Genomic DNA, 109,306 nt, shown 5'->3' with positions numbered 1-109,306 from the left:
CGTCATCGCCACCGTCCGCGAAACCTCGCCGGAACTCGAGTCGCTCGGCGCCGAGGTCCGAACGCTCGACATGGCCGATGCCGCCGCGGTCAGCGCGGTCCGGGCCGGACGCCCCATCGACTTGCTGATCGCCAACGCCGGGACCTATGGCCCGCGCGACGCCAGCGACGGACAAGCAGCGGGCGAGTGGCTGGACACCTTCGCCGTCAACACCATCGCGCCCTATCTCCTCGCCCAGGCACTGCTGCCCGAAGTCAGGGCAGCGAGCGGCAAGCTGATCGTAATCAGCACCCGGATGGGCTCGCTCGCCGACAACAGCTCGGGCGGCTTCCTCGCCTACCGCTCGAGCAAGACGGCGCTGAACATGGCCTGGCAAACGCTGGCGCTGGCCAATCCCGACCTCGTCTGCGTCCCGCTGCACCCCGGCTGGGTCCAGACCCGGATGGGTGGGGAGAGCGCCCCGGTCGTGCCGAAGCAGAGCATCGCCGCCATGCGCCGGGTGATCGACGGACTGACGCTGGAGGACTCGGGCAAGTTCTTCGATTTCGAGGGCAAAGCCGTTCCCTGGTGAGCGCAACTCTTGCCATTCGCCCCCTCCCCGGCTAGGGGGCGCGCTTTCCAGATCGTTGGAAAAACCACCGGGCCGGCCAGTGAGGGCTGCCGTGTCAGGTGAGAAACGTCGCCCGTCCGCGGGCTACACAGGAGACGAAAATGCCCAAGCTCAAGACCAAGAGCGGCGTGAAGAAGCGCTTCAAGCTCACCGCTACCGGCAAGATCAAGCACGGAGTCGCTGGCAAGCGCCACCGCCTGATCAGCCACAATGCCAAGTACATCCGCCAGAACCGTGGCACCGAAGTCCTCGCCGTCGCCGATACGGCGCGCGTGAAGCTTTGGGCCCCCTACGGTCTCAACTAAGGAGTATTTGAGCAATGGCACGCGTCAAAAGGGGTGTAACCACCCGCGCCAAGCACAAGCGCATCCTTGAGCAGGCGAAGGGCTATTATGGCCGTCGCAAGAACACCATCCGCATTGCGCGTCAGGCGGTCGAAAAGGCCGGCCAGTACGCCTATCGCGACCGCAAGGTGAAGAAGCGGAGCTTCCGGGCCCTGTGGATCCAGCGCATCAACGCTGCGGTCCGTGCCGAGAACCTGACCTACGGTCAGTTCATGCACGCGCTGAAGCTCACCGGCATCGACCTCGACCGCAAGGTCCTGGCCGACATGGCCATGCACGAAGGCGCCGCGTTCAGCGCGCTGATCGCGCAGGCCAAGAAGGCGCTTCCGAACGACGGCGATCGCTCGGTTCAGGCCGAAGCCGCCTAAGCTACTCGATTCGGTGACGAGACAGGGGCGCTCCGGGCAACCGGGGCGCCCTTTTCTTTTGGGTCAGGGCGCGACCGGGTCCCGTTCGAGCGCGGCGCGATCCCATTGAGCGAGGTCGGCGGCGGCAGCGTAGGTCTCCTGCAGGAACGTGAGCAGGGTGCCCGCCGGATCGGCCTGTGAACGAACCTCTCCGTACGGCAGCACGAACTCGCCAAGTGCCTCGTCGAAGCGCCCTCGGCTGACGGCCGCCGCTGAGAAGCCATCGGGCGAGGGATAGGCGTAACTGTAGAAGATCGGGGCCGCCCCAAACGCGCCGCCGGGCCAGAAGCCGGCGCTCGACACTTCGTGGCTGTAGGCCTCGCGCGTGATCCGGTCGGGCAGCCCGGGTACTCCGCCAGGATGGTCGGGTGCCCGCCGACCTGAAAATCTGGTCACCGCAAGGTCGAAGCTCCCCCACCAGAAATGCACCGGGCTGACCTTGCCTGAGAAGCCCGCGCGGAACGTCTCGAATACCGGTACGACGACTCGCAGCACCTCGCGCAAGCGCACCGCGCTCTCCTCGCGATAGTCGCTCAGGCGGTCGTCCTCGGCAAACGGCACCGCGTCGGGCAATTCGTTAGGGCGTCCGTGGAAGTCGCTCGGCAGTCCGTTGCGGTCGAGCATGGCGATAAGGTCGGCGTGAAGCCTGGCGATACTCGGCTGCGCCAGCGGCACGCTGTCGCTGCGGCCATCGCTGACGAGCAAGTGGATGCGGTGATCGCACAGGTCGAGCGAGAGCGAGAAGCGCCCTCCTTCCGCCGCGATGGGAAGCGACGCCAGCCCGTTCGCCGACGGCTGCAGCGCGACGTGCCAGCCGTGATTGACCCAGTCGGCATGCCGCACCCTGAGCTTGCCGAGCATCTGGCTGGCCAGATGCAGCACGCGCCACGTCCCCGAATCGCGGGCGGTATCGAGTTCAGGCCACTCCATCGCGCTCCTTCACCCTGGCACGATAAGCGTGCAGCAGGGGCTCGGTATAGCCATTAGGCTGCTCAAGGCCTTCGAACACCAGCGCTCGGGCGGCCTGGAAGGCGAGGCTCGCCTCCGGGTCGGGCGCCATCGGCCGGTACAAAGGATCGCCGTCGTTCTGCGCGTCCACCTTGGCCGCCATCCGCCGTAGCGAGGCGTCTACCTGATCCGCCGTGCAGACGCCGTGGAGAAGCCAGTTCGCCAGATGCTGCGAGCTGATCCGCAGCGTCGCGCGGTCCTCCATCAGCCCGACGTCGTGGATATCAGGGACCTTGGAGCAGCCCACCCCCTGGTCGATCCACCGCACGACATAGCCGAGAATCCCCTGGCAGTTATTGTCCAGTTCCTGCGCGATCTCCTCTTCCGACCAGTTGGTTCCGGGCGCGAGCGGGATGGTGAGCAGGTCACCGAGCGGCGGCGGCGCGGCGTGCGACAACTCCTCCTGCCGCTCGAACACATCGACCTGGTGATAGTGCATGGCGTGCAACGTGGCGGCCGTCGGGCTCGGCACCCAGGCGGTGTTCGCGCCGGACTGCGGATGGCCGATCTTCTGCTCGATCATGTCGGCCATCCGGTCGGGCGCGGCCCACATTCCCTTGCCGATCTGGGCCCTGCCGCTGAACCCGCAGGCCAGGCCGATCGCCACGTTGCGCGCCTCATAGGCCCTGATCCACGCGCTTTCCTTCATCGCCGCCTTGCGAACCATCGGCCCGGCCAGCATCGACGTATGCAATTCGTCGCCGGTGCGGTCGAGGAAGCCGGTATTGATGAAGAAGATGCGGTCGCGGACCGCGTGGATGGTCGCGGCGAGGTTGGCGCTCGTGCGGCGCTCCTCGTCCATCACGCCGACCTTGATGGTATTGCGCTCCAGCCCGAGCAGGTCCTCGACGGCATCGAAGAGGTCGTTGGTGAAGCCCGCCTCCTCCGGGCCGTGCATCTTGGGTTTGACGATATAGATCGACCCCGCGCGGCTGTTGCGGTGGCGGCCGAGGCCGCGCAGGTCGTAGAGCGCGATCAGGCCGGTGACGATGGCATCGAGGATACCCTCCGGCGCCTCGCCGCCGTCCGCGAGCCGCACTGACGGGTTGGTCATCAGGTGCCCGACGTTACGGACCAGCAGCAGGCTGCGGCCCGGAAGCGTCACGTCGCCGACCGGCCGATCGGGATTGAGGGACCGCTCGAGCGTGCGCCCCGCCTTGTCGAAACTGGCGGCAAGGTCACCGCGCATCAGCCCGAGCCAGTTGCGGTAGGCAGCGACCTTGTCAGTGGCGTCCACCGCCGCGACGCTGTCCTCGAGGTCGCAAATGGTGCTGAGGGCGCTCTCCAGCACGATGTCGGCGATGTGAAGCGGATCGTCGCGGCCGATGGGGTGGGAGGGATCGATCAACACCTCGATGTGAAGGCCATGATGCATGAACAACACCGAAGTGTCGGATCGCGCGGCCACCGCCGCGTGATCGCCCCCGCCGATCGCCTCTTCCCAGCCCGGGATCGCGCCGTCCAGGAAGCGCCGCGCAGTTGCGACGACCGCGGCCCCGCGCGCCGTGTCATATGCCCCGCCCGGCGGTGTGCTCCCCATCGCGTCGGTCCCGTACAAGGCGTCGTACAGACTCCCCCAGCGCGCATTGGCGGCATTGAGGAGGAAGCGCGCGTTGAGGATCGGCACCACCAGCTGGGGTCCGGCCATGGTCGCGATCTCGGGATCGAGGCCGCGGGTGCCAACAGTGAACGGCGCGGGTTCGTCGACCAGATAGCCGATCTCGCGCAGGAAGTGTTCGTAGGCGGCGCGGTCGTGCGGCTTTCCGCGCTGCTTGCGGTGCCAGTCGTCGATCGCCGCCTGCAGTGCGTCGCGCTTCGCCAGTAAGGCAGCATTGCGTGGAGCGAATTCGGCGAAGATGCCGTCCACCCCCTGCCAGAACGTCCCCGCGTCAATCCCGAGGTCCGGAAGCACCTCCTCATCAACGAAGCGGGCGAGGACGGGGTCGACGGCGATGCCGGTTGCAGCGGCGGGCGCATTCATGGACGCAAGACTTCCTTCTCGAGGCAGGAACGGCGGCCCGGGAGTAACCCGGACCGCCGCGCTGGGGAACCGTGAGGTCAGCCGCTCAAGCGGCGAACTGGTTCATCGTATTGTTGGCGCCGCCTGCCTTGAGGGCGGCTTCCCCGGCGAAATATTCCTTGTGGTCGTCGCCGATGTCGGAGCCCGACATGTTCTGGTGCTTCACGCAGGCGATGCCCTGGCGGATCTCCTCGCGCTGCACGTTCTTGACGTAGCCGAGCATGCCGGCGTCACCGAAATATTCGCGGGCCAGATTATCGGTCGACAGCGCCGCCGTGTGATAGGTCGGAAGCGTGATCAGGTGATGGAAGATCCCTGCCCGCGCCGCCGCATCGCGCTGGAAGGTCCGGATCCGCTCGTCGGCTTCCTGGCCCAGCTCGCTCCCGTCATAGTCCGCACTCATCAGTTTCGCGCGGTCGTAAGCGGACACGTCGCGGCCGTCCCTCGCCCAGGCGTCGTACACCTGCTGGCGGAAATTCAGCGTCCAGTTGAACGACGGGGAGTTGTTGTAGGCGAGCTTGGCATTCGGAACGACCTCGCGGATGCGATCGACCATCCCGGCGATCTGCTCGATGTGCGGCTTCTCGGTCTCGATCCAGATCAGGTCCGCGCCATTCTGCAGCGAGGTGATGCAGTCGAGCACGCAGCGCTCCTCGCCGGTCCCGGCGCGGAACTGGAACAAGCCCGATGCCAGCCGCTTGGGCCGCATCAGCTTGCCGTTGCGGTTGATCAGCACGTCGCCGTTCAGCTGCGTGGTGTCCTCGATCTCTTCGCAATCGAGGAAGGCATTATACTGGTCGCCGATGTCGCCGGGCTGTTGGCTGACCGCAAATTGCTTGGTCAGGCCGGCGCCGAGGGAGTCGGTGCGGGCGACGATGATCCCGTTGTCGACCCCAAGCTCGAGGAAGGCGTAACGAACCGCCCGCAGCTTGGCGATGAAGTCCTCGTGCGGAACGGTGACCTTGCCGTCCTGGTGGCCGCACTGCTTCTCGTCCGAAACCTGGTTCTCGATCTGGATCGCGCAGGCGCCGGCCTCGATCATCTTCTTGGCGAGGAGATAGGTCGCCTCGGCATTGCCGAAGCCGGCGTCGATGTCGGCGACGATCGGGACCACATGGGTTTCGTGGCTGTCGATGGCGTTGAGCAGGCGCTGCTCGTCGACCTCGTTGCCCGCCGCACGCGCCTTGTCGAGGTCGCGGAACAGCCCGCTCAACTCGCGCGCATCGGCCTGGCGAAGGAAGGTGTAAATCTCCTCGATCAGCGCAGGCACCGAGGTCTTCTCGTGCATCGACTGGTCGGGCAGCGGCCCGAACTGCGAGCGCAGCGCGGCGATCATCCAGCCCGAGAGATAAAGGTAACGGCCCTTGGTCGTTCCGAAGTGCTTCTTTACCGCGATCATCTTCTGCTGCGCGATGAAGCCGTGCCAGCAGCCCAGTGACTGGGTGTAGGCGGCCGGGTCGGCATCGTAAGCGGCCATGTCGCGGCGCATGATGCCGGCGGTGTAGCGGGCGATGTCCAACCCGCACTGGAATCGGTTCTGCAGCCGCATGCGGGCAACCGCTTCGGCATCGATACCCTTCCACGGGTTGCCATTGCCCCCGATCAGGTGGGCGGCCGTGGTGATCTCAGTCTGATACGACAAGTATTTTCCCCTCGGTGATGGCCCCGCCCTCCACTGCGGGACCATTTGTCAAAGATTGTCAGGCGCGGCCGAGGCTCGGCTCGATGGCGATGGTGTAACGCTCGGTCGCCGCGCACTTGTCGCGGAAGGTCAGGCGCTGCCATTCCATGCGGGCCTTCAACTCGTCGCCGAACGGACCGCTCATCCGCTCAGTGCCGGGCTCGATCTCACGGAAGGCGCAATCGCGATATTCGCCGCCGATGACCCAGTATCGCTGACCCATGTTGGCCTCCTTGTTGCATGTCTCGAACACAGGAAAACACCGCAGCGCGCATTCGGCAGCGCCGATAAAGGCACATCTGTCATGTCATGACTTGTAGGTTTGTCACTTTCTTGACAGAGTACAGACATGGCGAAGAAGCTTTTCCTTGGCGCGAGACTCAAGCGCCTGCGCCGCGACCGCGGCCTGCAGCAAACCGCCATGGCTGGCCTACTCGGCATTTCTCCCAGTTATCTCAATCATCTGGAGCGCAACCAGCGCCCGGTCACGGCGTCGATCCTGCTTCGCCTCGCCGAAGGCTTCGAGGTCGATATCCGCAGTTTCGCAAGCGAGGGCGGAGAGCAGGGATCGGCCGAACAATTGGCCGAAGTGTTCGCCGATCCGATGTTCTCCGACCTCCAGATCGGCCGCCAGGAGATCGTCGAACTCAGCGACAACAGCCCCGGCATCGCGGAAGGCGTGAGTCGCCTGTACACGGCGCTGCGCGAACGGCGGCTCGGCCCGGCCACGATCGGGTCGGAAGGGGACGAGCGCGCCCTGTTCACGCCGGAAACCTGGGTCCGCGACTTCATCCAGTCCCGCTCCAACCACTTCCCTGAGCTCGAGGAAGGCGCCGAGACGCTGGGCGGTGCGCTGGGTGACCCGCTGTCGGTCGCCGAGCCGCTGCGGCGCCGCCTCAAGGAAGCCTATGGAGTGTCCGTCACGGTGGTCGGCCCCGAGGAATTGCAGGGCGCCAGCCAGGTTTACGATCCCGAACGCCGCCTGCTGATGCTGTCCTCGCTGCTGCGGCCCGAGAACAAGACGTTCGGCATCGCCTACCAGCTTTCGCTGCTGGAGTTTCACCCGATCATCGCCCGGCTGCTGGAAGTCGCCCGTCCGCCGGACGCGGGCACCCGCCACCTGCTGCACATGAGCTTCGCCAATTATGCGGCGGGCGCGATCATGATGCCCTACGGCACCTTCCTGGCTGCGGCCGAGCGCTACAATTATTCGATCGACCGCCTGACCGCCGAGTTCGGCGCCAACGTCGAGCAGGTGTCGCACCGGTTCACCACGCTCGGCCGCCCGGGTGCGCGCGGCATTCCCTTCTTCATGCTGCGGATCGATCCCGCGGGGAACGTGTCCAAGCGCTATGCCGGCGAACGCTTCCCCTTTTCGCGCTTCGGCGGGACCTGCCCGCGCTGGAACCTGCACGTCGCGTTCCAATCCGCCGGTCAGGCAGTGACCCAGTTGATCGAGACCCCGGACGGCCACCGCTATTTCACCGTAGCCCGGACCATCGAACGACCGATCCGCAGCGCGCTGTCGGGCGGCCTCCTCGCGATCGGCCTCGGCTGCAGCATCGAGCATGCCCACAAGCTGCATTGCGCCGAGGGAATCGACCTCGACCGCGCGCCGGTGACGCCGGTCGGCCCGGCCTGCTCGATCTGCCCGCGCCTCGACTGCGCGTTCCGGGCCACCCCGCCGGCTGGAGCGCAGCTTGCGGTGCACGAGAATCGCAAGACGATCTCGCCCTATCCCTTCGTTGCCTGACCTTTGCACCGAGGGCGGCAGCCGCTAAACGCCTCCGCCATGTCCGAACTCGCCACCACCTTGCAGCGCATCGCTGCCGCCTCCGACCTTGCTTCCCTCGACGCGGAGCGGGTGTCGGCGCTGGGCAAGAACGGCTGGGTCACGGCCCTCCTCAAGACGCTGGGCAAGATGAGCCCGGAGGAGCGACAGACGCAGGGACCGGCGATCCAGGGCCAGCGCGCGGACGTGGCCGCCGCCATCGACGCGCGCAAGGCGGCGCTAGAAACGGCCGAACTGGATCGCAAGCTGGCGACCGAGCGGCTCGACCTCTCGCTGCCCGCCGCCGAGCAGCCGCAGGGCAGCGTCCACCCGGTCAGCCAGGTGATGGACGAATTGGCCGAGATTTTCGCCGACTTCGGCTTCGCGGTCGCCGAAGGACCCGAGATCGAAAGCGACTGGTATAATTTCACCGCGCTCAACATGCCCGAGACCCACCCGGCGCGGGCCATGCACGACACCTTCTATGTCGAGCCGCGCGAGGGCGTCGAAGGCACCTTTGTCCTTCGCACCCACACCTCGCCGGTGCAGATCCGCGCGATGCAGAAGCACGGCGCGCCGCTGCGGGTGATCGCGCCGGGCCGGGTCTATCGCTCTGACAGCGACGCCACCCACACTCCGATGTTCCACCAAGTCGAAGGCCTGGTGATCGACCGCAACATCACGATGGGCCATCTCAAGTGGACGCTCGAGACCTTTCTCAAGGCGTTCTTCGAGCGTGACGACATCGCGATCCGCCTGCGTCCATCCTATTTCCCCTTCACCGAGCCATCGGCAGAGGTCGATGTCGGTTGGTCGATGGAAAACGGTCGCCGCGTGGTCGGCGGATCTGAAGGCTGGATGGAGGTGCTGGGCAGCGGCATGGTCCACCCGCGCGTCATCGCCGCCGCCGGGCTCGACCCCGATGAATGGCAGGGCTTCGCGTTCGGCACCGGCATCGACCGGCTGGCGATGCTCAAATATGGCATGAACGACCTCCGCCAATTCTTCGACGGCGACCTGCGCTGGCTCAAGCATTACGGCTTCAGCGCGCTCGCCGTGCCCACCCTGAGCGCGGGAGTGGGCGCATGAAGTTCACCCTCTCCTGGCTCCGCGATCACCTCGACACCACCGCCTCGGTGGCCGAGATCGCCGACAAGCTGACCGCGCTCGGCCTCGAGGTCGAAGGGATCGACAACCCGGCCGAGAAACTCGCTCCCTTCGTGGTGGCGGAGGTGCTCTCCGCCGAGCGGCACCCGCAGGCCGACAAGTTGCAGGTGCTGCAGGTCGATGCCGGCAATGGTCCGATGCAGGTGGTCTGCGGCGCCCCCAACGCCCGCGCCGGCATGAAGGGCGTGTTCGGGCCGCCCGGCGCCTATGTTCCCGGAAGCGACTTCACGCTCAAGGTTGCCGCGATCCGGGGAGTCGAGAGCAATGGCATGATGTGCTCGGAGCGTGAGCTGGAGCTCGGCACCGGGCATGACGGCATCATCGAGCTGCCGGGCGACGCCCCGGTCGGGCAGAGCTATGCGGCCTATGCCGGGCTCGAGGATCCGGTGTTCGACATCGCCGTCACCCCCAACCGCCCCGACTGCTTCGGCGTACGCGGGATCGCCCGCGACCTCGCCGCAGTGGGCCTCGGCACCCTGCGCGAACGCCCCGTCCGTCCGCTGGCGGAGGACGGCGCCAATCCGGTGTCGATCACCATCGAGGAAGGCAGCGGCTGCGAGGCCTTTTCCGCGCGCATGATCCGCGGCGTGAAGAACGGCCCTTCGCCCGACTGGCTGCAAGCCCGGCTCCGTGCAGTCGGGCTGCGTCCGATCTCGGCGCTGGTGGATGTCACCAACTTCTTCTCGATCGACCAGGCCCGCCCACTGCACGTCTATGACGCAGCGCTGCTCAACGGCGGCATCCACGTCCGCCGCGGCAAGGGCGAGCGCTTCGATGCGCTGAACGATAAGGCTTACGAGGCGGCGCCCGACGATTGCGTCATCGCCGACGACAAGGGCGTGCTCGGACTGGGCGGCGTGGTTGGCGGCGTCTCGACCGGCGTCACCGAAGGCACCACCGACGTCCTCCTCGAATGCGCCTGGTTCGACCCGGTCGCCATCGCCCGCACCGGCCAGCGCCAGCAGGTCCACACCGACGCCCGCGCCCGCTTCGAGCGCGGGGTCGATCCACTGACGCTCGAGCAGATGACCGACGCCGCAGCGGCGATGATCGTCGAGCTGTGCGGTGGCACGCCCACAGGACGCAGCATGGCGACAACCGCCCGCTGGAGCGACGTGACCGCCCTGCGCGCCATTGCCCTGCGGCCTGAACGGGTCGAAAGTCTTGCCGGGCTCAGCCTGCCGACCGACGAGCAGAACCGCATCCTTTCCGCGCTCGGCTTCGGTCACGGCGCGAATGGCTGGACCGTCCCCGGCTGGCGCCCCGACATCGACGGCGAGGCCGACCTCGTCGAGGAAGTCGCCCGCGTCGCCGGGCTCGACCGCATTCCCTCCACCCCGCTCCCGCGCGATGCCGGCGTCGCAAAGGCGGTGGCCCTGCCCTCCCAGCGGCTCGAACGCCGGGTCCGCCGCGCCGCCGCCGCGCGCGGCTTCAACGAAGCGATCACCTGGAGCTTCATCGCGCAGGCCGACGCCGACCTGCTGGGCGGCGCGGCGCATGTCCTCGCCAATCCGATCAGCGAGGAGATGAAGGTCATGCGAACCTCGCTGCTTCCCGGACTCGCCCGGGCCGCCGCGCGCAACCTGTCCCGCGGCGCGACCAGCGTCCGCCTGTTCGAACTCGGCCGCCGCTACCTCGCCGAGGCCGAGCGCCCGACGCTCTCGCTGCTGATGGCCGGGGAAGCCGATCCGCGCTCATGGCAGGCGGGCAAGGCGCGCGCGTTCGACGCTTATGACGTCAAGGCGGCAGTCATGGCCTTGCTTGGCGAGGCTGGCGCACCGGTCGCCAACCTGCAGCTGGCGCAAGGCGCCGGCGACGCTTTCCATCCCGGCCGCTCGGCAACGCTCCGGCTCGGCAAGGCCGAACTCGCCCGCTTCGGCGAGCTGCACCCGGCGCTGGCCAGGGCGCTCGACCTGCCCGCCGGAACCCAGGCCGCCGACCTTTATCTCGACGCGCTTCCGGCGGCCCGCGACAAGGGTCGTGCGCGGCCCGCCTTCACTCCTCCCGCGCTGCAGCCTGTTACCCGCGACTTCGCCTTTGTCGTGCCCGACAGCCTTGCCGCCGGCGACCTCGTCCGCGCCATCCGCGGTGCCGACAAGGCGCTGATCACCGAGGTGCGCGTGTTCGACCGCTACCAGCCGGCCGATGGCGACCTCAGCCTCGCGGTGGAGGTCGCGCTTCAGCCTACCGACAAGACGCTGACCGAAGCCGATCTCGCGGCGCTGTCGGACAAGGTTGTCGCAAGCGCCGCCAAGCTTGGCGCGACGCTCAGGACCTAGGCTTCGAGCGCGTTGATCGCGCGGTGCACGCGTCGCTCGATTTCGTCGCGCTTGAGGCCGGCGGGGATGGTCTCGCCGATCTTGAGCCGGATCACCCCGGGATATTTGACCAGTCCCTTGGGCCAGATCTTGCCGCCGTCATGCGCCACCGGCACCACCGGCAGGCCGAGCGCGCGGTAGAGGCCGGCAAAGCCCGGCCGCAGTGGGGGCGTTTCGCCAACCGGCACCCGCGTGCCTTCGGGAAAGATCACGACCGGACGTCCCTCGGCGATGGCCTGCTTGCCCCGCTGCATCATCTCCCGCAGCGCGCTGGCCCCCGCCTCGCGGTTGACCCCGATGACCCCGAAACTCTTCATCGTCGGCCCAAGCAGCGGCAGGTCGACATATTCCTGCTTCATCACCACGACCGGCGTCTTGACCAGCAACAACGTCTCGACCGTTTCGACCATCGCCTGGTGCTTGAATGCGACCAGCACGGGGCCGTCGGGAATCTCACCTTCCATTTCGAACCGGATGCCGAGCAGGTGCGTCACCAGCTGATGGTGGAAGCTCGCCCAGGCGTGGATGACGCGCCGGACCGGGCCGCTTCCGAAGCGCGCCGCGATCAGGGTCGCGATGCAGTACAGGACCGTTCCGGGATAGAAGACCAGGAAATAAAGGATCGAACGCAACGCGGCCATCAGCTTCTTGCCTACATGTCGAGCCACAGCGCGGCGCGCCGCAGCAGATATTTGTTATATTCGAGGAACAGCAGCCACAGGCTCGGCCGGGTCTGCACCGCATCCTCGATGATGGTCGTCTCTGGCAGGTCCTGCCGGAATTCATAGGCCGCGCGGCGCATGTGCCAGTCGCTGGTCACCAGTCGCACGCTGCTATAGCCGCGCCGGACGATCCACCGCCGCGCTTCCTCGGCATTGCTGCGGGTGTCCACCGCTTCCGAACCGAGGTCGACGCAGCAGCGCAAGGTGCCGAGCGTATCGGGGCCCAGTCGCCGCGCCAGGTCGGCCCGGGTGACACTGGGGTCGGCACCGGACACCAGCATGCGCTTCGCTTCCCCGCGCTTAAGCACGGCCATGCCCCGCTCCAGCCGGCCGGAACCGCCGGTCAGCACCACCACCGCCTCGGTGCGCTCGGCGCCGGCGGGCTTGGCCAGGGACACGCCGAACAAGGCGAAGCCAAGCGCGTAGAGGAGTCCCAGCAAGGCCATCAAACGAATGGTCATATGACGTTCGCCAATGCCTGCCGGAGGGCGCGCCTGGCAACCAGGGTCGCAAGGCCCGCTTGCACCAGCGGCAACAGGGCCAGCAGGGCAAGTCCGCTTGCGGCGAGGGCCGGACCTCCCGCCCAGCCGCCAAGCAGTCCCCGTGCCGGGATCAGCGCCGCGACCAGCACGATCACGGCGGCAAGCGCTCCGGCACCGCTTCCGGCGAGGACGTCGAGCGCGATCCGGCGCTGGACCAGCGACAGCAACTGGCCGTCGGTCGCGCCGATCCCGTGCAACACGTCGAGCGTGGCGCGATTGGCATCGAGGGTCGCCCGCGCCGCCAGCGTCACCGCGCCGGCCAGCGCGGCGGCCAGCACGACCAGCAGCCCTGCGACCAGCACGGCAAGGCCGCGCAGGGTCGTCAGAAGCGGCGCAAGCTCGGCCGAATAAGGCGTCAGGCGCGCGGCGGGCACCTGGCGGGCAAGATCCTGGGCGAGCATTTGCCCGTCGCCGGCCGCGGACAGGCTGACTTCGGCGATCACCGGCATCGGCAGGTCGAGCTGGTCCGCCGCCGGGCCCAGCCAGGCACCGAGCGTGCGGCGCAGTTCGGCCTCGGGCACGCGCGCGATCCGCTCCACTGCGGGCGAGGCGCTCAGCAGCGCTTCGGCCCGCGCCGCATCGGCGGGCGTTCCGGTTACCTGCAGCGACCAGCGCCCTGCCGCCGAGCTCGACAGGTCCGACACCGCGCCGAGTACGGCAAGCCCGGCAATTCCGACGACCAGGCTGACAAAGGTCATCAGGCCGACGATCCACGGCGCCGCGCGGCGTTTCTGCTCGGGCAGGAGGCGCCGCATTGAAGCGGGCGGGAACAGCGCGCCCTTCATGCCGGGGCCCCGTCGGGCTGGCGGCTCGGCGGGTGACGCAGTTCGCCGGTCGGATCAGACAGCCGCCCATCCTCGAGCCGCATCATCCTCGCACCCTTGACCGCGCCGATCAGCGACAGGTCGTGGGTTGCGACCACTACAGTGGTGCCAAGCCGGTTGAGCGCTTCGAACAGGTGGATCAGGCGATCGGCCATCGCCGCGTCGACGTTGCCGGTCGGCTCGTCGGCGACCAGCAATTCGGGCCGAGCGATCACCGCCCGGGCGATGGCGACGCGTTGCTGTTCCCCGCCCGACAGGGTCGGCGGCTTGGCGCTGGCGCGGTCGGCAAGCCCGACCCAGGCCAGCATCTCGCGCACCGGACCTTCGATCTCGCGGTCGTCATGGCCGGCGATGCGCAGCGGCAGCGCGACATTATCGAAGGCGGACAGGTGACGCACCAGCCGGAAGTCCTGGAACACCACCCCGATCCGCCGCCGGAATGCCGGAAGGGATTCGCGCGGCGCCTCGCCGACGTCTTCGCCGAACAGCCTTAGCCGTCCCCGCGTCGGCCGCTGGGCGAGATACAGGAGCTTGAGCAGGGACGTCTTGCCCGCGCCCGATGCCCCGGTGAGGAAGTAGAATCCCCCCGGCGCAAGGCGCAGGTCCAGTCCGGCCAGCACCTCCGCGCCGGTCCCGTACCGCAAGCCCACTCCGTCGAACTCGACCAGCGCGGCCAGGATCGCCCCCTCTTTCTTCTGTCGCCCTTTGCCGCGTCTAGCTTGCCAATGGATTCACGAAAAGGTTACGCAACGTTTCTGTATCCGGTTGAAAGAGAAAGCGCCCAATCCATGATCCTGACCTGCCCATCGTGCGGGACGCGCTACGTGGTGAAGGACGGTGCGATCCCGCCCGCCGGCCGCACCGTGCGCTGCGCCCAGTGCAAGCATAGTTGGCACCAGGAGCCCGAGGCCTCCGAGGAGACGAGCGAGCCCGTTCAGCACGCCGCCGATGAGGGTATCGCGCACGACGCTCGGGATCATGCCGTTGGCGACCAGGGCGGCGACGCGGTCGCGGCCGGGGTTGGTGACCACGCCACTTCGGACGAGGCCTATGCCCAGCCCGCGGAGGAAGCGCCCCCCGCAGCCGCGCCGATCGCCACTGCGGACATACTGGCCGAGCAGGAAACCGCCGCCAGCATGCCGGAAGAAGCAGCGGTCGCGCCCGATCCCTATCCCGAGGCCGCGGTTCCGGTCGACGATGGCCCGGCTCCGGAGCCGCAATTCGAGCCTGAACCCGCCGTGGAGGCGCCGCGCGCCTCGCATCCCCTGCGCGCGGCCCGGATGGAAACCGAGGATCTCTACAGCCCGTTCGCGGCTCAGGACGAGGATGAGGACGAACCGCGTCGCCGCTGGCCGCTACTGGTCGGCGCTCTGCTGCTGCTGGTCGCCCTCGTCGCCGCCGGCGTCTATTTCTGGGCCCCGGCGGAGCTCAAGGGCCGGCTTGGCATCGCCCAGGGGGATGCCTCGACGCGGCTGACGGTCCAGGTCCAGCAGCATGGCCGGACCCAGCTTGCAAGCGGCAATCAGCTGTTCGAGGTCAGCGGGATCGTCCGTAACGAGACCGACGAAACCTTGCCGGTACCGCCGCTCAACGCGCAGCTCCGCAGTCTCGAGCAGAATGTCGTCTATCGCTGGACCATCCCGATCTCGCCGCCGCAACTGGCGCCGGGGGCAACCGCCAGCTTCAACAGCGCCAACCTCGACGTGCCGTCGGCCGCGGCGTGCCTGGAGGTATTCTTCGGACAGCAGCGGAGCGTCCCGCGCTGCCGCGACGAGCAAACCGTAGGCGCCTAAGCTACTCGAATTGCAGCAAGGTTTGTGTCTGCCCGGCCTCGTCGCGGCGGACCGTCCGCTGATGCGGCGTGTCGCTTCGCCCGTTGCGCACTTCGGCGGCCTGGATGATCTGCACGAACACCTGCGCCTGCGCGCGCACCTGCACCGGTGGAGCCGCCGCGGAGGGCGTCTGGACGGTTGCCGCAAGGGCGGCCAGCAGGGGGGAGGCCAGCATGAGCATCGACGCTAGGACTCGCGCCCGAAAAGGTAAACGACCTGTTTACCTCTGCTCCACAATGGAACGGTTCAGCGCTGTTGCGCTGCGCAAAGGGCGCTGCTAGAGGCACGCGCCTTGCCACCGGCGCTCTCGTCCGAGCAGTGCCGACAAACATGCGGTCGTGGCGGAATTGGTAGACGCGCAGCGTTGAGGTCGCTGTGGCCGAAAGGCCGTGGAAGTTCGAGTCTTCTCGACCGCACCACCCCCTCCCTGGCCGGGAGGGGGAACCTCCCCAAACTCCGGTCCGGATCCTATCGCGAAGCAAGAAAGTCGCCTGAGACGACTTCTTGGTTAACGGCCGCCAGTCGAGGCGCGGCCTTGACGATGATCGGGCCGAGCCTGGTGACCGCCTGCTCTGGCTGAAGCTCGACCATGGCGCGGAGTGACGCCGACAGGGCCTGCGCCGCCGAACGGCTGGGTTCGGTCAGGCGCAGGGCGTAGCGGCCCGGCGGCACCCGTTCGAACAGGAAAAACCCGTCGTAATCGCTGCGCGCCTGGGCAACGACCTTGCCGCTCGCATCGACCAGCTCGATATCGAGTCCCTCGAACGCGCTTCCGCCGTCTTTCAGCAAGCTGCCTTCGATCGCACCGCCACCGGCCAGCGGGATCATCAGTTCGGCCGATACCCCGGGGCGCGGAACGATGATCTGGCCGGCGATGGTCGGCACCAAATTGGGATCGCTGAGCGAGCTGGCATCGACCCCGATCGCGACCGGACGATAATTGTCGAGGCCGGCGACCGTTGCCCAGCCATCCCTGCCGCTCGGACGGTCGGCGGGCCGGCTTCCGGCGGTCAGGATCGCTCCCTGCTCCAGCGCTTCGCCCTTGTCCCGCAGGCCATTGCCATTGTCGTCACGGAACAGTTGCGCGCGGACGCTGCCGGTCGCGGCGAGCGATTGGCGGCTGGCGCGCCAACCCGAACTACCGCGGTCGAGCGAGAAGCTGAGATTGAGGCCCGCCGCGACCGACCCGTCGGTTGCCGCTTCAACCGTGCCGGCAACCGCGAAGGCATCGAAACGGCGAACATGCGTCATCCGCCCGCGCAGCCTGCGGTCGAGCCCTTCATAAGCGATGGCCCCTTCCCAGTCGGCCGTCCCGCTGCCGCGCCAATAGCCCGATAGCTCGACCCGCCGCAGCCTGGTCGACGGCGCGATTTCCATCTCGGTCGTTCCGCGCAAGCGGACGGGTCCGATCCGGCCACTGCCGATCAGCCCCGCTTCGACCTGTTGGCGCCCCGGCAAGCCGCCAGGCGGACGCTCGCTGCGCCAGCGAACGAGGGTGGCGAGGTTGAAGCGGCTGAGCATCACGCTGGTCCGCGCATTGGCCTCGATCGTCCGTCCGCCATCCTTGCGCCCGGCAACGCGGACGTCGCCGTGAAGCGGAAGCACGAAGTCGCCGCCCAGCTTGAGCGGCGCATCGATACTGAAGCGATGCTCGCTGGTCGCGGACAGTCCTTGCGGACGAGCGGCGAAGTCGCGGCTCCAGAAACTGCTCCAGGCGAGATTGGTGGCGCCGATCTTGGCCAAGGCCTGGCCGCGCAGCGCCAGGCCGCCAGCACTGTCACGCGCCGCGCCGAATTCGGTCACCGCCGGCCCGATCGACCGCCGCACCGTGCCCTCGACATAAGTGACGCGCTTGTCGTCGATGCTCAACGTCTGGACCAGCGCCGCCACGGAGGTGCGCCGGTCCAGCCCGTGCTCGATGCTTGCGCCGCCGCGCCATCCGGCCTCGCGACTGGGGGGTGCGCCGCCGCGATGAAGTTCGACCAGGTCGCGACCGGGATCGACGATCCCTGCCCAATAATGGGTCTCGCCCGGCGGCACCGCGCTCTGGCCGACGGTCAGGCTTTCGGCCCGCCGCTTGACCTGGCCCTGCGGACCGTAGGTGACGATCTCGAAATAATTGTCGCCGAAGCCGAGGGCGACGTCGTCGAAGCGATAGCGGCCGTTGGGATCCGCCCCGGCAAAGGCGACCAGTTCACCGTTGCGATAGAGTTCGGCATCCCAGCCGGGCGGAAGCTCGCCGCTGAACTGGGTGCGGTCGAAGGCGACCGACTGGAACAGCGGCCGGTTGGTGACCATCGCACCGCGCCCGGTGGCGGTGCCGCCTGCGACCGGGCTGCCGATGCCCTCGACATCGCCCACTGCGGCATGGGTGGCCTTGAGCGGCCCGAGCAATCCTCCGTCGGGGTCGGAGCGGTAGGCGCGGAACCGCAAGCCGGTCGGCAGTCCGCGTTTGTTGGTCGATACCCGCGCGTCATAGCTCATCTGCAGCGCCTCGCCGGCGGCGAGAATGCTTGCACGGTGGTCGATCTTTGCACCGCTGCCGGCGGAATAGGTGACGCCGGCGTCCATCATGACGTCGACGCTGGGCGTCCGCCACATGCGGTAGGGAAGGGTGACGCGCGGCAGGGCGGACATCGGCAGGCTTGCTCTGGTTAGCCGCGCCGCCCGCTCCCGCCGCTCGGCGGCAAGCTCGACCGGCAACTTCTCCTCGCTGTTGAGCAGCAAGAGCGCGGCGTCGGTGCGCGCCTGGACCGCGAGGCCGAGCCAGCGCGAAAGAGTGGCGGTCTCGACGCACCAGCCGTCCGGCGCATCGCGGATCGCGGTCGGGGCGATCGCCTCGTTGCCGCTCGTGCCGAACGCGACCTTGCCGGCCTTGCGGTCGATCAGCAGGCGGTTGGCCTCCTTGAAGGCCCAGCCGTCGGCACGCCGCGCGGCGAGGTCGATCTTGATCGGAAGGTCGAGCGCGGTGACGAGATCGCCGAGAATGACGCAGGTGCCCTCTGGCACCGGATAGGCCCGCACTCCATCGCCGAGCAGGCGCTGTCGGATCTGGAGGTCGAGCAGATACTGGCTGTCCGGGTCAGCGCTCCACGCCGGACCGGACGGCGGTGCCGACGCGGGCGCGGCGAAGCCGAGGCCCGCCGCCGCAAGCAGCGTCAAAGGCAGCCGGAGCCAGCCCTTAAGCATGATCTGCGCCTCGGCCCCCGCCCGCCCGGTTTAGCGCAGGATCGCGCTCGTTTCGGCGAGCGTGGTCGACACGCCATCGACGGTCTCGAGATATTGCACCGTGACCGGGCCACTCGCCTGCGCAAGCAATTCCTCGCTGATCGGGACGGTGACCGTGCGGCGGTCGATCTCGGTGTAGACGGCAACGCCGCGCTGGACGGCGAGCGGCTCCTTGAGCCCGGCCTTGAGTACCCGCACCTCGCCGAAGGTCGAGCGGGAGCCCGCGCGGGTCAGCTCCATCGCTACCGCTGGGCGGCCTTCCAGCACCACCTTGCCGACGTTGGCGATCCCCGCCTTGGCCGAAAGATTGCCGAGCCGCACGATGACCGGAATGGTGACGCCGTAGACCGGGGTCAGCGCAAAGCCGATGCCCTTGAAGTCGGCCGGGGTCTGCACCGGCGGCTGGGCCGCCGGGACGGCCCGGAACAGGAGGTGGACGCGATATTCGCCATCGGCGAGGCCGGCCGGCGCGCGGGCGGCGATCCGGATGGTCTGCGGCTGGCGCGGCGGCAGGACGACGCGGCGCGGGGCATAGACGATCATGTCGCGGGCGGTCGCTTCGCGGGCATCGGGCGTCGAAACCTCTTCGAACGAACCGTCGCTTCGCATCCGCTTCAGCTCGACGCTGATGCGATAGGTGGCGGTCTCGTCACCGATGTTGTTGAGAATGATCTCGGTGCCGCGACCGTTGTTGAGGATGATCCGGGTCGGCGCCACCAGCAGGTCGCCGACGCCAGCATTCGCCGGGGGCGCCAGGGCGACCAGCGGCGCAAGCAGGGCGGCACGAAGGGCGAAACGGGCGGTAATGGACATGGCGTGCGACGGGCTCCCCCATGGCGGCACGATTTGCCACCATATCGGAGCGTTCTCGCAGCCAATGGTTGATGAAGCGCTAACCATGCCGCGGTGAACGGCCCGGGCTGGCATGCAGAAAGGGCGGCTCCTTGCGGAACCGCCCCCTCTGATCACCAATCCGGATGGATCGGCTGCTTATTGATAGGCGACCTGGATATCGATCTGGCCCGAATAGACCCCGTCGACGCTGCTGCTGTTGATGACGACCGAGCCACCGACGTTGAAGTCGTTGCCCGGGCTGCCCGAATTGCCGAGCGTCAGCGACGCCGGGAAGCTCGGGGTGAAGGCCAGCGTGCCACCGTTCGAGCCGGTCAGCGGGAAGCTGGCGGCGGCCGAGGAGATGGTCACGACCTGTCCCTGCGTGCCGGTGATGCGATAGCCGGCCGAGACCGGCGTACCGGCGCAGGTCAGGCCACCGCCCGGCGCGCCGCAGCCGACCACGCCGGCACCGCTGATGCTGACGGTCTGGTCGCCGCTGATCGTGCCCATGACGATGGTGCCGAAGTTGAGATCGCGCAGGGCGGTCAGCGTCAGCGGCTTGATCAGGCGGGCGCCGGCAAGGGCGCGCGGGCTGGCCGAGGTCGCGTTCTGGGCAGCGGCCGGGCTTGCGGCGGCAACAGCGGCCAGCGCGGCCGCAACAAGGATCGTCTTCTTCATGATATTATCTGTCCCCACATCAGGCGCGCCGAGCCAGAAGCCCAAGCAACGCGGTAAGCCGGCTATTAACCCTCATGTCTTTCGGCTTCGCTGGCGAGGATGGTTAACAGGCCGTTGGGGATTGCTGGCGATCGGACCATCCTGTGGTGAACTTTCCCAACTTGGCAGGGCGGACCGTTGCGCCCGGCATTGCTGCTTCGGCCCAAGCTGTTGAAAAGGGCTGGAAAGAACAAACTGGCACGGCTCCTGCATTACCCTTGGCATGGACCGGCACGACGCCGGACCAGCCAAAAACAGGAGCCAGATGACATGACTACCGCCCTCAACTTCCGCCAGCTCGCCGTTTCGCTTTCGGGCGCTTTCGTCGCTGCCATGCTGTTCGTCAGCGCCGCCGTCGGCCCGCTTCCGATCGCCTGAACCGCAACCCCACTCTTTCAAGGACCACCAAGATGAATCGCCGCTTTGTTCTTAACCACACCGACGCGAAACTGATGGGCGTTGGCGCCGGGCTTGCCGACATGACCGGCACCGACCCGCTGGTGATCAGGCTGGCCATCATTCTCGCGGTGCTCGTCACCGGCCCGGTCGCAGCAGTGCTCTATGTCGCCGCAGGTGTCCTCGCGCCGCAGGGCTGAGCCGATCGGTCACGCGGGCCGATCTGCAGCGGCCCGCCCGTTCTCAATCGAACAGGCTGGATACGCTCGATTCGTCGGCGATCCGGCGTACCGCCTCGGCCAGTAGCGGCGCGATCGTCAGCCGCCGGATCTTAGTCCCGGGGAGGTCGGTTTCACCGGAATAGATGCTGTCGGTGACCACCAGCTCGGTCAGCTCGCTCGCCGCGACCCGCGCCGCGGCACCGCCCGACAGCACGCCATGAGTGACATAAGCGACCACGCCGCGCGCGCCCTGCGCCTTGAGCGCGGCAGCGGCGTTGCACAGGGTGCCGGCCGAATCGACGATATCGTCGATCAGGATACAGAAGCGCCCCTCGACATCGCCGATGATGTTCATCACCTCCGATTCGCCGGCCTTTTCGCGCCGCTTGTCGACGATCGCCAGCGGCGCATTTTCGAGCCGCTTGGCCAGGCTGCGCGCGCGCACCACGCCGCCGACGTCCGGCGAGACGACGGTGATCGGCTGGTCGCCGAAGCGGGCCTGGATGTCCGCGCTCACTACCGGGGCGCCGAACAGATTGTCGGTCGGAATGTCGAAGAAACCCTGGATCTGCCCGGCGTGAAGGTCGACCGACAGCACCCGGTTGGCACCGGCGGTGGTGATCAGATTCGCCACCAGCTTGGCCGAGATCGGGGTGCGGGGCCCGGGCTTCCGGTCCTGCCGGGCATAGCCGAAGTAGGGCATGACGGCGGTGATCCGCTTGGCCGACGCGCGGCGCAGCGCGTCGATGCAGATCAGCAATTCCATCAGATTGTCGTTGGCGGGATAGCTGGTCGACTGGATCAGGAAGACGTCCTCGCCGCGGACATTTTCGTGGATCTCGACGAAGATCTCCTCGTCGGCGAAGCGGCGGACGCTTGCCTTGGTCAGCGGAATCTCGAGATAGTCGCTGATCGCGCGTGCAAGCGGCGCGTTGGAATTGCCGGCCAGCAGTTTCATAATGCTCCCCTTGTCGCCAGCGTCCCCTAGCCACCTCGGGCGTTGGACGAAAGCCCGCGTGATCGCCTAGGACCATTGAATGACCGACCGCCTGACGATTGCGCTCGCCCAGATGAACCAGAAAGTCGGCGACCTGGCCGCCAATGCCGAGGCGATCCTGGCGATGCGCCGCCAGGCCGTCGGAGCCGACCTGCTGCTGGTTCCCGAACTGCAACTGGTCGGCTATCCGCCCGAAGACCTGGTGCTGAAACCGGCCTTCCTGCGGGAAACCGAGGCCGCCACCGCAGCCCTGGTGGCCGCCACAGAGGAACCCGGCCCGGCAGTCGCGTTCGGCTCGATCGTGCTGCGCGAGGGCAAGGCTTATAATGCGCTGATCCTCGCTGACGAAGGCCGCGAATTGTTCGTGACCCTCAAGCGCGAGCTGCCCAACTACGGCACCTTCGACGAAAAGCGCGTGTTCGCCGCCGGCCCGCTACCCGAGCCCTTCACCTTCAAGGGTGTCAGCATCGGCTTCCCGATCTGCGAGGATTTGTGGCTGGAGGACGTGCCGCGGCATCTGGCAGAGCGCGGCGCGGAAATCCTGCTCAGCCCCAACGGCAGTCCTTACGAGATCGACAAGGACGACCTTCGCCAGCGGCTGTTCAGCGGTCGCTCGCGGGCGGTCGGCTTGCCGCTGGTCTACCTCAACCGGGTCGGCGGGCAGGACGAGCTCGCGTTCGACGGCAGCTCGATGGTGTTCAACGCCGATGGCGAGCGGATCATCCAGATGCGCGACTGGGAAGAGCAATTGCTGTTCACCCAGTGGCACAAGGGCGAGGATGACCGCTGGACCTGCGCTACCCGCGATCTCCACGCGCTGTCGCCCTACCCCGAGGATGTCTATCTCGCGATGGTGGTCGCCCTGCGCGACTACGTCACTCGCAACGGCTTCCCGGGCGTGCTGCTCGGCCTGTCGGGCGGGATCGATTCGGCTCTCTCGGCGGCGGTCGCGGTGGATGCCCTCGGTGCCGACAAGGTGTGGGCGGTGATGATGCCCTCCGCCTTCACCAGCCAGCACAGCCTAGACGACGCGGAAGGCTGCGCGCGGCTGCTCGGAATCCGGCATGACGTCATACCGATCGCGGCGGCGGTCGACGCCCTCGACACCATGCTCGGCAGTTCCTTCGAGGGCCGGCCGCGCGACCTGGCGGAGGAGAATATCCAGGCCCGCCTCCGGATGGTCACTCTGATGGCGCTCAGCAACAAGTTCGGCCCGATGCTTCTGACCACCGGCAACAAGAGCGAGATGAGCGTCGGCTACGCCACCCTCTACGGGGACATGGCGGGCGGTTATTCGGTGCTGAAGGACGCCTACAAGACCACCGTCTTCAAGCTTTCGCGGTGGCGCAACGAAGGGCGGCCCGAAGGCCTGCTCGGCCCCGCCGGACCGGTGATGCCGGAGCGGGTCATCACCAAGCCGCCCTCGGCCGAGCTGCGCCATGACCAGAAGGACGAGGACAGCCTGCCGCCTTATGAAAAGCTCGATCCCATCCTCCACGGGCTGATCGATCGCGAGCTCAGCGTCCACGAGGTCGCGTCGGAAACCGGCAGCGAGGTCGCGCTGGTCGCAAGTCTGGAAACGATGGTTCTGCGCGCCGAATACAAGCGCCGGCAGGCCCCGCCCGGGGTCAAGCTGGGCGGCCGCAACTTCGGCCGCGACCGCCGCTATCCGATCACCAATGCGTTCCGGACCGGCGATTGAGATGGTTCGGCCGCAACTAGCCTTGGCCGCCCGAGGGCGATAGGCGCACGGCCATGACCGTCGTTACCCGCTTTGCCCCCTCGCCGACCGGCCGCCTGCATGTCGGCAACATCCGCACGGCGCTGCACAACTTCCTGTTCGCCAGGCGGCATGGCGGACGGTTCCTGCTGCGGGTCGACGACACCGACCGCGAGCGCTCGACGGCAGAGGCCGAGCAGGCGATCCATGCCGATCTCGCCTGGCTCGGGCTGCACCCGCACGACATGGTCCGCCAGTCCGATCGCTTCGCCCTCTATGAGCGGCAGTTCGAGCAATTGCGCGCAGCGGGCCGCATCTATGCTTGCTACGAGACTCCGGAGGAGCTCGACCTTCGCCGCAAGATCCTGCTCGGGCGTGGCCTGCCGCCGATCTACGAGCGGCCCGAGGGCGAGAATACGCCGGTCGAGGGCCGTGCACCGCACTGGCGCTTCCGCCTCGACCATGAGCAGCCGATCGGGTGGGACGATTTGGTCCGCGGCGAACAGAAGTTCGACCCGCACCTGCTGTCGGACCCCGTCATCCGCCGCGCCGATGGCAGCTGGCTGTATCTGCTGCCAAGCGTAATCGACGACATCGACCTTGGCATCACCCACATCGTTCGGGGCGAGGACCACGTGTCCAACAGCGCGGTCCAATTGCAGATGTTCGCTGCGCTCGGCGCCGAGCCGCCGCGGCTTGCTCACGAAGCCTTGCTGGTGGCTGCTGAGGGCAAGCTGTCGAAGCGCCTCGGTGCGGTCGGTGTCGGCGAGATGCAGGAGCGCGGGCTGGAGCCGATGGCCTTGCTGAGCCTGCTCGCGAGGCTCGGCACCAGCCAGCCGGTCGAGGCGGTTGCCGACCTCGAGCCACTGGCGGCGAGCTTCGACTTCGCGCACTTCGGGCGTGCCCCAGCGCATTTCGATATGGGTGAGGTCGAGCAGCTGAATGCCCGGCTGCTGCACGCCATGCCGTTCGCCGCGGTGGCCGAACGCGTGCCGGCGTGGGTGGACGAGGGCAGCTGGAGCGTCCTTCGGACCGCGCTCGACCACGTCACCGAAATCGATGCCTGGCAGGAAGTCGTGCAAGGCGACCTTGCGGCCCCCGACCTCCCAGCCGAGGATCGCGCCTTCCTCGCGGAGGCCGCCGCTTTGGCCGCCGCGGTCGATTGGTCGGCCGATCCCTGGCACGCCCTCACCGACCAGCTGAAGGCTGACACCGGCCGCAAGGGCAAGGCGCTGTTCAAGCCGCTGCGGCTGGCACTGACGGGCCGGGAAAGCGGACCCGAGATGGCGCCCCTGCTACGGCTGATCGGGCGCAAGCGCAGCCTCGCGCGGCTGGAAGCCGGCGCCAGGACCTGACCGCCATTTCGTGTGTCCGGCCGGCGCTGACCAGAGCGCTTGCACCTTAAATGTAATGATGTAACATCCTCTACATCGACTCGCGATGAAGAGGAGGTTGCCATGCTTGCCTATGCCGCCAACCAGAGGAGCCGGCGCCGGCTCAGTCCTCCCACCCTGGTGATGATCGTCGCCGGACATGCGATCGCGATCGGATTGCTGATTACCGCCAAGATGCACGTCGATGGCTTGGCGCCACCGGGCCGGACCGAGATTTATAACGTCCCGCTGCCGCCGCCCCCGCCGCAGCCGGTGCCCGAAGCCAAGCCGCAGGTGCAGCGTGACACGGTGCTCCCGCCGCCGCCCGACAGCCAGATCGACCGCATCCCGCCCGTGATCCAGTCCCCGCAACCCGCCGACAGCTTCGACCTGGGGCCAAGCATCAACAGCCAGGTGCCCGACATCGGACCGGCGCTCGAAGCCACGCTGCCGCCACCCCTTCCGCCGCAGCCGCAGCCGGCGATCGTCCGGGTCGGCCCGCGCGCGGCGACTCCGGCAGACCTGCTTCGGCCGCCTTACCCCGAATCGATGCGGCGGACCGAGGCCGAGGCGGTGCTTCGACTGCGCCTGTCGATCGATGCCCGCGGGCGGGTGACCGCGGTCGAACCACTCGCCGCCGCCGATCCCGCTTTCCTCGCTGCGGCCCGCAACCATCTCGTCCGTTACTGGCGCTACCGGCCAGCCACCGAGGACGGCCGCGCGGTGGCTTCGGTACTGACCATCACGCTGCGGTTCGAGCTGGAGGAATGACGATGCGGACCGCTCTCGCACCGGTGAGAGCGGTCCAATTGCCGCGCGGCACCTGACCCCCTACATCCCCGCCATGGGCTTTTTTCCTCCGATGCACAGTCCCAGGACGGCGTTGCGCGACCTTCGGGCCGTGTTCCGCCGGCGCGGCCGCGAGCAAACCATCGCCGCCGGACTCAGCATCCTCTTCACGGTGGTCATCATCGTGGTCTTCTTCCTCGACGCCAAGGTGAACACCGCCCCGCCGGTGACCGTCATCTACCCGGAAAGCTGGTCGGCCAATCGCACCGATGCCGAGATCAAGGCCGACCAGGTCAAGGACCAGAAGGCGCGCGAGGAGCGGGCCGCGGTCCGGCAGGAGCAGTTCAAGGAGATCGCCAATAGCTTCGGCATCGAGGAGTGACGCCGAGTGGATGGCGGAGGCGGCCCGGCTGGGTGCCGCCGCGCGTGGAACGACGGCTCCCAACCCCAACGTCGGTTGCCTGATCGTCGGCGCCGATGGCGACATTGTCGGCCAGGGCGCGACGGCCCCCGGCGGACGGCCCCATGCCGAATCCATCGCCCTCGCCCTTGCCGGCGAGCGCGCGTCCGGCGCGACGCTCTACACAACGCTAGAACCGTGCAATCACCGCAGCCCGCGGGGGCCGACGTGCACCGACCTGATCCTCGCCAGCGGCGTCGCCGCAGTGGTCGCGGCGATCGAGGATCCTGATCCGCGCACCGCGGGCGAGGGGCTGCAGCGTCTTCGCGGCGCCGGGATCGACGTCCGCCTTGGCCCGGGCGCCGACCTGGCCCGCGACGGCATGGCCGGCTGGCTCACGCGGCAGGCGCTCGGGCGCCCCCGCATCACCCTCAAGCTCGCGCTGTCGATCGACGGCAAGATCGCGCTTCCCTCGGGCGAATCAAAGTGGATCACCGGCGAGGACGCGCGCGCCCATGTTCACCTCGAACGCGCCCATTGCGACATGATCCTGGTCGGGCGCGGCACGCTGGCGGCCGATCGGCCCAAGCTCGACGTGCGACTTCCCGGGCTCGAGGAACGCTCCCCGCGCCGCGCCTTGCTCAGCCGCGGCGAGCCCGTCGAGGGGTGGGAGATGTTGCGCTCACCGGCCGACGTCTTCCGGCTTCATGACGTCAACGACCTGCTGGTCGAAGGCGGTTCGTCCACCGCCACTGCCTTCCTCGCCGAGGACCTGGTCGACCGCATTCTCCTCTACCGCGCGCCCATCATCATCGGCGAGGGGCGGCAGAGCGTCGGCTATATCGGGCTCGACGCGATCGGCGATGCGCATGGCCGGTGGGAGCCGCGCGACGGGCGCCAGCTTGGCATCGACCGGCTCGAAGTCTACGAGCGCGTCCGCTCCGAGGAAAACTGAACCATGTTCACCGGCATCATCACCGACGTGGGAACCGTCCGCACCGCCCAGCAGCGGGGCGACCTCCGACTGGTGATCGAGTGCGGCTACGACATGGGCGGGGTCGACCTCGGCGCGTCCATCGCCTGCTCTGGCGCCTGCCTGACCGTGGTGGACAAGGGTGAGGGCTGGTTTGCCGTCGATCTGAGCGCCGAAACCGTGTCCAGAACCGCACCGGGCCTGTGGCAGGAAGGGGCGCGCCTCAACCTCGAACGCGCGCTTCGGCTTGGCGACGAGCTCGGCGGACATCTGGTCACCGGCCATGTCGACGGTCTGGCCGAGGTGATCGGCCTGTGCCCCGAAGGCGACAGCCTCCGCGTCGGGCTTGCCGTACCGGCGGCTCTCGGGCCGATGCTGGCGGCCAAGGGGTCTGTGACGCTCGATGGCGTGTCCCTCACCGTCAACGATGTCCGCGACGTGGGCGCGCAGACCCATTTCAGCGTGAACATCATTCCCCACACCGCGCAGCAGACCACTCTCGCCGGCCTCTCCGTCGGCCGCGCGCTGAACGTGGAGATCGACGTGCTTGCCCGTTATCTGCAGCGGATGGTCGCGGCACGCGCCGCACACTGAAGTGGGTGGGGAAGCTATCGCTTCTCACATTCGAGTGTGATACTGGGCCTCATGGCTACCGATCTCATCGAACGACTGACCGCCATCATCGAGACTGGCGAGATCAGCCGGTCCGGACTTGCCCGCGCGGCCGGACTTCACCCCAATTCCCTGCGCAAGCTCGGATCATCCGACTGGAATCCGACCGCCGACACGCTCGGTCGCCTGGAGAAGCTGCTCGCCAAGGGCACCACCGAGGTGCTGGTCGGTCCGGAGGCGATCATCAACGAGGCCCGCAACGGGCGGATGTTCATCCTCGTCGACGACGACGATCGCGAGAATGAGGGCGACCTCGTCATCCCCGCGCAGATGGCCACCCCCGACGCGATCAACTTCATGGCCCGTCACGGCCGCGGGCTGATCTGCCTGGCGCTGACCAAGGAACGGATCGACGGGCTTGGCTTGCCCTTGATGGCGCGGACCAACGGGACCCGCCATGAAACGGCGTTCACCGTCTCCATCGAGGCCCGCACCGGCGTCTCGACCGGGATCAGCGCGGCCGACCGGGCCCGCACCATCGCGGTCGCGATCGATGCCAACAACAGTTCCGAGGATCTGGTCTCCCCCGGTCACGTCTTTCCCCTTGTCGCACGCCCCGGTGGCGTGCTGGTCCGCGCCGGCCATACCGAGGCCGCGGTCGACGTCAGCCGCCTCGCCGGGCTCAACCCTTCGGGGGTGATCTGCGAGATCATGCGCGAGGACGGGACCATGGCCCGGCTCGACGACCTGATCGAGTTCGCGCGGCAGCACAGCCTGAAGATCGGCACGATCCGCGACCTGATCGCCTATCGCCTGCGCCGCGACCATCTGGTCGAACGGGTCGCCGCGACGCCGTTCGACAGCCCGTCGGGGCAGGAGTGGCAGGCCCAAGTGTTTCGCGACAAGGCGACCGGTGCCGAGCAGCTTGCGCTTATCCTCGGCCCGCTAAACCCCGAGGAGCCGGTGATGGTGCGCATGCACAGCCTCGACCTGTTCGCCGATGTCCTTGGCGAGCCGTCGGAGCGGGGCGGTCTGCTGGCCGGTGCGATGAAGATGATCGAGGAGCAGGGTTCAGGCGTCGTGGTGGCGCTTCATGCGGCAAGCCCCGGATCGCTGTCGCGCGCGGCCGACCGCCGGGTCGGCAAGGAAGTGGAAGAAGGCGAAGCGCTGCGCAGCTACGGAATCGGCGCGCAGATCCTCGCGGCGCTGGGAATCCACGACATGATCCTCCTGTCCAACACCCGCCACTCGCCCGTCGGACTCAGCGGCTACGGACTCGCCATCATCGAGGAACGCTGCATCGGGGGAGATGCCTGACATGGCCCACATCCTGATCGTCGAAGCCCGCTTCTACGAGCATCTCAACGACCTCCTCCTCGCCGGTGCCCGCGCCGCGATCGAGGAGGCCGGCCACAGCCATGAGACACTGACCGTCCCCGGCGCGCTCGAAGTCCCAGCCGCCATCGCCATGGCCGACGAGAGCGGCGATTTCGACGCCTTTGTCGCGCTGGGCGTTGTGATCCGCGGCGAGACCTATCATTTCGAGGTGGTCTGCAACGAAAGCGCGCGGGGGATCATGGAACTGACGCTGACCGGGATGGCGATCGGCAACGGCATCCTGACGGTCGAGAACGAAGCGCAGGCGCTTGCCCGCGCCGACCGCGCGCAGATGGACAAGGGCGGCGGCGCAGCCGCTGCGGCCCTGGCGATGATGGCGTTGCGGCAGCGCTACGTTGGGTGAACGGCAGGGAACTGCCCAATTCAGAGCGCATTCAAACCGCTCGGCCTAGTGCCCCTGCAAACATGACGTCAGGAGTTTCGATGTTTCAGCACCTCAACCCGCGCCTGGTCGGCGTTGCTGCAATGCTGTCGCTTGCGGCACCCGCCGCCATCGCCCAGCAGGCGACCCCGCTCAAGGCGGTCGAGCAGAGCCTTGCCGCGACCAGCAGCATGACCGCGCGTTTCACGCAGTCGGACGGCCGTGGCCGCACCCAGTCGGGCACGCTCAGCCTGCAGCGTCCCGGCAAGATCCGCTTCGAATATGGCGCGGGCGCAAACATGGTGATGGTCGGCGACGGCAAGAACCTGACCTTCGTCGATTACGAGGTGGGCCAAAAGTCGGCCTGGCCGATCGCGCGCTCGCCGCTGGCGGTGCTGCTGTCGCCGCAGCCGAACCTGGGGCGGATCGCTCGGGTCGAGCCGCAGACCAACCCCGGCGTGGTGATCGTCCGCGCCCGTGATGCACGCCGTCCGGAATTCGGCACCTTGCTGCTTGCCTTCTCCAAGAACAGCGCGGCGCCGGGTGGACTGATGCTGGAAGGGTGGACCGCGATCGACGCGCAGAACAAGCGCACCACTGTCAAGCTGGATGGCCAGCGCTACAATGTGGCCATCCCCGCCGGTGCCTTCACCTATCGCGAGCCCGTCAAGCGGGGTCGCTAAGTCACGGTGATCCGTATTGAATTAGCTACTGTTCATGCGAGCTTCAGGCACGGCGACCTAAGTGGACTTCTGACCGCAGCAATGAGCTTGGGTTTCCCCCTGTTACCGGGCTCGCTGCTGGTCCCTCGCGTGACGAACGCTTGGTCGGCCCTCGCTCCATGCCCCCGGAGCGGGGGCCTTTTCCGTTGCGGCCTTTGCGTTTCGGCCGGCCGGCTTGCTAGGGGCGTTGCGTGAGCAAACTCAAGATCGCCAGCTGGAACATCAACAGCGTTCGCGCCCGCGTGCCCATCGTCGGCCGCTTCCTCGACGAAGAGCAGCCCGACATCCTGTGCCTTCAGGAAACCAAGTCCGAGGACAAGGTGTTTCCCGCCGAGCTCTTCACCTCGCGCGGCTATGTCCATCACGCCCTCAACGGGCAACGGATGCACCACGGCGTCGCGATCCTCAGCCGCGTGCCGCTCGAGGAGCCCGGACGACACGACTGGCAGGACAATGGCGAGGCACGGCATGTCGGTGCGCGCCTTCCCAACGGGCTTCGGCTGGAGAATGTCTACGTGCCCGCGGGCGGCGACATTCCCGACCGAACGCTCAATCCCAAGTTCGGCCAGAAGCTCGATTTCATTGAGCGGATGACCCGCTGGTCCGAGGACCTCAAGGAGCCCACGCTCATTGTCGGCGACTTCAACGTCGCGCCGATGGAATGCGACGTATGGAGCCACAAGGCGCTGCGCGACGTCGTCAGCCACACCGAAATCGAGATCGAGGCACTGGCGAGGCTGCAAGCCGCGCACGACTGGGTCGACCTCGGCCGCAAGTTCGTGCCCGCGCCCGAGCGCTGCTTTACCTGGTGGAGCTATCGTTCGCCTGACTGGACGAAGAACGACCGCGGCCGCCGGCTCGACCACATGTGGGCCTCGCCGAGCGTTGCGGCACAGGCCGTCATGCACAAGGTGCACGAGCCCTGCCGCGCCTGGGAGCGCCCGTCCGACCACGTGCCGCTGGTGGTCGAGCTTTCGCTTTGAGCAAGGGCGCCGAGGCGATCGCCGCGCTCCGCGCCGGCCGCGCCGTCGGCATCGGAGCCATGACGGTTGCTGCCGTGGAGACGGCCACCGACGATTTCCTCGGCCTGCTCGATCCCAATGGCAGGGCGGCGCTCGTGTTGAGCGGCGCAAGGGCCGCCGCCCTCGGCCTCGCCAACCAGCGCGATTCGGCTTCGTCCCGCGAACCGGTCCTGATCGAGAGGGCGCCGTGGCTCGATGCGGCAACCGTCCGCGGCCTGGTCGACGCTGGGCGCGACTTCGATCGCTTCGGCCCGGGCCCGCTGCAGACCGGCACGCTGGAGGATCCCGGCGCGGCGCAGGCCGCGCTTGCCCTTGCCCGCCGGGCCGGGCTGATGCCCGCCCTTTGGCTGCTGGGCGCCGACACGGCCTTGCGCCTGTCGCAGGACGAGGCCTTGGCTGCCGCCAGGCCTGCGCAAGTGACCATCGCCGCGCGCGCGATCCTTCCGGTCGACACCCTCGACATCGCGGCGCAGGTCGTCGCCATGCGCGCCGAGGAAGACGGCAGCGAGCACGTCGCCTTGCTGGTCGGCGCCCCCGGTGGCCGCGCGCCGCTGACCCGGCTGCATAGCGAGTGCCTGACGGGCGACGTGTTCGGCAGCCTCAAGTGCGATTGCGGCCCTCAACTCAAGGCCGCGCTGCGGCTGATGGCCGAGGATGGCGGCGGGATCCTGCTCTACCTGCGCCAGGAAGGGCGTGGGATCGGACTTGCCAACAAGATCCGTGCCTATGCCCTGCAGGATCGCGGGCTCGACACGGTGGAAGCCAACCAGCGCCTTGGGTTCGCCGATGACGAGCGCGATTATGCGCTTGCGGCGGCGATGCTTCGCGCGCTGGGGATCAGCGAGGTCCGGCTACTCACTAACAACCCCGCGAAGTTGGCCGGGCTGGAAGCGCAGGGAATCGCCGCCGAACGGGTCGCGCACCGCCTGCCTGCCAACCCGCACAATGCCCATTATCTGGCGGTGAAGGCCGCCAAGAGTGGCCACCTCGACTGACGCGAGGAGCGCTCAGTCCTCGAACAGCGCCGTCCCGACCCGCACCACCGTCGCGCCGAGCATCACCGCGGCGCGGTAATCGCCGCTCATTCCCATCGACAGGCCACTGACGCCATGACGCCGCGCGAGCTTGGCCAGCAGCGCGAAATAGGGCGACGGCTCGACCTCGGCCGGGGGAATGGCCATCAGCCCGGCGACCTGCAGGTCACGCGCCTGGTCCAGGAAAGCAGGCAGGTCGCCGATCGCGACTCCGCCCTTCTGCTCCTCCTCCCCGATATTGACCTGGACGTAGGTCGGACCGTTCCAGCGTGCCTTGACCAGCGCCGCGGCAAGGCTTGGCCGGTCGAGCGAGTGGATGACATCGAACAGCGCCGCGGCCTCCTCGGCTTTGTTGGACTGCAGCTGGCCGATCATGTGCAGCACGACGTCGGGATGGCGGCTGCGCAGCTCGGGCCACTTGGTGGCGGCCTCCTGCACCCGGTTCTCGCCGAAATGACGTTGCCCAGCGTCGATCAGCGCTTCGATCTCGTCGACCGTGCGGTTCTTGCTGACCGCGACCAGAGTGACGTCCGCGGGAACGCGATTTGCCACGCGGGCGGCATCGGCGAGGGCGGACTGGATGGCGTGAAGTCGGGCGGCTGCATCGGGCATTCGCGGCTGCTAGAAGCAAAGGCGATGCAAAGGCAATCATGGCCGCGGGCCTGGCTGATGACCGACGAGCGAATGGGCGACGCGCTTGGCGCGGCGATCGCCCGCGCGGCTGCGGCTGGAGCGGGGGTGATCGTCCGTCATCATGGCGCTCCGGCAGTAGAGCGCCGAAGAATCGCTAACGCGGTGATCGCCAGCGGCGCGCTCCTCGGCGTGTCTCGCGATAGGGACCTGGCGGCGGACGTCGGCGCGGCGCTGGTCCATAATCCCGAGGGCGATCCGGGCGTCTTGCCGTTCAGCCTGTCCGTTCATGACGAGGGCGAAGCGCGCGCCGCCGCTCATCGGTCACCCGCGCTGGTCTTCGTCTCCCCCCTGTTCGCCACCCGCAGCCATGCCGGTGCGCCGGCGCTTGGTGAGGAGGCGGCTCGCCGGCTCGCGTTGCTGACTGGCCGCCCGGCCTATGCGCTGGGCGGTGTGGACCGGAATCGGGGAGAAAAATTGATGGGTGACGGCTGGGCCGGCTGGGCCGGGATCGACGCCTGGCTTTAGAAGCGGAAGGCGGTTCCGACGTAGACCGCCTGGCTGTCGCGGCGCTGGTCGCGGAAGGTCGCGAGCTGCTCGCGCTCGATCTTGTACTTCACGCCGCCGGTCACCGCGATGTTACGGCTGATGTTGTACGCGCCGCCGACGTCGAGGGCATAAGCCGTTGGATCAGCGATCGCGCTGCTCCGCTCGCGGTCGGCACGGTCGGCGCTGGCAGCGACCCGGCCGGTGAACTTCTTGGTGCTGTAGCTGACGCCCACCGACGCGCCTTCACGTGGCGCGAACGCCGGCGTTGCGCCCTGCGCCTTGCTGACGTCGGCGGAGACGGCGAACCGCTTCCAGCCCACAGCCGCGCCGAGATTGTAGGACGCCGGCGTGAGCGGCAAGCCAGCCGCCATCGGGGCCGCAGCCGCAGCGCGCTCACGCAGTGCAGCCTGGTTCGGCGAGGTGGCACGGGCCCTGACCGCAATTCGGATCTGCGAAGGACGCTGCTTGGCGGCCGAGGGGGTGAAGCTGAAATCGGACGCCAGCGCCGGGCGGCTGGCAAGCGCCGCGGCGAGTCGCGGATCGGCCTGGGCCGGCGTGAAGCCGCTGTCGAAGCTCAGCGCCACCGGCGCCGGACGCTTCTTCTGCGGAGCAGCGATCACCACCGAAGCGGGCAGCAGCAAGCTCACCGCGGCAACCGCCACGGCCCATTTGCCCTTCCCATGCATCCGGCGACTCATGCCTGCCCCAATCCTTTCAAGCCCTACATAGATTGGCGAACCTGAATGTTCCACGTGCTTCCGGGTTTACCCCCGCGCTGTGACATCGAATCCACAAGACCGATGCGGAGCGGAACGGGTTGCGGGGGAGGGTGCAGCTTCTATAGAGCGGAACGACGATCTCTTAACCGTTTCACCCAGGAAGCTCATCCATGCGCCGTCCGCTCGCCGCTCTACTCCTGTCGGCCACCCTGGTGGCGACCGCCGGCTGCAGCCGCAACCGCGACATCCCGGTCGAACTGGCGCCCTCGCGCACCACCGCCATCGGGGTGAACAGCTACCTGTGGCGCGCCGCCATCGACACGCTGAGCTTCGCGCCGCTGATCACCGCCGACAGCAATGGCGGCGTGATCGTGACCGACTGGTACGCCAACCCCAACTCGCCCGGCGAGCGGGTCAAGCTGACGGTTTCGATCCTCGACCAGGACCTGCGCGCCGATGCGCTGCGCGTCGCCGCCAGTCGGCAGGTCAGCCAGAACGGCAGCTGGGTCGATGCGCCGGTCGCCGCGGCCACCGTCCAGAAGCTCGAGGACATCATCCTCACCCGCGCCCGCGACATCCGCCGCGCCGCCGTCGGCGGCTGAGGACCCATCTTACAACCTTAAGGAGCCCGCATGACCACCGACCGTTTCGATCCGGCGGCGAGCGAAGCCCGCTGGCAGGAGCGGTGGGAGGCGGCAGGCTGCTTCCGCGCCGACAGCGCCAGCACCAAGCCCAAGGCCTATGTGCTGGAGATGTTTCCGTATCCCAGCGGACGCATCCACATGGGCCACGTCCGCAACTACACCATGGGTGACGTCCTGGCGCGCTTCCGCCGCGCGCAGGGCCATGAAGTGCTCCACCCGATGGGGTGGGACGCGTTCGGCATGCCGGCCGAAAATGCGGCGATGGAAAAGGGCGTCCATCCGGGCTCCTGGACGCTCCAGAACATCGAACAGATGAAGGCGCAGCTGAAGCGGCTCGGCTTCGCGCTCGACTGGAGCCGCGAGCTCGCCACCTGCAAGCCCGACTATTACGGGCACGAACAGGCGCTGTTCCTCGACCTGTTCGAAGCCGGCCTCGTGTTCCGCCGCGAATCGGAGGTGAACTGGGACCCGGTCGACATGACCGTGCTCGCCAACGAGCAAGTGATCGACGGCCGTGGCTGGCGCTCGGGCGCGCTGGTCGAGCGGCGCAAGCTGAACCAGTGGTTCCTGCGCATCACCGACTTCGCCGAGGAACTGCTCAAGGGCCTCGGCAGCCTCGACCAATGGCCGGACAAGGTCCGCCTGATGCAGGAGAACTGGATCGGCAAGAGCCGCGGCCTGCAATTCCGCTTCGAGCGGCCTGAAGGGGGCAGCATCGAGGTCTTCACCACCCGCCCGGACACCATCTTCGGCGCGAGCTTCCTTGCCATTTCGCCCGGCCACCCGATCGCCGAGGCGCTGGCCGCCGAGCGGCAGGACGTCGCCGACTTCATCGCGCTGGCCAAGCAGGGCGGCACCACCGCCGCGGAAATCGAGACCGCGGAAAAGCTCGGCTTCGACACTGGCCTCACCGTGACCCACCCGCTCGATCCCGACTGGCAGCTGCCGGTGTGGATCGCGAACTTCGTGCTGATGGATTACGGCACCGGCGCGCTCTACGGCGTGCCGGGCCACGACTCACGCGACTTCGAATTCGCGACCAAATACGGCCTGCCGATCACCCGCGTGGTGGCACCATCGGCGGATCAGGCCGACGCCCCGCTCAGCGAAGCCGAAAACGCCCCCGGCGTTGCGGTTAACAGCCGCTTCCTCGACGGAATGGCGACCGACGAGGCCAAGGCCGAGATCATTCGCCGCGCCGAGGCCGGCGGCTGGGGCGAGGGCAAGACCCAATATCGCTTGCGTGACTGGGGGGTTAGCCGCCAGCGCTACTGGGGCACCCCGATCCCGATCATCCACTGCGACGCCTGCGGTGCCGTGCCGGTCCCCAAAACGGCGCTTCCGGTGGTCTTGCCCGACGACGTCACCTTCGACGTCCCGGGCAACCCGCTTGACCGCCATTCCACGTGGAACAAGGTCGATTGCCCAAGCTGCGGCAAGACGGCGCGACGCGAGACCGACACGCTCGACACCTTCGTCGACAGCAGCTGGTATTTCATCCGCTTCGCCTCGCAGCCCGACGACAAGCCGTTCGACCGCGCCGAAGCCGAGGCCTGGTTGCCGGTCGGACAGTATATCGGCGGGGTCGAGCACGCGATCCTGCACTTGCTCTATGCCCGCTTCTGGACCCGCGCGCTGGAGCGGATCGGCAAGCTGTCGGTGAAGGAGCCATTCAAGGGCCTCTTCACGCAAGGCATGGTCACGCACGAAACCTACAAGGCCGGCGATGGCAGCTGGCTCAGCCCCGACCAAGTCACGCGCAACGGCGATGACTGGACCCATGTCGACAGCGGCGAGGCGGTGACCGCCGGGCGGGTCGAGAAGATGTCCAAGTCGAAGAAGAACGTCGTCGACCCGGACGCGATCATCGAGCGCTACGGTGCCGACGCGGTGCGCTGGTTCATGCTGTCGGATTCGCCGCCCGAGCGCGACCTCGAATGGTCGATCGGCGGCATCGAAGGCGCCTCGCGCTTCGTCCAGCGCGTGTGGCGGCTGGCCGTTGCGCCTGCCGTGACCGACGGCAGCGACGCCGCAACCACCCGCAAGCTTCATCGCGCCATCGCGGCAGTCGGCGCAGCGGTCGAAGGGCTGCAGTTCAACAAGGCCGTCGCCGCGCTCTACGAACTGGTCAGCGCGATCGAGAAGGCCGCGCCCTCGGCCGACCGCAGCGCCGCGATCCGCGCGCTCGTGGTGCTGATCGCCCCGATGGCCCCGCACCTCGCCGAAGAGGCCTGGGTGGCACTCGGCGGTGAAGGCCTCGTCGTCGACCAGCCCTGGCCGGCCCACGACCCGGCGCTGCTGGTCGACGAGGAGGTCACCATTGCCGTACAGGTCAACGGCAAGCTGCGCCACACGCTGAGCGCCCCGCGCGGCCTGTCGCGTGACGATCTGCAGGGGCTGGCCCTCGGCGCCGACAAGGTTGCGGCCCTGCTCGGCGACAGCGCCCCCAGGAAGGTGATCGTCGTTCCCGACCGCCTCGTGAACATCGTCCTGTGAAGCGGCTTGCTCTACTCCTCGCGGCGGCGACGCTGACCGCCGGATGCGGCCTACGGCCGGTCTACAGCGGCGGGTCGACTGGCCCGACCGCGACCTTCCTGTCGTCGGTGGCGGTGCAGCCGATCGACGGGGGGCGAGTCGGATGGCTGCTGCGCGCGGCACTTGCAGACCGCCTCGGCGATCCGGCGCAGGGGGACCGGCGTTACCGGCTCGAGGTCGAGGTGGACGACGACCTGACCAGCTTCGGCATCCGCGGCGACACCGCGGTGACCCGCGAGCGGCGCACGATCCGCGCCCGCTACCGGCTGGTCGACAATGCTACCGGTCAGGTGGTGCTGGATGCCACGGCGGGCTCCGACGCGGGCATCGACGTGGTCAGTTCGGACGTTGCCACTCTCGCCGCCGAACAGACCGCCGCCGAACGATTGGCGCAGGTGGTCGCCGACCAGATCGTCGCGAGGCTGGGACTCTATGCCGGGCGAGGAGGCCGGCGGTGAGGCTCACCCGGGACAAGGCCGGATCGGCCCTGGACCGTCCGGATCCATCCCGTCGCTTCTACCTCTTCAGCGGCGCCGACAATGCGTCCAGCCGGCTGTTCGCGCAGCGCCTTCTGGCGGCCCTCGGCGCGGAGAAGGTCAGCGCTTCGGCAGCGCAGCTCAAGGCCGATCCCGCCTGGCTGGCCGATGAGGCCGCAAGCCTGCCGATGTTCGGCGGCGCACGCCTGCTGTGGATCGAGCCTGCAGGGGAGGAAATCCTTCCCGCGGTCGAAGCGCTGCTCGCGCTCGAACAGTTCGAGGCGCCTGCGGTGGCGATCACCAATGGCTCGCTCAAGAAGACCAGCGGCCTGCTGAAGCTCGCCGAAGGCAGCCAGGCTGCGCTGCATGTCGCCAGTGAGCAGCAGACTCCGCGCGAGCAGATGGCCGCGATTGCCGACCTGGCCCGCAAGGAGGGCCTGACGGTCAGCCCGGCGCTGGCCGAGCGCATCGCGGGGGAGGCGGGCGGTGACCTCATTCTGGCCCGCCTGGAACTACAGAAATTCGCCCTTTATGCCGGTGCGTCGCCCGATCACCCGGTCGAACTGGGTGAGGACGTCGTCGACGCCTTGGGGATCGACCAGGCCGAGGCGGAATATGGCCGCGCCGGCGACCTTGCGCTGGCGGGGGACATCGCCGGTCTGGCGACAGAGCTGTCGCTGATGGAAGCGGCCGCGATGGACGCCATCCCCGTCGTCCGGGCTCTCCAGCGCAGGCTCCTGATGCTCGCACCCTTGCGCGCGCGGGTGGAACAGGGGCAGCCGCTCGGATCGGTCACGCAATCGGTCTGGCAGCGCGACAAGCCAATGGTCGGCCGCATCCTGCCCCGCTGGACCGCGCCAAGACTGTCCGAGGCATTCGACCGCGTCCAGAAGCTCGAGCGGGCGCTGCTGCTACGCCCGGTGCCGTCCGGGGCGGCACTCGGCGAAACCCTGATGCAATTGGCGCGGGTAGCAGCCTCCAGCGTACGCTGAGCGCCGCGACTAGATCGGCTCGCCGCTCAGCCGCTGGCAGATGAGGTCGAGCTGATCGAGGCTGGAAAAGGCCACCGCCACTTGGCCGGCGCCGTTCTTGTGCTGGATCGTGACCTTGAGACCGAGAAGATCGCCCAACTGACGCTCGAGCGCGAGCAGGTCGGCATCGCGCCCCGCCGACGACAGGCGGACGCCGCCGCGGCTGTCCTGGCTTTCGCCACCGGGACGACGCTTGCGGGCAAGCGCCTCGGCCTGGCGTACCGAAAGCCCCTTGGCGACGATCTGCTCGGCCAGCTGCTCGGCATCGGCCGATGACGCGATTGCCCGGGCATGGCCCATGGTCAGTGTACCAGCTTCGAGATGCGCCCTGACGCTCTCAGGAAGATCCCGCAATCTCAACAGGTTGGAGACGTGGCTGCGGCTTTTCCCGACGAGCTTGCCGACCTCTTCGGGCTTGTGCCCGAAGCGTTCGACCAGCGCGGCATAGGCGTCGGCTTCTTCCAGCGGGCCGAGGTCGGCGCGTTGCACGTTCTCGATCAGCGCGACCTCTGCCGTCCCGGCTTCGTCGAAGCTGCGGACGATGGCGGGAATCTTATGCAATTGCGCACGCTGGGCGGCACGCCAGCGTCGTTCGCCGGCAACGATCTCAAACTGCCCTGCCTGGGCGGCAGGACGGACCAGGATCGGCTGAAGAACGCCGCGCGCAGCGATCGACTCGGCCAGTTCGGCGAGCGGCGCTTCCGCGAACACCCGGCGCGGCTGGCGCGGATTGGGCTTGATCGAGGCAATGTCGATCTCGCGGACGCCCTCTGCGCTCCCCGCTGGGGCGGCAACGGCCACGTCGCCGAGAAGTGCGGAAAGGCCTCGGCCGAGACCCCGTGCCTGCTGATTCATGCGGCCTCCTTCAGCGACGGAAGTCGCGCCATCAATTCGCGTGCGAGGCCGACATACGCCGCCGATCCCGAGCAGCGCAGGTCATAGATCAGCGCCGGAAGACCGTGGCTCGGCGCTTCGGACAAGCGAACGTTGCGCGGCACCACCGTGTCGAACACTGCCGAACCAAGGCACGCCCTGACGTCTTCTGCCACCTGTGCCGACAGTCGATTGCGGCGATCGAACATCGTCAGCGCGACGCCGAGGATCGACAGTTCCGGGTTGAAGCGGGTGCGGATCCGCTCAACCGTCTGCAGAAGCTGACTCAGCCCTTCGAGCGCGAAGAACTCGCACTGCAGGGGTACGATCAGGTGGCGCGCGGCAATCAGTGCGTTGACGGTCAGCAGGCCAAGCGAGGGCGGGCAATCGATCAGGCAAATGTCCCAGCGCTGGGGCGCCGCTTCGAGGGCATCGGCAAGGCGGTGCGTTCGCCGCTCCAGTTCGACCAGCTCGACCTCCGCGCCCGACAAATCCTGGGTTGCGGGAAGAAGGTCGAGCCGGGGCACGCGCGTAGGCAGCACGGACGCCTCAACCGTTTCAGTTCCGATCAGAACTTCATAGGACGAGCGCTGCCGTTGCTGCGCGCCAATTCCCAAGCCTGTCGAGGCATTTCCCTGCGGGTCGAGGTCGATCAGCAGGACCTTCCATCCCATCGCCGCCAGTCCGGTCGCGAGATTGATGGCGGTCGTGGTCTTGCCGACCCCACCCTTTTGATTGGCAATCGCGACCTTGATCATCCCCGTCCCGTCCTTCGTCGGACCCCTTGCGCGACCAGAATGCGCGCGTCCGGATCGGTCTGGCTGGGTACCAGCCGGAAATCACCCTGCCACGTGACGCGGGCCTCTTCCAGTTCCTTCTCCGCGCTTCGCCCTTTTGGCAGCACCCACCGTCCATTTTGAGACATGAGCGGAACCCCTATCGCAAATAGCTTGTCGAGCGATGCGACCGCGCGCGCGGTGATGACATCAAATCGAGCGCGAAGCTGCTCGGCCTTACCGGTGACGATGGTGACGTTGGAGAGCCCGAGGGTGTCGCAGCAGCGTGCGAGGAAATCGGTGCGCAACCTCCGCGGCTCGACCAGCGTGATATGGCGCACGCCCGCGATCGCAAGGACAATTCCGGGAAGACCCGGACCGCTTCCGACGTCCAACCACAAATCGTCGGACGCCCCGTGGTTCAGTAACTGCAGGGAATCCAGGATGTGTCGGTCCCAGAGCGTCTCGACGCTAGCCCTGCTGATGAGGTTTTGCCGCTCATTCTCCTCGAGCAACAGTTGCGCATAATCCCGCAATCTCGCCTCTGTTTCACGTGAAACAGTCATGCGGCGGAGCGGAGTGTGCCGACGTAGAGCGCCGTGAGGGCGGCCGGGGTAATGCCCGGAATGCGCGAGGCCTGATCCAGTGTCTCAGGGCGAGCAGTCTCGAGGCGCTCGGCCATTTCCGTCGACAAGCCGGCCAAATCGTGAAAATTGATTCCGCCAGGGATTCGTACCGACCGGCTGCGGTCGACGGCGCTCCATTCCCGTCGCTGGCGCTCAATGTAAGGCGCATAAAGCGCGTCGGCTGCACCCTCCTCGGTTGCGGCGAATGCCGGCCTCGCACGATCGTCGAGATGCTGCCGGATAGCGCGGGCTCGTTCGGGCGAGAGCGCATCGGTCGCCAGGGCATCTGCCCCAAGGCGCGAAACGGCATTGTCGGCACGCAGATGCAGCCGGAATTCGGCGCGGGCGGTCATCATCCGGTAAGGCTCGGTGACGCCCTGGAGCGTCAGGTCATCGATCATCACGCCGATGTAGCTGCTCGTACGATCGAACGAGACAGGCTCCCGGTTGGTGGCGTAGCGGGCCGCATTCAATCCCGCGACGAGGCCCTGTGCGGCCGCCTCCTCATAGCCGGTCGTGCCATTGATCTGTCCAGCCAGATACAGGCCAGCCAGGTCGCGGGTCTGCAGGTCACTTCCCAACCGGCGTGGGTCGACATGCTCATATTCGACCGCATAACCCGGGCGCACGATCGCCGCGCGCTCGAGGCCGGGGATCGACCGCACGAAGGCCTGCTGGACGTCGAGCGGCATCGAGGTAGAAATGCCGTTCGGGTAGACGAGCGGGTCGCCGAGCCCTTCTGGCTCAAGGAAAATCTGATGCCCGTCGCGATCGCCGAAGCGTCGCACCTTGTCTTCGATCGACGGACAATAACGCGGACCGCGTCCCTCGATGATCCCCGAATAAAGCGGTGACCGCTCCTCGGCACCGCGAATGATGTCGTGGGTCGCACTCGTGGTCCGAGTGATCGCGCAGCGCAGTTGCGGCGGAGAAGGGCTTCGGTCGGGATAGGCGGAGAATGCCCAGTCCGCCTGATCGCTCGGCTGCTCCTCAAGCCGTGCCCAGTTGATCGTTCGACCGTCGAGGCGGGGAGGGGTGCCGGTCTTTAAGCGCCTTGCGGCGAGCCCGAGTTCACGCACCTGCGCGGCCAGCCGCTGGCTTGCTCGTTCGCCAGCCCGCCCCGCAGCCTCCCTCTGTTCGCCGACAAAAATGCGGGCGTCGAGGAAAGTACCGGTCGCAATGACGATGGCGTGGGCTTCAAGGCGGGTGCCGTCGGCAAGCGTCACGCCCACGACGCGGGATGCTTCGACGTGCAGCGCAATAGCCTCGCCCTGGATCCGTTCGATCGGGAGGGTCCCGAGGAGGCTCTCGATCGCGCCCTGGTACAGGGCCCGGTCGGCCTGGACGCGAGGCCCCCATACTGCGGGGCCCTTGCTGCGGTTGAGCATACGGCGGTGGATTGCCGACGCGTCGGCAGCCCGCGCCATCAAGCCGTCAAAGACATCGAGTTCGCGGACCAGATGGCCTTTGCCAACGCCGCCGATGGACGGGTTGCAACTCATCTGTCCGGCATCGCCATTGCGGAAGCTCAGCAACGCGGTACGGGCGCCGGAGCGCGCCGAAGCCGCGGCCGCCTCGCTTCCCGCGTGGCCTGCGCCAATGACAATTACGTCGAACATCTGGGCCAACTAGCTGAAGCGGGCCGCAATCGCGACCTGTTTCACGTGGAACAGATCATTTGCCCAAGCAAAAGCGTGCAAACAGCGTGTCGAGGACATCTTCGGTGCCAGCTCTTCCCGATAAGCGATCGATCGCTGCAAGGGCTTGGCGAAGTCGTTCGGCAACAATGACAGCGTCGTCGGTAAGATCGTTTCTCCACGTAGCGCTGGCTTCCAGTAGAGCTCCTCTCTGCCGACGGTTCATCAACGACAAATCCACAGGCGGCAGGGCTTTCGCCGCCGCAGCGCGCAAGGCGGCTTCAAGTGTTTTGAGGCCATCCCGACTGCGCACTGATGCTGGCACACTGCCTGGCGGCGCGCTTCCGCGCTCGTCCGCCCGCGAATGGATCAAGAGAAGCGAACGGTGCTGCGGTGCTTCTTGTGGATCGCCGAGCCAAAGCAGAATGTCGGCGACGGTTTGCGCATCCAGCGCCCGCTCGACTCCGATCTGCTCGACCTCGTCGGAGGTGGGGCGGAGGCCGGCGGTATCGACCAATGTCAGCGGAATGCCGTCGAGGTCGATCCGCGCTTCCAGCGTGTCGCGCGTCGTGCCGGGGATGGGCGTGACGATGGCCTTGTCCGCGCCCGCTAACGCATTGAAGAGCGAGGACTTCCCACTATTCGGGGGCCCGGCGAGGACGACTTTCAGGCCCTGCTGCAACATTTCGGCTGGTGGCCGGTCCAGCCAATCGCGCCACTCTGACAGCAGCTCCTCGGTTTCCCGCGACAGGCGATCGAGATCGAGCGCGGTTTCGTCCTCGTCGCCGACATAGTCGATCGCGGCCTCGGCCTGCGCCGACATGATGACGAGGCGGCTCCGCCACGCTTCCACCTGACGCCGGATCGCGCCGCCCGCGCTGTCCAATGCGGCGCGGCGCTGCCATTCGGTTTCGGCACTCAACAAATCGGCAAGACCCTCGGCCTCGGTGAGGTCGAGACGGCCGTTGAGGAGCGCGCGGCGGGTGAATTCGCCCGGCTCCGCTTCGCGCAATCCCGGCATGCCGGCGAGCTCTCGGAGCACCCGAGTAACCACCGCGCGCCCCCCGTGGAGGTGGAGTTCGACCAGCGCCTCGCCGGTCGCGGTGTGCGGCGCGAAAAAGCACAGCACCAAAGCCTCGTCGAGCAGGTCGCCGGCCTCGCTCGTCAGGCGGCGCAGGGAGGCCTGGCGCGGCGGCGGGAGGGTGCCCGCAAGCCGGACCGCTGCTTCCTCGGCGCGCGGTCCGCTGATCCGCACGATAGCGATGGCGGCGGGCAGGGCGCCGCTCGAAAGCGCGAAGATGGTGTCGCTGGTCACCCGGGCAGCGATGCCCCGAGTGCGGTCAGCCTGGCAAGTCGCCGGAGTTCAGGGGGGCCTGAGTCTCTAGCCCCCCGCGCATTCAGCCGAACAGTCGTCCGAGCCCGACCTGAGGATCGATCCAGCCGTCGTAGATCATCTTCAACGCAACGTAGAGGATGACGGCGAGGCCGACATAGGCAATCCAGCGATAGCGTTCGATGTACCGGGCGATGACGTTTGCGGCGAGACCCATCAGGGCCACCGCGAAGATCAGGCCGACGATCATGATTCCCGGATGATCGCGAGCAGCGCCAGCGACGGCGAGCACGTTGTCGAGGCTCATGGACACGTCGGCAACGGCGACGGCCCAGGCAGCGCCGGCGAAGCTCTTGGCGGGACGCAGTCCGCTATGTTCGTCACCGGTGACTTCGGGGCTTCCGCCGCTCTCACCGGTATGACGAAGCTCGCGCCACATCTTCCAGGCCACCCAGAGCAGAAGCACGCCACCGATCAGGATAAGACCCACGATCTGCAGCAGCTGGGTCACGATCAGGGCGAAGAAGATCCGCAGGACGAGGGCGGCAAGGACGCCGATCAGGATGACCTTCTTGCGCTGCTCCGCCGGCAGGCCGGCTGCCAGCGCGCCGACCACGATCGCATTGTCCCCGGCCAGCACGAGGTCGATCATCAGCACCTGCAGGAAGGCGGCGAATGCCGCCGGCTCCGTGATGTTGCTGAAATCCTTGACAATCGACGCCCAAATATCGGCGGGTCCGCCGAAGCCTGCAGGAGCGGCGGACACCGCGGCAAGAAGAGTCTCGAACAAGCTGGTCACTCCGTCGATCTGATCAGGCCTGCATCACCACGGTGATCAGGCAAGCAAGGCCGCTATATCGCGCGCCGATACTGGATTGCTCGGCCGGACGCCGCAACAGCCACCGGGTCGAGCAACCGAAGATTCTCGCGCCCAATGCGCGAACGGCTTACTGGTTCATCGAGGCGAAGAAGTCTTCGTTGCTCTTGGCGTCGCGCATCTTGTCGAGCAGGAACTGCATCGCGTCGATGGTGCCCATCTGCATCAGGATCCGGCGCAGCACCCACATCTTGGTGAGCGTGTTCTGCGGGACCAGCAGCTCTTCCTTGCGGGTGCCGCTCTTGCCGACGTCGAGCGCCGGGAAGATGCGCTTGTCGGCGACCTTGCGGTCGAGCACGATTTCGCTGTTACCGGTGCCCTTGAACTCTTCGAAGATGACCTCGTCCATCTTGGAGCCGGTGTCGATCAGCGCGGTGGCGATGATCGACAGCGAACCGCCTTCCTCGATGTTGCGGGCGGCACCGAAGAAGCGCTTGGGACGCTGCAGGGCATTGGCGTCGACACCGCCGGTCAGCACCTTGCCCGAGCTTGGCACCACGGTGTTGTAGGCGCGGCCAAGGCGGGTGATCGAGTCGAGCAGGATGACGACATCCTTCTTGTGCTCGACCAGGCGCTTGGCCTTTTCGATCACCATTTCGGCGACCTGGACGTGACGCTGCGCGGGCTCGTCGAAGGTCGAAGAAACGACCTCGCCCTTCACGCTGCGCTGCATGTCGGTGACTTCCTCGGGCCGCTCGTCGATCAGCAGGACGATCAGGAAGACCTCGGGATTATTGTCGGTGATCGCGCGGGCGATGTTCTGCAGCAGGACGGTCTTGCCGGTCCGCGGCGGGGCGACGATCAGCGCGCGCTGTCCCTTGCCGAGCGGCGAGACGATGTCGATTACCCGCGCCGACTTGTCCTTGATGGTCGGGTCGAGCGTGTCGAGCTTGAGCTTCGAGTCCGGATAGAGCGGCGTCAGATTGTCGAAATTGACCCGGTGGCGGACGGCGTCGGGCTCGTCGAAATTGATCGAGGTAATGCGGCTCAGCGCGAAATAACGCTCGCCGTCCTTGGGCGCGCGGATCTCGCCCTCGACCGTGTCACCGGTACGCAGGCCGAACCGGCGAACCAGCTGCGGCGTCACGTAGATGTCGTCCGGGCCGGCGAGATAATTCGCCTCGGCGCTGCGGAGGAAGCCGAAGCCGTCGTTGAGCACCTCGATGGTGCCGCTCCCCATGATCTCGGCGCCGGTTTCGGCGCGGACCTTGAGGATGGAGAAAAGGAGGTCCTGCTTGCGCAGCGTCGACGCGCCCTCGATCCCCATCTCTTCCGCCTGCGCGACGAGTTGGGCGGGGGTCTTCTGCTTGAGGTCCTTGAGATGCATGGAAAAGTCGCTCTGATTGGGAGGTTTTGGGCAGTCGCGGGACTGACGATCCGCTGGGGAAGCGGTCACACCGACGATCAAGGGAATACGGGCCGGTGCAGCCGTATATCGCGCGGGTTATGCCTCGGAGGGGTTCAAGTCAACCGGCCCGCACGAGCGCGAACGCCAGAAGAAAGCTGAGACACAGGCTACCAAGACCAACGAAGGGCATCGCATTTTGCACCAAAGCCACGAGACGCGGTGCAAGTCGCCGGTGATAGTCGGGCACGAGAAGCAAAGCGACGGCGCTAAGCCCGAGGAAGCCGCCGATGGCCAGCCCCCATGGGCTCCAGCCATTCGCCCTGTCCAAGATAAGAAAGGCGATCCCGATCGCAAGGCGAGCCACGCCTTCGGCCGTATTGGCGGCCGTCGTCTGAGCGAAGCCGAACAGGAAGCGAAGCGCCACTCCAGGTCGGATCAGGGCGGTAAATCCGAGCAGCAGCAGATAGGCCGCAAACAGCCAGAGGACGGCCGATGCGAGGGCGATCGCCGCCGCCACCGGTCAGAACGGTTTGACGATCACCAGGACGACGATGACGGCGGTCATGATGCCGGGAATCTCGTTCATGATCCGCAGCGTCTTGTTCTCCAGCGGGCGGTCGCCGCGCGCCAGCTTGCGGCCATAGGCGCCGAGCCAGCCCTGGAAGCCGCTCAGCAGCACCACCAGCAGCAGCTTGGCGTGGAACCAGCCCTGGTTCCAGGCGCCGATGTGCACCGCCAGCGCGAGGCCCAGAACCCACACGATGACCAACGCCGGCCCGAGGATGATCGAGCGGGTCCGGCGCTCGCGATCGACCCAGGCGCGATCCTCGGCGGAGCCGGGTGCGGTCGCATGGTGGTAGACGTAGAAGCGGGGCAGCAGGAACAGGCCGGCGATCCAGAAGACCACGAAGGTGAGGTGGGCGGCCTTCACCCACGGATAGGCATTGCCGAGGAAGCCGATCGCGCTGTCGAGCATCAGGCGCCCTTTCCAAGCAGCCGGAACAGCTGCTCTACATGTTCCAGCGGCGTGGTCTGCTGAATTCCGTGACCGAGGTTGAAGACGTGGGGACGCTCTTCCAGCGCCGACAGGATCCGCCGCACCGCTTTCTCCAGCGCCTCGCCGCCGGCGATCAGCGCAAGCGGGTCGAGATTGCCCTGGACCGGCATTCCGGCGGGCAGGCTGGCGTGGGCCCACAACGGATCCACCGTCTCGTCGAGGCCGAGCGCATCGACCCCGGTTTCCCGCGCATAGGCCGGAAGCTTGCCGCCGGCGCCCTTGGGGAAACCGATGATGGTGAGGCCGGGACGCAGCGCCCGAAGCTTCGACACGATCCGCGCGGTCGGCGCGATCACCCAGCGTTCGAATTCGGCCGGGGCGAGGCTGCCCGACCAGCTGTCGAACAATTGCACGGCGTCGACCCCGGCATCGGCCTGGCCGACGAGGTAGGTGACGGTGGCTTCCTCGATCGCGGCGATGATCGCGCCGAACTTGCCGGGGTCGAGATAGGCGAGGGTGCGGGCGTCGGCCTGTTCGCGGCTGCCTTCGCCGGCGACCATGTAGGTGGCGACCGTCCAGGGCGACCCTGCAAAGCCCAGAAAGGTGGTCTGGGGGGCCAGTTGGGCCTTCACCTGCCTGACGGTTTCGTAGATCGCCTCGAAGCGCTCAGGACGCGGGCTGAAGGCCGTCATCTCGGCCTGGGCCAGCGGCGGGGCGAGGCGCGGGCCCTCGCCGGCCACGAAGGTCAGCTCCTGCCCCAGGGCATGGGGGACGATCAGGATGTCGGAAAACAGGATTGCGGCGTCGAGCGGATAGCGACGCAGCGGCTGGAGCGTGATCTCGGCCGCGGCGGCGGGATCGTAGACCATGTCGAGGAAGCCGCCCTTTTCGGCCCTCAGCGCGCGATATTCGGGCAGGTAACGCCCGGCCTGGCGCATCATCCAGACCGGCGGCGGGTCGCGGCGTTCGCCCCGGAGCACTGCCAGAAGCGGCTTGTCGATCGCGGATCCGGACGTCTGGTCGGCCACCCTTATCTCTTTCTCTCTTAGATTCTTAAAAAGGTAGATGGAGTCTGTTGGCGGGCCGAACATGGGGAATAAGTGGCCCTCCCGCGGTTGCCAACAGGTGGCCGGAAACCGCGCGTCTCGCAAGACCGGCGATTCGCCCGCGCTGATTCCCGTAATCCACAGCGCTGTGGATGACCTTTTCCACCGTGGATAATTGCTTGGCGGAGGCTTGCCGGATGGTGCGGATCGGGGCCGGTTGGTCCATCCCCGCAGCCGCGCTAGGGGTTGAAGGCGATTTCTCCACAGGAACGAACATGGAACTGACGGCGTGACCCTGATCCTGGCCTCGACCTCGCCGATCCGCGGCACGTTGCTGGCGAATGCCGGCATTGCCTATGGCGCCGAAGCGCCGGGGGTGGACGAGGCGGCGGTGAAGGCGGGCTTCGCCGACGACGATGCGGCACTGACCATAGCGCTCGGCGAAGCCAAGGCCCAAGCGGTGTCCGCGCGGCACCCCGGTGCGCTGGTTATCGGAAGCGACAGCCTGGTCAGCGTCGAGGGCCGCCGCTTCGACAAGCCCGCCGGGCGCGACACCGCCGCCGAGCACCTCCGCTCCTTCTCCGGCAAGGTGATGGAGCTGACCAGCGCGGCGGTGCTGGTCGAGGGCGGACAGACCGTGTGGCGCCACGCCGCGCGCGCCCGCCTCCAGGTCCGGCCGCTGAGCGAGGCGTTCATCCAGTCTTATCTCGACGCGGACTGGCCCGAGGTCAGTTATTGCGTCGGCGTATTCCGGCTCGAGGGGCCGGGGGTGCAGTTGTTCGAGACGATCGAGGGCGACCATTTCACCATCCTCGGCCTGCCGCTGCTGCCGCTGCTCGGCGCCTTGCGCGAACGGGGAGCGCTGGCGTCATGACGTCGGGAGTGCCTTATGCCGAGGTGATCGGTGATCCCGTCGGCCATAGCAAGTCGCCGTTGATCCACGGCTTTTGGCTGGAGAAACTGGGGCTTGCCGGCGACTATCGCGCGACGCGGGTGGAGCGGGGCGACCTCGCCGCCTTCCTCGCCGAACGGCGCCGCGACCCGCTCTGGCGGGGGTGCAACGTCACCATGCCGCTGAAGGAAGCCGCACTGCCGCTTGCCACCCGGGTCAGCGAGGAAGCGCGGCTGGTCAGGGCCACCAACTGCCTGGTTCCCGCAGGCGGCGGCGAACTCCTTGCCCATAACACCGATGTCGACGGCTTCCGCGAAGCGCTCCGCTCGGGTGGGGCACTGCAGGAGCCGTGTGCCGGCCATGTCGCGACATTGTTCTCCCTGATCGGCACGGGTGGCGCGGCGCGGGCGGCGCTCGCGGAGCTGAAGGGCGCCGAGGTCACCGTCTTCGGGCGGGACGAGGCCAAGGCCGCGGCCCTTTCCGATGAATTCGGGCCAGGCTCGGAAATCGGCTTCGCAAGCCCTCTCGACGCGCTGATGGCGGCACCGTCCACATTCGATCCCGCCTTTCCCGACTGCAAGCCCAACCGCGGCGAGCATCAGCGCTACGATCATGTCGTCGTGAATGCGACCAGCCTCGGCATGCGCGGCTGCCCGCCGCTGCCGATCCGGCTCGATCGCTATCCCGCCAATACGGTGGTCATCGACATGGTCTATGATCCGCTCGATACCGATCTGCTGAAGGAAGCACGAAGGTTGGGGATGATTGCGGTGGACGGGCTAGTCATGCTGATCGGCCAGGCCGCGCGCGCGTTCGAGCTGTTCTACGGACGGCCGGCCCCGCGCCAGCACGATTCCGAACTCCGCGCGTTGCTGACCGCATGAAGACACTCGCGCTCACCGGGTCGATCGGAATGGGCAAGTCCACCGTGGCGCAGATGTTCGCCGCGCGCGGGATTCCGGTGTTCGACGCCGATGCGGCGGTGCGGCGGCTGCAGGGGCCGGGCGGGCGGCTGGTCCCGAACATCGAGAAGCGCTTTCCGGGCACCACCCGCGACGGTTCGGTGGACCGCGAGGCGCTCGCCGCCGCGGTGCTCGGCAAACCCGAAGAGCTGGCGGCGCTGGAAGCCATCGTCCATCCCGCCGTGCATCACGAACGGACCCGCTTCATCGTCGAGAACGGCGACGCCCCAGCGCTGTTGTTCGACATTCCCCTGTTGTTCGAAACCGGCGGCGACACGGTGTTCGACCAGGTGATCGTGGTCACCGCCCCGGCCGAGGTACAGCGCCAGCGCGTTCTGGCCCGGCCGGGCATGACCGCCGAAAAGCTCGATCACATCCTCGCCCGCCAGATGCCGGATGCCGACAAGCGGGCCCGGGCCGACCATGTCATCGACACTTCGATCAGCCTGGCCGAAACCGAGCGGCAAGTGGAGGCGATCCTCGCTGGACTGGGACTGGGCGTCGGCGCATAGCTTCATCCATGCGCGAAATCGTTTTCGATACCGAAACCACCGGGGTCAATCCGGCCGGCGGCGACCGCATGGTCGAGATCGGCTGCGTGGAGCTGATCAATCGCTGCCCGACCGGGCGCGAATATCATGCCTACTTCAATCCCGAACGCACCATGCCGAGCGAAGCCGAAGCGGTGCACGGGCTGAGCAGCATCTTCCTCTCCGACAAGCCGCTGTTCGGGGACTCCTGCGCGGAATTGCTCGACTTCATCGGTGACGCGCCGCTGATCGCCCACAATGCCGGGTTCGACTTCGGATTCCTCAATCACGAGCTCCAGCATTGCGGCCGCGATCCGGTCTGCCTGAGCCGGATGATCTGCACCCTGGTGCTGGCGCGCTCCAAGCATCCCGGCGCCAAGCACAGCCTCGATGCGCTGTGCAGCCGGTTCGGGGTCGATCGCACCGCCCGCGTCAAGCACGGCGCACTGCTCGACGCGCAGCTGCTGGCGCAGGTCTACGTCGAACTTACCGGCGGCCGGCAGATCGGCCTGTCCCTCCTCGCCGAAGCGCGCCGCGAGGACCAGATCAACGAGGCGGCCGCCACGCTGGCCCGTGCCCAGCGTCCGGTGCGTGCCGTCCGTGTGCATGCTCCCTCGCTTGACGAGCTTGCGGCCCATGCCCAGTTCATTGCCAAGATGAAGGAGCCGCTGTGGGCCTCCGTAGGCGTTGCGTGAAGAGATAACGACAAGGGAGAAGACGACATGGACATCAGGGTCTCCGGGCATCAGGTCGAGACCGGAGCGGCGCTCCAGAGCCATGTCACCGATCGCCTTCAGGGCATGACCGATCGCTACTTTTCCCGCGCGACCGCCGCCAACGTGACCTTCGGCAAGGGCCCGCACGACCACGGCTTCACCTGCGATATCGTGGCGCCGGTGGTGAATGGCGTGGTGCTCAAGGCCAATGGCCGGGCGATGTCGGCGCAGCTTGCCTTCGATGGCGCGGCCGACAAGATCGAGCGCCAGCTGCGGCGCTACAAGTCGCGGCTGCGCGACCGCAAGGGCGCCGAGGGCATGGGCGGTCCGGGCTATGACGCCTCGGCTTCCTACACCGTCTTCGCGGCACCCCCGACCGAGGAGGAGCCGAGCGCCGAGCACCCGCCGGTGATCGCCGAAACCCGGGTCGACATCCCGACCAGCAGCGTGTCGGACGCGGTGATGATGCTCGACCTGCGCAACACCAACGCACTGATGTTCAAGAACAGCGCCAGCGGCGCCTACAACATGGTGTATCGCCGGGACGACGGAAGCATCGGCTGGGTCGAACCCCGGGAGCGCTAGACCGGCGTCACGCGTTGAGGCATCTGCCCGCCAGTTCCAGCGGGACATCAGAGTATCTCTTCGACATGCAGCTTACGTCTTTTCTCGACCTCGATTCCAATCGCCCGTCGCTGGCGGTGTCGAACAAGCGCGCCCTGTTCCAGGCGCTTGGCCAGATCGCCGGCCAGCGGCTGCAACTGGACGTCGCCGAGCTGGTCGCGGCGCTGCTCGAACGGGAAAAGCTCGGAACCACCGGCTTTGGCAACGGGGTGGCGATCCCCCATGGCAAGGTCGCCGGGCTGCGGCGCATCTATGGCCTTGTCGCGCACCTTGCCGAGCCGATCGACTACAAGGCGATCGACGGTACCCCGGTCGACCTCGTCTTCCTGTTGCTGTCGCCGCCCGACGCGGGCGCGGACCATCTCAAGGCGCTGGCAGCGATCAGCCGGGTCGTGCGCCATGCACCGACGCTGGAGAAATTGCGCGGCGCCCGCTCGGGCGATGCCCTGACCGCGGTGCTCATGGGGGTCGATGAACCCTTCGCCGCCTGACGCCGGGCCGAGCCGACCGAGCGGAGCGGACGCGCATTATCGCGCGCTCGAGCAATTATACGCGTCCGCGCCGATCAACCTGCTGTTCCGCTCGTCGCTGACCCTGGCCGACGCTGGCCGGTCGCGGATCGACTTCACCGTCGAACCGGCAAGCTTCCACGCGGCGGGGGCGGCGCATGGAACCTTGTACTTCAAGATGCTCGACGATGCGGCCTTCTACGCCGCCAACAGCCTGGTCAGCGACCGCTTCCTGCTGACCACCGCGTTCAACCTGCATTTCACCAAGCCGCTGCGCGAAGGCCCGGCGGTGGCCGAGGGGCGCTGGATCTCGGGCCGGCGGCGCGTGTTCGTTGCCGAGGCGCGGATCGTCGATTCGAGCGGCGAGGAATGCGCCCGCGGCACCGGGACTTTCCTGCGCTCGCACATCGCGCTGGCCGGGCTGGCGGGATATGCGCCGGCATGAGCGATCCGCGGCTGGCAGCGGGGATCGAAGTGTCTGCACTCCTGGCGCGAGCCCGTGAATCGGGCGGATTCGGGACTGTTCTGCGCCGCGGAGACGATGAACGAGGCAGCCTGATGATCGTCGTGGCGGAGCGCGGCGAGAACCGCTTCCTCCTTCAGCGGCTGCTCCAGCGCAGTGGCGACTATGGCTGGGAATCGCAGGAAATCGCCGATTCGGAGTCGCTGGCAGCGCAGCTCGGGCGGGCCCGCGATCGTGACCCGGATCTGTGGCTGATTGAACTGGACGTCCCGTCGGCGGAACGATTCATCGCTGAAATGACCTGAGCGCCTTGCAAGTCGCGCCGATTGCGACGAACCGAGGAACAGTTCTTGAGCGGGGTGCTCGCTGGGCCGGTTCTATCCGCCTGGTGAGCCGCGCGAGACGGGGGATCAGCCCAGGCGATGTGAAGCGGCCGTTTCGGCCCGACCGAACTCGCGGACGGCTATCCACCGCACAAAGTTAGGTACTCAGTGGTTCGTCGTTTCGTCTTTTCGCTTGCTGCCGCCGCACTCGGCGCCTCGTCCGTAGCACCCGCCCAGGTCCTTCCTGCGGCTGCCACCGACCGGGCCGTTACCGCGGTCGCCCAGACGATGAACGAACCGCTTGTCACCACTCCCCTTTCCAACGATCCGCTTGCCCCCGCCGTGGTGAGCAACAGCGAAGAACCCGCCGCTCCCGCCGTCGAGCAGGAAGAGCCGATCGCGATTTCCCGCGGCGCCAGCCTCAGCGAAACCGTTGCCAAGCTGCGCCGCAGCGATGCCGGCAGCCGTGAGCTCGAGTGCCTCGCCGCCGGCGTCTATTTCGAGAGCAAGAGCGAGCCGCTCGCCGGCCAGCTTGCCGTCGGACAGGTCATCGCCAACCGCGCCGAAAGCCGCGGCCGCTTCCCCTCCAGCTATTGCGGCGTGCTGACCCAGCGCGGCCAGTTCAGCTTCGTCCGTGGCGGCCGCTGGCCGGCGGTCAACAAGAACAGCCTGCAGTGGAAGAATGCCGTGGCGGTTGCCCGCATCGTCGAGGCCGACCTGCACAGCAGCAATGTCGGCAAGGCGCTGTTCTTCCACGCCCGCCGGGTCAGCCCGGGCTGGCGCCTGACCCGCGTGGCGTCGGTCGGAAACCACGTCTTCTACCGCTAAGCCGTTGAACTGCGGCAGCTTGCCGCCGCGACGCTAGCCTTCGTTCCCGTCCTGTTCTAAGACTTGGGTGTGTCGACTGCGCCCGAGTCCCTGCTTGCCCAATCCTGCTTCCAGGATCTCGCCCCGGTCGCGATCGAGGTCGCGCGGGGCGTCACGCGGCTGTTCTGCCGCCGCGACCTGTTCGCCATCTGCGAGGTGCCGCTTCCCAACGGCCGCCGCGCCGACCTGATGGGCATCGACCCCAGGGGCAAGCTGACCATCGTCGAGATCAAGGTCAGCAAGGGCGACCTCACCAGCGATGCCAAGTGGACCGACTATCTCGATTATTGCGACCAGTTCTTCTGGGCGGTGCCGCCGGCGCTTGCCGGGCTGCTCGACGAAGACCGATTCCTGCCGGACACCGCCGGGGTGATCGTCGCCGATCGTTATGACGCGGCGGTGGTGCGCGATGCGCCTGAGCGGCCGCTCGCCCCGGCCCGGCGCAAGGCCGAGATCCTGCGCTTCGCGCGGCGCGCCGCCCGCCGCCTCAGTGCCCAGATCGACCCGACCCTCGGATGGGGTAGCTAGGCCGCGAGGTTACAGCTTGGGGCCGGCGACGTTGTCGGGCTTCTTGGCCGCCTTGGCCGCGTCCATCGCGCGCAGCATCTCGGGTCCGCGGCTGTCCATCTTGGCATAATCCCGCGCACTTCGGCCGGTGGCATTGTCGGTCCGGTCGGGATTGGCGCCGCGTTCGGCGAGCAACTTGACCAGGGCGATGTTGCGCTGCTGGACCGCGATGATCAGCGGGGTTTCGCCGCGGCGATTGGGCCGGTCGACCTGCGCCCCGCGCGAGATGAGGAAGCTTGCCCCCTCGGCAAAGCCGATCCGCGCCGCCGCCAGCAAGGGCGTGTCGCCATCGCGGTTGGCGACGTTCACGTCGGCGCCCTGCCCGGTCAGGAAGCGAAGCCAGGTGAGGTCACGCTGGCCGGTGACGATGTGCAGGGCGCTTTCGCCCCGGTCGTCGCGATAGTTGATGACCGTCGAGCCCGGCTGCTGGACCAGTTCGGTGGCCTTGTTGCCGTCGCGATCGCGCACCGCCTGGAGGAAGCTGTAGCCGGGGCTCTGCGTTGTCTGCGCCGCAACCGGCACCGCCAGATTGATCAACAGCAGGGCCCCGATCGCCGCACGCCGCTTGCTCATTGCTCGTCCCACCCGCGTTTCTGAAGGTAAATGCTTGAATGCGCGCGCTTAGCAGACCAAGTCTGCGTCGCCAATGAACAAGCCCCCGTCCGAAACCGCCCGCTGGTGGGACAAGCCGCTCGCCACGCTCGACGCCGGGCAGTGGGAAGCCTTGTGCGACGGCTGCGGCCGCTGCTGCCTGCACAAGCTCGAGGATGCCGACACCGGCGAGCTCTACCCGACCAATGTCGCCTGCAAGCTGCTCGACCGCAAGAACGGGCGCTGCACCGATTACCCCAATCGCAAGAAGTGGGTGGCCGATTGCGTCCAGCTGTCGAAGGACCGGCTAGAGGAACTGGAATGGCTGCCCGGCACCTGTGCCTACCGGCTGCGCGCGTTCGGCGAGCCGTTGCCCGAGTGGCATTATCTCGAAAGCGGCAGCCGCGAGAGCGTCCACCAGACCGGCATGTCGACCCGCGGCTGGACGATCAGCGAAGTCGATGCGAACGAACTCGAGTTCCACCTCGTCGATCGTGATCTCTGAAGACCCACGCCTGCCGATGCCGCTGCGCATGATGCGCCTGCGCCGGTCGCGGCGGCTGCGGTTGCGGGTCGATCACGAGGCCGGGGTCCTGAAGCTCACCATGCCGTGGCGACACTCGACCAAGTCCGCGCTCGACTGGGTGGCGGGCCAGCGCCCGTGGATCGACCGGCAACTGGCGGCGGCGCCGGCCGGACTCCCCCTGCACGACGGCGCGTTGATCCCGGTCGAGGGCGTTGAGCGGACGATCGTCCACCAGCCCGGCGCCCGGCGCGGCGTGCAGCTGGTTGGTGAGCGGCTGCTGGTCGGCGGTCCGGCGGAGACCGTGTCCGGTGCGGTCGAGCGCTGGCTTCGTGCCCTCGCGCGCGAGCGATTGAGCGACGCAACCGCCGGCATCGCGGCGGAGGCCGGGGTCAGCGTCCGCTCGGTCAGCGTCGGCGACCCGGTGAGCCGCTGGGGAAGCTGCTCCTCCTCGGGCGCGATCCGCTTCAGCTGGCGGCTGGTCCTCGCCCCGCCGGAGGTCCTGCGTTTCGTCGTCGCGCACGAAGTCGCGCACCGCCTGCACATGGATCATTCGCCTGCGTTCAAGGCGGCGGAGGAACGTTTGTACGGCGGCCCGGTCGCGGGGGCGCGGTCAGAATTGCGTCGACTCGGGCCGTCTCTGCGCGCCGTCGGCCGGGGCTGACAGCGGGGCGCGCTCGGGTCGCGGTTGCGGCGCGGGCTGCGGACGTTCGGGCGGCGGCGGCGCGCTGCTGAAGATCCGGTCGACCTCGGTCTGGTCGGGGGTCGGGCCCTGTTGTTGGGGCTGTGGCTGCTGCTGTTGCTGATCCGGGAACGGCGCGACCGGCGCCAGCGGATCCTCGAGCGCGGTGCCGATCGGATTGCCGTTCTCGTCGACCAGCGGCTCCAGCGGAAGCTGCTCGTTGCCGAAGTAGTTTTCCTCACCGGGCTCGAGCTGCCAGTCGGGCATCGGCACCTCGGTCTGGAACTGCTCGACCGGGCGATTGGCCACTGCGCGAACCATGAAATCGCGGAAGGCGCGGGCCGGGGCGGTACCGCCCTGCAGGCCCGAAATCGCCTTGGAATCGTCGCGTCCCATCCACACGCCCGCGGTGATTCCGCTGGAAAAGCCGATGAACCAGCCGTCGCGGTTGGATTGCGTGGTGCCGGTCTTGCCGGCGACCGGACGCCCGATCTGCGCCGCGCGGCCGGTGCCGCTCATCACCGCGGTCTGCAGCAGGTCGGTCATGCCGGCGGCAACCCATGGTGCGACCAGGGTGCGCTCCTCGGACGCGCTGTGCCGGTACAGCAGGCGGCCATCGGCGCTGGTCACCCGGGTGATCGCATAAGGGCTCACCGACACGCCGCGCGCAGCCACCGCGGCATAGGCGCGGGTCATGTCGATCAGCCGCACGTCGGAGGTGCCGAGCACCATCGAGGGGTAGGTCGAGATGCTCGACGTAATCCCGAACCGCCGCGCCATGTCGGCGATGGTGCCGAAGCCGAGTTCGGCGCCGATCTTGGCACTGATGGTGTTGATCGAGCGGGCAAAGGCTTCACGCAGGCTGACCGCGCCAAGGTGGGTGCGGGTCGAATTGCGCGGCCGCCAGCCTTCGATCTCGATCGGCTCGTCGACCACGGTGGTGGTCGGCTTCATCCCCGATTCGAGCGCGGCGAGATAGACGAACAGCTTGAACGCCGAGCCGGGCTGGCGTTGCGCCTGGGTCGCGCGATTGTAGATGCTCGACACATAATCCCGGCCGCCGACCAGCGCCCGAACCGCGCCGTCCCGGTCCAGCGCCACCAGCGCGCCCTGGGCCCCGGTGGGCGTGTTGGCGTTGATCGCCCGGTCCGCCGCGCCCTGCATGGTGGTGTCGAGCGTGGTCCACACCTCGATCGGCTCGTTGGTTTCGTCGATCAGCGTGTCGAGCTGGGGCAGCGCCCAGTCGGTGAAATAGCGCACGCTGTTCTGCTTGGTGCTCGGCTGGACCATGATCTGCGCCGGATCGACGCTGGCCGCCGCGTCAGCGGTGACGAAGCCGTTGCGGACCATCGAATTGAGCACCACGCCGGCGCGGCCGCGTGCCGCTTCGATGTCGGCGGTCGGACTGTAGTTGCTCGGCGCCTTGACGAGGCCCGCGATGATGGTCGCCTCGCCCAGGCTCAGGCGACTTGCCGAATGGCCGAAGAAGGTCCGGCTGGCGGCATCGATCCCGTAGGCCCCGCCGCCGAAATAGACCCGGTTGAGATAGAGTTCGAGGATCTGGTCCTTGGAGAATTTGGCCTCCAGCGCGAGCGCCAGGACGCCCTCGCGCGCCTTGCGGCCGAACGTCCGGCTGTTGGTCAGGAAGATGTTGCGCGCGAGCTGCTGGGTGATGGTCGAAGTCGCCCGCACCCGCCCGCCGCTCGCCACCGAGCTGACCACGGCACGGCCAAGCCCGATCGGATCGACCCCCGGGTGGCTGCGGAAACGGCGATCCTCGACCGCGATCATCGCCGCGCGCATGGTCGGCGGGATACGGTCGTAGGGGATCCACTGGCCAAGGTTGGGACCGAGCTGGACCAAGAGCTTGCCGTCGGCCGAGCGGACTCGGATATTCTGGCCGAGGTCGTCGCGGTTGGAGAGGCTCTGGTAGGAGGGCAGCTGGGTGTAGGCCACCGCCACCGCGACACCCAGCGCGACCAGCCCGAGCAAGGCTGCCACCAGGCCCCATTTGAATAGCCTCAGCAGCCAGCCTCCAACGCCCAGCGAGGGAGCGGCGGCAGCCGATGCGGAGCGAGAACGGACGGGCTGCCTGGCCATGAAGGGGAAGGGTTAGGGTCTAAGTCGTTGGGCGGCAAGACTTGGCCGGTGGCGCCGGGATTTTACCCTGGCGCCACCGCCGGCCGTCACTCCTCGGGCTTGAAGTCGAGGCTTGCCGAATTGATGCAGTAACGAAGCCCCTCGGGGCCCGGACCGTCGGGGAACACATGGCCAAGGTGCCCCGCGCACTTGGCGCAGCGCACTTCGACCCGGCGCATGCCGAGGCTGTTGTCCTCGATGTTGCTCACCGCTCCCTCTTCCACCGGCGCGGTGAAGCTGGGCCAGCCGCTGCCGCTGTCATATTTGGTGTCGCTCTCGAACAGAGGCGCGCCGCAGCCACCGCAGACATATTCGCCCGGCGCCTTGTTGCCGAGAAGCGCGCCGGTCCACGGCGCTTCGGTGCCATGCTTGCGGAGGATCTGGAAACGCTCGGGGCCCAGCTTCTCAAGCCACTCGCGGTCGTCGTGGGGAAGCTCGGAAGTGGTGTTCTGGTCGGTCATGCAGGCTCACTCCTTTGCCTCCGATGTGGGCATTCGGGGTGCGGCGACAATGGTTAGCGGCGCTTTTACCAAGCTTACACCATTTCGGAGCTATTGCGCTGCGATGCGCTGGAACACGGCCTTTGCACTTGCTTGCCTGCTTGCCCCGGCGTCCGCCGCGGCCGAGCCGGCGCCGTGCCGCCTGTGCGACGGCACGGACGGAGGCCTGACGGCAAACGAGACGGCCAGTGCCGTGCCGATGGCGCTGGAGGTCCAGACCAGCCTCGATTTCGACCGGGTGATCCTGACCGGGCCGGCCGGTGGCACCGCCCGGCTCACTCCGGACGGGTCGCGCGCCACCAGCGGCGCCGTTGCGGCCCTCACCGGGCGGGCGATGACCGGCGAGGTCGTCATCCGCGGCGAGCCCGGCCGCCAGGTCCGGGTCGACCTTCCCACGCGCATCGACCTGTTCGGCTTCGCCGGCGGAGCGCTTGCGATCACCCGTATCAGCAGCGACCTGCCGATCATCCCGCGCCTCGATGGCGAGGGCCGGCTGCGAGTCCGCTTCGGCGGCGAGCTGTTCATCAGCGGCGACGCCGAGGGCGAATATCGCGGCGACGTGCCGATCACGGTGGACTATCTGTGACGATGCGGCCGCTTCTCCTCCTGGCGACGGGCCTGCTCGCCCTGGCCCCCGCTCCAGCCCTGGCGCAGAGCGTTGGGACCACCGGGCCCAAGGCGACGGCCAGCGTCAACGTGATGAAGCCGCTGCAGCTGACCGCCTTGCGCAACCTGCAGTTCGGGACCGTCCTCCTCGGCACCTTCACCGGCACCCAGAACGTCATCATCAGCCCCACCGGCCGGACCTGCGGAAGCGGGGCGGGCCTGACCTGTTCGGGCGTCTTCACCACCGCGCAGTTTCGCCTCACCGGCAGCAACAACCAAGTGGCACTGATCAGCTCGCCGACGCCGACCGTGACCCTGACCAACGGCGCCGGCGCGACGCTTGCGCTGACGCTCAGCTATCCGGCCAGCGTGACGATCGACAATAGCGGCAATCCGGGACGTTTGTTCGAGGTCGGCGGGACGCTTGGCCTCACTTCGACCATGGCCGACGGTGTCTACACCGGCACCATCGACATCCAGGTCGCCTATCAGTGAGCCCTAGCTCTGGGTGGTGTTGCCGCCATCCGGATGAAGCACCTGTCCGGTCATGTAGCTGGCGTCGTCGCAGGCCAGGAACAGGAAACTCGGGGCGACCTCGTTGGGCTGGCCCGGCCGTCCCATCGGGGTCTTCTTGCCGAATTCGGGCATCTTCTCGGGCGGCTGCCCGCCTGACGGGTTGAGCGGGGTCCAGATAGGGCCCGGCGCGACGCCGTTCACGCGAATGCCCTGCTCCACAAGATTCTTGGCGAGGCTGCGGGTGAAGGCGGTGATCGCCCCCTTGGTCGCCGAATAATCAAGCAGGATCGGCGCGCCCTTGTACATCGTCTCCGACGTGCAATTCACGATCGCGGCACCCTTCTTGAGGTGTGGCATCGCCGCCTGGACCATGAAGAACATCGAGAAGATGTTGCTCTGGAACGTGCGGCGAAGCTGCTGCTCGGTGATGTCCTCGATCTTTTCGTCGGGATGCTGCTCGCCGGCATTGTTGATCAGGATGTCGAGCTTGCCGAAGGCGTCGACCACCTGCTGCACGGCCTTGAAGCAGAAGTCGCGGTCGCCGAGGTCGCCGGGGATGCAAATGGCGCGGCGGCCCTCGGCCTCGACGAACTTGCGGGTGTCCGCCGCATCCTCATGCTCGTTCAGGTACATTATCGCGACGTCGGCGCCTTCGCGGGCGAACAGCACGGCGACCGCGCGGCCGATGCCGCTGTCGCCGCCGGTGACGATCGCCACCTTGCCCTTGAGCCGGCCCGACCCGGCGTAGCGCGGCTGCCATTCTGGCTTCGGGTCGAGCTCATGCTCGTTGCCCGGCAGTCCGGGCTCCTCGCGGGTGGGCGGATCCAGCACCTCGGCCATGACGGAGCCTAGCCCTGCTTGACGAGAGTGCTGCGCGGCGGCGCCTTGCGCTCGGCGGCCGGGTTCTTCGCGCTGCGGCAGCGGGCGACGATGGTCGGGAAGTCGAAGTCGGTGCTCTCGGCGAGCACGTTGCCGGTGGCGGCTTCGCACGAAGCGGCGCTTTCGTAGCGCGCGGGCGCGATCGCGACCTGCTGGCAGGCAGCACCGCCGTCGGCGCAACCCAGGATGGCAATGACGTAGGAAACCGGACCCATGTGCTTAACCCCGCAAGGTGACTTGCTGGAAAAACGGCCAAATAATCGCATCGTTCCAGTCGTTTCGGCTGCGGGTTTGCGTGGGCCCTCCGGCGCACTACCTTGGAGCGACATGCCTCCGCTCATCACCGACCCGACCACCAACCGCGAACCGAGCGGTTTCAAGGTCCTGCTGCGCTTCCTGCCGTTCCTTTGGCCGGAGGGGCGCCCGGCGCTGAAGCTGCGCGTGGTGATCGCCTTCATCATGGTGGTGGCGTCGATCACCCTTACCACCATCGTCCTGCCCAAGGCGTTCGGCGGCGCGGTCGACCGGATGACGACCGGCGCTCCCGATGCGGCGTCGGTCGCGATCGCGCTGGTCGCGGCCTTTGCGCTCGCCCGGTTCGGCGGCGTGCTGCTCGACAATCTGCGCAACGGCATTTTCGAGACGGTCGGCCAGGAAGCCACCCGGCAATTGTCCGAGCAGACCTTCGCCCACCTCCACGGACTGAGCCTGCGTTTCCACCTCGAGCGGCGCACGGGCGCCGTCACCAAGATCATCGAGCGGGGATCGAAGAGCATCGACATGATGCTCTATTTCCTGCTGTTCAACCTCGCCCCGACCATCCTCCAGCTCGCCATCGTAGCGGTGCTGTTCTGGACCGAGTTCGGGGCCGGACTGGTCGGCGCGACCGCGGTGGCGGTGGTCGCCTACATCTGGTTCACCAAGGCGGTGACCGACTGGCGCGTGCGCCTGCGCGAGGAATGGACCAGCCACGATACCGCGACCACGGCACGCGCGGTGGACAGCCTGCTCAACTTCGAGACGGTGAAATATTTCAACGCCGAGGAGCGGGAGCGCAAGCTCTACGGCAAGGCGGTCGAGAACCTCGCGCGCTCGACGGTCAAGATCGAGACCAGCCTCGCCGCAATGAACATCGGGCAGAGCCTGATCACCAACCTGCTGATGGGCGGGGCGATGGCCTATACCGTGTGGGGCTGGAGCCGGGGGCAGTTCAGCACCGGCGACCTGGTCGTGGTGAATGCGCTGCTGACCCAGCTCTTCCGCCCGCTCGACATGCTCGGCACCGTCTATCGAACGATCCGCCAGGGCCTGACCGACATGGACGAGATGTTCCGGCTGCTCGATACGCCCGAGGAAGTGAAGGACATTCCCGACGCGCCGCCGCTCCACGTGGAACGCGGCCATGTCCGGTTCGAGAACGTGCGCTTCGGTTACGAGGACGGGCGCGAGATCCTCAAGGGCGTCACGCTCGACGTGCCGGCCGGGCAGACGGTGGCGGTGGTCGGGCCGAGCGGTGCGGGCAAGTCGACCCTCGCCCGACTGCTGTTCCGCTTCTACGATCCGTTAGCCGGGCGGATCACGGTCGACGGCCAGGACATCGCGCAGGTGAGGCAGTCGTCCTTGCGCGCCGCGATCGGAATCGTGCCGCAGGACACGGTGCTGTTCAACGACACGCTCGGCTACAACATCGCTTATGGCCGCGACGACGCGAGCGCCGAGGTGGTGGCCGAGGCGGCGACCGGGGCCGCGCTCGACGCCTTCGTCCGCGCACTGCCCGACGGGTTCGAAAGCCGGGTCGGCGAACGCGGGCTCAAGCTGTCGGGCGGCGAGAAGCAGCGCGTCGCCATCGCCCGAACTCTCGTCAAGAACCCGCCGATCCTGATCCTCGACGAGGCGACCAGCGCGCTCGACAGCCGGACCGAGGAAGCGATCCTCGACACCCTCAGCGCCGTGTCGACCGGCCGCACCACCATCACCATCGCCCACCGCCTGTCGACCGTGGTCGACGCCGACCGGATCGTGGTGCTCGACGGCGGCCGCGTCGCGGAGGAGGGCAGCCATGCCGAGCTGCTCCGCCGCAACGGGCTCTACGCCGACATGTGGGCGCGCCAGCAGGCCGAAAGCGAGCAGGCCGAGGCGGCGGAGTAGGTCGCGGCGTCTACCGATGACCTCTCAGGCCATTCAACGCCGGAGCGGGCGGAGCAGGATGAAGGTCGGCGGTTGCGCCATCATCAGGCGGCCATCGGTCTGACGGTCGAGGCTGAAGGTGGCGGTGCTGATGATTTCGGGGCCCAGCTGTTCGGCAAAGGTGCCGGTGCAGGGCGATCCGGAGATCCTTGCGTTGTATCCCCTGAAGCCGGGCCTGGGATCGCCGTTCGAGGCATAAGTGATGGCGTAGTTTCCGGTCGCGCGGCGGCATCCGAAGCGCGCGTCGAAGGTCGTTCCGGAGAAGGCCACGGTGAAGTCGCTTCGGCCGGCGGTGCTTTGGCCGTTGACGGCTTCGACCGACCACATGGTCCCGGCGAGACCTGCGGAATCTGTCTGCGCCGGCGCCGTCATGCAGGCGGACAGGCCGAGGGCGATGGCGACGATCGCCGGGAACGTGGTGAGGGTTCGCTGCGTCATGGGGGCCTTCCGATTGCGCCCATCAACGGCCTTCCGCGCGCTTTTATCCGCCCGCGTCAGGCCGCCGCGGTGCTCCACCCCAGCCTCGGGATGGCGATGCTGCGTTTGCCGCTGAGGTCGGTGCGGGTGACGATGAGGTCGCGGCTTTCGATGTAGCTCAGCAGACGGCGGGCGCGGCCCAGGCTGGCGGTGCCGTAGCTGAGTGCGATCGCCTCGTCCGACGGGGTCGGCTGGCGGTCGCGGGCGGCGCGGGCGAGCAGCAGGAACGGGCCGAGCATGTCCTCGGGCAAGTCGCGGGCGGCGTCGAGCGCGGGCTGCCAGTCGGGGTCTTCGGTGAAAATGCCGGCGCGCGCCATCGCCAGGCGGCGGGCGAAAGCGGGCAGGTCGAGCGGGGCGGGCGCGACCCCCGCCATGCGCAGGCGCACGGTGAAGTCCTGGAACAGCACGGCTGCGGAGCGGCCGCTGGAGTCGCTGTCGGCGACCATCGCTTCGAGCACGGTAGCGACAGCGTCAGCCTGTTCTTGTTCCGACTTGGCGGGGAGGCTTGGCGCACGCGGGGTCTGCTTGGTGGCGAGCTGCTCGAGCAGGGTTTCGGACGCGGGCGCCGGCGAGGTTCGGGCAGGTTGCGGCGGAACGTCGAAGTCGAGGCTGGGCTGGAACAGCAGGCCTTGGAGGTCCTCGGGCGCGGTCGCGGTCGGCAGGGGCACGAGCTTGGGGCTCATCGAGCGGGCGCGGGTCTCGACCTCGCCGATCGCGACCGACAGCGGACGGCGCGAGATGGCGGGGCCGAGCGCGAGGAAGGTGCCGCGCGGCAGGTCGCGGATCGCCTCGGCTTGCCTTCGCTCCATGCCGAGCAGGTCGGCGGCGCGGGCCATGTCGATGTCGAGGAAGGTCCGGCCCATCAGGAAGTTGGAGGCTTCGGCGGCGACGTTCTTGGCGAGCTTGGCAAGGCGCTGGGTGGCGATGATTCCGGCCAGCCCGCGCTTGCGGCCGCGGCACATGAGGTTGGTCATCGCCGACAGCGAGGCGCGGCGGACGTCCTCCGCCACCTCGCCGCCTCCGGTGGGGGCGAACAGCTGGGCTTCGTCGACCACCACCAGGGCCGGATACCAATGGTCGCGCGGGGCATCGAACAAAGCGGCGAGGAAGGCGGCGGCGCAGCGCATCTGGCTTTCGGCCTCGAGCCCTTCGAGGCTGAGCACGACCGAGGCGCGATGTTCGCGGATCCGGGCGGCGGCGCGGGCGATCTCCTTTTCGTCATGTTCCGACGCCTCGATCGCGAGGTGGCCGTAGGGACCGGCGAGAGTGACGAAATCGCCCTCGGGATCAATGATGATCTGCTGCACCTGGCCCGCGCTCTTTTCCAGTAGCCGGCGCAGCAGGTGCGACTTGCCCGACCCCGAATTGCCCTGGACGAGCAGGCGGGTGGCGAGCAGTTCCTCGAGATCGATGGTGATGGGCTGGCCCTGCGGCGACAGGCCCATGTCGACGGCGACGGTCATGCGGTGGCTGCGCGACCCTCCGCGGCCCGGCCGACCGGGCGCATGACCATCAGCGAATACAGATAGGCGACCACGACCACCGCGCAGATCGCGCTTGCGGTCCACGGTGCCGGGCAGAGGGCGTAGGCGAGGTAGCAGCCGATTCCGCGGCCGACCGCATGGACCGTGCCGGTGGGATCGTCGGCGGCCCAGCCGAACGGAATCCACACCACGCCCGCCAGGATCGCCATGCCCAGCAGGACCAGCAGCGGCTGGCCGCCCTGGGCCCCGATCACCGCCAGCGGAATGGTCAGCGCGACCATGATGATTCCGAGCAGGAACAGCTTGAGCAGAGGGTTGTCGCTTTTCGCGAAGGGATTGCGGCCGCGCGCGCGGTCGATGAGGAAGGCGAGCGGCAGGATGGCCGCCATGATGTAGAGCGACGCGCTGGCGACCGTCCGCTCGGGCAGCAGGGCCCCGGCGACCCCGAGCGCGGCCCAGGTCACCATCCCGGCGATCGGCATGGCGTTGGTGCTGGTGGCACGGAAATCGGCCTGGAGCTCGGCCAGGCTGCGGTCGGTCATGGTCATGCGTGAACCCCTTGCCTGTCGTTTGACGATGCGCTCGCCGCAATACAAGGTTGCCTTGCTCGGGTCCTTGCCGCCAAGGCGCTCCATGTGACCGACCCGCATCAGCTTTTGAAACAAGTCTTTGGATTCGACCACTTCCGCGGTGTGCAGGAAGAGGTGGTCGGGCGCGTGCTGTCTAGGCGGCACACGCTTGCGATCATGCCGACGGGGGCGGGCAAGTCGCTGTGCTACCAGCTGCCGGCGCTGGCGCTGGACGGCACCGCGCTGGTGATCAGCCCGCTGATCGCGCTGATGCACGACCAGATCCGCTCGGCCGAGGCCCTCGGGATTCGGGCGGCCGCACTGACCAGCGTCGACGACCGGGAAGCCGTGGTGCGACGCCTGCGCGACGGCGAGCTCGACCTGCTTTACGTCGCGCCGGAGCGGGCAACGGGAGAAAGCTTCCGGCGGCTGGTCGACCGGGTGCCGGTCTCGCTGATCGCGATCGACGAGGCGCATTGTGTCAGTGAGTGGGGGCATGATTTCCGGCCCGACTACCGGTTGCTGCGGGGACTGCTCGACGATCATCCCGAGCTGCCGCGGCTGGCGCTGACCGCCACCGCCGACCCGCGTACCCGCGCCGACATCCTGGTCCAGCTCGGCATTCCCGAGGACGGGCTGATCGTGTCGGGCTTCGACCGGCCCAACATCCGCTACCATATCCGCGACCGCGATCAGGGCGGGCGGCAGATACTGGCGCTGCTGGCCGAGCGGCCAGGCCCGGCGATCGTCTATGCCCCGAGCCGCCGCGAGACCGAGAGCCTGGCCGCGCAGATCGCGGCGAGCGGGCGCCCGGCGCTGCCCTATCACGCCGGGCTCGACCCGCAGGTGCGCGCCGCCAACCAGGCGGCGTTCGTGGCGTCGGAAGAGATGGTGATGGCGGCGACGATCGCCTTCGGCATGGGGATCGACAAGCCCGACGTCCGCACCGTCATCCATGCCGGAAGTCCGAAGTCGATCGAGGCCTATTACCAGGAAACCGGCCGCGCCGGGCGCGACGGGGAGCCGGCCGAGGCGCACCTGCTGTGGGCGGCCAAGGACTTCGCGCTGGCCCGGCAGCGGATCGAGGAAGTGCCGGCAGAGCGGCAGGGCGAGGAGCGCAATCGGCTGGCAAGTCTTGCGGCGCTGATCGAATCGACCGCCTGCCGCCGCGCGATCCTGCTCCGCCACTTCGGAGAGGATCCGCCCGAGCAATGCGGCAATTGCGACAATTGCCTCAACCCGCCGGCGACGGTCGAGGTGACCGACGTCGCGCGCAAATTGCTGTCGGCCGCGTTCCGGACCGAGATGCGGTTCGGGGTCGGGCATCTGGTCGATGTGCTTGCGGGCAAGGAAACCGACAAGGTCTTTTCCAACAATCATCACCGATTGAGCGTGTTCGGAATCTGCACCGCCGACGAACTGGCGCTGGTGCAGCCGGTCGCCCGCGCGCTGATCGCCCGCGATGCGCTGCGGGCCGACGCTTATGGGGGCCTGAGCTTCGGGCCGGGAGCGCGCGGGATCCTCAAGGGCGGCGAGGAAGTGCGTATCGCGCTGCCCCCGCCCAAGAAGCCGCGGCGGCGTCGGGGCGAGGTCGCCGAGGGGCCGGCCGACCCCTTGTTCGACGCGCTGCGCGAGGAGCGGCGGCGGCTGGCCAAGGAAAGCGCGGTGCCGCCTTATGTCGTGTTCCACGATTCGACCCTGCGCGAGATTGCGGCGGCGCGGCCGGCCACGCTGGCCGAGCTTGGCCGGGTGCAGGGGGTCGGCGCGGCGAAGCTCGAGCGTTATGGCGAGGCAATGCTGGGCGTGGTGCGCAGTCACGGCTAGGGTAGCGCGGATTGCGCCAAAACCGAGAGGGACCAAGGGATGACCGAGTTCAAGGCACTGGACGAGCACACCCTGGTTTCCGGGCAGATCCACGCGGCCGACCTTGCGGAAGCGCGGCGTCATGGCGTCACCATGGTGATCAACAACCGCCCCGATGGCGAGGATCCGGGCCAGCCCACCAGCGCCGAGATCGAGGCGGCGGCGGAAGCGGCGGGAATCGACTATCGCCACATCCCGATCGCCCGCGGCATGGGCCCGGCGCAGATCGAGGAGATGGTCTCGGCCCGCACCGAACTCGGCGACGGCAAGATGCTGGCCTATTGCCGTTCGGGCATGCGTTCGACCCTGGCCTGGGCGGTCGCCTGCCGCGAGCAGGGCGTCCCGCGCGAGGAGCTGGAGGAAAAGGCGCACGGCGCCGGCTTCAGCCTGGCGGCAGTAGATCACCTTCTGTGAGGATGGCGCGGGCGTCCGCGCGATCCTCGTCGAGCGCCATTAGCCGGACCGGCATCAAGGCGCCCACGCCCAGGTAACTGTGGACCTCGGCATCGAACAGGATGCTGTCGATCCCGTGGCTTTCGAGCAGCATCCGCGCCAGGTCGGCCTCGACCCGGGTGGCGAACCGCGCGAGCTCGACCAGGCTCAGGCGGTGCCGCCCACGGTCAGGCCCTCGATCAGCAAGGTCGGCTGGCCGACGCCGGCGGGCACGCTCTGCCCGCCCTTGCCGCAGATTCCGACGCCTTCGTCGAGCTCGAGGTCGTTGCCGATGCCCTTGACCCGGGTCAGCACGGTCGGGCCGTCACCGATCAGGGTGGCGCCCTTCAGCGGCTCGGCCAGCTTGCCGCCGCGGATGCGATAAGCCTCGGTGCAGCTGAAGACGAACTTGCCGCTGGTGATGTCGACCTGCCCACCGCCGAAGCTCTTGGCGTAGATGCCGTCCTTGACCCGGCCCAGCAATTCGGCCGGATCGTCCTGCCCGCCGAGCATGAAAGTGTTGGTCATCCGCGGCATCGGCGCATGGGCGAAGCTTTCGCGGCGGCCGTTGCCGGTCGGCTCGACCCCCATCAGCCGGGCGTTCAGCCGGTCCTGCAGGTAGCCGACGAGGATCCCGTCCTCGATCAAGGTGGTGCGGCCGGTGGGCGTGCCTTCGTCGTCGATCGACAGGCTCCCGCGTCGCTCGTGCATCGCGCCGTCGTCGACCACCGTCACGCCCGGCGCCGCGACCCGCGTGCCGAGGCGACCGGAGAAAGCGCTCTGGCCCTTGCGGTTGAAATCGCCTTCCAGCGTATGGCCGACCGCTTCGTGGAGCAGCACGCCGGGCCAGCCGGGACCGCACACCACCGTCATCTCGCCAGCCGGCGCGTCGACCGAATCGAGGTTCACCAGCGCCTGGTCGAGCGCGATATCGATCGCGCGGTTCCAGGTCGCTTCGTCGAACAGGCGGTGCATGTCGTAGCGGCCGCCGAGCCCGTGGAAGCCCATTTCGCGGCGCCCGTTCCTCTCGGCGACGATCGAAACGTTGAGGCGGACCAGCGGGCGGACGTCGGTGGCGACGAAGCCGTCGGCGCGGACGATCTCGACCACCGACCAGCTCGCCTGCAGGCCGACGCTGACCTGCACCACCTTGGGATCGCGGGCGCGGGCGGCGGCGTCGATCGCCTGGCAGAGGGCAACCTTGTCGGCGAACGGCAGCTGCCCGAGCGGATCCTCGCTGCCATATTGGGCGCGGTTGGTACGCGACGGCGCGGACGTGGGCTTGCCGCCCGGCGTCAGCAGGCGAAGCGTCTCGGCCGCGCGATCGATCGCGGCGGCGCTCAGCTCGTTGGCGTGCGAAAAGGCAGTCGCCTCGCCGCTCACCCCGCGCAGGCCGAAGCCCTGCCCGACATGATAATCGGCGGTCTTGAGCCGGCCGTCGTCGAACCCGAACGCCTCGCTGCGACGATACTGGAGGTAGAGTTCGCCGTCGTCATGCGCCGACAGGTGCCTGGCGGCGAGGCGGCGCGCCTCGTCGGGGTCGAGGCCGGCGGAATAAAGGAAGCGACGCGGATCGGTGAGCTCGGTCATGCAATGACATATAGGCCGCGCGAAGGCCCCGACCAGTGGCTTGCGAGTGAGGCAGGGCCGACTAGGCTGCGGCGATGAACCGCTTTCTCCAGTTCGGCTGGTCGCTTCGACGGCGGCTGATCGGCCTGCTCCGGATCCGCACCCGGGGCGTCAAGGTGATGCTGTTCAACAGCCGCGGCGAGCTGCTGCTGATCCGCAACGGCTATGGCGATACCGGGCTGTTCGTGCTGCCCGGCGGCGGGGTCGGCAGGCGCGAGGAGCCGCTGGCGGCGGCGCGGCGCGAATTGGCGGAGGAGGTAGGGATCGCGGGCGCCGACCTCCGGCACCTCGGCGATTACAAGACGGTGGCGGAGGGCAAGCGCGACCGCGTCAGCCTGTTCCACGGCAGTTCGGACCAGCCGCTACGGATCGACGGGCGCGAAGTGAGCGAGGCGGGCTTCTTTCCGCCCGGCGACTTGCCGCAGGCGGCATCTCCGGCGACGCGGCGGCGGGTTCGGGAGTGGGTTGCAGGCGGGCCGTTCGGCGGCGCCTGGTAGGCTTCAGGCCTCGGCACCCTGGTCGGCCGGTCCGCCCTTCAGGACGAAACGCCGATCGCAATAGCCGCATTCGACGAACCCCTTTTCGTCGATGCGGAGGAAAACGCGCGGGTGGCCCAGCGCGGGGCTGACCTCACCGCTGCCGTCGCAATGAACGGCGTTGGTGGTGACAAAGACGACTTCGGGAGGCGGTTGCATATCCCGATGGGGTAGCAACCGCCTCCCGTCGCTTCAATAAGCTGTGGGGTGCTTATTGAAAGTCGGCGGTGACTTCGACCAGGCCGGTGTAGCGACCCGGCATCTGGTTCGGAGCCACGGTGATCGTGCCACCCACGTAGACATAATAGACGCCGGTCGAGCCGATCTGCAGCGTGCCGTCCGAGGCATTGCTGTCGAGCGAGCCCGAGAAGGGCATCGTGGCGGTGGCGTCGTCCTGGTTCACCAGGGTGGTCGGGAAGGTCCATTCCAGATTGACGTTCTGGGTCGGCAGGCCGTTGCCGACGAAGCGGCCGCGGCGGGCCGAGCCGGCGCCGGCGGTGAGGGTGCCGGCGGTCTGGTTGATGGCCCGCACGCTGTTCACGTCATTGGCGTTGATCGACACGGTGCCGGCAGCGGCCGGCGAGGCGATCAGCGTGCCGAAGTCGAGGTTGTCGAGGCCCTGCAGCGTGGCGGGCTGGATCAGCAGCGCGGTCGCCTCGATGGTGTCGCTGCTGGTCGACGGGAGCGACGCCTGAGCGAAGGCCGGCGTTGCGAAAGCGGTCGTTGCGGCAAGCGCCGCGAAGGTCAGAAAAGTGCGCATGTCCTTGGGTTCCCCACATTTGTTGAACCCATCCAAAATGGTGCAATACGTTTCAACGCCGCTTGAAGAGGGGTCCTCAAGAGCGCGTTAAGGCTGAAGATTGAGGATTAGCGCGCGGTCAGGGATATTGGACGGTGACGTCGAATTCGCCGCTGTAGACCCCTTCGGCCTGGCCCGCCGCGACCACCAGGGTCGCACCGACATTGAAGTCGAAGGCTTCCATCCGTGCCAGCGTGCGCTTGTCCTGCCCCTGCAGCGTGAAGTCGCGCACGACCATGGTCTCGGTCCCGCCCGCGCGGCGGATGGTGATCGACGACTTGGGGATACGGATGATCACCACCGACGCGCTGCGGGCGGCTCCGACGAAGCTCGCCGGCCGCGGATTTCCGCCAAGCGAGGTGACCAGCCCGGTGGTCGTCAGCGCATTGGTGTTGGGATTGATGACCACCGTCCCGGCCCCGGTCGAGGCGACCAGGCCGAAGTCTAGGTTGCCGCGGGTCACCAGGGTCAGCGGAAAGATCAGGGCGGTGCTGGCAACGGCCCGCGGGGTCGCCGACTGACGCGGCAGCTGCTGCGCGCCGGCGGCGGCGGGCAGCACCGCAAGGGCGGCCAGAAACGGAAAGGTGCGAAGCGGCCCCATGGGTCGACGGCTTAGGCTGGTTAACGTCAAGTCCACCCTACGAGGTAAGGTAAATATCCGATTCACCAGTTCAGCTTCCGTGGGCGGCACCACCCCGCTAAGCGAATCGCCCTATGAACCAGCGCGACACACCGGCGATCCGAATCGAGAATCTCGGCAAGACCTATGCCGGGGGCAAGCGCGCGCTGGACGGCGTGTCGCTGGAAGTGAAGCAGGGCGAGTTCTTTGGACTGCTTGGCCCCAATGGCGCTGGCAAGTCGACCCTGATCAACATCCTCGCCGGGCTGGTCGGTAAGAGCGAGGGCAAGGTCGACATCTGGGGCTTCGACATCGACCAGCACCCGCGCAACGCCAAGCTGTCGATCGGCATCGTGCCGCAGGAGATCCTGTTCGACCCCTTCTTCACCCCGCGCGAGGCGCTGGAGATCCAGGCCGGGCTGTACGGCGTGCCGCCCGGGGAGCGGCGCAGCGACGAGCTGCTTGGCGCGATGGGCCTGACCGACAAGGCCCACGCCTACAGCCGGACCCTGTCGGGCGGCATGAAGCGGCGGCTGCTGGTGGCCAAGGCGATGGTCCACTCACCGCCGATCCTCGTCCTCGACGAACCGACGGCCGGGGTCGACATCGAGCTTCGTCAGCAATTGTGGGCCTATGTGAAGGAACTTCACGCGTCGGGCGTCACGGTGATCCTGACCACCCACTATCTCGAGGAAGCCGAGCAATTGTGCGAGCGGATCGCGATCATCAACCACGGCAAGGTGGTGGCGAACGAGCCGACCAAGACTCTGCTGTCGCGCGCGCAGGAGAAGAACGTGGTGGTGACGGTTGACCGCGACCTGTCCGAAGTCCCCGCCAACATCTGCTTCGAAAAGGTCGTGCTGGAAGGCGAGCGCAGCCTCGCGATCACCTATCAGAAGGACAAGGTGAACGCGGGTGAGGTACTCGCGGCGCTGCAGCGCGACGGGCTGGGAATCGTCGACGTGGTCACGCGTGAACCGGACCTCGAGGATGTGTTCCTGAGCCTGGTGCGGCGCCAGTGACGCACGCCTTCGACGTCCTGGTGATCGGGTCGGGCGCGGCGGGGCTGACCGCGGCGCTGAACCTTGCCGGGCACCGCCGCGTCGCGGTGATCGCCAAGGGCGCGCTGGGCGAGGGCGCGACCGGGTGGGCGCAAGGCGGAATCGCCGCCGTGCTGGAGGAAGGCGACAGTTTCTCGAGCCATGTCGAGGACACCATGATCGCCGGCGCCGGTCTCAATGACCGCGACGTGGTCGAGCATGTGGTCGGCGCCGCCCCGGCCGCAATCCAGCGCCTGATCGAGCTTGGCGTCCCCTTCGCCGAGGAGGGCGGGTCGCTCCACCTGACCCGCGAGGGCGGGCACAGCCACCGCCGCATCGTCCACGTCGCCGATGCCACCGGCTGGGCCGTACAGCAGGCGCTGGAACGCGCCGCCGCGGCCAATCCCAACATCACCCTGTTGCCCGACATGGTGGCGGTGGACCTGATCACCGGGCGCCACGAGGAGCGCTTCTCGACCGGCGGGGCGGTGCACGGCCTTTATGCCTTCAACCGCGCGACCCGGAAGGTCGAGACGCTGACCGCCCGGGCGACCATCCTCGCCACTGGCGGCGCAGGGCGGGTGTATCTCTATTCCACCGCCCCGCGCGGTGCGACGGGGGACGGGATCGCCATGGCCTGGCGCGCCGGTTGCCGCGTTTCCAACATGGAGATGATGCAGTTCCACCCGACCTGCCTCTACAATCTGGAGGTCAAGAACTTCCTGATCACCGAGGCGGTGCGCGGCGAGGGCGGGATCCTCAAGCATCCGCTGACCGGCCATCGCTTCATGCCCGACTATGACGAGCGCGCCGAGCTTGCCCCGCGCGACGTGGTGGCCCGCGCGATCGACAACGAGATCAAGCGCGACGGCCTCGACTACGTCCACCTCGACATCTCGCACCGCGAGCCCGAGTTCGTCCGCGCTCATTTCCCCAACATCTACGAAAAGCTGATCGGCCTCGGCATCGACATGACAACCGGGCCGATCCCGGTGGTGCCGGCGCAGCATTACACCTGCGGCGGGGTGGTGGTGGACCTTGCCGGGCGGACTGACGCGCCGGGCTTGTATGCCGCCGGCGAAGTCACCGAGAGCGGGCTTCACGGTGCCAACCGCCTGGCGTCCAACTCGCTGCTCGAATGCCTTGTGTTCGGCGAAGCCGCGGCGCGCGACATCCTGGCCCGGTGGGACGAGCTGCCGCCGCTCGCCAAGGTCCGCGAGTGGGACGAAAGCCGGGTCACCGACAGCGACGAGGAAGTGGTGATCGCCCAGACCTGGGGCGAGATCCGCCGCTTCATGTGGAATTATGTCGGAATCGTCCGCACCACCAAGCGGCTGGAGCGGGCCAAGCGGCGGATCGACATGCTGCGGCAGGAAGTGACCGACTATTACGCCCATTTCCGGGTCACGCCCGACCTCATCGAGTTGCGCAACCTGGTCGAGGTCGCCGACCTCATCATCCGCTCGGCGCTCACCCGACGCGAAAGCCGGGGGCTGCACTTCACCCGCGATTTTCCCCGCACGCTGGCCCAGGCCAAGGATACCGTACTGGTCGACTGACCCGGCGCCGGGTTGCTCAGCGCATCTTGGCGATCTTGAGCTTGAGCACCTTGGCCTGGGCCTGCGTGCTTTCCTCGCTTCGGGTCAGCGCCTTGGCGATGGCCTTGAGGCCCATGCCCTTGGCCGCCAGCGTGTGGAGCTTGGTGTTCTCGTCGGCGGTCCACGGCTGCCGGTGGCGTTCGAATCGTTCACCCATGCCGGTGTCATCGGACGCCGGCGCGGCGGTGGCAATCCCCGCCGGCAATCGGCTACACCATCGCCATGAGCTCGAGCCCGCTTGCCTGCGCCAGCTGTCCGGTCCGCGATCGCGCGGCCTGCGCGGCGCTGGACGAGGGCGAACGCGAGGAACTGGCGCGGCTCGGTCGGCATCGCGTGCTGGCGCCGGGCGAAACCCTGTTCGCGGCGGGCGAACCCAACGACCGTTGCGCGACCCTGGTCCGCGGAGCGCTCAAGATCGCCACCACCGACGTGGAGGGCGATGAGCGGATCCTGAGCCTGGTCCATCCGGCCGGCTTCGTCGGGGAGCTGTTCGCGCCCCTTGCCCGGTTCGACGTGGTGGCGCTGACGGCAAGCGAAGTCTGCCTGTTCACCCGCGCCGAATATGAAGCCGCGGTGGAACGCTATCCGGAGCTTGCCCGCGCGCTGCTGCGGCGGTCGTCCGAGGATTTGTTCGGTGCCCGCTCGCTGATGGCGATGGTCGGTCGGCACAGCGCGCGGGAGCGGGTCGCCGCCTTTCTGCTGGCGATGGCCGATGCAGCGAGCGATTCGCCCTGCCACCCGGCCGCGCGGTTCGACCTTCCGCTCAGCCGGGCGGAGATGGCCGGGCTGCTCGGGCTGACCATCGAGACCGTCAGCAGGCAGGTTTCCGCGTTGGAACGAAGCGGCGCCATTCGCCGCCACGGGCTGCGCGGCATCGAGCTGGTCGACGCCGCGCAGCTGGGGAGAGCCGCCCTGCCGTAAGGCGGGTCGGAGGTGATCAGACCAGTGCCGCGATGGTGGTCGTGGCAATGCCCCACAGGAAGATGCAGGCGGGCAGCAGCAGGACCAGGGTGGTCGCTTCCCCCGCCGGCGTCGGCCCGGTCGCGGTATCGATCCCGCGCGCCCGGAACGCTGCCCAGTCGAGCGCCTTGGCCTTGTGCTCGGGCTTCATCGTCGCCCACTTGGCGGGGACGAAGGCAAACGCCGCGACGAAGATGAAGTTGACGACCATCGGCAGCACCAGCCCGTCGGCCGCGAAGCCGACCCACATCACCGCGAGATAGGCGAAGAAGAAGCCGAACGCGCCGAGCAGCAATGCGGGCGGAAGGCCGAAGTTGCGGTCCTTGCAGAACGGCAGTTCGGCCATGCCGGCCTGCTGGGGCGGGGCGACCACCTCGCCGCGGGCGAGTAGCATCTGCTTGTCGAAACGATCGGTCATCGAATCTCTCCTGGCTGTTGCGCGGAAAGTGGCCGATCGTCGGCGCGGCGGCATTGATCAGGATCAAACGAGGCTTTGCCCGCGGCTGGGCGTTTCTTGACCGGGCGAACCTGCTAAGGCCCTTGGTTCATGCCTGACGCCCAGCCCCACCTCTATCTCGTCGACGGATCGAGCTACATCTTCCGCGCCTATCACCGGCTGCCGCCGCTGACCAACCGCCACGGGATGAATGTCGGCGCGGTCTATGGCTACACCGCGATGCTGTGGAAGCTCGCCGAGAGCCTGTCCAAGGCCGACGGGCCGACCCACATGGCGGTGATCCTCGACAAGGGGTCGAGCTCGTTCCGCAACGAGATGTACGACCAGTACAAGGCGCATCGGCCTCCGGCGCCCGAGGACCTGGTCCCGCAGATGCCGCTGATCCGCGTCGCGACCCGCGCCTTCTCCATCCCCTGTATCGAACAGGCCGGGCTGGAGGCCGACGACATTATCGCCTGCTACGTCACCGAGGCGAAGAAGAACGGCTGGATGACGACCATCGTCAGTTCCGACAAGGATCTGATGCAGCTGATCGAGGACGGCTCGGTCGACATGCTCGACACCATGAATGACCGCCGCTTCGACCGCGCGGCGGTGGTCGAGAAGTTCGGCGTTCCGCCCGAGCAGCTCGGCGACGTGCTGGCCTTGATGGGGGACAGCGTCGACAATGTGCCGGGCGTGCCCGGTGTCGGGCCGAAGACCGCCAGCCAACTGATCCAGGAGCATGGCAGCCTCGAAGCGGTGCTGGCCGCGGCCGACGGGATCAAGAAGCCCAAGCTGAGGCAAAACCTCATCGAGCATGCCGACATGGCGCGCCTCAGCCGCGAGCTGGTGCGACTGGTGTGCGAGATGAACCTGCCCGAGCCGCTCGATGCGCTTGAGCTCAAGAACATCCCCGAGGAGCCGCTGCGCGAGTTCCTGGTCGACCAGGGCTTCAAGACCCTGCTCAACCGGATGGTCGGGCAGGGTGCGCGACCGTCGGACGGTGAGCGACCGGCCCCGGCGCCGATGCCGGCAGGGCCCGGCGAGGCCGAAGCGATCAGCGTCGACCGCTCGGCCTACCTGACCATTTCCGACGCCGCGACGCTGGAACAGTGGATCGCCGAGGCGCGCGAGCAGGGCAAGGTCGCGATCGACCTGCAAGGCGACGGCGGCCACGGCCTGGCCGAGGGGCTGGCCGGGGTCAGCCTGGCGCTGGCACCCGGCCGCGCGGCCTATGTCCCGCTCGGCCACGGCGGCGGCGATCTGCTGAGCGAGGGCCCGGCCCAGATCAAGCTTGCCGCGGGACTGGCGCTGCTGAAGCCGCTGCTGGAGGATTCGTCGGTCCTCAAGATCGGCCACAACCTCAAGGACCAGCTGCGCCTGCTGGCCGATCACGGGATCACCGTCGCGGCCGGCGAGGACGTCATGCTGGCCAGCTTCGCGCTCGACAGCGGACGCTTCGGCCATGGCCTCGACGAGTTGGTGAAGCGCCATTTCGAGCACGCCTGCCTGCCGTTGAAAGCGGTCTGCGGGACCGGGCAGAAGACCATCCGCTTCGGCGACGCGCCGATCGCCGCCGCGACCGAATATGCGGCCGAGAATGCCGACATGGTGTGGCGCCTGTGGCACCGCATCGAGCATCGTCTGGCGGCCGAAAACTCAACCCGCGTCTATCGCCTGGTCGACCTGCCGCTCGTGCCGGTGATCGGGCAGATGGAGCGCGAGGGGATCAAGGTCGATCGTGCTTACCTTGCCGAACTGTCGGAGACCTTCGCGACCGAGACGGCTCGGCTGGAAGAAGTGATCTACGAGGCGGCCGGCGGCCCCTTCACCATCGGCTCGCCCCAGCAGCTCGGCTCGGTACTGTACGACCGGTTGGGGCTGAAAGGCGGGCGCAAGGGCAAGTCGGGTGCCTATTCGACCGACCAGAGCGAACTCGAGCGGCTCGAGGCCGAGGGCGTCGAGGTGGCCCGCCGGGTGCTCGAATGGCGGCAACTGACCAAGCTTCGGGTCACTTACACCGACGCGCTGCAGACCCAGATCGATCCGCGCACCGGGCGGGTCCACACCCGCTATGCGCTGGCCGCCGCGCAGACCGGCCGGCTGTCGAGCAACGACCCCAACCTCCAGAACATCCCGATCCGGACCGAGATCGGCGCCCGCATCCGTAACGCTTTCATCGCCGAGGATGGCCACAGCCTGCTTTCGGCCGACTATGGCCAGATCGAGCTTCGGCTGGCCGCGCACATGGCCGACGTGCCGCAGCTGAAGGAAGCCTTTGCGCGGGGCGACGACGTCCACACCATCACCGCGCGCGAAGTGTTCGGTGACGAGGGCAAGGAAAGCCGCAACAAGGCCAAGACGATCAACTTCGCCATCCTTTACGGCATCTCCGCCTTCGGCCTGGCCGGGCGAATGGGCATTGGCCGCGACGAGGCCAAGGACATGATCGACCGCTATTTCGAGCGCTTTCCGGGGATCAAGACTTACATCTCGACCACGCTCCAGCAGGTCCGCGAGTGCGGATTCAGCCAGACCCTGTTCGGGCGCAAGACGCATTTCCCGAACATCCGCTCGGGCGTGATGAACCTCCGCCAGGGGGCCGAGCGGGCGGCGATCAACGCGCCGATCCAGGGCACCAGCGCCGACATCATCAAGCGCGCGATGGTCAAGATGCCGGGCGCGCTCGAGGCAGCCGGCCTGGGCGGGACGCGGATGCTGCTGTCGGTGCACGACGAACTGGTGTTCGAAGTACCGCACGGCGACGAGGAGCGCGCTGCGGCGGTGATTCGTGACGTCATGGCGTCGGCCGGCGAGCCGGTGGTCACCCTCGACGTGCCGCTCAGCGTGGAAGTGGGCTGGGGCGCCAACTGGGGCGTCGCGCATTGAGCGCGGAAACCGCTGAAACCGGCCGCCAGGATCTTGCCGCGCTGGCGCGGGGCGGGCGGATCAATTTCTTCGGTTTCCTGCTGCGCCTCGCCGCGCGGCTGCCGTTCCTGTTCATCGCCGGCCGCATGTACGGGGCCGAAGCGCTCGGCCGCTTCGCTTATGCGGTGCTGGTGGTCGAGTTCGTCGCGCAATTGTCGACCCTTGGCCTCAAGCGCGGGCTCGCCCAGCAACTGAGCAAGACCGAAAAGCCGCATGTCTGCGTTACCTGGGACGCCTTGCTGGTCGCCTTCCTCGCGGCGGTCGTGGGCATGACCCTGCTGTTCCTGTTTCCCCGGATCATGTTTCCCAATTCGGGCATCTACGGCCTCGAATGGCTGCTTCCGGTGGCGGTGCTGGCGCTGGCGTGGAGCGACGTCATGCTGGCTGCGCTGGCCTATCGCCACGACGTCGGCGCGACCGTCCGCGCCCGCGCCATCGTCGAGCCGTGGACGATCAGCATCGCCGCCTTCGCCTTTGCCTTCATCTCCAAGCGCGACGGGCTGATCTTCGCTTACGCGCTGTCGATGATCGGGGCCCTGATCGCCTCGGCCATTCCGTTCTTCCGCACCTACGGCAGGGCCGCCGGCTGGCGACCCAATCCGGCCGAAAGCTGGTCGCTCGCCCGCCGCTACATGCCGATCGCCGCCGCCGACACGGTGGAATGGGCCAGCCGCCGGATCGACCTCGCCATCCTCGGCCTGTTCGCCACCCCGGCGCTGGTCGGCATCTATTATGTCGCGCAAAACGTCGCCTCGCTGCCGAGCAAGCTCAAGACCAGTTTCGACCCCATCCTCGGTCCGGTGATCAGCCGCAGCCTCGAGGAAGGTGACCGGGTCGGGGTCGCGCGGCAGATCCGCCAGGTCGGCTTCTGGGTGATCGCGGCGCAGGCGGCGGTGGCGCTTGCGCTCGGTATTCCGGGCGAGGGCGTGATGGGGCTGGTCGGGCCGGTATTCGTTGCCGGCACCGCGGCGCTGATCTTCCTGCTCGGCGCGGAGGTGATCGCCGCCACCGCCACCACCAGCGAGGCCGCACTCATCTACATCGCGCGGCACCGCAACATGATGCTGAGCCTGGCGATGCTGGCGCTGCAGGCGGTGCTGACGGTGGCGCTGATCCTGATCTTCCGCCGCCTCGGCTGGCCGCCCGAATGGCAGGCCACCGCGCCCGCCGTGGCGCTATGCCTGGCGCTGACCTTTGCTGCCGTCACCAAGTCGCGGCTTGCCGGCCGGCTGCTCGGCGCTCCGGTCAGCGGCTGGCGCTGGCCACTGTTGTGGGCGGCCGCCGCGGCGATCCTCGTCGGGCAAGCGGTCAAGCTGGCGCCCGAATGGCTCGAACTCGTCCTCGGCATTCCGCTGATCCTCGGCGCGTTCGGCCTGATCATCTGGATCAAGGGGTTTGGCCCCGAGGACCGGCTGCTGTTCAAGACCAAGAAGAAGGACATCGCCGTCGACCTGCCGGCGGCGGGCACGACCGGCGACGCCGCGCGCTAGGCAAACGCGGGACGGCGCGAAGTGAATTCGCGTCGTCGGTGCTGTCGCGGCTTCGCGCGCAGGCCGTCCGTGACGCCGCCTCTCTAACGCAGCTTTGCTGCGCTCGGGGCTCCGTCAGTGCCGGAAGTGGCGCATTCCGGTGAACAGCATCGCCAGGCCCGCTTCGTCGGCGGCGGCGATTACCTCGTCGTCGCGGATCGAGCCACCGGGCTGGATCACCGCCGTGGCGCCCGCCTCGACCGCTGCCAGCAGGCCGTCGGCGAAGGGGAAGAAGGCGTCGCTCGCCACCGCCGAACCGACGGTGCGCGGCTGGTCCCAGCCGAACGTCTCGGCCGCCTCGCGGGCCTTGGCGGCGGCGATCCGCGCCGAATCGCGGCGGTTCATCTGGCCCGCGCCGATCCCGGCGGTGACGCCGTCCCTGGCGTAGACGATGGCGTTCGACTTGACGTGCTTGGCGACGGTCCAGGCGAAGCGGCAATCCGACACTTCGCGGGCGGTGGGCTGGCGGCGGGTGACGACCTTCAGCTCCGACGGCCGGATCACGCCATTGTCGCGGCCCTGCACCAGCAGCCCTCCGGTGATGCTCTTGACCATCAGGCCGGGCCGGCGCGGATCGGGCAGCTTGCCGACCAGCAGCAGGCGCAAATTCTTCTTGCCCGCAAACACCGCCAGCGCGTCCTCGTCGGCGTCTGGGGCGATCACCACTTCGGTGAAGATGTCGGTGATGGCGCGGGCAGTCTCGCCGTCGAGCGGGCGGTTGACCGCGACGATCCCGCCGAACGCCGACACGCTGTCGCAGCGGAAGGCGGCTTCGTAAGCGGCGCCAAGCGTCGCGCCCTCCGCAACACCACAGGGATTGGCATGCTTTACGATCACGCAGGCCGGCTCGCCGTCGCGGAATTCGGACAACAGCTCCAGCGCGGCATCGGCGTCGTTGAGGTTGTTGTAGCTGAGCTCCTTGCCCTGCACCTGCCGCGCACCGGCGACCCCGGCATTGCCGGCGGCCTGCGGCACGTAGAGCGCGGCCGACTGATGCGGGTTTTCGCCATAGCGAAGGTCGCTCGCTTTGGTCATCGCCAGCGGCAAGGTCTGAGGGAGCTGCTGACCCTGGTCGGCAAAGGCGAACCAGCTGGCGATCGCGCTGTCATAGGTGGCGGTTCGGGCAAAGGCGGTGGCGGCAAGGCGCTTGCGCAGCGTCAGTGACGTCGCGCCGCCATGCTCGCGAAGGTCGGCCAGCAGCGCCGGATAATCGGCCTGGTCGGTCAGGCAGGCGACGTAGCGGTGGTTCTTGGCCGCCGAGCGGACCATCGAGGGGCCGCCGATGTCGATGTTCTCGATCACCGTGTCGCGGTCCGCGCCGCCCGCCACCGTTTTCTCGAACGGGTAGAGATTGATGACGACGAGATCGATGTAGCCGATCCCATGGTCGGCGGCGGCGGCGGCGTGAGACTGGTCGTCGCGGACGGCCAGCAGCCCGCCGTGGACATTGGGGTGGAGCGTCTTGACCCGCCCGTCCATCATCTCGGGAAAGCCGGTCAGCTCGCTGACGTCGCGGACCTGGTGGCCGAGCTCGCGCAGCCGGGCGGCGGTCCCGCCGGTCGAGACCAGCTCCACCCCGTGGCTCGCCAGGCCGGCCGCAAGTTCTTCGAGGCCGCTCTTGTCGGAAAGGGACAGCAGCGCGCGGCGAGCGGGAACGAGGTCGGTCATGGGGATCCTAGCTGGAGCGGCGGAATTGCCAGCCGATCTCGGCGCCGAGGTGCGAAACCTCGCCGACGAGCACCAGCTGGAGGGTGGAGCGGAGCGCGCCGCTGCCGTCGACGACTACGCTTTCCTCGAGCCCGAGCTGGGCACCGCGGCAGCGGAAGTTCCAGGGCGGGGCACCGGGCGAGCGGATCAGCGCGCCGAGGCCGTCGGCGGTGGGCACGGCCTCGACCCCGGGCGCGAGGTGGAAGCGGATGGCGAAGGGCACGTCCTCGCGGATCTTGCGGCGGCCCTTGGGGGTCAACCGGTCGAGCCCGCGCACTTCCTTGCCGTCGTTGCCAAGGCTGAGCGCGCGGCCGTGAACGAGGCCGAAGCCCCGCACATAGCCGTCGTGCGCGGCCTCGATCCGGCTGGCATCATTGTCCTCGGAGCGGGTGACCGTGACCTCGTCGACCCCGCGCCCGAGCGACCCGTCGGGCTGGATCGCGGTGCTGTTGGTATCGGCGAGCGTCAGGGTCGAATGGGCGGCGGTGGTGCGCAGCGCGGCGGCCAGACCTTCGGGCAGGCTGCTGGCGTGGGGTCCGGGGCCGCCGCAATTGACCACCAGTTTCTGCTGCCCGTCGCTGATCTCCAGCGCGAGCGAGGAGGCGGAGCCGGTACGAGCGAGCTTGCGGGTCGGGGGCGGCGCGGCGTCGATCACCAGGATGGTGCCGAGCGCGCTCAGCCGGTGATAGCCCCAGCCCCGCGAATTGCGCAGCGGTCGGGCGCGGAAGCCGCAGCCCTCGACCAGCGCCGCAAGCCCGGCGCGGCTGCCCTCGTTGCCGCCCTGCCAGGCCGACAAGGTGCCGTCGCCCATGGTGACGCCATGAAGCGCGGCGAGCGCGGCGGCGCCGGCATCCTCGAACCCTTGCGGAAAATCGTGGCGGGCAGCGGCGTAGGCGGCGCGCAGCAGCCCCAAGCGGTCGACCAGCACCGCCTGCTCGGCAGGCGAGCGGCTCATCAGTCCGCCGTCTTCATATTGCGCGCTGGCGAGGGCCCGCGACAGGCCGCCCTCGGCCTTGGCCAGCCGCGCGGTGCCCGACGACAGCAGCAGGCAGGCGGCGGTGAGCCCGGCCCAGGCGGTGATCCGGGGCAGCCCGGGTGCAGCCTCGTCGGCGGTGGCCGACAGGTGGCGCGCGGCGCGGGCGGCGGTGTTGAGCAGAGCCGAGCGATAATCGCTGTCGCGCCGCGAGAGGAGATAGGGCGCATAGGCCAGCCAGTTGAGCAGCCGCTCTCCCCACAGGGCCGGGGCCCAGGCCGGATCGACCTTGGCACCGTGCGCGAGCAGCCAGCGCCCGGCCATGTCCTCGGCAAGCGGAGCGCCGCGTTCACGGGTCGCCGCCGCCGCCAGGTCGCGCAGCCAGCCGAAGCCGTGCAGTTCTGCCCCGACCGGGGTGAGGGGATCGAGACTGGTCCAGTCGAGGCCCGACAGCTCGACCGCCTCGCCGCCGCTGACGAAGCGGCCGGCCAGCAATTGCTCGCCGCGCGCCTTGGACCCGGTGACATGATCGCGGGCGACGCCGATCAGGCGCAGCGGCGGCTTTCCGCGGGCACGCAGCCGCTGCAGCAGCGGAACCGTCGCAAGCCGGGAAAGACCGCCCCCGCCTGCCGTCATGCGCTGCCCTTCAGTCCGGCGATGTTGGACGCATAATGGTCAGCGCCGCCGCGGAAGGCCGCGGTGCCGGCGACCAGCGCGGTGGCACCGGCGTCGACGCAACTGCGGGCGATCTCCGCGTCGACCCCGCCGTCGACCTCCAGCGTGACGTCGAGGCCTTCCTTGGCGATCCGCTTGGCCAGCGCTTCGATCTTGCGCAGCTGGGAGGCGATGAACTTCTGCCCGCCGAAGCCCGGATTGACGCTCATCACCAGCACGAGGTCGATCTCGTCCAGCACATAGTCGAGCATCTTGGCCGGGGTCGCGGGATTGAGCGACACGCCGGCCTTCTTGCCCAGCCCGCGGATCCGCTGGAGCGTGCGGTGGAGGTGTGGCCCGGCTTCGGGATGGACGGTGATGATGTCGGCCCCGGCCTCGGCGAAGGCGTCGAGCATCGGGTCGACCGGGCTGATCATCAGGTGGACGTCGAACGGCTTGGCGCTGTGCGGGCGAAGCGCCTTTACTACCATCGGGCCGATCGTCAGGTTGGGCACGAAATGCCCGTCCATGACGTCGATGTGGATCCAGTCGGCCCCCGCCGCGTCGATCGCCCGCACCTCCTCGCCGAGGCGGGCGAAGTCGGCGGAAAGGATCGAAGGGGCGATGATCGGAGCGGCCATGGGACCGATTAGACGGGACTAGGCCGCTTTCACAAGGCGAGCCGCAAAGAAGCCGTCCATTCCGCCCTGGTCCTCGGCTTCGCCGGGCAGTACGCGGCGCTGCTCGGCGAGGGTGTAGTCGGAGCGCTGCGCAAGGAAGTTGGCAATGATCTCCTCGCCTTCCGACGGTTCGAGGCTGCACACGGCGTAGACCAGGCTGCCACCCGGCCGCACCCAGGCCGCCGCGGCGGTCAGCAGTCGGCCCTGCAGTTCGGCGCTTTCGGCGATGATTCGCCCGGACGCGCGGAGCAGGACTTCGGGATGGCGGCGGAAAGTACCGGTGGCGGAGCAGGGCGCGTCGAGCAGCACTGCGTCGAATGGCTCCGCGGGCGCGTAGCCGAGCACGTCCCCGGTCATGATCTCCGCCTCGAGGCCGGTCCGCGACAGGTTGGCGCGAAGTCGCGCCAGACGACTTTCGGAGCGATCCAGCGCGATCGTGCGGTGGCCGGCGGCGGCGATCTGCAGGGTCTTGCCGCCCGGTGCGGCACAGGCGTCGAGAACGCGGGCCGCGTCGGCGGGGATCATCCGCGCCGGGAGGGTGGAGGACAGGTCCTGGATCCACCAGCGCCCTTCGGCGAATCCGGGCAGGCCGGTGACCGGGCGGGCGTCGGACAGGCGGACGTGGCGTTCGGCCAGGCTGGTGCCGCCCTCCGCCTCGGCAAAGGCCAGTGCCTCCTCATGGGTGCGGAAGCTGAGATCGAGCGGTGGGCGCCGGACGATGGCGCGGCGGGCGGCCTCGACTGCCTCGGTTCCCCACGCCGCGGTCCAGCGCTGTTCCACCGCGTCCGGCAGCGCGCCCTCGTCCGCGTCGGGGAGCGTTCCGCGCAGAAGCGTGCCCAGCACGCCGTGGACCAGCCGGCGCGGACCGCCCTCGACCAGCGGCAGAGCGGTCGCGACCAGCGCATGGTCGGGCACCTTGAGCGCGATACGCTGGGCCAGCGCCAGGCGCAGCACCATCCGGGCCTTGGCATCGTCGGGCAGCACCTGCCGGGTCGCGCCGTCGATCAGTCGGTCGAGCAGCGGCAGCCGGCGCAGGGTTTCGCCGGCAATGGCGAGGGCCAGCGCCTGGTCGCCGGGCTCAAGCTTCTGGAGGCCCTGCGCCGCCGAATCCATCGTCTGCCCGCTGCGCACGACGCGGTCGAGGATGCGGAGCGCGGAACGGCGCGCCTCTACCCCTGCTTGGGTCCCTCTTGGCTGCGGCCGATTCAACGCCCATCTCCCCCATCATGCCGCGCCCAGCCAATCTTCAGCCGCCCGCCTATCTCAGCAAGTCGCCGCCGGTTCCCGAGCCCGAGCCGGTCGAGCCCGCGCCGCCGCCCGCCGGGGACAAGCCGCGGCTCGATCCGGTTCGTTACGGTGATTGGGAAAAGAGCGGAATTGCGTGGGATTTCTAGGTCCTTTCAGGGCGTAGCGGACGGCTGAGCAGCCGCCCGAGCACCGCGTCGACGTCGGCGCGCCCGGCCAGCAGGTCGTCGACCGCCGCCACGATCGGCATTTCCACGCCCTCGGCCTCGGCCAGCCGGCGCAGCACCGGCGCGGTGAACGCGCCCTCGGCCACGGTGCGGCGGTCGGCCATCAGCTCGGCCGCCTGGCGCCCTTCGCCAAGTCCCTTGCCGAGCGAGAAATTGCGGCTGCTGGTGGACGAACAGGTGAGGACGAGGTCGCCGAGGCCCGACAGGCCCGCCAGCGTCTCCGCCCGAGCGCCGCGGGCAAGCCCGAAGCGGGTCATTTCGGCGAACCCGCGCGCGATCAGCGCGGCGCGGGCGTTCTGGCCGAGGCGGCGGCCCTCGACCACGCCGCAGGCGATCGCCAGCACGTTCTTGACCGCCCCGCCGACCTCCGCCCCGGCGACGTCGTCGCTGAGGTAGATGCGGAAAGCGGGCCGGGCGAGACGGGCGCGGACTGCCTCCGCCTCGGCCTCGATCTCGGCGGCGAGGGTCAGTGCGGTGGGCAGGCCGGCGGCGACTTCGTGGGCGAAGGTCGGGCCCGACAGCACCATCACCGACGCGCCGGGGCAGGCTTCGCGTGCGACCTGGTGGAGTAGTTGCCCGCTCGCTTCCTCGATCCCCTTGGAACAGAGCAGCAGCGCACCGGGGCAGCCCGGCGCGGCTTCCAGTACCCGCCGCATGTGCTGCGCCGGGGTGACCACCAGCCACGCCTCGCACTCGGCCAGGTCGGAGAGCTCGGTGGTCGGGCGAATCGCGTCAGAAAGCGGCACGCCGGGCAGGAACAGGCGGTTCTCGCGCGCTTCGGCGATGCTTGCGGCGACTTCGGGCTCGCGCGACCACAACAGGGTTTCGCCGCCCTGCGCCGCAACCTGCGCGAGGGCGGTGCCCCATGCGCCTCCGCCGATCACCCCGATCTTCATGCCTTCACTCCCGCACCCCTGACCGCCTCGGCGCCCTCGTCGAGCGGCCAGCGCGCCCGCGCCGGGGCGTCGAGACCATCAACCAGCCCGGCGGCGAACCGCTCGGCACCCGCCCAGGCGATCATGGCGGCATTGTCGGTGCACAGCCAGCCGGGCGGGACCGAGAAGCCGCGGCCCTGCTCTTGCGCCAGGCCCTGCAGCGCGGCGCGGACGGCCGAATTGGCGGCAACCCCGCCGGCCACCACCAGCGTGGGCGCATCACTCACGGCAAGGGCGCGGCGGGTGCGGTCGACGAAGCAGTCGATCACCGCCTGCTGGAAACTGGCGGCGATGTCGGCGGGGCGATGGGTGCCGGCCGCGACCGCGCGCTGCACCGCACTCTTCAGCCCGGCGAAGGAGAAATGCGGCTCGGGACTGCCGACCAGCGGGCGCGGCAAAGGCACCGCCTTGGCGTCACCGTCGCGCGCCAGCGCCTCGATCGCAGGGCCGCCGGGATAGGGCAGGCCAAGCAGCTTGGCGGCCTTGTCGAAGGCTTCGCCCGCCGCATCGTCGATGGTGGTGGCGAGCCGCCGGTAGTCGCCGACCCCGCGCACTTCGAGCAATTGGCAATGGCCACCGCTGGCAAGCAGCAGCAGGAAGGGAAAGCCGAGGTCGGGATCGACCAGCCGCGGCGACAGGGCATGGCCTTCGAGGTGGTTGACCGCGACCAGCGGCTTGTTCGCGGCCAGCGCCAGCCCCTTGGCGGTCAGCAGCCCGACCATCACGCCGCCGATCAGCCCCGGCCCGGCGGTGGCGGCGATTGCATCGACCTCGCCCAGCGCGACGCCCGCCTCGTCCAGCACCTCGCGGACCAGGCCTGGAAGCACCTCGACATGGGCGCGCGCGGCGATCTCCGGCACCACGCCGCCGAACGGGGCATGGGCCTGATTCTGGCCGACCACGCGCTGGGCGAGGATGCGCCGGTCGCTGGTGACCAGCGCCACCGCGCTGTCGTCGCAGGACGATTCAAGACCGAGGATCAATGCCATTCGAAGCCGCCTTTGCGGTTCGCTTGCCGCTCTGGCAAGAGTGGGGGCATGACCCCGCGCCTGCTTGTCGGAACCCGCTCCTCCCCGCTGGCGCTTGCCCAGGCCCGCACCACCGCCGCAGCGCTCGAGGCAGCGCATGGCTGGGAGCCCGGATCGGTCCACCTCCACGAGGTGCGCACCACCGGCGACAAGGTCCAGGACCGCGCGCTGGCCGAGATCGGCGGCAAGGCGCTGTGGACCAAGGAGCTCGACCAGTTCCTGCTCGGCGGGACCACGCACTTGTCTGTGCACAGCTGCAAGGACGTCGAAAGCGAGCGTCCGGACAATTTGTGCATCGCGGCCTTCCTGCCCCGCGCCGACGTCCGCGACCGGCTGATCGGCGCCGCCTCGATCGAGGCGCTAAGCCAGGGCGCCAAGGTCGGCACTTCCTCGCCGCGGCGGACCGCGCAACTGCTTCGCCGTCGCCCCGACCTGCAGGTGTCGATCATGCGCGGCAATGTCGCGACCCGGCTCAACCACATCGCCAGCGGCAATTACGAGGCGACCTTCCTCGCCGCCGCCGGGCTCGACCGGCTCGGGATCGAGGAAGGCCGGGCGATCGAGATCGACGAGTTCCTCCCGGCGCCGGGCCAGGCGGCGATCGCCATCGAGTGCCGCAAGGACGATGCCGACACCCGCGCCCTGCTCCAGGCGATCGACGACGAACCGACCCGCCGCGCGGTGACCGCCGAGCGGGCGTTCTGCCGCGGGGTCGGGGGATCGTGCCATTCGCCCGTCGCGGCACTGGGCCTGATCGAGGGCGACGATAGTTTGTGGCTGCGCGCCGAATTGCTCAGCAGCGACGGCGCTGCCCATGTCGCGGGCGAGGTGCGGGCGGCTCCGGGCGAGGAAGAAGCGGCCGGCCACGCGCTCGCCGCCGAGCTTTTGGGCCGCGCGCCGGCGGAAATCAGGCTGTTGTTCAACCCGGCGTGAGACCCCTGGTCGTCCTTCGTCCCGAGCCTGGCGCAAGCGCCACGGCGGCACGGGCGGCGGCGCTGGGGCTCGAGGTTCGCCGCCATCCCCTGTTCACGGCGGAGCCGGTCGCCTGGTCGCTTCCAGCCGGTCCGTTCGATGCGCTGCTGGTGACCAGCGCCAATGCCATCCGCCTTGCCGGACGCCTCCCGGTACTGCCCGTCCACGCGGTGGGTGCGGCCTCCGCGGCGGCCGCCCGCGACGCGGGACTGGAGGTGCTGACCGTCGGCGAGGGCGGGGTCGACGCGCTGCTGGATCGCCTGCCGGAGGGATTGAGGCTGCTTCACCTGTCCGGCGAGGAGCGGATCGAACCGGCTGACGCCAGGCAGGCGATCACCTCGGTCGTGGTCTATCGCATGGGGCCCCTCCCGCTTCCGGATGCGGCCTCGGTCGAGGGCGCGGTGGTGCTGGTCCATTCGCCCGCCGCCGGTCGCCGGCTGGACGAGATAAAGGCTTCTCGCGACCGGGTACGGGTGGCGGCGATCAGCCCGGCCGCGGCGATGGCGTGCGGCCCCGGATGGGAGTGCTGCGAGGCGGCCGACGCGCCCGCCGACAGCGCCTTGCTTTCCCTTGCCGCCAAGCTGTGCAAGGAACTGGGCCGATGACCAGCAGCGCGGCGAACCGGCGGACAAGCCTGAGTGCCTTCCTCCTTGGCGCGCTCCTGCTGCTGCTGCTGGGAGGCGCGGCGGCCGTGTGGGCGCTCAACCGCTTCCCGCAGGTGGCGCAGCTGGCCGGCCTGCAGCCGCCCGCCGATGCCCTGGTTCCCGCCACCCAGCCGCGTGCCGTCGCCACCGTCCCGATTGGCCCGCAACCCCTGACCAACGCCGTTCCGGTCGACGCCCTTCCCGCTACCGAGGCGCGGGTCGCCACGCTCGAGGCCCGGCTGGCGCGGGTCGAGAATGCCACGAGCCGGGCGGAAAGCTCGGCCGGCCGCGCCGATGCCCTACTGGTCGCCTTCGCCGCGCGCCGGGCGATCGATCGCGGGGTCGCGCTCGGCTATCTCGAGCCGTTGCTGACCGAGCGCTTCGGGCCCACCCATCCGCAGGCGGTGGCGACCATCGTCACCTCTTCGCGCAGGCCGGTCCGGCTGGACCAGCTCGCCGCCGACTTCGCGGTCCTTGCACCGACGCTCAAGGCTGCGCCGGAAAGCGACAGCCTGTGGCAGACGATGCGGCGCCAGATGGGCGACCTTGTCACCATTCGCCGCGCCGACCAGCCGAGCCAGCGTCCGATCGCCACCTACGACCGCGCGGTCGCCCGCCTCAATTCGGGTCAGGTCGACCAGGCGCTGGCCGAAGCGATGCGGCTGCCGGGAATCACCGCGGCGCCGGCATGGGTCGGCAACGCGCGCAGATACATCGCGGCGCACCGGGCGCTCGACCAGATCGAAAGCGCGGCGCTGCTCGCGCGCTAGAACTAGCGCCGTTCGCAACAATAAGATGAAAATGCAGCGCTGATCCGGAAGGACCGCTGGAGCGGGCGAAGGGATTCGAACCCTCGACCCCAACCTTGGCAAGGTTGTGCTCTACCCCTGAGCTACGCCCGCTCTGGCGCCATGCGACGGCGGCTCGCGCCGTCTGGGTGGGGGCCCGTTAGCAACGGCTTTCGGGGCTGGCAACCCTTTCAGTGGCTTCAGGGTTGAGAGACTTGGCGCATCGGGCCGCTCGGCCCATATGCGCTGCACCAAGAACTGACAGGAAGCGGGCGAGCGTGGCGACACTGGGAATGAGCGCTGAGGAACGGGAAGCGATTCGCAGCTTCCAGGAGCGGGTGCTCCAGCCCTCCCTCGACAAGCTCGTCATCCTCGACTTCTGGGCCGAATGGTGCGGGCCGTGCAAACAGCTCGGGCCGGTGCTGGAAAAAGTCGCCGCCGATTATGCCGACAAGGGCGTGGTGCTGGTCAAGGTCGACGTCGACGAGGAAAAAGTCGTCGCCGCGCAGTTCCAGATCCGCTCGATCCCGACGGTCTACGCCATCTTCGGCGGGCAGCCGGTCGCCGACCTGACCCAGTATCGCAGCGAAGGGCAGATCAAGCGCGTGCTCGACCAATTGCTCGGCCAGTTGCCGGTGAAGGGTGAGGCGCAGGCCCTGGAAGCCGAGATCGAACCGCTGATCGCGATGGGCGAGGAAGTGCTTGCCGCTGGCGATGCGGAGCGGGCCGAAAGCATCTTCCGCCAGATCGCCGAGATGGACCCCGACCATCCCGAGGTGGTCGGCGGCCTCGCCCGTGCGCTGATCGCGCTGGATCGCGCCGACGAGGCCCGGGCGATGCTCGACGGCCTGCCCGAAGCGGCGGCCGGCGACGCGGCGGTGGCCCGCGCCCGCGCCGCGCTCGACATTGCCGTTCTTCCCGCGGTCGACACCACGGGGCTGGAACAGCGACTTGCCGCCAATGCGGACGATCACGAAGCCCGGCTGGAGCTTGCCAATGCGCTGATGGCGGCGGGCCGGCGCGACGAGGCGGCCGACGCCCTGCTCGAACTGGTGCGCCGCGACCGCGACTGGAACGAGGCGGCGGCCCGCACCCGCTTCCTCCAGCTGCTGGAAGCGCAGGGGCTGGAGGATCCGTGGGCCCGCGCCCAGCGCCGCCGCCTGTCGGCGCTGCTGTTCACGTGAGCGGGTCGCCCCTCCGGCTTCCCCTGTTCCCGCTTGGCGGCGCGATCCTGTTTCCGCGCAGCCACCTGCCGCTGCACATCTTCGAGCCGCGCTACCGCAAGATGGTGGAGGATGCGGTGGCCGGCGGCGGGCTGATCGGGATGATCCAGCCCCGCGCCGCGCCCGACGACGGCCTCGGCAACCCCGAGCTCTACCGGGTCGGCTGCATCGGCGAGATCGTCGGCATGGAGGAGCTTGCCGACGGCCGGTATAATCTCGTGCTTCAGGGCACCACTCGCTTCCGCCTTGTCGCCGAGGCCGATGTCGGCACCCCCTATCGGCAGGCCGACGTCATTCCCGGCGACGATGCGGAGAGCGAGCCCGACGCCCTTCCCTCGGTGCTTCGGGCGGCGGTGGAACAGGAAGCGCGGCTGCTGGGTGACGCCATGGGGCTGATGGTCGACTGGGAAGCGGTCGAGCGGCTCGACGACGAGATGCTGGTCAACGCCATTGCGCAGGTCGCGCCGTTCGATGGCGGCGCCAAGCAGGCGCTGCTGGAAGAAGATGCGTTGACCGGGCGGGCCGAATTGCTGATCCAGCTGATGCAGTTCCTGCGCATGGCGCAGGGCGGGGGCGACGTCAGCCCGCGGATGCAGTGAGGGCGGCGCCCTAGAGCGCTTCCCCCATCAGCAATCGCGGCAGGTCGCCGCTGTTGCCGCGCGCCGCCGCATTGAGCTTGTGCTTGAGCGGCCCCAAACGATCGACGATCCCCATGCCGATCCGCCGCACGGCCGAGGCCGTCCGCCCCGGTACCCCGTAGAGCCGGGTCAGTCCGTCGGTCGCAAGCGCCACGCTGAACGCATCGAGTGCCCGCCAGCGCTGGTAGCGGGCAAGCAGTTGCGCATCGCCGAGGTCGAGCCCCAGCCGGGCGCCATCGACCAGCACCTCGGCCAGCGCCGCCGCATCGCGGAAGCCGAGGTTGACGCCCTGGCCGGCGATCGGATGCACTGCATGGGCCGCGTCGCCGGCCAGCGCCAGCCTTATATCGGTGATCCGCGTCGCATGGTGGAAGCCCAGCGGATAGGAGGAGCGCGGGGTCAGCAGCCGGATCGCGCCGAGGAACCCGCCCATCGCGGCCTCGGCCTCGGCGGCGAAGGCCGCGTCGTCGAGCTTGAGCAGGCCGGCCGCCTTGTCATTGGCGATCGACCAGACGATCGCCGAGCGGTGGGTGCCGTCCGCAAGGTCGGTCATCGGCAGCAGGGCGAACGGCCCGGCGGGATAGAAGATCTCGTAGGCGATCTGCTCGTGCGGGAGATCGTGGGCGAGGGTCGAGACGATGGCGCTATGCTTGTACGACCAGCGCGCCATGCGGATCCCGGCCGCGTCGCGCGACGGGGAGCGGCGCCCTTCGGCCCCGACGATCAGGGGCGCGGTCAGTTCCTCTCCGCCGGCGAGCCGGACGCGGCCCGAGAAATCGTCTCGCACGACTTCTGCGACCGGGGTCTTCCACCTGAGGTCGATGTTCGCTCCGGCCTCGGCCCGGTCCTGCAGCGCGGCGCGCAGGTGGCGGTTCTCGTGCATCACGCCCAGCGGCTCGCCGTCTTCACCCGGTTCAAAGGTAAGCCCGCCCGGCGCCAGCCCGTCGGCAACGCGAATGGCGTGGATCGGGCAGCCGGGCACCGCCAGGTGATCGAGCACGCCGGTTGCGCCGAACATCCGCATGCTGGACGAGGAAACGGCGGTGGTGCGGCCGTCGAAGGCGACGTCGGTGCGGCCGGCCGGATCGGCGGGATCGACCACGATCGAGCGCAGCCCAGCGCTGTCCAGCGCGGCGGCGAGCGACAGCCCTACCAATCCTCCGCCAAGGATGATGACGTCCGCCTGGGTGCGCTGTTGCTGTGTCATGGAAGCCGCATGTAGGCGCTCGCCGCGCCCTCGTCATCCTTGACCATGGTCTCGGGTCACAGGCACAATAAGGGAACGGACGACACACTCGGGGCGGGACAGGCACTTAGGACATGGCAACGGCAGCAGCACGTACGCGAGCGGACCGGCGCGAGCTGGAACCCGACTGGCGCGATCGCCTCGGCGGGGCCGTGCGCGCGCTGGCGGTGAAGCTGGCCGGCGTGCTGGCGATTGCCGCGGCGCTTGCGCTTGCGGTTTCGCTCCTGACCCACCAGCGGACCGACCCGAGCTGGAGCACCGCGGCCGGCGGCCCGGCACAGAATTGGCTCGGCCTGCCCGGCGCTTATGCCAGCGACCTGCTGCTGCTGCTGTTCGGTCCGGGCGGCGTCACCTTGCTGCCGGTGCTTGCGCTGGCCGGGACGAGGTTGCTCGGCAATCGTCCGACCGGCCGGGTCGGGCGGGCCTTGCTGGTCGCGTCGCTGGGCGCGGTGCTTATCGGGATGGCGCTTGGCCTCACCACCAAGTCGGTGGCGTCGGGGCTTCCGGCGGGCCTGGCCGGAGTGCTCGGACTGGCGGGAGCGAATGGCTGGAACGCGCTGCTGGCGCTGATCCCCGAACCGGCCATCGCCGGACCGAGCCGGATCGCGCTGATCCTGCTGCTCGGCATTGGGGGTCTGCTGCTGGCGTTTCTCGCCCTCGGCCTCAACGAGGATGAAAAGGCCTTCGTCGCGACCCGCCTGCGCCGCCGCGAAGGCGAAGCGGCGCCAGCCCCGCGCCGCACCGCGGTGGAGCGCGAGGAGGGGCGGGCGGTGTCCCCGCCACGCTCGCGTCCGGAGGTCAACGTCAAGGAACCGAGCGCCGCCATCACGCCCGCTGCGGCGGTGGTCGACAAGCCGCGCGGGCGAAAGGGCGCCGCCTCCCAGCAGCAGAGCCTGGCGCTGGGCGACAGCTACGCCCTCCCGCCGATCGACCTGCTCACCGCGCCGACCGACGCCGGGCGGAACCCGGTCGACCGCGCCGGGCTGGAACGCAACGCCCGCCTGCTTGAAAGCGTGCTGGAGGATTTCCACGTTCGCGGCGACATCGTCGAGGTGCGCCCCGGCCCGGTCGTCACCATGTACGAGCTGGAGCCTGCCAGCGGCATCAAGGCGAGCCGCGTGATCCAGCTCGCCGACGACATCGCCCGCAACATGAGCGCCCTGTCGGCCCGCGTCGCGACGATCCCCGGGCGCAGCGTGATCGGCATCGAGCTGCCCAATCCCAAGCGCGAAAGCGTGGCGCTGCGTGAACTGATCGGCAGCCAGGCGTTCGCCGACCAGGCGATGAGCCTGCCCTTGGTGCTCGGCAAGAACATCGCCGGCGATCCGGTCATCGCCGATCTGGCGCCGATGCCGCACCTGCTGGTCGCGGGCACCACCGGGTCGGGCAAGTCGGTCGGGCTCAACTGCATGATCCTGTCGCTGCTGTACCGGATGGGCCCGGACCAGTGCCGGATGATCATGATCGACCCCAAGATGCTCGAACTCAGCATCTACGACGGGATTCCGCATCTCCTGGCGCCGGTCGTCACCGAGCCGCCCAAGGCGATCCGTGCGCTGAAGTGGGCGGTCGAGCAGATGGAGGAGCGCTATCGGATGATGGCCAGCCTCGGCGTGCGCGCCTTGAAGAGCTTCAACGACAAGGTGCTGGAGGCCAAGGCCCGCGGCACCAAGCTCGGTCGCAAGGTCCAGACCGGCTACGACGCCGACAGCGGGCAGCCCGTCTACGAAACCGAGGAGCTGGATTACGAGGTCCTGCCGCAGATCGTGGTGGTGGTCGACGAGTTGGCCGACCTGATGATGACCGCCGGCAAGGAGGTCGAATTCCTGATCCAGCGGCTGGCGCAAAAGGCCCGCGCGGCCGGCATCCACCTCATCATGGCGACCCAGCGTCCGTCGGTTGACGTCATCACTGGCGTCATCAAGGCCAATTTGCCTACCCGGATCAGCTTCCAGGTCACCAGCAAGATCGACAGCCGCACCATCCTCGGCGAGCAGGGGGCGGAGCAGCTGCTGGGCAAGGGCGACATGCTGTACATGCCGGGCGGCAAGCAGATCCTGCGCGTCCATGGCCCCTTCGTCAGCGACGACGAGGTGCGCCTGATCGCCGACCATTGGCGCAAGCAGGGGACGCCAGACTATATCAGCGCGGTCACCGAGGAGCCCGAGGATGGCGGCTTCGCATTGGACGGCGCACCCGACGGCGACGACGATCCCGAAAGCCAGCTCTATCGCAAGGCGATCCAGGTGGTGGCCGAAAGCCAGAAGGCCTCGACCTCCTACCTCCAGCGCCAGCTTCGCGTCGGCTACAACAGCGCGGCGCGGCTGATCGAACGGATGGAAAAGGACGGCAAGGTCGGCCAGCCCGACCACGTCGGACGCCGCGAAGTGCTGATGGACACCGACGGCCACCCGATCTGAGGTGGCCGTTGCGGCGTCCTAGATCAGCGCCAACAGCACCTCGTTGCGGCGCAGGGGCGGCGGGATCATCGGCGAGTTGTAGAAGGCATATTCCGGCTCGCACTTGACCGATTCCTCGCCGTGGCGGGCAAGCCAGCCGCGCAGCCGGTCCTCGGCCGCCTGCAGACGATCGTCGTGGGCCGTGCCGTGGAAGGTCGCCGCGCCGACCCGCCGGGACGGCAGGTCGATCAGGGTCACCCCTTCGGGCGGCTCGGGCAGGTCATGCCCCTCGGGCATTACGAAGCGCACCCGCCAGCCGCCCTCGACCTCGTCGTCGAACCGCGGGGGGTCGCTGGCCATGGGGTTGCCCGCATCCTGCAGGACCGGGGCCGTCATCGGCAGCTTTTCGCCGGGTCGCGACTTGGCGAAGATATAGTCGGCGAGGATCCGGAAGCCCTCGGCCAGCGCTTCCTTGCGCGGCCCGCTGACTACCGTCTCGGCGACCTTGATCGCGGGATAGCTTCGGATCTGGAGGTCGCCGTCGCTGACCAGGGTCCGGTAATCGGGCCCCGGCGTCGCTTTTTCCTGAAGAACATAGGCGACGCCGAGCCCGACCAGGGTTGCAGCGGCGACCGCGCCGGCGGCCTTCCAGTTCACGCGATTGTGTGTCGATGCTTTTGCCATAGCTGCGACAAAGACTCAGGCGGCCTCCTGTTCCTCCGCGGCCGGATAATCGGTGTAGCCCTCGGGCCCTGCGGTGTAGAAGGTGGCGGGATCGGGCGCTGCGAGGGGGAGCGCCTTGCGGAGGCGTTGCGGCAGGTCCGGGTTGGAGATGAACGGCCGCCCGAATGCGATCGCATCGGCGACCCCTTCGTCCAGGCGGGCCTGCGCCGACGGGCCGTCATAATCGCTGTTGAGGATGATCCCGCCCTTGAAGTGCGGGCGGATGTGCGGGCTGACCGGAGGGATGTCGCTCGGCGCGAAGGTGGAATGCGCGCCCGGCTCGCGCAGCTCGATGGCGGCGATGCCAAGTTCGCCCAGCGCCTTGCCGGCGGCGATGAACAGTCCGTGCGGATCGCTGTCGTCGCAGCCCTGGACCAGCCCGAGCGGGCTCAGCCGAACAAGGGTGCGGCCGGCACCCGCTTCCGAGATCAGCGCCTCGGTCGCCTCCCGCAGCAGGCGGATGCGATTCTCGACCGGACCCCCGTAGCCGTCGTCGCGATGGTTGGTGCCGTCGCGCAGGAACTGGTCGATCAGATAGCCATTGGCGCCGTGCAGCTGCACCCCGTCGAATCCGGCGCGCAGGGCGTTGCGGGTTGCCGTCGCATAATCGCCGAGGATGCGCTGGATATCGTCATGGGTGATCGCCCGCGCTTCCTCGTAAGGCTTCTTGCCCTCGTAGGTATGCGCCTTGTGCGGGGCAGTGGTGGCGCTGGCCGATACCGGCTGGGTGCCGGTCACGCTTGAGTGGACCAGCCGCCCCATGTGCCACAGCTGCGCGACGATCCTGCCTCCGGCGCGGTGGACGGCCTCGGTCACCGGCTTCCAGCCCTCGACCTGTTCCTCCGTCCACAGCCCCGGCGCATTGGGCCAGCCGAGGCCCTCGCGGCTGATTCCGGTGCCTTCGGAGATGATCAGCCCCGCGCCGGCGCGCTGTCGGTAATATTCGACGCCCAGGTCGGTCGGCACGCCGGCCGGGCCGGACCGCCCGCGGGTGAGCGGGGCCATGACGATGCGGTTGGCGAGATGGATGTCGCCGAAGACGACGGGGTCAAACAGATCGGGCATGAAAAGGTCCTGCTTGAGGAACGAGCACGGCTCGTCAGATAGGGTGGCTCCAGCGCATAACAATCGGCGCCACGGTATGTGGGGGTGGACCCCGCTTACACGGTGGCTAGGAAGACGCGGTGACCCAGCGTGTCTCCCCCCGCGCCTTTGCGATCCTGATGCTCGGCAATGTCGCGCTGGCGTTCGGGCCGTGGATGGTGCGGCTGAGCGACGTCGGCCCGAGCGCGGCGGGCTTCTGGCGGCTGGCGCTGGCGCTTCCGTTCCTGTTGGTGCTGGCAAGGGCGATGGGACAGCCGGCGCACTGGCCGGGCCGCGCCTCCGTACTGGTGATCGCGGTCGCCGCCTTTTTCTTCGCGGCCGATCTCGCCGCCTGGCACGCCGGGATCCATCTTACCAAGCTCGGCAACGCCACGCTGTTCGGAAACATTGCAAGCTTTGCCTTTGCCGCCTGGGGCCTGTGGCTGGCGCGGCGCTTGCCGACCCGGCTGCAGGCCGCGGCGCTGCTGCTGGCGCTGTTCGGCTCTGCGCTGCTGATGGCGGGAAGCGCCGAACTGAGTGCCCGCTACCTTCGCGGCGATCTCCTGACCCTGCTCGCCGGGCTGCTCTACGCCGGTTATCTCATCGCCGTGGAGCGGGTGCGCGGGACGCTTCAGCCGCTTCCGGTGCTGATCCTCGCCAGTGCGTTCGGAGCGGCCCTGCTGTTGCCGTTCGCTGCGGCGATGGGGGAGACGATCGTGCCCAGCGACTGGACTCCCCTGCTGCTGCTCGCGCTGGGCAGCCAGGTGGTGGGGCAGGGGTGCCTGGTCTATTCGCTAGGCCAGGTCCCGCCGCTGGTGGTCGGGCTCGCGCTGCTGACCCAACCGGCCGTATCGGCGGCGATCGGGTGGATCGCCTATGGCGAAGTCATGACGTCACTCGACTTCCTTGGTGCCGCCGCCATCGCCGTCGCGCTGGTGCTGGTCCGCTTGCATGAGGGCGGCTCCGGCCCCAAGTCGGTGTCAGCATGACCACCACCCTGTCGCCCGTCCAGCAAACCGCGCTCGACCTCGCCCTTGCGATTGGCGAGAATGCGGCGTTCGACGGCTGGACCGCGGCGGCGGTGGAAGCTGCGGCGCTGGGCGAGGGCGTCGATCCCGCGGTCGCCGCACTGGCGGTGCCGGGCGATCCGGTCGGGCTGATCGACCTCTACGGCCAGGGCGTCGACAAGGCGCTGGCCGAGGCGCTTCCGCCCGAGACGCTGGCGGCGATGAAGATCCGCGAGCGCATCCGCGCGCTGGTCTGGACCCGACTGCAGATCCAGGAGCCGGCCAAGGAAGCGATTCGCCGCGCGCTGTCGATCCTTGCCATGCCGCAGAATTCCGCAACCGCGGCGCGCTTTTCGTGGCGCAGCGCCGACGTCATGTGGCGCATGGCCGGCGACACCGCGACCGATTACAACCACTACACCAAGCGCGCGATCCTCTCGGCGGTCTACGGATCGACCCTGCTCGCCTGGCTTGGCGACGACAGCGAGGGCGCGGCCGACACCGCGGCGTTCCTCGACCGGCGAATCGACAACGTCATGCAGTTCGAGAAGTGGAAGGCCGGCATCGGCAAGTCCGAGCGGCCGAGCCTGACCCGCTTCCTCGGCCGGCTGCGCTATCCGCCGCGCTAGCAATAACTTCGCTGGACCCGCGCTGCTGTTATTGATAATCAGTCGCAGCAATGACCGTGCAGCCCACCCCCGCCGACTTCGCCCTTGCCCTCGACCAGCTCGCGCTGGGTCGCCGCGGACGGGTGTCGGCGATCGACTGGACGTTGCTCGGCACGCACGAATCGGCGCGGCTGCGTCATTTCGGCTTTGACCCCGACGTGGTGGTCGAGCCGCTTCACGCCGGTCCGTTCGGACGCGACCCGCTGGCGGTGAAGGTCGGCCGCATGACCGTCGCCATCCGCCGCGCCCATGCACGCGCGATTCGGGTGGTCCCGGCCGACTGATCCGGGCTTCCCAGCCACCAGTGACCCTTCCCGCACCCCTCGTCGCCGTCGTCGGCAATCCCAATGCCGGCAAGAGCGCGCTGTTCAACGCCCTGACCGGCGCCCGGCAGAAGGTCGGCAATTATCCCGGCGTCACGGTGGAACGGAAAAGCGGCCGGACCGCGCTTCCCGACGGCCGCCCGGTCGAACTGGTCGACCTTCCCGGCACCTACGCGCTCGAGCCGTCGAGCCCCGACGAGGCGGTCACCCGCAACGTGCTGGGCGGAAGCCAGGCGGGCGAGCGCAAGCCCGACGCCCTGCTGGTGGTGGTCGACGCCTCCAACCTCGACAACCACCTCCGCTTCGCGCTCGAACTGCGCAGCCTCGGCCTGCCGATGGTGGTCGCGCTCAACATGATCGACATGGCCGCGCGCGATGGCCTCACCATCTCGGCGGAGCAATTGTCGGCGGCGCTCGGCGTGCCCGTGGTCGAGACGGTGGCCGTCCGCCGCCGCGGCCTCGACGGCGTCCGGGAGGCACTGGAGCAGGCGATCGGAAGCGTCGCCGCTCCGGTCCCGGTCCCCGCCGACCTCGCCCGCGAAGCGCGCCGGATCGCCGCCGCCGCCATCGTCGACGAAACGCCGGTGCGCCGCTGGACCCACCGCCTCGACCGCGTCCTGCTTCACCCCGTCGCGGGTGTCGCCATTCTCGCCCTCGTCATGTTCGCCATGTTCCAGGCGGTGTTCGCCTGGTCGGAAACCCCGATCGGCTGGATCGAGGACGGAATGGCCGTCGTCGGCACGCTCGTCACCGACGCCCTGCCCGAAGGCGCGCTTCGCTCCTTGCTGGTCGACGGGGTGATCGGCGGGGTCGGCGCAGTGGTCGTGTTCCTGCCGCAGATCCTGATCCTGTTCCTGTTCATCCTGCTCCTGGAAGGCACCGGCTACATGGTCCGCGCCGCCTTCCTGATGGATCGGCTGATGGGCACCGCCGGCCTGTCGGGCCGCGCCTTCATCCCCCTGTTGTCGAGCTTCGCCTGCGCCGTTCCCGGAATTATGGCGACGCGCACCATCGACAATGAAAAGGACCGGCTGACCACCATCCTGGTGGCGCCGCTGATGACCTGCTCGGCCCGGCTTCCGGTCTACACCCTGATCATCGCCGCCTTCATCCCGCACCGCGAGGTTGCGCCCTTCGTCAATCTGCAGGGCGTGGTGATGTTCGGCCTCTACCTCGCCGGAATCGTCGGCGCGCTGCTCGCCGCGCTGGCGCTGCGCAAGACGGTCGCGCGGGGCGCCGCCTCCTCGTTCATGATGGAACTGCCCAAGTATCAGATGCCCGCGCTCAAGGATGTCGCGCTCGGCCTGTGGCAGCGGACAATCATCTTCCTGAAGCGCGCGGGCGGGATCATCCTCGTCACCACCGTCCTCCTGTGGGCGCTCGCCAGCTTCCCCAAGGCCGGCCCGGGCGAAAGCCAGACCGAAGTCTCGATCGCCGGCAGGATCGCCAGCGGGATCGAGGTCGTGGTGAAGCCGATCGGCTTCAATCACGACATCGCGCTGGCGCTGCTCCCGTCGATGGCGGCACGCGAGGTGGCGGTGTCGGCGATCGCCACCGTTTACGCCTTGAACGAATCCGACGAAGCCCAGCTTGAGAAGAGCCTGGCCGAGCGGCTGCGCGGCGCCTGGCCGCTGCCCACCGCGCTCGCCTTCCTCGCCTGGTTCGTGTTCGCGCCGCAGTGCATCTCGACCATCGCGGTCACCCGGCGCGAAACCAACAGCTGGCGATGGCCCATCTTCATGGTCACCTATCTGTTCGTCCTTGCCTACATTGCGGCGGGCGCGACCTACTGGACGGCGGTCGCTCTCGGCCTATAGCTGCTCCTCAAGATAGAGGAGTCGTGAAGCATGGCGGGTAGCGTCAACAAGGTCATTCTGGTCGGCAATCTGGGGCAGGACCCCGAAAGCCGCTCGTTCCAGAACGGGGGCGAAGTGGTGAACCTCAGGATCGCCACGTCCGAGAACTGGAAGGACCGTGACGGCAACCGCCAGGAGCGCACCCAGTGGCATTCCGTGGCGATCTTCTCCGAAGGCCTCGCCAAGGTCGCCAAGAGCTACCTCAAGAAGGGCAGCAAGGTCTATCTCGAAGGCCAGCTCGAGACCCGCAAGTGGCAGGACCAGAACGGCCAGGACCGCTATTCGACCGAGGTCGTGCTGAGGAACTTCAACAGTTCGATGGTGCTGCTCGACGGCCGCGGCGGTGAAGGCGGCGGCGGTGGTGGCGGCGGCTTCGGCGGCGGTCGCAGCAGCGGCGGTGGCGGCTATGACGACGGCGGCTTCGGTGGCGGCAGCAGCGGCGGCGGCGGCTTCGGCGGCGGCAGGGGCGGCTCGGCCGGAAGCGCCAACCGCCCGGCACCCGCGGCGTTCGACGATCTCGACGACGACGTGCCGTTCTGACGCACTGACGTCATCCCGCCGCCAGCATCGGCGGCGGGCCTACTTTCCCTTCAATGCCGCAAGCGCCGCGAACGGGCCGGCCTGCTCCTCGCTCAGCACGCCCGCTTCCTTGAGCGCGTCCTCCGCTCCCGCGCTGCGCGGATAGGGGTCGAGCGCCAGGCTCAATTCGTCGGCGATGGCCGCCGCCAGGTCGATCTCGCGCCCGTCGTGGAAGATGACGTCGAGGTCCTCGGCGCTGAGCTCCACTTCCTCGTCGGCGGTGCCGCTTGGTTCGGGCATGAACAACAGGGTGATCGGTTCGTCCACCGTGGCCGGCACCGGTTCGCCGGTGGCGACGCAGGCCTGGGTGACGCTTGCCCGCAGCCGTCCTTCGGCCCGCACCTTCTCGCCCTCGGCGCGCAGCGTCACCACCGCTTCCAGCCGGTCGAGCCCGAGCAGGTCGAGCCGCTCGGCCACCGCCGCACGTTCGGCCTCGTCGGCATGGTAATCCACCCGCTGCCCGTCGCGCAGCTTGGCGAGGCTGAGCTTCGCCACGCTCACGGCAGCACTCCGCCGATCAGCGCCTCGTCGCTGCGCCCCTGCAGCGCGTGCCAGTAACGCTTGAGCTCGTCGACCGAATGGGCAAGCGATTCGTCCGAGGGGATGTTCTCGCGGTACAGCGAACGGCCGGCAACCGCTTCCCAGCTTTCCTCGCCGCCGGTCGCCTTGCGCCATGCGCCGAGCCGTCCGCCCAGCGCACCGACCAGGCTGCCGACCCTTTTTCCCATCACCGGGTCGCCGACGCCGTCCTGGCGAAGCTGCGAATCCATGTCGTGGACGAAGGCTTCGGCAAGGCCCACGCTGGCCTTGCGTGCCTCGTCGCCGCCGGTCTCCAGCCGGAGGTCGGTCAGCGCCAGCAGGGTCGCAAGCACGGAGAATCGGCCCTCCATCGTGTCGGGCACGCGGCCGGCGACATACCAGTGCGGGCTGCGGGCCTTGGCCACGACCTCGGCATAGAGCGGCTCGGCGATATTCGGCTCGCTCCGGAACAGCCGCATCAGCGACTTCATGATCATCCTCCGTTCAGGCGGACCGCTGCACTTGGCGCGGCGGGCCCCAGCCGATATTGAGCGGGCGAACCGCCGGCGCAAGGGTGCCGGCATCCGGAGCTTGGCACCTGTGAACAACAAACGTTTCGTCATCCTCGCCTCGATCGCGGCCCTCGGGCTCAGCGGGTGCGCCGGCTATCGCGAGAAGCGGGGCTTCATCCTCGACGAGCAGCTCAGCCAGGCCGTGCAGGTCGGGACCGACAACAAGACCAGCGTCGAGCGCACGCTCGGCCGGCCCACGTTCACCGGCCAGTTCAACGACAATGAATGGTATTACGTCAGCCGGAGCACCTCGACCTTCGCGTTTCGCACGCCGCGGGTGATTGACCAGACGGTTCTGCGGATCCGCTTCGACCCCGCCGGCAACGTCACCGCGGTGGAGCGCACCGGCAAGGACAAGATCGCCTCGATCGATCCTTATGGCCGCACCACCCCGACGCTTGGCCGCCGCAAGAGCTTCTTCGAGGAATTCTTCGGCAACATCGGCACCGTGGGCAGCGGCGGTCTTCCGGGCGGCGGCGGCCAGTAACTTCGAACATGACCGGGGTGACGCGGCAGCCGGTTGGGCCTAGACCCGCCGCATGACCGCTCACCCGGCCGGCATGACCTATGCCGATTATCTCCAGCTTCCGACCCTGCTGTCCGCGCAGCAGCCGAAGTCTGACCTGCATGACGAAATGCTGTTCATCGTCATCCACCAGACCAAGGAACTGTGGCTGAAGCAGATGCTTCACGAGGTCGACCTCGCGATCAGCCTGGTCGTCTCAGACGACTTTGCAGCCGCCTACAAGGCGCTTGCCCGGGTCAGCCGGATCCAGTCGGTGATGACCCTGTCGTGGGACGTGCTGGCGACCATGACCCCGGTCGACTATTCCGCCTTCCGCCATGTCCTCGGCACCTCGTCGGGCTTTCAGTCCGCCCAGTTCCGCGAGCTCGAATTCAAGTTCGGTATCAAGGACCCGCGGTTCCTCGACTACCAGGAAGGCGGCACCGAGGGGCGCGCCCGGCTGCAGGCGGCACTGGACGCGCCGAGCCTGTGGGAAACCGCCGACGCCGCCCGTATCCGCAACGGTGCCGCAAGCTGGCTGGAGGTGTACCGCGACAGCGAACGCTGGTTCGGGCTCTATCAACTGGCCGAGAAATTGGTCGACATCGACGACGCACTGTCGGGCTGGCGGCACAAGCACCTCCTGACGGTGGAGCGGATCATCGGGATGAAGCCCGGCACCGGCGGGTCGGCCGGCGCCAGCTATCTCGCCTCGACGCTGCAGAAGCGCGCATTTCCCGAACTGTGGGCGATCCGCACCCAGTTATGAGCTACAAGCACCTCTTCAGCCGCAGCCTGGGCGCTGCGCCCGGCCGGTTGCATGTCGCCGCCCACAGCCACCACCTGTGGCCTGACGCCAGCTTCGCCGGCCAGGTCGAATGCTGGGACGACGCCGCTCGTCTCGCCGACCGCAAATGGGAGCGGGTGATGGGCGAGCTGTGGCCCGAAGCGCAGGCCGAGGTCGCGGCCGAGCTCCGCACCGGCCAGCCCGGCTCGATCGTCTTTGCCGGCAACACCCACGATTTCATCGTCCGCCTGTGGGCCGCCGCGCCGCGCCGCGCCGGGACGCCCCTCCGGGTGCTGACGACCAGCGGCGAATTCCACAGCGCCCGCCGCCAGTTCGCGCGCTGGGCCGAAAGCGGCGACATCCGGCTCGAGGTGCTTCCGCCCGAGCCGCACGACACCCTTGCCGGGCGGCTCGCCGAGCGCGCCGGAGAAGCCGATCTCATCATGGTCAGCCAGCTGATGTTTGGCACCGGGCGCATGGTCCCCGGGCTCGACGCGCTGGCCTCCGTCGCCGCTCCGGACGGCCCGTGGGTCGTGATCGACGGCTATCACAGCTTCATGGCGGTCCCCGAACCGCTCGGCGCCCTTGGGAGAAGCTGCTTCTTCCTCGCCGGCGGCTACAAATATGCGATGTCGGGCGAAGGCATCGGCCTGATGCACTGCCCGCCCGGATTCGGGCCCCGCCCGCCGATCACCGGCTGGTATGCCGAATTCGAGGACCTGACCCTGCCGCCGGGCCAGGTCGGCTACGCCCCCGACGCGATGCGCTTCATGGGCGCGACCTTCGATCCTTCCGCACTGTACCGCTTTCTCCACATCCGGCGGATGCTGGCGGGGGAGGGCCTCTCGACCGCGCGGATCAGCGCTCATGTCGACGCGCTCAAACAGCGGCTTGCCGCCGGGCTTGCCGGAACCGTGCTGGACACCGCCGAGCTGCTCGACCCGCCGTCCGGACCGGCCCGCTTCCTCGCCCTGCGTCATGCCAGGGCGCCGGAGTGGCAGGCGGCCTTGCTGGCGCAGGACTGCATCACCGACGTCCGCGGAGACGTCCTGCGCATCGGGCTCGGCCTCTACCACGACGACGAGGACGTCGACCGGGTGGTCGCGCTGGCGAAAACGCTCGACTAGGCCGTCGCCGTGGCATTCAAATCCGCGCACGATCCCCACCTTGCAAGCGCGCTGAACGAGCGGTTCCGCGGGCATGCCGAGCGTGACTTCACGATCTGGGCCGAACAGCATGCCTACGCCACGGCAGGCGACATACCCGCCGACGCCACCAAGGCGTGGATCGGCCGGCAGAAACTCAATTACCGGGGGATCGGCGCCCGGCAGGCCCTCCGGCACCTCATCAGCGGCAATGTCGACCAGGCCTTCCTCGAGGAGATCGGGGCGCTGGCGAATCTCGAGCGGCTCGAACTCGAATGGCCGATGGTGGCGAAAGACCTGTCGCCGTTGCTGCGGCTAGAGAAGCTGACCTTTCTGACGATCGACAGCCCCCGCCACATCGCGGACTTCGACCTCCTGCTCCGGCTTCCGGCGCTGCGCACCCTGATCATCACCGACGCCAAGAAGATGGCGAGCCTCGACTGGTTGGCGGAGGCGCATCACCTCGAGGTGATCGGGATCGAGGGCAGCATGTACAGTCCCTACACCCTGCCGAGCCTGAAGCCGCTGGCCGGTCTGCGCTCGCTCCAGGCCCTTTTGGGCGTGTCGACGAAGCTTGCCGACGACAGCCTGACCGCGCTTGCCGCTTGTCCCGACCTCGTCTTCCTCGGCATCGCCCGCGTCGCTCCCCAGGCCGACTTCGAACGGCTGCAGAGATTGAAGCCCGACTTGGTCTGCGACTGGTTCCGGCCAGAGATGTGGGCCACGCTTAAGCCGCCGCGCTGACCCTCAGCCCCGCGCCAGCCCCTCGCGGATCAGCCGGTTTCCAGCGGCTGCGACCTTGGCCGGATCTTCCTCGCCCCAGACGCCGAAGCGCAGGCCGAGGAACACGTTCATGCCCATGATCGCCCAAGCCCTCACCTCGGCATCGAGCGCATCGCTCGCGGGCCTGACGACCCCCGCCGCGGCACCCTCGGCGAGGCGCTCGGCGATGCGGGTGGCGGTGGTCTCGTAATGGGCCTTGAAGCCGGCCGGGTCGACGAACTCGGCTTCGTCGATGATTCGATATACCTGCTGGTGCTCGCCGACGAAGGCGAGAAAGGCGGCGAGCGCCCGTTCCTCGGCTTCCAGGGTTCCGCGCCCTTCGGCGAACACCGGCGCGACCGCCACGCGAACCTGTTCCGACATGTCCTGGACCAGCGCCCGGAATACTTCCTCCTTGCTGTGGAAATAGGTGTAAAAGGTGCCCAGCGCGACCTTGGCGGTGCGGGTGATCTCGGTGATCCCGGTGTCGGCAAACCCACGGCTGCCGAACTCGGCCCGTGCCGCGTCGAGGATCTTGCGGCGGGTCTGCTCACCCCGCGCGGTACGCGGCGACTTGGCCGAACTGGTCAGCGGCACGGGATCGAGCGGGCGCCCGGCCAGACGCCGCCCCGGCGCACCCTTCTTGCCCGCCGCACTCGCCTTGCCACCGTCAGCCATTCACCACCCCGCTCCGGCTAAGAAGCCGCAATCGGTGGCTCCACATGCCACCCCGGCGTCTCCACCACCCCCCAAACTCGTGACGCAACCTACACGAGTTGAAACCTGATTCAACTTTCAACTCACTGATGGCAGGTCGGAGGAAGGCTGGAAGGCCGCGGCGACCGCCATGCACGTAGGAGCGGCAATCTCTCCTCACTGCTCCTTCCCGACACCATGCGCCCAAAGCACGCTGGCGACAAGACTTGAAAGGTGATTCAACTTTCAGTATTCGAGTCGCCGAGATGGGTTTGGTGGGCTGTAACTCCCGCCGGACCCCGTCAGTCGAGGGGGAGAAATCACAATCATGCGCGCCATCACTGTTCGTTCGGCCTTGTTCGCATCGGCCGCCATGTTCCTGGCGTCCACGCCAGCGCTCGCGCAGGAGGCCCCCGCGGCCCCGGCGGACACTGCCACCACTGCTGCCGCCAACGAGGCGCAGACCAGTGACGAATCGGCAACCGCCTCCGACGGCGAGATCGTGGTCACCGCCCGCCGCCGCGCCGAATCGCTGATCGACGTGCCGATCGCGGTGACCGCCTATTCGGGCGAGCAGCTCGACCGGCAGGGCGCGATCGACATCAGCGATATCGGCGACACCACGCCCAACGTCACGCTGGAAACCTCGCGCGGGACCAACAGCACGTTGACCGCCTTCATCCGCGGCGTCGGCCAGCAGGACCCGGTCGCCGGTTACGAGGGCGGCGTCGGCATCTACCTCGACGATGTCTACCTCAACCGTCCGCAGGGCGCCCTGCTCGACGTCTATGACGTGGAGCGGATCGAAGTGCTGCGCGGGCCGCAGGGCACGCTGTACGGCCGCAACACCATCGGCGGCGCGATCAAGTACGTCACCCGTGCGTTGCCCGATTCGCCCGAGGCGCGGGTCCGCGGCAACATCGGCAGCTATGGCCAGCGCGACGTCATCATCAGCGCCTCGACGCCGCTCAGCGACTTCATGCGGATCGGCGGCGCGGTCGCCCGGCTGACCCGCGACGGGTTCGGCACCAACCTCACCACGGGCCAGGAAAACTACAACAAGGACCTGTTTGCGACCCGCGCAACGGTGGAGCTGTTCCCGACCGACGCCGTCAAGATCCGGATCGCCGGCGACTACAGCAGCGACGACAGCAATCCGCGTGGCGGCCACCGGCTGATCACCTCGGTCGTGTCGCGCCAGCCGGTGCTCGGCGACGTGTTCGACACCCGCGGCGGCCTCGTCAATCCGACTCAGAAGGTCACCGGCGGCGGGATCTCGATCAAGGGCGAGGTCGCCCTGGCCGACGGGATCACCTTCAAGTCCATCACCGCGTGGCGCAAGGACAAGAGCGTCACCCCGATCGACTTCGACGCGCTGTCCGCCGCCGACGTCGACGTTCCCGCCATCTACCGCAACCGCCAGTTCAGCCAGGAAGTGCAGCTGCTGGTCGAGAAGGGCCGCCTGAACGGCCTGGTCGGCGCTTATTATCTCAACGCCAATGCCAACAACATTTTCGACGTGGTGCTGGGCGTGCAGGGCGCGGCGATCGGCCTGCCGGGCTTCACCGCCTCGACCTATGGCGACGTCGACACCAAGACCTGGGCCGGCTTTGCCGACCTCACATATGACCTGACTGACCAGTTCTCGGTCTCGCTCGGCGGCCGCTACACCTCAGACAAGCGCAATGCGGTGGTGATCCGCCGCAATCTCATCGGCGGGGCATCGCCCGAGCTTGGCGGAACGCCGCTTAACGGCATCTTCAGCGCCGCCAACCCGACCGGCCGCCAGTTCGGCGCGCTGACCTCCGACTTCAACGGCGGCAAGACCTTCAAGCAGTTCACCCCGCGTGCCTCGGTCAGCTGGCAGCCGAACGCCGACAACAACATCTACGCAAGCTGGTCCAAGGGCTTCAAGGGCGGCGGCTTCGATCCGCGCGGCCTCAGCACCGCGGCGCCTGATCTGAACGGCAACGGCACCCGCGAAGCGACCGAGATCTTCGACTACTTCCTGTTCGAACCGGAAAAGGTCACCAGCTACGAGATCGGCTACAAGGCAGCGCTGTTCGACCGCCGCCTGCGCTTCGCGATCGCCGGCTTCCTTGCCGACTACAAGGACGCGCAGGTGCCGGGGTCGGCCGGTGCGGTGATCAACGGCGTGCCGACCTTCGTCGGGGTCACCACCAACGCCGGCAAGGCCGAGTTCAAGGGCATCGAGTTCGAGGGAACGGCAGTGATCGCGCGCGATTTCGCCGGGGTCGGCTCGCGCTTCAACCTGTCGGGTTCGGTCGGTTACCTCGACGCCAAGTACAAGCAGTTCATCACCAACATTGCGGCGTTCGACGCCAACGGCACTCCGGCCCCGACTTCGCGCGCCCAGCCGATCGACGTCGCCCGCTTCCGTGAAATCCAGAACACCCCCAAGTGGACCAACTCGGCGACGGTCGACCTGACCGTTCCGGCGGGCCCCGGCATGCTGTCGGCCAACGCCACCGCGTCCTACCGCAGCAAGAGCACCCAGTTCGAACTGCCGAGCCCCTATCTCGACCAGAAGGGCTTCTCGCTGTTCGACGCCAACCTGACCTACGACCTCGGCACGGTCCGGAT

116 protein-coding genes and 2 tRNA genes (2 of these 118 running past the window's edge) are annotated in these 109,306 nt (G+C 68.3%); 65 read left to right on the top strand and 53 right to left on the bottom strand.

All coding sequences use genetic code 11. The features are described 5' to 3' along the window. From GGQ97_RS03530 to rplT, 3 genes are all read left to right on the top strand, one after another. Positions 1-571, top strand: partial view of an SDR family oxidoreductase gene (locus GGQ97_RS03530; protein ID WP_168067664.1) — the 3' portion only. It extends 80 nt beyond the left edge of the window; only the last 571 of its 651 coding nucleotides appear in the window; its start codon lies off the left edge, out of view; it ends in the stop codon at positions 569-571. Between the two features lie 140 nt (positions 572-711). Continuing rightward, on the top strand, positions 712-915 hold the full coding sequence (gene rpmI / locus GGQ97_RS03525; protein ID WP_168067663.1) for a 50S ribosomal protein L35: 204 nt from the start codon (positions 712-714) through the stop codon (positions 913-915). A 14-nt stretch (positions 916-929) separates the two neighbouring features. Next, positions 930-1,322 (top strand): 50S ribosomal protein L20, encoded by a 393-nt coding sequence (rplT, locus tag GGQ97_RS03520; protein ID WP_168067662.1) that lies wholly within the window; start codon positions 930-932, stop codon positions 1,320-1,322. Positions 1,323-1,385: 63 nt separating this feature from the next. Here rplT and GGQ97_RS03515 read toward each other — a convergent pair whose 3' ends face one another. The 4 genes from GGQ97_RS03515 to GGQ97_RS03500 form a co-directional block, all read right to left on the bottom strand. Continuing rightward, positions 1,386-2,291 carry a DUF5996 family protein gene (locus GGQ97_RS03515; RefSeq protein WP_168067661.1) on the bottom strand — a complete coding sequence of 302 codons (906 nt, stop codon included), beginning with the start codon at positions 2,289-2,291 and terminating at the stop codon, positions 1,386-1,388. Then, the gene (locus GGQ97_RS03510) at positions 2,278-4,350 is read right to left on the bottom strand and encodes a malate synthase G (protein WP_168067660.1); all 2,073 of its coding nucleotides are present in this window, start codon (positions 4,348-4,350) and stop codon (positions 2,278-2,280) included. The genes GGQ97_RS03515 and GGQ97_RS03510 overlap by 14 nt, the downstream gene beginning before the upstream one ends. Before the next feature lie 85 nt (positions 4,351-4,435). Then, on the bottom strand, positions 4,436-6,031 hold the full coding sequence (locus tag GGQ97_RS03505; RefSeq protein WP_168067659.1) for an isocitrate lyase: 1,596 nt from the start codon (positions 6,029-6,031) through the stop codon (positions 4,436-4,438). A gap of 58 nt (positions 6,032-6,089) precedes the next feature. After that, positions 6,090-6,293 (bottom strand): DUF4170 domain-containing protein, encoded by a 204-nt coding sequence (locus GGQ97_RS03500; RefSeq protein ID WP_168067658.1) that lies wholly within the window; start codon positions 6,291-6,293, stop codon positions 6,090-6,092. A 126-nt stretch (positions 6,294-6,419) separates the two neighbouring features. Between GGQ97_RS03500 and GGQ97_RS03495 the strand changes: the two genes are divergently transcribed. From GGQ97_RS03495 to pheT, 3 genes are read left to right on the top strand one after another with little or no spacing between them, the layout of a single operon-like run. Further along, complete coding sequence (locus tag GGQ97_RS03495) at positions 6,420-7,823, top strand: helix-turn-helix domain-containing protein (protein ID WP_168067657.1); 1,404 nt, start codon at positions 6,420-6,422, stop codon at positions 7,821-7,823. Positions 7,824-7,862: 39 nt separating this feature from the next. Further along, on the top strand, positions 7,863-8,930 hold the full coding sequence (gene pheS, locus GGQ97_RS03490) for a phenylalanine--tRNA ligase subunit alpha (RefSeq protein WP_168067656.1): 1,068 nt from the start codon (positions 7,863-7,865) through the stop codon (positions 8,928-8,930). After that, a complete protein-coding gene (gene pheT, locus GGQ97_RS03485) occupies positions 8,927-11,287 on the top strand; it encodes a phenylalanine--tRNA ligase subunit beta (protein ID WP_168067655.1) in 2,361 nt (786 codons plus the stop codon). Before pheS ends, pheT begins: the two co-directional genes overlap by 4 nt. Here pheT and GGQ97_RS03480 read toward each other — a convergent pair. The 4 genes from GGQ97_RS03480 to ftsE are packed head-to-tail and all read right to left on the bottom strand — an operon-like array spanning position 11,284 to position 14,091. Continuing rightward, a complete protein-coding gene (locus tag GGQ97_RS03480; RefSeq protein WP_168067654.1) occupies positions 11,284-11,967 on the bottom strand; it encodes a lysophospholipid acyltransferase family protein in 684 nt (227 codons plus the stop codon). The two genes, pheT and GGQ97_RS03480, sit on opposite strands and share 4 nt — an antisense overlap. Before the next feature lie 11 nt (positions 11,968-11,978). Continuing rightward, complete coding sequence (locus GGQ97_RS03475; RefSeq protein ID WP_168067653.1) at positions 11,979-12,509, bottom strand: YdcF family protein; 531 nt, start codon at positions 12,507-12,509, stop codon at positions 11,979-11,981. Next, positions 12,506-13,375: a cell division FtsX domain-containing protein gene (locus GGQ97_RS03470; RefSeq protein ID WP_168067652.1), complete on the bottom strand. Its 870-nt coding sequence runs from the start codon at positions 13,373-13,375 to the stop codon at positions 12,506-12,508. The genes GGQ97_RS03475 and GGQ97_RS03470 overlap by 4 nt, the downstream gene beginning before the upstream one ends. Beyond that, positions 13,372-14,091 (bottom strand): cell division ATP-binding protein FtsE, encoded by a 720-nt coding sequence (ftsE, locus tag GGQ97_RS03465; RefSeq protein ID WP_168070684.1) that lies wholly within the window; start codon positions 14,089-14,091, stop codon positions 13,372-13,374. The genes GGQ97_RS03470 and ftsE overlap by 4 nt, the downstream gene beginning before the upstream one ends. 111 nt (positions 14,092-14,202) lie before the next feature. Between ftsE and GGQ97_RS03460 the strand changes: the two genes are divergently transcribed. Beyond that, positions 14,203-15,207, top strand: a complete 1,005-nt coding sequence (locus tag GGQ97_RS03460) for a zinc-ribbon domain-containing protein (RefSeq protein ID WP_168067651.1) — start codon at positions 14,203-14,205, stop codon at positions 15,205-15,207. Between the two features lies 1 nt (position 15,208). Here the strand turns inward: GGQ97_RS03460 and GGQ97_RS03455 are convergent, their stop codons facing one another. Beyond that, positions 15,209-15,421: a hypothetical protein gene (locus GGQ97_RS03455; RefSeq protein WP_168067650.1), complete on the bottom strand. Its 213-nt coding sequence runs from the start codon at positions 15,419-15,421 to the stop codon at positions 15,209-15,211. Positions 15,422-15,578: 157 nt separating this feature from the next. Here GGQ97_RS03455 and GGQ97_RS03450 point away from each other — a divergent pair. Then, positions 15,579-15,665, top strand: a tRNA-Leu gene (locus tag GGQ97_RS03450). Between the two features lie 49 nt (positions 15,666-15,714). Here the strand turns inward: GGQ97_RS03450 and GGQ97_RS03445 are convergent. From GGQ97_RS03445 to GGQ97_RS03435, 3 genes are all read right to left on the bottom strand, one after another. Next, positions 15,715-18,435 (bottom strand): MSCRAMM family protein, encoded by a 2,721-nt coding sequence (locus tag GGQ97_RS03445; RefSeq protein WP_168067649.1) that lies wholly within the window; start codon positions 18,433-18,435, stop codon positions 15,715-15,717. 30 nt (positions 18,436-18,465) lie between these two features. After that, the gene (locus GGQ97_RS03440; protein ID WP_168067648.1) at positions 18,466-19,287 is read right to left on the bottom strand and encodes a fimbrial biogenesis chaperone; all 822 of its coding nucleotides are present in this window, start codon (positions 19,285-19,287) and stop codon (positions 18,466-18,468) included. 177 nt (positions 19,288-19,464) lie between these two features. Further along, a complete protein-coding gene (locus GGQ97_RS03435) occupies positions 19,465-19,986 on the bottom strand; it encodes a DUF4402 domain-containing protein (protein ID WP_168067647.1) in 522 nt (173 codons plus the stop codon). Between the two features lie 449 nt (positions 19,987-20,435). On the opposite strand from GGQ97_RS03435, the gene GGQ97_RS03430 reads away from it, so the two are divergent. Further along, positions 20,436-20,621, top strand: a complete 186-nt coding sequence (locus tag GGQ97_RS03430; protein WP_168067646.1) for a PspC domain-containing protein — start codon at positions 20,436-20,438, stop codon at positions 20,619-20,621. 43 nt (positions 20,622-20,664) lie between these two features. Here GGQ97_RS03430 and GGQ97_RS03425 read toward each other — a convergent pair whose 3' ends face one another. Then, complete coding sequence (locus tag GGQ97_RS03425) at positions 20,665-21,600, bottom strand: ribose-phosphate pyrophosphokinase (protein ID WP_168067645.1); 936 nt, start codon at positions 21,598-21,600, stop codon at positions 20,665-20,667. Between the two features lie 79 nt (positions 21,601-21,679). Here GGQ97_RS03425 and GGQ97_RS03420 point away from each other — a divergent pair, with 79 nt between their 5' ends. The 11 genes from GGQ97_RS03420 to ribA all read left to right on the top strand — a co-directional run bounded on the left by GGQ97_RS03420 (position 21,680) and on the right by ribA (position 32,004). Then, positions 21,680-23,341: an NAD+ synthase gene (locus GGQ97_RS03420; RefSeq protein WP_168067644.1), complete on the top strand. Its 1,662-nt coding sequence runs from the start codon at positions 21,680-21,682 to the stop codon at positions 23,339-23,341. A gap of 53 nt (positions 23,342-23,394) precedes the next feature. Further along, complete coding sequence (gltX, locus tag GGQ97_RS03415; RefSeq protein ID WP_168067643.1) at positions 23,395-24,714, top strand: glutamate--tRNA ligase; 1,320 nt, start codon at positions 23,395-23,397, stop codon at positions 24,712-24,714. 102 nt (positions 24,715-24,816) lie between these two features. Further along, positions 24,817-25,503: an energy transducer TonB gene (locus tag GGQ97_RS03410; protein ID WP_168067642.1), complete on the top strand. Its 687-nt coding sequence runs from the start codon at positions 24,817-24,819 to the stop codon at positions 25,501-25,503. Positions 25,504-25,615: 112 nt separating this feature from the next. Beyond that, positions 25,616-25,903, top strand: coding sequence for a hypothetical protein (locus GGQ97_RS03405; RefSeq protein ID WP_168067641.1), 288 nt, complete (start codon positions 25,616-25,618; stop codon positions 25,901-25,903). 10 nt (positions 25,904-25,913) lie between these two features. Further along, complete coding sequence (gene ribD / locus GGQ97_RS03400; protein WP_168067640.1) at positions 25,914-26,876, top strand: bifunctional diaminohydroxyphosphoribosylaminopyrimidine deaminase/5-amino-6-(5-phosphoribosylamino)uracil reductase RibD; 963 nt, start codon at positions 25,914-25,916, stop codon at positions 26,874-26,876. 3 nt (positions 26,877-26,879) lie between these two features. Continuing rightward, positions 26,880-27,488 carry a riboflavin synthase gene (locus tag GGQ97_RS03395; RefSeq protein WP_168067639.1) on the top strand — a complete coding sequence of 203 codons (609 nt, stop codon included), beginning with the start codon at positions 26,880-26,882 and terminating at the stop codon, positions 27,486-27,488. A gap of 51 nt (positions 27,489-27,539) precedes the next feature. Next, positions 27,540-28,823: a 3,4-dihydroxy-2-butanone-4-phosphate synthase gene (gene ribB / locus GGQ97_RS03390; protein ID WP_168067638.1), complete on the top strand. Its 1,284-nt coding sequence runs from the start codon at positions 27,540-27,542 to the stop codon at positions 28,821-28,823. 1 nt (position 28,824) lies between these two features. After that, positions 28,825-29,247, top strand: a complete 423-nt coding sequence (ribH, locus tag GGQ97_RS03385; protein WP_168067637.1) for a 6,7-dimethyl-8-ribityllumazine synthase — start codon at positions 28,825-28,827, stop codon at positions 29,245-29,247. An 80-nt stretch (positions 29,248-29,327) separates the two neighbouring features. Next, positions 29,328-29,948 carry a LolA family protein gene (locus tag GGQ97_RS03380; RefSeq protein ID WP_168067636.1) on the top strand — a complete coding sequence of 207 codons (621 nt, stop codon included), beginning with the start codon at positions 29,328-29,330 and terminating at the stop codon, positions 29,946-29,948. Between the two features lie 230 nt (positions 29,949-30,178). Then, the gene (locus GGQ97_RS03375; RefSeq protein ID WP_168067635.1) at positions 30,179-30,970 is read left to right on the top strand and encodes an exodeoxyribonuclease III; all 792 of its coding nucleotides are present in this window, start codon (positions 30,179-30,181) and stop codon (positions 30,968-30,970) included. Continuing rightward, positions 30,967-32,004 carry a GTP cyclohydrolase II gene (gene ribA, locus GGQ97_RS03370; protein WP_245197837.1) on the top strand — a complete coding sequence of 346 codons (1,038 nt, stop codon included), beginning with the start codon at positions 30,967-30,969 and terminating at the stop codon, positions 32,002-32,004. The genes GGQ97_RS03375 and ribA overlap by 4 nt, the downstream gene beginning before the upstream one ends. Before the next feature lie 12 nt (positions 32,005-32,016). Here the strand turns inward: ribA and GGQ97_RS03365 are convergent, their stop codons facing one another. Beyond that, entirely contained in the window at positions 32,017-32,655 is a 639-nt protein-coding gene (locus GGQ97_RS03365; protein WP_168067634.1) for a YggS family pyridoxal phosphate-dependent enzyme, read from the bottom strand. Between the two features lie 57 nt (positions 32,656-32,712). On the opposite strand from GGQ97_RS03365, the gene GGQ97_RS03360 reads away from it, so the two are divergent. Then, positions 32,713-33,201: a thiamine phosphate synthase gene (locus GGQ97_RS03360; RefSeq protein WP_168067633.1), complete on the top strand. Its 489-nt coding sequence runs from the start codon at positions 32,713-32,715 to the stop codon at positions 33,199-33,201. On the opposite strand, the gene GGQ97_RS03355 is transcribed toward GGQ97_RS03360, so the two are convergent. Next, positions 33,198-33,920, bottom strand: coding sequence for a porin (locus tag GGQ97_RS03355; RefSeq protein WP_245197835.1), 723 nt, complete (start codon positions 33,918-33,920; stop codon positions 33,198-33,200). The two genes, GGQ97_RS03360 and GGQ97_RS03355, sit on opposite strands and share 4 nt — an antisense overlap. Before the next feature lie 191 nt (positions 33,921-34,111). On the opposite strand from GGQ97_RS03355, the gene GGQ97_RS03350 reads away from it, so the two are divergent. From GGQ97_RS03350 to GGQ97_RS03335, 4 genes are read left to right on the top strand one after another with little or no spacing between them, the layout of a single operon-like run. Further along, positions 34,112-34,543, top strand: coding sequence for a DUF3576 domain-containing protein (locus tag GGQ97_RS03350; protein WP_168067632.1), 432 nt, complete (start codon positions 34,112-34,114; stop codon positions 34,541-34,543). Between the two features lie 30 nt (positions 34,544-34,573). Next, a complete protein-coding gene (leuS, locus tag GGQ97_RS03345) occupies positions 34,574-37,081 on the top strand; it encodes a leucine--tRNA ligase (RefSeq protein ID WP_168067631.1) in 2,508 nt (835 codons plus the stop codon). Beyond that, positions 37,078-37,578 carry an LPS assembly lipoprotein LptE gene (gene lptE / locus GGQ97_RS03340; RefSeq protein WP_168067630.1) on the top strand — a complete coding sequence of 167 codons (501 nt, stop codon included), beginning with the start codon at positions 37,078-37,080 and terminating at the stop codon, positions 37,576-37,578. Before leuS ends, lptE begins: the two co-directional genes overlap by 4 nt. Beyond that, positions 37,575-38,588 carry a DNA polymerase III subunit delta gene (locus GGQ97_RS03335; protein WP_168067629.1) on the top strand — a complete coding sequence of 338 codons (1,014 nt, stop codon included), beginning with the start codon at positions 37,575-37,577 and terminating at the stop codon, positions 38,586-38,588. The genes lptE and GGQ97_RS03335 overlap by 4 nt, the downstream gene beginning before the upstream one ends. A 9-nt stretch (positions 38,589-38,597) precedes the next feature. Here the strand turns inward: GGQ97_RS03335 and GGQ97_RS03330 are convergent, their stop codons facing one another. From GGQ97_RS03330 to hemE, 10 genes are all read right to left on the bottom strand, one after another. Beyond that, on the bottom strand, positions 38,598-39,482 hold the full coding sequence (locus GGQ97_RS03330) for a ParB/RepB/Spo0J family partition protein (RefSeq protein WP_168067628.1): 885 nt from the start codon (positions 39,480-39,482) through the stop codon (positions 38,598-38,600). Continuing rightward, a complete protein-coding gene (locus GGQ97_RS03325) occupies positions 39,479-40,258 on the bottom strand; it encodes a ParA family protein (RefSeq protein WP_168067627.1) in 780 nt (259 codons plus the stop codon). Before GGQ97_RS03325 ends, GGQ97_RS03330 begins: the two co-directional genes overlap by 4 nt. Next, the gene (rsmG, locus tag GGQ97_RS03320; RefSeq protein ID WP_245197833.1) at positions 40,255-40,812 is read right to left on the bottom strand and encodes a 16S rRNA (guanine(527)-N(7))-methyltransferase RsmG; all 558 of its coding nucleotides are present in this window, start codon (positions 40,810-40,812) and stop codon (positions 40,255-40,257) included. Before rsmG ends, GGQ97_RS03325 begins: the two co-directional genes overlap by 4 nt. A 26-nt stretch (positions 40,813-40,838) precedes the next feature. Then, positions 40,839-42,521: a tRNA uridine-5-carboxymethylaminomethyl(34) synthesis enzyme MnmG gene (gene mnmG, locus GGQ97_RS03315; RefSeq protein ID WP_245197832.1), complete on the bottom strand. Its 1,683-nt coding sequence runs from the start codon at positions 42,519-42,521 to the stop codon at positions 40,839-40,841. Positions 42,522-42,576: 55 nt separating this feature from the next. Continuing rightward, positions 42,577-43,854 carry a tRNA uridine-5-carboxymethylaminomethyl(34) synthesis GTPase MnmE gene (gene mnmE / locus GGQ97_RS03310; RefSeq protein ID WP_168067624.1) on the bottom strand — a complete coding sequence of 426 codons (1,278 nt, stop codon included), beginning with the start codon at positions 43,852-43,854 and terminating at the stop codon, positions 42,577-42,579. Between the two features lie 82 nt (positions 43,855-43,936). Beyond that, a complete protein-coding gene (locus GGQ97_RS03305; RefSeq protein ID WP_168067623.1) occupies positions 43,937-44,662 on the bottom strand; it encodes a YjbE family putative metal transport protein in 726 nt (241 codons plus the stop codon). A gap of 157 nt (positions 44,663-44,819) precedes the next feature. Further along, positions 44,820-46,076, bottom strand: coding sequence for a transcription termination factor Rho (gene rho / locus GGQ97_RS03300; protein WP_168067622.1), 1,257 nt, complete (start codon positions 46,074-46,076; stop codon positions 44,820-44,822). 139 nt (positions 46,077-46,215) lie between these two features. Further along, positions 46,216-46,614 (bottom strand): hypothetical protein, encoded by a 399-nt coding sequence (locus GGQ97_RS03295; protein ID WP_168067621.1) that lies wholly within the window; start codon positions 46,612-46,614, stop codon positions 46,216-46,218. A gap of 3 nt (positions 46,615-46,617) precedes the next feature. Further along, complete coding sequence (locus GGQ97_RS03290; protein ID WP_168067620.1) at positions 46,618-47,073, bottom strand: CopD family protein; 456 nt, start codon at positions 47,071-47,073, stop codon at positions 46,618-46,620. Beyond that, positions 47,073-48,122, bottom strand: coding sequence for a uroporphyrinogen decarboxylase (gene hemE, locus GGQ97_RS03285; RefSeq protein ID WP_342448437.1), 1,050 nt, complete (start codon positions 48,120-48,122; stop codon positions 47,073-47,075). Before hemE ends, GGQ97_RS03290 begins: the two co-directional genes overlap by 1 nt. A gap of 307 nt (positions 48,123-48,429) precedes the next feature. On the opposite strand from hemE, the gene GGQ97_RS03280 reads away from it, so the two are divergent. The 10 genes from GGQ97_RS03280 (at position 48,430) to GGQ97_RS03235 (ending at position 54,554) form a co-directional block, all read left to right on the top strand. Further along, the gene (locus GGQ97_RS03280) at positions 48,430-49,014 is read left to right on the top strand and encodes a Maf family protein (protein WP_168067618.1); all 585 of its coding nucleotides are present in this window, start codon (positions 48,430-48,432) and stop codon (positions 49,012-49,014) included. Further along, complete coding sequence (locus tag GGQ97_RS03275) at positions 49,011-49,916, top strand: shikimate dehydrogenase family protein (RefSeq protein WP_168067617.1); 906 nt, start codon at positions 49,011-49,013, stop codon at positions 49,914-49,916. Before GGQ97_RS03280 ends, GGQ97_RS03275 begins: the two co-directional genes overlap by 4 nt. Beyond that, entirely contained in the window at positions 49,913-50,506 is a 594-nt protein-coding gene (gene coaE / locus GGQ97_RS03270; protein ID WP_168067616.1) for a dephospho-CoA kinase, read from the top strand. Before GGQ97_RS03275 ends, coaE begins: the two co-directional genes overlap by 4 nt. A gap of 8 nt (positions 50,507-50,514) precedes the next feature. After that, positions 50,515-51,219: a DNA polymerase III subunit epsilon gene (gene dnaQ / locus GGQ97_RS03265; RefSeq protein ID WP_168067615.1), complete on the top strand. Its 705-nt coding sequence runs from the start codon at positions 50,515-50,517 to the stop codon at positions 51,217-51,219. Positions 51,220-51,246: 27 nt separating this feature from the next. Beyond that, positions 51,247-51,825, top strand: coding sequence for a ribosome hibernation-promoting factor, HPF/YfiA family (gene hpf / locus GGQ97_RS03260; protein ID WP_168067614.1), 579 nt, complete (start codon positions 51,247-51,249; stop codon positions 51,823-51,825). A 65-nt stretch (positions 51,826-51,890) separates the two neighbouring features. Further along, positions 51,891-52,355 carry a PTS sugar transporter subunit IIA gene (locus GGQ97_RS03255; RefSeq protein WP_168067613.1) on the top strand — a complete coding sequence of 155 codons (465 nt, stop codon included), beginning with the start codon at positions 51,891-51,893 and terminating at the stop codon, positions 52,353-52,355. Next, entirely contained in the window at positions 52,336-52,818 is a 483-nt protein-coding gene (locus GGQ97_RS03250) for a PaaI family thioesterase (protein WP_168067612.1), read from the top strand. The genes GGQ97_RS03255 and GGQ97_RS03250 overlap by 20 nt, the downstream gene beginning before the upstream one ends. Then, positions 52,815-53,141: a DUF1491 family protein gene (locus tag GGQ97_RS03245; RefSeq protein WP_168067611.1), complete on the top strand. Its 327-nt coding sequence runs from the start codon at positions 52,815-52,817 to the stop codon at positions 53,139-53,141. The genes GGQ97_RS03250 and GGQ97_RS03245 overlap by 4 nt, the downstream gene beginning before the upstream one ends. 186 nt (positions 53,142-53,327) lie before the next feature. Next, the gene (locus GGQ97_RS03240; protein ID WP_342448436.1) at positions 53,328-53,987 is read left to right on the top strand and encodes a cell wall hydrolase; all 660 of its coding nucleotides are present in this window, start codon (positions 53,328-53,330) and stop codon (positions 53,985-53,987) included. Positions 53,988-54,056: 69 nt separating this feature from the next. Then, complete coding sequence (locus tag GGQ97_RS03235; RefSeq protein ID WP_342448435.1) at positions 54,057-54,554, top strand: MmcB family DNA repair protein; 498 nt, start codon at positions 54,057-54,059, stop codon at positions 54,552-54,554. Positions 54,555-54,563: 9 nt separating this feature from the next. On the opposite strand, the gene GGQ97_RS03230 is transcribed toward GGQ97_RS03235, so the two are convergent. Then, entirely contained in the window at positions 54,564-55,166 is a 603-nt protein-coding gene (locus tag GGQ97_RS03230) for an ankyrin repeat domain-containing protein (RefSeq protein WP_168067610.1), read from the bottom strand. A gap of 73 nt (positions 55,167-55,239) precedes the next feature. Here GGQ97_RS03230 and GGQ97_RS03225 point away from each other — a divergent pair, with 73 nt between their 5' ends. Together GGQ97_RS03225 and GGQ97_RS03220 are read left to right on the top strand one after the other, a co-directional pair. Beyond that, positions 55,240-55,689, top strand: coding sequence for a YcgN family cysteine cluster protein (locus tag GGQ97_RS03225; RefSeq protein ID WP_168067609.1), 450 nt, complete (start codon positions 55,240-55,242; stop codon positions 55,687-55,689). After that, the gene (locus GGQ97_RS03220; RefSeq protein ID WP_342448434.1) at positions 55,679-56,371 is read left to right on the top strand and encodes a M48 family metallopeptidase; all 693 of its coding nucleotides are present in this window, start codon (positions 55,679-55,681) and stop codon (positions 56,369-56,371) included. The genes GGQ97_RS03225 and GGQ97_RS03220 overlap by 11 nt, the downstream gene beginning before the upstream one ends. Here the strand turns inward: GGQ97_RS03220 and GGQ97_RS03215 are convergent. Together GGQ97_RS03215 and msrB are read right to left on the bottom strand one after the other, a co-directional pair. Then, entirely contained in the window at positions 56,321-58,489 is a 2,169-nt protein-coding gene (locus GGQ97_RS03215; protein ID WP_168067608.1) for a transglycosylase domain-containing protein, read from the bottom strand. The two genes, GGQ97_RS03220 and GGQ97_RS03215, sit on opposite strands and share 51 nt — an antisense overlap. 86 nt (positions 58,490-58,575) lie before the next feature. Further along, entirely contained in the window at positions 58,576-58,989 is a 414-nt protein-coding gene (msrB, locus tag GGQ97_RS03210; protein ID WP_168067607.1) for a peptide-methionine (R)-S-oxide reductase MsrB, read from the bottom strand. Positions 58,990-59,092: 103 nt separating this feature from the next. Between msrB and GGQ97_RS03205 the strand changes: the two genes are divergently transcribed. Continuing rightward, the gene (locus GGQ97_RS03205) at positions 59,093-59,614 is read left to right on the top strand and encodes a DUF4402 domain-containing protein (protein ID WP_168067606.1); all 522 of its coding nucleotides are present in this window, start codon (positions 59,093-59,095) and stop codon (positions 59,612-59,614) included. Positions 59,615-59,616: 2 nt separating this feature from the next. Further along, a complete protein-coding gene (locus tag GGQ97_RS03200; RefSeq protein ID WP_168067605.1) occupies positions 59,617-60,129 on the top strand; it encodes a DUF4402 domain-containing protein in 513 nt (170 codons plus the stop codon). Between the two features lie 3 nt (positions 60,130-60,132). Here GGQ97_RS03200 and GGQ97_RS03195 read toward each other — a convergent pair whose 3' ends face one another. Beyond that, positions 60,133-60,990 (bottom strand): SDR family oxidoreductase, encoded by an 858-nt coding sequence (locus GGQ97_RS03195; protein ID WP_168067604.1) that lies wholly within the window; start codon positions 60,988-60,990, stop codon positions 60,133-60,135. An 8-nt stretch (positions 60,991-60,998) separates the two neighbouring features. Continuing rightward, positions 60,999-61,244 (bottom strand): hypothetical protein, encoded by a 246-nt coding sequence (locus GGQ97_RS03190; RefSeq protein WP_168067603.1) that lies wholly within the window; start codon positions 61,242-61,244, stop codon positions 60,999-61,001. Between the two features lie 112 nt (positions 61,245-61,356). On the opposite strand from GGQ97_RS03190, the gene GGQ97_RS03185 reads away from it, so the two are divergent. Then, on the top strand, positions 61,357-63,177 hold the full coding sequence (locus GGQ97_RS03185) for an ABCB family ABC transporter ATP-binding protein/permease (protein WP_168067602.1): 1,821 nt from the start codon (positions 61,357-61,359) through the stop codon (positions 63,175-63,177). A 33-nt stretch (positions 63,178-63,210) separates the two neighbouring features. Here GGQ97_RS03185 and GGQ97_RS03180 read toward each other — a convergent pair whose 3' ends face one another. Genes GGQ97_RS03180 through GGQ97_RS03170 form a run of 3 tightly spaced genes read right to left on the bottom strand, consistent with a single transcriptional unit; the run spans position 63,211 to position 65,725 of the window. After that, positions 63,211-63,654, bottom strand: a complete 444-nt coding sequence (locus GGQ97_RS03180) for a hypothetical protein (protein ID WP_168067601.1) — start codon at positions 63,652-63,654, stop codon at positions 63,211-63,213. Between the two features lie 56 nt (positions 63,655-63,710). After that, positions 63,711-65,156, bottom strand: a complete 1,446-nt coding sequence (locus GGQ97_RS03175) for a helicase HerA domain-containing protein (protein ID WP_168067600.1) — start codon at positions 65,154-65,156, stop codon at positions 63,711-63,713. Next, positions 65,153-65,725 carry a DUF7010 family protein gene (locus GGQ97_RS03170; RefSeq protein ID WP_168067599.1) on the bottom strand — a complete coding sequence of 191 codons (573 nt, stop codon included), beginning with the start codon at positions 65,723-65,725 and terminating at the stop codon, positions 65,153-65,155. The genes GGQ97_RS03175 and GGQ97_RS03170 overlap by 4 nt, the downstream gene beginning before the upstream one ends. 87 nt (positions 65,726-65,812) lie before the next feature. Here GGQ97_RS03170 and recQ point away from each other — a divergent pair, with 87 nt between their 5' ends. Then, positions 65,813-67,570, top strand: coding sequence for a DNA helicase RecQ (recQ, locus tag GGQ97_RS03165; protein WP_168067598.1), 1,758 nt, complete (start codon positions 65,813-65,815; stop codon positions 67,568-67,570). Between the two features lie 39 nt (positions 67,571-67,609). Continuing rightward, a complete protein-coding gene (locus GGQ97_RS03160; protein WP_168067597.1) occupies positions 67,610-68,023 on the top strand; it encodes a protein tyrosine phosphatase family protein in 414 nt (137 codons plus the stop codon). On the opposite strand, the gene GGQ97_RS03155 is transcribed toward GGQ97_RS03160, so the two are convergent. Further along, positions 67,992-68,156, bottom strand: coding sequence for a putative signal transducing protein (locus GGQ97_RS03155; RefSeq protein ID WP_245197831.1), 165 nt, complete (start codon positions 68,154-68,156; stop codon positions 67,992-67,994). The two genes, GGQ97_RS03160 and GGQ97_RS03155, sit on opposite strands and share 32 nt — an antisense overlap. 53 nt (positions 68,157-68,209) lie before the next feature. Further along, complete coding sequence (tldD, locus tag GGQ97_RS03150; protein ID WP_168067596.1) at positions 68,210-69,631, bottom strand: metalloprotease TldD; 1,422 nt, start codon at positions 69,629-69,631, stop codon at positions 68,210-68,212. A gap of 74 nt (positions 69,632-69,705) precedes the next feature. Between tldD and GGQ97_RS03145 the strand changes: the two genes are divergently transcribed. Next, complete coding sequence (locus tag GGQ97_RS03145) at positions 69,706-70,167, top strand: NUDIX domain-containing protein (protein WP_168067595.1); 462 nt, start codon at positions 69,706-69,708, stop codon at positions 70,165-70,167. Positions 70,168-70,170: 3 nt separating this feature from the next. Here the strand turns inward: GGQ97_RS03145 and GGQ97_RS03140 are convergent, their stop codons facing one another. The 3 genes from GGQ97_RS03140 to GGQ97_RS03130 all read right to left on the bottom strand — a co-directional run bounded on the left by GGQ97_RS03140 (position 70,171) and on the right by GGQ97_RS03130 (position 71,606). Continuing rightward, on the bottom strand, positions 70,171-70,365 hold the full coding sequence (locus GGQ97_RS03140; RefSeq protein WP_168067594.1) for a zinc-finger domain-containing protein: 195 nt from the start codon (positions 70,363-70,365) through the stop codon (positions 70,171-70,173). A gap of 52 nt (positions 70,366-70,417) precedes the next feature. Next, positions 70,418-70,966, bottom strand: a complete 549-nt coding sequence (locus GGQ97_RS03135) for a DUF4402 domain-containing protein (RefSeq protein ID WP_168067593.1) — start codon at positions 70,964-70,966, stop codon at positions 70,418-70,420. Between the two features lie 118 nt (positions 70,967-71,084). Then, positions 71,085-71,606, bottom strand: a complete 522-nt coding sequence (locus GGQ97_RS03130) for a DUF4402 domain-containing protein (protein ID WP_168067592.1) — start codon at positions 71,604-71,606, stop codon at positions 71,085-71,087. Positions 71,607-71,719: 113 nt separating this feature from the next. Here GGQ97_RS03130 and GGQ97_RS03125 point away from each other — a divergent pair, with 113 nt between their 5' ends. After that, positions 71,720-72,646 (top strand): ABC transporter ATP-binding protein, encoded by a 927-nt coding sequence (locus GGQ97_RS03125; protein WP_168067591.1) that lies wholly within the window; start codon positions 71,720-71,722, stop codon positions 72,644-72,646. Beyond that, on the top strand, positions 72,643-74,223 hold the full coding sequence (nadB, locus tag GGQ97_RS03120) for an L-aspartate oxidase (protein ID WP_168067590.1): 1,581 nt from the start codon (positions 72,643-72,645) through the stop codon (positions 74,221-74,223). The genes GGQ97_RS03125 and nadB overlap by 4 nt, the downstream gene beginning before the upstream one ends. 16 nt (positions 74,224-74,239) lie before the next feature. Here nadB and GGQ97_RS03115 read toward each other — a convergent pair whose 3' ends face one another. Next, the gene (locus GGQ97_RS03115) at positions 74,240-74,419 is read right to left on the bottom strand and encodes a hypothetical protein (protein ID WP_168067589.1); all 180 of its coding nucleotides are present in this window, start codon (positions 74,417-74,419) and stop codon (positions 74,240-74,242) included. 65 nt (positions 74,420-74,484) lie between these two features. Here GGQ97_RS03115 and GGQ97_RS03110 point away from each other — a divergent pair, with 65 nt between their 5' ends. Next, complete coding sequence (locus tag GGQ97_RS03110; RefSeq protein WP_168067588.1) at positions 74,485-75,183, top strand: Crp/Fnr family transcriptional regulator; 699 nt, start codon at positions 74,485-74,487, stop codon at positions 75,181-75,183. Positions 75,184-75,199: 16 nt separating this feature from the next. Here the strand turns inward: GGQ97_RS03110 and GGQ97_RS03105 are convergent, their stop codons facing one another. Further along, entirely contained in the window at positions 75,200-75,640 is a 441-nt protein-coding gene (locus GGQ97_RS03105; RefSeq protein WP_168067587.1) for a hypothetical protein, read from the bottom strand. A gap of 129 nt (positions 75,641-75,769) precedes the next feature. Here GGQ97_RS03105 and polA point away from each other — a divergent pair, with 129 nt between their 5' ends. Beyond that, a complete protein-coding gene (polA, locus tag GGQ97_RS03100) occupies positions 75,770-78,550 on the top strand; it encodes a DNA polymerase I (RefSeq protein ID WP_168067586.1) in 2,781 nt (926 codons plus the stop codon). Further along, positions 78,547-80,079, top strand: coding sequence for a lipopolysaccharide biosynthesis protein (locus tag GGQ97_RS03095; RefSeq protein WP_168067585.1), 1,533 nt, complete (start codon positions 78,547-78,549; stop codon positions 80,077-80,079). The genes polA and GGQ97_RS03095 overlap by 4 nt, the downstream gene beginning before the upstream one ends. A 114-nt stretch (positions 80,080-80,193) precedes the next feature. On the opposite strand, the gene purH is transcribed toward GGQ97_RS03095, so the two are convergent. Genes purH through GGQ97_RS03075 form a run of 4 tightly spaced genes read right to left on the bottom strand, consistent with a single transcriptional unit; the run spans position 80,194 to position 85,341 of the window. After that, on the bottom strand, positions 80,194-81,786 hold the full coding sequence (purH, locus tag GGQ97_RS03090; protein WP_168067584.1) for a bifunctional phosphoribosylaminoimidazolecarboxamide formyltransferase/IMP cyclohydrolase: 1,593 nt from the start codon (positions 81,784-81,786) through the stop codon (positions 80,194-80,196). Positions 81,787-81,793: 7 nt separating this feature from the next. Beyond that, positions 81,794-83,434: a heparinase II/III family protein gene (locus GGQ97_RS03085; protein ID WP_168067583.1), complete on the bottom strand. Its 1,641-nt coding sequence runs from the start codon at positions 83,432-83,434 to the stop codon at positions 81,794-81,796. Then, positions 83,431-84,093 (bottom strand): ribulose-phosphate 3-epimerase, encoded by a 663-nt coding sequence (gene rpe, locus GGQ97_RS03080; protein WP_168067582.1) that lies wholly within the window; start codon positions 84,091-84,093, stop codon positions 83,431-83,433. Before rpe ends, GGQ97_RS03085 begins: the two co-directional genes overlap by 4 nt. Before the next feature lie 18 nt (positions 84,094-84,111). Beyond that, entirely contained in the window at positions 84,112-85,341 is a 1,230-nt protein-coding gene (locus GGQ97_RS03075) for an RsmB/NOP family class I SAM-dependent RNA methyltransferase (RefSeq protein WP_245197830.1), read from the bottom strand. 17 nt (positions 85,342-85,358) lie between these two features. On the opposite strand from GGQ97_RS03075, the gene GGQ97_RS03070 reads away from it, so the two are divergent. Continuing rightward, the gene (locus GGQ97_RS03070; RefSeq protein WP_168067581.1) at positions 85,359-85,526 is read left to right on the top strand and encodes a DUF1674 domain-containing protein; all 168 of its coding nucleotides are present in this window, start codon (positions 85,359-85,361) and stop codon (positions 85,524-85,526) included. On the opposite strand, the gene GGQ97_RS03065 is transcribed toward GGQ97_RS03070, so the two are convergent. Together GGQ97_RS03065 and tsaD are read right to left on the bottom strand one after the other, a co-directional pair. Then, positions 85,523-86,500 carry an NAD(P)H-dependent glycerol-3-phosphate dehydrogenase gene (locus GGQ97_RS03065; RefSeq protein WP_168067580.1) on the bottom strand — a complete coding sequence of 326 codons (978 nt, stop codon included), beginning with the start codon at positions 86,498-86,500 and terminating at the stop codon, positions 85,523-85,525. The genes GGQ97_RS03070 and GGQ97_RS03065 overlap by 4 nt on opposite strands. Beyond that, positions 86,497-87,528 carry a tRNA (adenosine(37)-N6)-threonylcarbamoyltransferase complex transferase subunit TsaD gene (gene tsaD / locus GGQ97_RS03060; RefSeq protein WP_168067579.1) on the bottom strand — a complete coding sequence of 344 codons (1,032 nt, stop codon included), beginning with the start codon at positions 87,526-87,528 and terminating at the stop codon, positions 86,497-86,499. The genes GGQ97_RS03065 and tsaD overlap by 4 nt, the downstream gene beginning before the upstream one ends. 48 nt (positions 87,529-87,576) lie before the next feature. Between tsaD and hemC the strand changes: the two genes are divergently transcribed. The 3 genes from hemC to GGQ97_RS03045 are packed head-to-tail and all read left to right on the top strand — an operon-like array spanning position 87,577 to position 89,953. Continuing rightward, positions 87,577-88,500, top strand: coding sequence for a hydroxymethylbilane synthase (gene hemC, locus GGQ97_RS03055; RefSeq protein WP_168067578.1), 924 nt, complete (start codon positions 87,577-87,579; stop codon positions 88,498-88,500). Further along, positions 88,497-89,144: a uroporphyrinogen-III synthase gene (locus tag GGQ97_RS03050; RefSeq protein ID WP_168067577.1), complete on the top strand. Its 648-nt coding sequence runs from the start codon at positions 88,497-88,499 to the stop codon at positions 89,142-89,144. Before hemC ends, GGQ97_RS03050 begins: the two co-directional genes overlap by 4 nt. Further along, complete coding sequence (locus GGQ97_RS03045) at positions 89,141-89,953, top strand: hypothetical protein (protein WP_168067576.1); 813 nt, start codon at positions 89,141-89,143, stop codon at positions 89,951-89,953. The genes GGQ97_RS03050 and GGQ97_RS03045 overlap by 4 nt, the downstream gene beginning before the upstream one ends. Positions 89,954-90,010: 57 nt before the next feature. Here the strand turns inward: GGQ97_RS03045 and GGQ97_RS03040 are convergent. Beyond that, positions 90,011-90,085, bottom strand: a tRNA-Gly gene (locus tag GGQ97_RS03040). Between the two features lie 179 nt (positions 90,086-90,264). On the opposite strand from GGQ97_RS03040, the gene GGQ97_RS03035 reads away from it, so the two are divergent. Together GGQ97_RS03035 and GGQ97_RS03030 are read left to right on the top strand one after the other, a co-directional pair. Next, the gene (locus tag GGQ97_RS03035) at positions 90,265-91,155 is read left to right on the top strand and encodes a tetratricopeptide repeat protein (RefSeq protein ID WP_168067575.1); all 891 of its coding nucleotides are present in this window, start codon (positions 90,265-90,267) and stop codon (positions 91,153-91,155) included. Beyond that, positions 91,152-91,793, top strand: a complete 642-nt coding sequence (locus GGQ97_RS03030; RefSeq protein WP_168067574.1) for an LON peptidase substrate-binding domain-containing protein — start codon at positions 91,152-91,154, stop codon at positions 91,791-91,793. Before GGQ97_RS03035 ends, GGQ97_RS03030 begins: the two co-directional genes overlap by 4 nt. A 10-nt stretch (positions 91,794-91,803) precedes the next feature. Here GGQ97_RS03030 and GGQ97_RS03025 read toward each other — a convergent pair whose 3' ends face one another. Next, positions 91,804-93,039: an FAD-dependent monooxygenase gene (locus GGQ97_RS03025; RefSeq protein ID WP_168067573.1), complete on the bottom strand. Its 1,236-nt coding sequence runs from the start codon at positions 93,037-93,039 to the stop codon at positions 91,804-91,806. Between the two features lie 113 nt (positions 93,040-93,152). Here GGQ97_RS03025 and GGQ97_RS03020 point away from each other — a divergent pair, with 113 nt between their 5' ends. After that, complete coding sequence (locus tag GGQ97_RS03020) at positions 93,153-95,498, top strand: FtsK/SpoIIIE family DNA translocase (protein ID WP_168067572.1); 2,346 nt, start codon at positions 93,153-93,155, stop codon at positions 95,496-95,498. Positions 95,499-95,516: 18 nt separating this feature from the next. Here the strand turns inward: GGQ97_RS03020 and GGQ97_RS03015 are convergent, their stop codons facing one another. Together GGQ97_RS03015 and GGQ97_RS03010 are read right to left on the bottom strand one after the other, a co-directional pair. Next, positions 95,517-96,134, bottom strand: a complete 618-nt coding sequence (locus GGQ97_RS03015) for a heme-binding protein (RefSeq protein ID WP_168067571.1) — start codon at positions 96,132-96,134, stop codon at positions 95,517-95,519. Positions 96,135-96,176: 42 nt separating this feature from the next. After that, positions 96,177-97,265, bottom strand: coding sequence for an alkene reductase (locus GGQ97_RS03010; RefSeq protein WP_168067570.1), 1,089 nt, complete (start codon positions 97,263-97,265; stop codon positions 96,177-96,179). Positions 97,266-97,384: 119 nt separating this feature from the next. On the opposite strand from GGQ97_RS03010, the gene GGQ97_RS03005 reads away from it, so the two are divergent. From GGQ97_RS03005 to ssb, 5 genes are read left to right on the top strand one after another with little or no spacing between them, the layout of a single operon-like run. Next, entirely contained in the window at positions 97,385-98,272 is an 888-nt protein-coding gene (locus GGQ97_RS03005; RefSeq protein ID WP_342448433.1) for a DMT family transporter, read from the top strand. Then, complete coding sequence (locus GGQ97_RS03000) at positions 98,269-98,919, top strand: COQ9 family protein (protein ID WP_168067569.1); 651 nt, start codon at positions 98,269-98,271, stop codon at positions 98,917-98,919. Before GGQ97_RS03005 ends, GGQ97_RS03000 begins: the two co-directional genes overlap by 4 nt. Before the next feature lie 50 nt (positions 98,920-98,969). Next, the gene (locus tag GGQ97_RS02995) at positions 98,970-99,242 is read left to right on the top strand and encodes a FeoA family protein (RefSeq protein WP_168067568.1); all 273 of its coding nucleotides are present in this window, start codon (positions 98,970-98,972) and stop codon (positions 99,240-99,242) included. A 20-nt stretch (positions 99,243-99,262) separates the two neighbouring features. After that, positions 99,263-101,098, top strand: a complete 1,836-nt coding sequence (gene feoB, locus GGQ97_RS02990) for a FeoB small GTPase domain-containing protein (protein WP_168067567.1) — start codon at positions 99,263-99,265, stop codon at positions 101,096-101,098. A 30-nt stretch (positions 101,099-101,128) separates the two neighbouring features. After that, on the top strand, positions 101,129-101,677 hold the full coding sequence (ssb, locus tag GGQ97_RS02985) for a single-stranded DNA-binding protein (RefSeq protein ID WP_168067566.1): 549 nt from the start codon (positions 101,129-101,131) through the stop codon (positions 101,675-101,677). 39 nt (positions 101,678-101,716) lie between these two features. On the opposite strand, the gene GGQ97_RS02980 is transcribed toward ssb, so the two are convergent. Together GGQ97_RS02980 and GGQ97_RS14280 are read right to left on the bottom strand one after the other, a co-directional pair. Then, positions 101,717-102,217, bottom strand: coding sequence for a YceD family protein (locus tag GGQ97_RS02980; protein ID WP_342448432.1), 501 nt, complete (start codon positions 102,215-102,217; stop codon positions 101,717-101,719). Then, on the bottom strand, positions 102,214-102,726 hold the full coding sequence (locus GGQ97_RS14280) for a ubiquinol-cytochrome C chaperone family protein (protein WP_245197826.1): 513 nt from the start codon (positions 102,724-102,726) through the stop codon (positions 102,214-102,216). The genes GGQ97_RS02980 and GGQ97_RS14280 overlap by 4 nt, the downstream gene beginning before the upstream one ends. A 109-nt stretch (positions 102,727-102,835) precedes the next feature. Between GGQ97_RS14280 and GGQ97_RS02975 the strand changes: the two genes are divergently transcribed. The 4 genes from GGQ97_RS02975 to GGQ97_RS02960 are packed head-to-tail and all read left to right on the top strand — an operon-like array spanning position 102,836 to position 105,988. Next, positions 102,836-103,294, top strand: coding sequence for an outer membrane protein assembly factor BamE (locus GGQ97_RS02975; RefSeq protein WP_342448431.1), 459 nt, complete (start codon positions 102,836-102,838; stop codon positions 103,292-103,294). A 52-nt stretch (positions 103,295-103,346) separates the two neighbouring features. Further along, the gene (locus GGQ97_RS02970; RefSeq protein ID WP_245197823.1) at positions 103,347-104,081 is read left to right on the top strand and encodes a tryptophan 2,3-dioxygenase; all 735 of its coding nucleotides are present in this window, start codon (positions 103,347-103,349) and stop codon (positions 104,079-104,081) included. After that, positions 104,078-105,226 (top strand): aminotransferase class V-fold PLP-dependent enzyme, encoded by a 1,149-nt coding sequence (locus GGQ97_RS02965; RefSeq protein WP_168067563.1) that lies wholly within the window; start codon positions 104,078-104,080, stop codon positions 105,224-105,226. The genes GGQ97_RS02970 and GGQ97_RS02965 overlap by 4 nt, the downstream gene beginning before the upstream one ends. Positions 105,227-105,235: 9 nt before the next feature. Then, a complete protein-coding gene (locus GGQ97_RS02960; RefSeq protein ID WP_168067562.1) occupies positions 105,236-105,988 on the top strand; it encodes a leucine-rich repeat domain-containing protein in 753 nt (250 codons plus the stop codon). Between the two features lie 3 nt (positions 105,989-105,991). Here the strand turns inward: GGQ97_RS02960 and GGQ97_RS02955 are convergent, their stop codons facing one another. Next, positions 105,992-106,684: a TetR/AcrR family transcriptional regulator gene (locus GGQ97_RS02955; RefSeq protein WP_168067561.1), complete on the bottom strand. Its 693-nt coding sequence runs from the start codon at positions 106,682-106,684 to the stop codon at positions 105,992-105,994. A gap of 346 nt (positions 106,685-107,030) precedes the next feature. Here GGQ97_RS02955 and GGQ97_RS02950 point away from each other — a divergent pair, with 346 nt between their 5' ends. Further along, positions 107,031-109,306, top strand: the 5' portion of a protein-coding gene (locus GGQ97_RS02950; protein WP_168067560.1) for a TonB-dependent receptor. Its footprint extends 223 nt past the window's final position; 2,276 of the gene's 2,499 nt are visible here — the first part of the coding sequence; the start codon lies at positions 107,031-107,033; its stop codon lies beyond the right edge, outside the window.

The organism is Sphingomonas kaistensis, assembly GCF_011927725.1.
Lineage (GTDB): Bacteria > Pseudomonadota > Alphaproteobacteria > Sphingomonadales > Sphingomonadaceae > Sphingomicrobium > Sphingomicrobium kaistense.
Note: the sequence above shows the minus strand (reverse complement) of the source record. Positions and strands in the feature narration are given on the sequence as shown.

Coding starts and splice junctions, on each gene's coding strand:
- rpe (WP_168067582.1), bottom strand. CDS start 84,093: ATGGCCGCTCCGATCATCGCCCCTTCGATCCTTTCCGCCGACTTCGCC.
- tsaD (WP_168067579.1), bottom strand. CDS start 87,528: ATGGCATTGATCCTCGGTCTTGAATCGTCCTGCGACGACAGCGCGGTG.
- pheT (WP_168067655.1), top strand. CDS start 8,927: ATGAAGTTCACCCTCTCCTGGCTCCGCGATCACCTCGACACCACCGCC.
- GGQ97_RS02995 (WP_168067568.1), top strand. CDS start 98,970: ATGACCGTGCAGCCCACCCCCGCCGACTTCGCCCTTGCCCTCGACCAG.
- GGQ97_RS03350 (WP_168067632.1), top strand. CDS start 34,112: ATGCGCCGTCCGCTCGCCGCTCTACTCCTGTCGGCCACCCTGGTGGCG.
- GGQ97_RS03330 (WP_168067628.1), bottom strand. CDS start 39,482: ATGAATCAGCAGGCACGGGGTCTCGGCCGAGGCCTTTCCGCACTTCTC.
- purH (WP_168067584.1), bottom strand. CDS start 81,786: ATGACCGACCTCGTTCCCGCTCGCCGCGCGCTGCTGTCCCTTTCCGAC.
- polA (WP_168067586.1), top strand. CDS start 75,770: ATGCCTGACGCCCAGCCCCACCTCTATCTCGTCGACGGATCGAGCTAC.
- GGQ97_RS03425 (WP_168067645.1), bottom strand. CDS start 21,600: ATGAAACTGCTGGCCGGCAATTCCAACGCGCCGCTTGCACGCGCGATC.
- GGQ97_RS03200 (WP_168067605.1), top strand. CDS start 59,617: ATGCGGCCGCTTCTCCTCCTGGCGACGGGCCTGCTCGCCCTGGCCCCC.
- coaE (WP_168067616.1), top strand. CDS start 49,913: ATGAAGACACTCGCGCTCACCGGGTCGATCGGAATGGGCAAGTCCACC.
- GGQ97_RS03475 (WP_168067653.1), bottom strand. CDS start 12,509: ATGACCATTCGTTTGATGGCCTTGCTGGGACTCCTCTACGCGCTTGGC.
- GGQ97_RS03125 (WP_168067591.1), top strand. CDS start 71,720: ATGAACCAGCGCGACACACCGGCGATCCGAATCGAGAATCTCGGCAAG.
- GGQ97_RS14280 (WP_245197826.1), bottom strand. CDS start 102,726: ATGAAGTCGCTGATGCGGCTGTTCCGGAGCGAGCCGAATATCGCCGAG.
- dnaQ (WP_168067615.1), top strand. CDS start 50,515: ATGCGCGAAATCGTTTTCGATACCGAAACCACCGGGGTCAATCCGGCC.
- hemC (WP_168067578.1), top strand. CDS start 87,577: ATGACCCCGCGCCTGCTTGTCGGAACCCGCTCCTCCCCGCTGGCGCTT.
- GGQ97_RS02955 (WP_168067561.1), bottom strand. CDS start 106,684: ATGGCTGACGGTGGCAAGGCGAGTGCGGCGGGCAAGAAGGGTGCGCCG.
- GGQ97_RS03065 (WP_168067580.1), bottom strand. CDS start 86,500: ATGAAGATCGGGGTGATCGGCGGAGGCGCATGGGGCACCGCCCTCGCG.
- GGQ97_RS03205 (WP_168067606.1), top strand. CDS start 59,093: ATGCGCTGGAACACGGCCTTTGCACTTGCTTGCCTGCTTGCCCCGGCG.
- GGQ97_RS03070 (WP_168067581.1), top strand. CDS start 85,359: ATGCCGCGCCCAGCCAATCTTCAGCCGCCCGCCTATCTCAGCAAGTCG.
- leuS (WP_168067631.1), top strand. CDS start 34,574: ATGACCACCGACCGTTTCGATCCGGCGGCGAGCGAAGCCCGCTGGCAG.
- GGQ97_RS03155 (WP_245197831.1), bottom strand. CDS start 68,156: ATGCTGCTCGAAAGCCACGGGATCGACAGCATCCTGTTCGATGCCGAG.
- GGQ97_RS03500 (WP_168067658.1), bottom strand. CDS start 6,293: ATGGGTCAGCGATACTGGGTCATCGGCGGCGAATATCGCGATTGCGCC.
- GGQ97_RS03190 (WP_168067603.1), bottom strand. CDS start 61,244: ATGGGTCCGGTTTCCTACGTCATTGCCATCCTGGGTTGCGCCGACGGC.
- GGQ97_RS03215 (WP_168067608.1), bottom strand. CDS start 58,489: ATGGCCAGGCAGCCCGTCCGTTCTCGCTCCGCATCGGCTGCCGCCGCT.
- GGQ97_RS03185 (WP_168067602.1), top strand. CDS start 61,357: ATGCCTCCGCTCATCACCGACCCGACCACCAACCGCGAACCGAGCGGT.
- pheS (WP_168067656.1), top strand. CDS start 7,863: ATGTCCGAACTCGCCACCACCTTGCAGCGCATCGCTGCCGCCTCCGAC.
- GGQ97_RS03360 (WP_168067633.1), top strand. CDS start 32,713: ATGACCGACGAGCGAATGGGCGACGCGCTTGGCGCGGCGATCGCCCGC.
- gltX (WP_168067643.1), top strand. CDS start 23,395: ATGACCGTCGTTACCCGCTTTGCCCCCTCGCCGACCGGCCGCCTGCAT.
- GGQ97_RS03495 (WP_168067657.1), top strand. CDS start 6,420: ATGGCGAAGAAGCTTTTCCTTGGCGCGAGACTCAAGCGCCTGCGCCGC.
- ribD (WP_168067640.1), top strand. CDS start 25,914: ATGGCGGAGGCGGCCCGGCTGGGTGCCGCCGCGCGTGGAACGACGGCT.
- GGQ97_RS03180 (WP_168067601.1), bottom strand. CDS start 63,654: ATGACGCAGCGAACCCTCACCACGTTCCCGGCGATCGTCGCCATCGCC.
- GGQ97_RS03160 (WP_168067597.1), top strand. CDS start 67,610: ATGACCGAGTTCAAGGCACTGGACGAGCACACCCTGGTTTCCGGGCAG.
- GGQ97_RS03110 (WP_168067588.1), top strand. CDS start 74,485: ATGAGCTCGAGCCCGCTTGCCTGCGCCAGCTGTCCGGTCCGCGATCGC.
- rpmI (WP_168067663.1), top strand. CDS start 712: ATGCCCAAGCTCAAGACCAAGAGCGGCGTGAAGAAGCGCTTCAAGCTC.
- GGQ97_RS03365 (WP_168067634.1), bottom strand. CDS start 32,655: ATGCCCGATGCAGCCGCCCGACTTCACGCCATCCAGTCCGCCCTCGCC.
- rplT (WP_168067662.1), top strand. CDS start 930: ATGGCACGCGTCAAAAGGGGTGTAACCACCCGCGCCAAGCACAAGCGC.
- GGQ97_RS03470 (WP_168067652.1), bottom strand. CDS start 13,375: ATGAAGGGCGCGCTGTTCCCGCCCGCTTCAATGCGGCGCCTCCTGCCC.
- GGQ97_RS03255 (WP_168067613.1), top strand. CDS start 51,891: ATGCAGCTTACGTCTTTTCTCGACCTCGATTCCAATCGCCCGTCGCTG.
- GGQ97_RS03275 (WP_168067617.1), top strand. CDS start 49,011: ATGACGTCGGGAGTGCCTTATGCCGAGGTGATCGGTGATCCCGTCGGC.
- GGQ97_RS03145 (WP_168067595.1), top strand. CDS start 69,706: ATGAACCGCTTTCTCCAGTTCGGCTGGTCGCTTCGACGGCGGCTGATC.
- GGQ97_RS03420 (WP_168067644.1), top strand. CDS start 21,680: ATGACCGACCGCCTGACGATTGCGCTCGCCCAGATGAACCAGAAAGTC.
- GGQ97_RS03230 (WP_168067610.1), bottom strand. CDS start 55,166: ATGAGCAAGCGGCGTGCGGCGATCGGGGCCCTGCTGTTGATCAATCTG.
- GGQ97_RS03035 (WP_168067575.1), top strand. CDS start 90,265: ATGAGCGCTGAGGAACGGGAAGCGATTCGCAGCTTCCAGGAGCGGGTG.
- GGQ97_RS03410 (WP_168067642.1), top strand. CDS start 24,817: ATGCTTGCCTATGCCGCCAACCAGAGGAGCCGGCGCCGGCTCAGTCCT.
- GGQ97_RS03020 (WP_168067572.1), top strand. CDS start 93,153: ATGGCAACGGCAGCAGCACGTACGCGAGCGGACCGGCGCGAGCTGGAA.
- GGQ97_RS03380 (WP_168067636.1), top strand. CDS start 29,328: ATGTTTCAGCACCTCAACCCGCGCCTGGTCGGCGTTGCTGCAATGCTG.
- GGQ97_RS03455 (WP_168067650.1), bottom strand. CDS start 15,421: ATGCTGGCCTCCCCCCTGCTGGCCGCCCTTGCGGCAACCGTCCAGACG.
- GGQ97_RS03135 (WP_168067593.1), bottom strand. CDS start 70,966: ATGCGCACTTTTCTGACCTTCGCGGCGCTTGCCGCAACGACCGCTTTC.
- GGQ97_RS03130 (WP_168067592.1), bottom strand. CDS start 71,606: ATGGGGCCGCTTCGCACCTTTCCGTTTCTGGCCGCCCTTGCGGTGCTG.
- GGQ97_RS03510 (WP_168067660.1), bottom strand. CDS start 4,350: ATGAATGCGCCCGCCGCTGCAACCGGCATCGCCGTCGACCCCGTCCTC.
- GGQ97_RS03395 (WP_168067639.1), top strand. CDS start 26,880: ATGTTCACCGGCATCATCACCGACGTGGGAACCGTCCGCACCGCCCAG.
- GGQ97_RS03195 (WP_168067604.1), bottom strand. CDS start 60,990: ATGGCCGAGGTGCTGGATCCGCCCACCCGCGAGGAGCCCGGACTGCCG.
- GGQ97_RS02970 (WP_245197823.1), top strand. CDS start 103,347: ATGACCGCTCACCCGGCCGGCATGACCTATGCCGATTATCTCCAGCTT.
- GGQ97_RS03245 (WP_168067611.1), top strand. CDS start 52,815: ATGAGCGATCCGCGGCTGGCAGCGGGGATCGAAGTGTCTGCACTCCTG.
- GGQ97_RS02965 (WP_168067563.1), top strand. CDS start 104,078: ATGAGCTACAAGCACCTCTTCAGCCGCAGCCTGGGCGCTGCGCCCGGC.
- GGQ97_RS03515 (WP_168067661.1), bottom strand. CDS start 2,291: ATGGAGTGGCCTGAACTCGATACCGCCCGCGATTCGGGGACGTGGCGC.
- rho (WP_168067622.1), bottom strand. CDS start 46,076: ATGCATCTCAAGGACCTCAAGCAGAAGACCCCCGCCCAACTCGTCGCG.
- GGQ97_RS03325 (WP_168067627.1), bottom strand. CDS start 40,258: ATGATCAAGGTCGCGATTGCCAATCAAAAGGGTGGGGTCGGCAAGACC.
- GGQ97_RS03175 (WP_168067600.1), bottom strand. CDS start 65,156: ATGACCGTCGCCGTCGACATGGGCCTGTCGCCGCAGGGCCAGCCCATC.
- GGQ97_RS03225 (WP_168067609.1), top strand. CDS start 55,240: ATGAACAAGCCCCCGTCCGAAACCGCCCGCTGGTGGGACAAGCCGCTC.
- GGQ97_RS03480 (WP_168067654.1), bottom strand. CDS start 11,967: ATGGCCGCGTTGCGTTCGATCCTTTATTTCCTGGTCTTCTATCCCGGA.
- GGQ97_RS03460 (WP_168067651.1), top strand. CDS start 14,203: ATGATCCTGACCTGCCCATCGTGCGGGACGCGCTACGTGGTGAAGGAC.
- GGQ97_RS03440 (WP_168067648.1), bottom strand. CDS start 19,287: ATGTCCATTACCGCCCGTTTCGCCCTTCGTGCCGCCCTGCTTGCGCCG.
- GGQ97_RS03115 (WP_168067589.1), bottom strand. CDS start 74,419: ATGGGTGAACGATTCGAACGCCACCGGCAGCCGTGGACCGCCGACGAG.
- GGQ97_RS03140 (WP_168067594.1), bottom strand. CDS start 70,365: ATGCAACCGCCTCCCGAAGTCGTCTTTGTCACCACCAACGCCGTTCAT.
- tldD (WP_168067596.1), bottom strand. CDS start 69,631: ATGACCGAGCTCACCGATCCGCGTCGCTTCCTTTATTCCGCCGGCCTC.
- hpf (WP_168067614.1), top strand. CDS start 51,247: ATGGACATCAGGGTCTCCGGGCATCAGGTCGAGACCGGAGCGGCGCTC.
- GGQ97_RS03250 (WP_168067612.1), top strand. CDS start 52,336: ATGAACCCTTCGCCGCCTGACGCCGGGCCGAGCCGACCGAGCGGAGCG.
- GGQ97_RS03170 (WP_168067599.1), bottom strand. CDS start 65,725: ATGACCATGACCGACCGCAGCCTGGCCGAGCTCCAGGCCGATTTCCGT.
- mnmG (WP_245197832.1), bottom strand. CDS start 42,521: ATGTTCGACGTAATTGTCATTGGCGCAGGCCACGCGGGAAGCGAGGCG.
- GGQ97_RS03010 (WP_168067570.1), bottom strand. CDS start 97,265: ATGCCCGATCTGTTTGACCCCGTCGTCTTCGGCGACATCCATCTCGCC.
- GGQ97_RS03045 (WP_168067576.1), top strand. CDS start 89,141: ATGACCAGCAGCGCGGCGAACCGGCGGACAAGCCTGAGTGCCTTCCTC.
- GGQ97_RS03435 (WP_168067647.1), bottom strand. CDS start 19,986: ATGAAGAAGACGATCCTTGTTGCGGCCGCGCTGGCCGCTGTTGCCGCC.
- GGQ97_RS03445 (WP_168067649.1), bottom strand. CDS start 18,435: ATGCTTAAGGGCTGGCTCCGGCTGCCTTTGACGCTGCTTGCGGCGGCG.
- GGQ97_RS03430 (WP_168067646.1), top strand. CDS start 20,436: ATGAATCGCCGCTTTGTTCTTAACCACACCGACGCGAAACTGATGGGC.
- GGQ97_RS03355 (WP_245197835.1), bottom strand. CDS start 33,920: ATGAGTCGCCGGATGCATGGGAAGGGCAAATGGGCCGTGGCGGTTGCC.
- ssb (WP_168067566.1), top strand. CDS start 101,129: ATGGCGGGTAGCGTCAACAAGGTCATTCTGGTCGGCAATCTGGGGCAG.
- GGQ97_RS03105 (WP_168067587.1), bottom strand. CDS start 75,640: ATGACCGATCGTTTCGACAAGCAGATGCTACTCGCCCGCGGCGAGGTG.
- GGQ97_RS03025 (WP_168067573.1), bottom strand. CDS start 93,039: ATGACACAGCAACAGCGCACCCAGGCGGACGTCATCATCCTTGGCGGA.
- GGQ97_RS03000 (WP_168067569.1), top strand. CDS start 98,269: ATGACCACCACCCTGTCGCCCGTCCAGCAAACCGCGCTCGACCTCGCC.
- GGQ97_RS03290 (WP_168067620.1), bottom strand. CDS start 47,073: ATGCTCGACAGCGCGATCGGCTTCCTCGGCAATGCCTATCCGTGGGTG.
- msrB (WP_168067607.1), bottom strand. CDS start 58,989: ATGACCGACCAGAACACCACTTCCGAGCTTCCCCACGACGACCGCGAG.
- GGQ97_RS03085 (WP_168067583.1), bottom strand. CDS start 83,434: ATGACGGCAGGCGGGGGCGGTCTTTCCCGGCTTGCGACGGTTCCGCTG.
- ribB (WP_168067638.1), top strand. CDS start 27,540: ATGGCTACCGATCTCATCGAACGACTGACCGCCATCATCGAGACTGGC.
- ribH (WP_168067637.1), top strand. CDS start 28,825: ATGGCCCACATCCTGATCGTCGAAGCCCGCTTCTACGAGCATCTCAAC.